Below are 115,343 nucleotides of genomic sequence, written 5' to 3'. Positions count from 1 at the left end.
GGTAAACTAAAAGTTATTTATCTTTTCGACTGGGTCGACAGAGCCAATCCAAAGCGGTTCATTTTATCGACCAAGTCGACAAAGCGAACCTCACGTCATTTCATCCGAGAGTCAGTCTAGCTGTTTATAAAATAAATCGGTCCGTCAACTTAGCTGACGGACCGATTTTGTCTGAACTCATTGATATCTTATTTGCTGTTATCTCCCATTAGTAAGTCTTTTGGTTGCTTACTAAGGAGCGTGATTGAAGCAATGAGGACGGAAACGATGATAATGGCAAGTCCAAAGATGACCACCTTGGTCATATCATCAGGAGATACATGTACATTGAGGCTAGTGAGGGTCTTGTTAAAGCCATCCACTTCAGCCCCGCCTCCAAGATTGGCGCTCTTACCTTCTCGAGCTAGTTTTTCAGCAATACCACTGGTAACTTGTTTTAAAATGCTATTTCCCATCACCTTGCTGACAGCACTACCTGCAAAGTAAGCACCAATGAAGCTAAATATACTTACAAAGAGAACTTCTGTGATAAATTGGAAGAAAATCTTTGTTTTGCTAATTCCCATTGAAAGCATGATTCCCATTTCTTTTCTACGACCATTGATCCATAAGAACAAGACTAGCGTAAGAACAATCGCTCCAAAGATTAGAGTTCCGATTAAGAGGTTTCCAGTAACGCCGTAAATACCGTTAATAGAAGATTGAAGTGCTGGGAAGTTGCTTGTGCTCTTAACAAGGGTGTAGGCTTCCCAATCAATAGATGATATTTCTTTTACTTTCGCCATCACTTTATCAATATCTTGGCTACCATTTACAAAGAAAGTAGCATCTTGATAAATAGCGTTTTTATCTGTTGAACCTTGTAAAGTTTTAGTCGTTTCTAAGTCTGTGATAAAGGTATTTTCATACAATTCTTGAGGACTAGAAACACCTCCTTTATTTTTCCCGTCAAAAATTCCGATAACTGTCACTTTAGTCGTTTTATTAGCTTTGCGAACGTTATCATAGTCATAAGTATTCGATTTTATATTAATCGTATCGCCGACTTTAAGTTTGTTCTTTTCTGCAAAATCTTTATGAATTAAAGCAACATTTTTGTCATTTTTGTTGATATGTCTACCTTCAACTAGTTTGAAGGTTTCTGCGGTAAATTTATCATCTTTAGATGAATCGTTGATACCTGTTGCCATAATGGCACGGCCGAATTTTTGTTTTCTATCTTCGCTTTCAAAGTCGGTTTCTCCAGATTCAACCAATTGGTGATCAATTAAGTCAGCGATAACATTCATTCGTTTGATGTAGCCAGAGATACCTTTAACTTTTTCCACAGCTTCGATATCTTCGCCTTTAAGATTTCCTGCTCCGCGAGGGGTACCTTGGTTCACTTCGCGGTTAATCTGCATTGAGAAACTGCTAGTGATATTTTTGAAAGTCTCTTTTGAAGCAGCGTCTGTTGCATTTTTAACAGCAATACTGCCAAGTGTTAAAGTAGAGATGGCTAACAGGATTAAAAAGATAATCAGTGTTTTTATTTTTTTGCGCCATACATAGGCAAGGGCGTTCTTTATCGTTAACATATAATTTCTTCTCCTTGGAGCTCTTATTTATAATTCTTAGTGACTTCGACTAAGTTCTTATTGCTTAACTCTAAGACGACGTCCGCTTTATTAGCTAACTCTTTGCTGTGTGTCACCACAATCACACATTTATTTTTTTGTTTAGCTGATTTAATTAGGACTTCAATGATGTCCATGGCAGTACCTTCATCTAAGTTCCCAGTTGGTTCATCTGCTAAGATAATTGGTGCTGTAGATGCAAGAGCGCGTGCAATAGCAACCCGTTGCTGCTGGCCACCTGATAATCGTAATACGTTACGATGGATTTCTTTTTCGTTGAGTCCAAGTTGTAACAAGCTATCTTTATTTGCTTGAGAATTCACGAGTCGAACATTCTCCATCGGAGTTAAGTAATCGATTAAATTATAATTTTGGAAAACCAGGGAGATTTGTTTCCGTCTGTGATGGTTATAGCCTTTTTGAGCGATGTCTTGATCTTCAAAGAGGATTTTTCCTTTTGTAGGAGTATCAAGTCCTGCAAGAAGGGAAAGCAAGGTTGATTTTCCTGCACCAGATTTCCCTATAATAGCATAAAATTTTCCTTCTTCAAATGAAGCTGTGATCTGATTCAATACATTTTCTTGTAGGCTATTGTATTGGTAACTAACTGAATCCATTTTTAAAATTGTCATGTTTTGTCTCCTTAACTTATATCGGTTAAAATATCTTTTGGTTTTTTATGTAGGATAATAGAAGATGAACCTACTACTGCAAGTAAAATAATGATGAGCAGTATTCCATAAGTCATCAGAATAGTAGAGGTATGTAAGTGCGGAACGATATTTTCAAAAATAGCGGATGAGCTATCTTGTTGTTGACCGCCTTTTATAAACCCTTTGAATACCATAGTGGAAATATAAGAGCAACTAATAGAAGCTAGTGCCGTACTAAATACTGATATGATAACCAGTTCCAGTATGAATTGAGAGATAATCATCGCTTTTGAAATACCGAGAGATAATAGTACTCCGATTTCATAAATCCTTTCTCTCAACCAGAACATGAGAATCAAGGAAAGAACGCTGATACTTCCAATAATGATACTGAAAGTTAAAACATTAATAATCTGTTTTAAACTGGTAACAGAAGAAGAAACTGCTTCAAAAGCTTTAGAGTTTTTAACAAGATCAGTTTGCTTCCAATCAATTTTTGATTTTTTGACTGTATTGATGATTTTATCAATTTGATTTGGATTTGATACGAAATAAACGGCTGCAGATAATTTATAATCAGCTGGTTTGTAGCCTTGTAAGTATTGGCTCGATTCATAGTCCATATAGACAGTATTTTCTGTCGCATCTGAGCTTAAACCGGTTTGTTTCTCTTCTTTTTTTCCGGAGAAGATACCAGCAATTTCAAACTCTACTTCATGGAGTTGTTTAGCATCCTCATCCTTTAAGGAGGCTCCCTTTAGTTTTAGTTTATCTCCAACTTTTAAATGGTTCTTTTTAGCTAATTTTTCATGGATGAGAATCTTAGATTTATCGTCTTTACGAATTGGCTTTCCTTGTTCAAGCTTGAAAACACCACTTGCAAAGGTTGTTTCTAGAGTAGAATCACTTGTTCCTAATGCTGCGACTAGGTTGTTGAGGACAGGGTTTTGATTGTCTCTTGTGACACCTTGTTTTTTCTTGACAACAGTTTTATCTGTCAAACTTGCTAAAGCATCGTATTTGAAGTTGAATTTTGAAATTTCTTTATTCTCAAGTAATTTTTCTGCTGTTTTTAGTGAAAGTGGTCGTTCAAGTGTTTTGCTAGTTATTGTAAAGCCAGTATTTGATGCGTCATAGATTTTCTTTTCGATATTATTAGTCGTTCCCATAATAGAAAAGCTACTAGTTAAGGCAGTTGAAATGAGAGTAAGTATCAGAAATACAAGAAGAGTTTTAACTTTTTTTCGACTGATGTAATGCAAAGATCGTTTCACTACTTGCATTGTCTTCTTCCCTTCTTTAAATTTTTAAACTAAATTGGTACCGTGTTCTATGTTAAAGCAGTTACCTTAAAATAGTTTTAAGGTTTAAGATAATTTTAAGTTTTTTGGCTCCTTTTTTTCTGTTTTTTGTGTAAATTTTCATAAAATAGTAGAAAAAGGTGGAAAGACAAGGTTGGTTTCGCTCTATAACTTTCTATAAAAAAGTCTATAGGACAAATGAATGAATTTCTGCTATAATAGAATGAAGAAAATAGAAATGAGAGTTATATGGCAAAGATAATCGACGGAAAAGCTTTGGCAGAAAAATTACAAGCACAATTAGCAGAGAAAGTTCGTAAATTAAAAGACCAAACAGGCTTAGTTCCTGGACTTGTAGTCATCTTGGTCGGCAATAACCCAGCTAGTCAAATCTATGTGAGAAATAAAGAACGGTCAGCTTTGGCTGCAGGACTTCGAAGCGAAGTGGTGCGTCTGCCAGAAACAACTAGTCAAGAAGAATTGCTTGCTTTGATAGACCAATACAATCAAGATTCAGCTTGGCACGGGATTTTAGTTCAGTTGCCACTGCCAAAGCATATTGATGAAGAGGCAGTGTTGTTAGCAATTGACCCTGATAAAGATGTGGACGGCTTTCACCCAATGAATATGGGACGCCTTTGGAGTGGTCATCCTGTCATGATTCCCTCCACACCTGCTGGAATTATGGAAATGTTTCATGAGTACGGTGTAGAATTAGAAGGTAAACGTGCTGTTGTCATTGGACGGAGTAACATTGTCGGAAAGCCCATGGCACAGCTTTTACTTGCTAAAAATGCAACAGTAACTCTGACGCATTCACGGACACATCACTTGTCAGAGATTACAAAAGAAGCTGATATTTTAGTTGTAGCTATTGGTCGCGGACATTTTGTGACTAAAGATTTTGTCAAAGAAGGCGCGGTCGTGATTGATGTAGGTATGAATCGTGATGAAAATGGTAAATTGATTGGCGATGTGAAATTTGATGAAGTATCTGAAACTGCAAGTCTCATTACTCCTGTACCAAGAGGGGTTGGTCCGATGACCATTACCATGCTCATGGAGCAAACCTATCGAGCGTGTAAACGGAGTTTGAAAAAATAAGAATGTCATGGGAGTGGGACAGACAACAGCCATGATTATACTACAAACTCCCCCACAGAAAGAGTGTAATCGTGAAAATTACGTATAAAAATGGTATTTCGTAAGAAATCAAATTTGTTGCCCCACCCTGCAAGGTTGAGTAGGTTTGTAAAAGCTGATATCATCAGCGTAATAAAGGCCACTCAATTGCGTATTGAGTTTTATTCTAGAAAGTAAACGAGTCTGAGACAAGAATGTCCTAGACAGGTCTTTTTTCCTTTATATAAAATAGAGGTAGACAAGGGGAATCGCAGTATGCAAAAGGAGAAAATAATGGAAGTGGTCAATTGTACATTATTGGAAAAGGTCGTTCAGCCACGTGCACTCCATAGTCACAAGGGGGATTACGGTCGCTTGTTGTTAATTGGCGGGACATATCCTTTTGGTGGAGCGATTATCATGGCAGCCTTAGCTGCAGTTCATAGCGGAGCTGGTCTAGTGACGGTGGCGACGGATAGGGAAAATATCGCAGCTCTCCACGATCATTTACCAGAAGCAATGGCTTTTGATGTACAAGATAAAAAGCTATTGACCGAGCAAGTCCAAAAAGCAGATGTAGTATTGATTGGATCAGGTTTAGCTGAAAGTAAACTTGAAAAAGCCGTTTTGCGGCTGGTAGTGAAACTTGTTAGTGAACATCAAGTCTTCATCATGGACGGTGGAGCTATTTCCCTCTTTAGCAAAGAAGCTCTGCCAATTCCAAAAGCACAGACGATTTTTACCCCACATCAAAAAGAGTGGGAGCGGTTGAGCGGACTAAAGATAGCTGAGCAAACGGTTGAAAAAAGCCAAGAAGCTGTTAATTCCTTCCCTGCTGGAACTATCGTTGTTCAAAAGAAGCACGGAACGACTATTTTTCAAAGTGGAAATGGAAACCATTTTCAACTGACTATTGGTGGTCCTTATCAAGCAACGGGTGGCATGGGAGATACTCTGGCAGGCATGATTGCGGGTTTTGCAAGGCAGTTCAAGACTAGTTCTTTACTGGAACGTGTAGCAGCAGCAGTCTATCTGCATTCAGCCATTGCAGAGGAGTTAAACAAAGAAAAATATGTAGTCTTGCCAACGGAAATCAGCAAAGAAATCCCTAAGTGGATGAAGAAGCTAGCTAAAAAAGAAAATATGTTATAATGAAAAAACCTGAAAAAGCATTTAAAAAATTGGAAAGTTTAACTTTTATTAGCTATTTATAAAAGTAATATTTAGCTCATGAGGTTTAGTACAAGTTGAAAGGGAGAATAAACTTTTTCAATATCCACTATCTTATGAAAATTCATTGTATTTAATGAGGTTGAGATGTTTTATCTTGACCTTATTTTTTCTGCCCTACAAAAATGTCACTTTTCTTTCTGAAAATGTAAGTTTATGTAATGGAAAGAGTGGGAAAATTTCAGTAAGATTATGCTAGTTGAAAAAAAGAAATGGAGAATGTATGATGTTACAATCTTTAAAGAAAATATCGAATGCAACGAACTTGAAAATTTTAGCTATTTTACTTGTGTTTTTAGATCATATCTACGAAATGTTTGGCGCTTTTGGCGCCCCGATGTGGATAACAATGCTAGGACGCGTAGTTTTTCCTCTTTTTATGTTTCTGGCAGCTGATAGTTTTTATTATACGCATAATCGAAAAGCTTATTTGAAACGGTTGCTCTTTATGACATGGTTTATGATTATTGGAAACATGATTGTCAGTCAATTTTTCACTAATGGTCAAGTTGGGCTGGCGAATAATGCTTTTGGCGCCTTTTTCTTAGCGGGCATATCTATCTGTGCTTAGGATTTGATGGTTGAGGGTATGAAAGAAAAGAAACTTTATTCATTCTGGAAAGGATTGGGCCTTTTTCTTTTACCGATTCTTCTGGCTCTGCCGGCTTTGTTTCTATCGGGTTATCTAGCCAGTGAAAATATATCACCTCTGATGGTTCAAATTATTGCTTTTTTTATCATGGCCATTCCAAACATTATCGTGGTTGAAGGAGGGGATGTCATGGTTTACCTTGGTCTTTTCTTTTATATCTTCCGCAGACACCGCATAGCACAAATGGTGACATTAACACCAGTATCTTTATTTGTGTATCTAACAGATCCAACGTCTGTGCAATGGATGATGGTTTTTGCGGTGATTCCAATGTATTTTTACAACGGTGAAAAAGTCGTGGTATGAAGTTATTTTTCTATCCTGTGCATATCTATCTTTTGTATATTTTGGCAAGTTTGTTGGGCTAGGCTCTGCTTAAGATATGGGAAACTAGTCTTTCCTTTTTCGTTGAGGGCTGGAAATGATTTTTTATAGATTGTTTGGTATAATAAAAATTATGAATAAAGAAGCATTACAGGAAATGAAAGGAGAGGAATGTCTGAGTATTTATCCGTGTCAACCTTGACCAAATACTTAAAATTAAAGTTTGATAAAGATCCTTATTTAGAACGAGTTTATCTGACGGGGCAAGTTTCTAATTTTCGTAGGCGACCTAATCACCAATATTTCTCTCTCAAAGATGAAAAAGCAGTCATTCAGGCAACAATTTGGGGTGGTGTTTATAAGAAGTTAGGTTTTGACTTGGAAGAGGGTATGAAGGTTAATGTCATCGGTCGTGTTCAACTATATGAACCAAGTGGATCTTATTCTATTATCATTGAAAAAGCGGAGCCAGACGGTATCGGAGTTTTGGCAATTCAGTTTGAGCAGCTCAAGAAAAAGCTAGGCGAGGAAGGGCTTTTTGAGGAGTGCTTTAAGCAAGCTTTACCGCAATTTCCAAAGAAAATTGGAGTAGTGACCAGTCCTAGTGGAGCAGTGATTCGCGATATTATCACAACTGTTAGTCGTCGTTTTCCGGGAGTTGAGATAATTCTTTATCCGACGAAGGTGCAAGGCGAAGGAGCTTCTACTGAAGTAGCAGAAAATATTCGTCGTGCTAATGGGCGAAATGATTTAGATTTACTCATTATCGGTCGAGGTGGTGGCTCAATTGAAGATCTCTGGGCGTTTAATGAGGAAGTGGTTGTCCGTGCAATTTTTGAATCGCACATTCCGATCATTTCGAGTGTGGGGCATGAAACAGATACGACCTTGGCAGATTTTGTTGCAGATAGACGGGCTGCAACGCCGACTGCGGCTGCTGAATTAGCAACACCTGTAACAAAGCTGGATCTCCTAGCACACTTGCAGCAGCAACAAAATCGGTTAGCAACTGCCACATCGAATCGTCTTACTTACAATCGTGAGCGATTAGCTAAGCTGAGTCAGTCTGTCATTTTTCGACAACCAGAACGACTGTATGATAGCTACCTGCAAAAATTAGATCAACTAAATTTACGGCTCAAGCAAAAAATTCGCGAATATTATAACGAGGAAGTGCAGCGGGCAAGGCTTTTACAACATCGTTTGGAGGCTCTAGCTCCTTTAAGGCAGGTTCAGATTTATCAAGAGCGTGTAGCTCAGTTGGAACGGCTTCTGCGCAGTAATATGGCAGTTGTTTATGACCATAAAGTGGCTGAAGTCAAGTGTCTGTCTGACGCTTTGCTCATGCTGGATACTAGCCGAATTGTGGCTCGGGGTTATGCTATTGTCAAAAAAGATGAACAGGTGTTAGAATCTATTGAGAAAATCAATAAAAAAGATCAATTAACCATTTTGATGCGAGATGGTCAGATAGAAGTTGAGGTAAAAGATGTCGAAAGAAAAGAAATTTGAAGAAAATTTAGCAGACTTAGAAGTTATCGTACAGAAGTTAGAAAACGGAGATGTGGCTTTGGAAGAAGCGATTTCTGAGTTTCAAAAGGGGATGCAGCTCTCAAAAGAATTGCAAAAAACACTAGATCAGGCAGAAAAAACGCTGGTAAAAGTTATGCAGGCTGATGGCACAGAAACGGAAATGGAATGAAACAAGACGAAAAATTAGCTAGAATTGGACAGACTATCGAGGGATTTTATGCTCAAAAAGTGGTGTCCGCTGATTTGATAGAAGCAATCCTCTATTCTGTTAATGCAGGCGGTAAGCGAATTCGTCCTCTTTTACTTTTAGAATTATTAGAAGGTCTAGGACTGGAACTGACAGAAGCACATTTCCAAGTGGCAGCAGCGCTTGAAATGATTCATACAGGCAGCTTGATTCATGATGATTTGCCGGCTATGGACGATGATGATTATCGTCGTGGTCGCTTGACCAGCCACAAGAAATTTGGCGAAGCAATGGCTATTTTAGCAGGAGATTCTCTCTTTTTGGATTCTTATGCCTTGATAGCAGAAACGGCACTACCTAGTCAAATCAAGGTAAATTTGATTGCAGAATTGTCATTAGCGGCTGGAACTTTTGGTATGGTCGGAGGTCAAGTCCTTGATATGCAGGGCGAAGGAAAGGACATCAGTTTAGCAGAGCTGCAGAATATTCATGCCAATAAGACTGGTAAACTCCTGACCTATCCTTTTATTGCTGCGGGTTTGATTGCGGAAGTGGCACAGCCACAGCAGGAAAAATTAAGAAAAATTGGTCAATTACTTGGTTTAGCTTTTCAGGTGCGAGATGATATTTTAGATATCACAGCGAACTTTGAAGACTTGGGGAAGACACCGCAGAAAGATGTGGCAGCAGAGAAAGCCACCTATCCAGCCATTTGGGGTTTGGATGGAGCAAAGCGATTCTTTGAAAAACAGATAGAGGAAACAGAGCATTTATTGGCAGAATTAGAAGTAGAGCTTGCTTTTTCAGGCGCGGCTATCAGAAAGATAATAGAAAGTTTAAAACTCAATGACGAAAGAAAGAGTAGATGTTCTAGCTTATAAGCAAGGGCTTTTTGAAACAAGAGAACAGGCCAAGCGCGGTGTGATGGCGGGCTTAGTCGTTGCTGTTGCGAATGGTGAGCGTTTCGATAAACCTGGCGAGAAAATTGATGAGACCACTGAGTTAAAACTCAAAGGCGAAAAGCTCAAATATGTTAGCCGTGGTGGCTTAAAATTAGAAAAGGCTTTGCAGGTTTTTGAGATTTCAGTTGAAAATCAGATTACGTTGGACATTGGGGCATCAACGGGTGGGTTTACGGACGTCATGCTGCAAAATGGTGCAAGGAAAGTCTACGCAGTAGATGTCGGCACCAATCAACTGGCATGGAAACTCCGACAAGATGAACGCGTCATCAGCATGGAGCAGTTTAATTTTCGTTATGCCAAGGCAACTGATTTTGAGGAGACACCTAGCTTTGCCTCCATTGATGTCAGTTTTATCTCGCTTGGTCTCATTTTGCCAGCTCTGCATAAGATTTTGGCTGAAAATGGAAAAGTCGTTGCACTTATCAAACCTCAGTTTGAAGCAGGAAGAGAGCAGATTGGCAAAAATGGGATTGTGAAAGATAAAAAAGTGCATCAAGCAGTTTTAGAAAAAGTAACGGACTTTATGGTTGAAGCAGGATTTTCCGTCAAAGATTTAGATTTCTCCCCTATTCAAGGTGGGCATGGGAATGTGGAATTTTTAGCCTATTTGGAAAAAAATCCTCATCCTGAAAAACTAGTAAAAGCAATGATTACAACGGTCGTAGAGACAGCACATAAGGAATTTAAAGATGAATAAAAAGGAAAGATTAGAAAAAATTAGACATTTTGTGTCGGACTATGAAGTTGGGACACAAGAAGCAATTGTAGAATATCTGAAGAAATCAGGAATTACAGCAACACAGGCAACTGTTTCGCGTGATATTAAAGAATTGGGCATTGTCAAAATTCCGCTGAAAAATAACACTTATATTTATGAACTACCGAAATCAGCTAGTACGAGTTTGAAGTTAGCAGACAATAATATCTTAAAGTTTGAGCTATTGGGAAATATGATCAATCTCAATCTTGTCCCTGGAAGCACAGCTTTTGTGAAGCGACAAATTGTAGAAGATTTTTCTAAGGACATTTTTAGTATTTTAGCCGATGATGACACGATTCTCCTTATTTTCCGTAGTGAAGAAATGGCTCATCAGGTATTGGAACAAATCAGAAATTGGTAGATAGCCTATGTTACTTGAAATTTCCATTAAAAATTTTGCAATTATTGAAGAGATTTCCCTCAATTTTGAGCAAGGCATGACCGTTTTGACAGGTGAAACAGGGGCTGGAAAGTCTATTATTATTGATGCTATGAACATGATGCTAGGAAGCCGCGCGACAACAGATGTGATTCGTCACGGTGCATCAAAAGCAGAGATTGAAGGGCTTTTTGCAATTGAGCAGAGTAAGGCTTTGGTTGAAATTTTTGAGCAGCAAGGGCTTGATATGACAGAGGAGCTGATTATTCGGCGGGAAATTTTTCAAAATGGGCGTAGTGTCAGTCGTATTAATGGTCAAATGGTTAATTTGTCTGTCTTGCGAGCTGTTGGACAGCATTTGGTGGATATTCACGGTCAACACGATCAAGAAGAACTCATGCGACCGCAGCTGCATATTGCCATGTTGGACGAGTTTGGAGCTGACGCATTTTTCAAGCTCAAAGCTGATTATCAACAGACTTTTGACCAGTATCGTCAGTTGCGTAAGCAGATCTTAACAATTCAAAAGAATCAAGAAGAAAATAAAGCGCGGATTGACATGCTGGAATATCAAATTGCAGAGATTGAAGCAGCTAATTTAAAAGCTAGCGAAGATTTAGCTTTAAACCAAGAGCGTGATAAGTTACTCAATCATAAGCAGATTGCGGACACTTTGACAAATGCCTATGCCATGCTGGATGATGAAGAATTTTCTAGTTTAGCGAATATTCGTTCTGCCATGAATGACATGGAAGCTATTGAAGACTATGACGCCACTTACAAAGAAATTGCGACCAACCTTTCTGAATCTTACTATGTGTTGGAAGATGTGACAAAGCGTTTGGAGGATATTCTAGAAGACTTGGATTTTGATGGTGGCCGTCTCTTAGAAGTAGAAAGTCGCCTAGATTTAATCTATAGTATTACTCGCAAATACGGCGGTCAAGTAGATGATGTCTTAGCTTATTTTGAGCAGATTTCTAAAGAATATGCTCTACTTACTGGGAAAAATCTTTCATCAGATGATTTGAACAAAGAGCTGAAAAAGCTGGAAAAAGACTTGGTTTCTCTAGCAAGCAGTCTGAGTCAGGCTCGGCACGAATTAGCCCAGCAGTTAGAAGCAGAGATTCAGCAAGAACTGCAAGACCTCTATATGGAAAAGGCGAATTTTCGAGTTCAATTTATCAAGGGAAAATTTAGCCGCGATGGGAATGAACACGTTGAATTTTATATTTCGACTAATCCCGGTGAAGATTACAAACCGCTCGTTAAGGTTGCTTCAGGTGGTGAATTGTCTCGTTTAATGTTGGCAATCAAGTCTGCTTTTTCTCGCAAGGAAGGCAAAACCAGCATTGTCTTTGATGAAGTAGATACAGGTGTATCGGGACGTGTTGCACAAGCTATTGCTCAAAAGATTCATAAAATTGGCTCGAACGGACAAGTCCTCGCAATTTCGCACCTACCACAAGTGATTGCCATTGCAGATTATCAATTTTTCATTGAGAAAATATCTGATGAGCATTCGACCGTTTCAACTGTTCGCTTGTTATCAAATGATGAGCGTGTCGAAGAAATTGCCAAAATGTTGGCGGGCGAAAATGTGACCCAAGCAGCCCTCACGCAGGCTAGAGAGCTCTTGAAAAAATGAAATACTCTTTGGCTTGTGCTAAATGGGTTGTTATCAGGAGGTAATCATGACAAATTATTTTGTAATTGGTGATGTACATGGAAAAGCAAAAATGCTAAAAGAATTACTCAAAAAATGGGATGGAGAAAGTCAGCTCATCTTTTTGGGAGATTTGATTGACCGCGGCGAGGACAGCCGAGCGGTTTTAGAGTGTGTGAAAAGTCTTGTCGACAAGCAAGGAGCGATTTGTATTTCTGGGAATCACGAATACATGTTTTTAACTTGGCTGGACAATCCTGAGAGCGGCTATGCTCATTATCGTCGCAATGGCGGTGACACAACAATCAATTCTATTTTGGGGCGACCTCTAGATACTCCTGTTGATGGAGTTGAAGACGCAAAGCGCGTGTCGGAAGAGGCGCCAGACCTCGTGTATTTTATTCGTCAGATGCCTTTCTTTGTTGAAACAGATAACTATATTTTTGTACACGCTGGAGTTGACTTAACTTTAAAAGATTGGCATGAAACAAGCGATTATCAAAAGGTTTGGATACGTGAGCCCTTTCATCAAGGTCTCAATCAAACAGGGAAAATAATTGTATTTGGACATACTCCGACTTTTTATCTTTTTTCTGAGATGCCTGGGACAAGTCGCCTTTGGCAAACGCAGGATCAAAAAATTGGCATGGATGGCGGAGCTGTCTATGGCGGTGTTCTCCACGGAGTTTTATTTGGAAATGAGGGAATTTTAGAACATCATTTCATCACAAATGATGGTTTCGCGGTAGAGGATAATTAGAAGTTGAGGATGATAAAAGAGCTGGAGAAAATTCATTTAAGGTTTTCTCCAGCTCTTTTATATTATTTCCCAGCTACATTTTTTACATCTTCAATCATCAATTTTGTGGATTCGAGTCCGCCTCCGCTTAGGTACCAGAGGTCGGATGTCAAGTTTACAATAGTTTTGTTTTTAGCAGCATTTGTTTCTTGGATCAGTGAGTTATTCAGTAAGTCTTTATTGGCCGAATTGTCCCCACCGATAGCAAGAGTGCGGTTCAGAACAAAGATAATATCTGGATTGATTTGTTTGATACTTTCAAAGCTGACTTCTTGTCCATGTCTTGATTCTTTGATTTTAGCATCTGTTGGTTTGAATTTCAAAGTACTGTAAAGGAAAGCAAAACGTGATTTAGCTCCGAAAGCAGATATTGCACCTTCATTTAACATCATCGCAAGAGCATTTTTATTTGACTTTTCATTGGCAGCAACAACGGTTTGAATTTCCTTGTCTAATGTAGCTAATTCACTTTTAGCTTTTTTGGTTCCGTCTTCTCCAAAGATACTTGCTAAAGAAAGGATGTTTTTCTTGGTAGAACCCCAGTAGTCTTTGTTGTCTGTTTGGAATAATACAGTAGGGGCAATTTCCTTGAGTTTCTTGACATATTGAGCTGTACGACCAGAAGCAATAATCAAGTCTGGTTTTAAAGCTGCGATAGCTTCCATATTCGGTTCTTTCATGCTACCTACATTTTTAATGCTACTTGGTAAATTTTTTAAGTAAGCAGGCAGAGTTTTCTTTGGCATACCGACAATGCTGCTTTCTTTTCCTAAAGCACGAATGGTATCAGCTGCACCTAAATCCAGTGTTACAATTTTTTTAGGGTTGGTAGGGACTTTCACATCTCCATTTGCTGTTTTGATAGTGACTTCACTAGAAGTAGATGAAGAGTTTGTCGTTTTTGAATTGGACTGTTTATTGTCGCTGCAAGCAGCGAGTAGCACAACTGCAACAGCTGCGAATAGAGATAGAAGTAGTGTTTTTGTATTCTTTTTCATTAAAATTCCTCCAAAATTAATATTTATAGGTAAATACAAACTTTTTTACCATTGATTTCCCCAAGGGTAATGTCCATTTCATACAATGGATCTAAAATTTCTTTTCTCATGACCTGATTGGTTGTACCTTGATAAAAGACTTTTCCGTCTTTAAAGGCGACAATTTCATCAACATACTGACTGGCAATATTGATGTCATGAATGACAATGATAATCGTTTTTCCTAAGTCATCAACGAGAGACCGCAAGATTTTCATCATAGAAATACTTTGCTTAATATCTAGATTGTTTAGTGGCTCGTCCAAAAAGATAAAATCAGTGTCTTGAGTGAGCACCATAGCGATAAAAACGCGCTGCAATTGACCGCCTGAAAGCGTATCAATGAAACGTTCTCGCAGATCAGCAATATCCAAATATTCCAATGCTTGCTCCACTTTTTTGAAATCTTCTTTTGTCAAACGATCCTGACTATAAGGAAAGCGACCGAAGGAAACCAATTCTTCAACCGTTAATTTAGATTGGTAATTGATTTTTTGTTTTAAAATCGTTAATTCTTTGGCCAACTCTTTTGAATTCCAAGCTTCAATTTCTTTTCCCTTGATACTGAGAAAACCTTGATCTTTCTTGAGCAAACGACTCATAATGGAAAGCAGCGTTGATTTTCCGGCACCGTTTGGACCAATAAAAGCGGTGAATTTGCTCGGTGAAATATTCAGTTGAATATCTTCTAAAATTGCTTGATTTCCAAATGATTTGCCAACGTTTTTTAATTGCATTCTAGCGTTTTACCTCCTTAGCTAAAAGATAAAAGAAGAATAACCCTCCGACAAGCTCAATGACCATGCTGACATTGATTTGGAGCTGAAAGACGCGCTCTACCAGCATTTGTCCAGTAGTTAGAGAGAGAAAACCGAGTAAAATTGCTACTGAGAACAACCATTTGTGTTGGTATTCTTTGATTAACAGATAGGCTAAATTAGACATCATAAAGCCGAAGAACATCATAGGTCCAACGAGAGCAGTTGTCGTTGAAGTCAGCAAAACAATTGCCCATAGTATCTTTTTTTGCTCTTTTTCAACTTCTACACCTAAAATAGTCGCTGTCTTTTTATCCAAATGAAAAACATTCAAAATAGCGTTCTTCTTTAACAAATATAAACCTGCTAGTCCAATGATGATTGCAGCGACAGATAGAATATCCATATTTATTCGTTGAAAGGAAGGAAATAGTTTTGTTTGCAGTTTATCATATTCATTAGGATCCATTAGCACCTGCAAGAATGTGCTGGCGCTTCTAAAGAGCGTCCCTAGTGCCATGCAAATCAATAAAATAAATACAAATCCTTGCTGGAGTAGCTTTTTTAATGCAGGTTGCAGGCAGAAAAAGAAGCCACACTGTATGAGTAAGACTAAGATAAACTCAAGCAAAGGATGACCAGTATTGCAGATGAATTTGCTAGCAAAGAAAAGATAAATCGTCTGCATAAAGACATAGAGAGATTCCATTCCAAGAATGCTTGGTGTTAAAAAACGATTCTCTGTGATTGTTTGAAAGCTGATTGTAGCAAGACCTCCAGCTATGGCGACTAAAAGATAGGCTAGTAACTTTTGCGAGCGCAATTTCATAATAAAACCTGTTAAAGGATATTCCATTGGCATGAGATATAACAAGCCACTCAAGCTAGCTAACAAAAGCAATAGAAGTAAGCGATTTCTTGTTTGACTCTTCATTTTATTCATGAGCAGCACCTCGCCACAAAAGATACACGAACGCCAAACTACCCAAAATTCCTAAAATCAAGCTGACGGAGACTTCGTAAGGGCGAATGACTAGACGAGCTACAATATCACAGATCAAGATGAGACAGGAACCAGTTAATGCGGTCAGTCCCTTAATGCGTGTGATATGGTCACCATAAAATTTCCGAATGATGTTTGGAACAATGACTCCGATAAATGGAAGAGAGCCGACTGTAATCATCGTCACACTTGTCGTCAATGCAATGAGAAACAACGTCATTCCTTCCATTTGGTAAAAGGAAATGCCTAGATTATGACTAGCGTCTTCCCCTAGATTCATAATGGTAAACGTGGCTGATAGCTTCCATACTGCAATCAAGATGATTAAACTTAAAAATAACCATTCATATTGATGTTTCTGAATCATGGAAAAAGAGCCTTGTGTCCATGAAGTCATGCTTTGGACAAGCTCAAAACGATAGGCAATGATTTCTCCTGCTGCACTAATCACTCCACTATAAATAATTCCGACAAGCGGTAACAACCATTTTTCTTTAAATGAGAATTTTCTGATAAGTCTAATAAAAATAATCGTAAAAAAAATAGCAGATACAAAAGCAAATAGCATTTTTTGCGCTAATGTGGCTGACGGAAAGAAAAATAAACTAAGCAACATACCAAATTTTGCAGCCTCGACCGTTCCAACCGTGCTAGGAGCAGCAAAATGATTTTGTGTAACAGTCTGCATAAGAAGCCCGGCAATGCTCATGCTAGAGCCTGCTAGGAGAATGCTGACTGTCCTTGGCAAGCGCGACTCTAAAAATAGCAGCCCAGTCTGCTTATCTCCGTGTAGCAGCTGCCACCACGAAAAGTGACCAGAACCAACTGTAATTGAAATCATAACAAGAGCAAGACAAAGAATTCCTAAAAATTTTGTCTGTTTCATTTATCAACCCTTTCTTCAAAGCAACAGCTTCAATAAGATACATCACTAGGCTAACAAAAAAATAAAACAGTGTCAATTATTTTCTGAAAATTTAATAATTCTGTTTATTTAGAAAAATAGAAAGCTCTACACACCTTTTACACATTTTATCCAGAAAAATTATTCCACAAAAAGTTATTTTTTTGATATAATAAATTAAATAGATAAAATTTATAAAAGTAGGAAAACTATGACAAAAATCAAAATTGTAACGGATTCATCTATTACGATTGAACCGCAAGTTGTAGAGGATTTAGAGATTACAATCGTTCCTTTGTCTGTAATGGTAGATGGTGTTGTTTATTCAGACGCTGACTTAAAAGAAGGAGAGTTTCTTCGTTTGATGCAGTCAAGCAAAAATCTACCGAAAACCAGTCAACCACCAGTTGGTGTTTTTGCAGAAATCTTTGAAACACTCGGAGAAACTGCCGATAAAATCATTTCTATCCATATGTCGCATGCTTTGTCTGGAACGGTCGAAGCTGCACGACAAGGGGCAACCTTGGCAAATGTAGATGTAACAGTGATTGATAGCTCTTTTACGGATCAAGCTTTGAAGTTTCAAGTGGTTGAAGCTGCAAAACTAGCAAAAGAAGGTGCAGACTTTGATGCTATTTTAGCAAGAATCGAAGAAGTACGTGAAAAAACAGAATTGTATATCGGTGTGTCAACGCTTGAAAATCTTGTAAAAGGTGGTCGTATTAGTCGTGTGACTGGGCTTCTCAGTTCGTTGCTTAATATTCGAGTAGTTATGCAAATGAAAAACAATGAATTACAACCGATTGTTAAGGGGCGTGGTGTAAAAACCTTCAAAAAATGGGTTAATGATTTAGTTGAAAGCTTAAAAGATAAAAAAGTGGCAGAGATTGGAATTTCGTATGCAGGAACTGCCGAATTGGCGAACGAAATGAAACAGATTTTGCAACCGTGTGTGGAAAAAACGATTTCTGTTTTGAAGACTGGTTCTATTATTCAAACACATACAGGTGAAAATGCGTGGGCAGTCCTCGTTCGCTATGAATAAGTTTGATATCTTTGGAAAAATTGAAAAAAGTTCGTTTTGTGCTTGACCTAATAACATTTTTTAGATATGATAATACTTGTTAGAGTTAGTGACTACTAATTCATAAAATATTTTGGAGGATTTGTTAAATGGCTAACAAACAAGATTTGATTGCAAAAGTAGCAGAAGCTACAGAATTGACTAAGAAAGATTCAGCAGCAGCAGTTGATGCGGTATTTGCAGCAGTAACTGAATACCTTGCAGCTGGTGAAAAAGTTCAATTGATTGGTTTTGGTAACTTTGAAGTTCGTGAACGTGCAGCTCGTAAAGGCCGCAACCCACAAACTGGTGCAGAAATCACAATAGCAGCTTCTAAAGTACCAGCATTTAAAGCAGGTAAAGCTCTTAAAGACGCTGTTAAATAATTGAGATTAAAAAAGCCTGTTGTATCAACATTTATTCGTTGTCCAACAGGTTTTTTCCGTATTCAGGGGGAAATAAAAGGGGTAAAAATGATGTTGAAGTTTATCATTTGTGTTTATTTACAATCATTCTAAATACGCATTCTTATATTTTCGTGATATAATAAAGGAAAAATAATGATGAGTGAGTAGGAAATGAATTTACATCCTTATTTAGAAATCACAGACCAAAGTGATTATGAAAATATTATTCAACGATTAAAAGCCAAAGGTGTACGTATTACAGAAACTCGAAAAGCAGTCATTGCTTATATGATTCGGACACATGAGCACCCAAGTGCTGAAAAGATTTATTCTGATTTGCTGTCTAATTTTCCAAAGATGAGTCTAGCAACGGTTTATAACAATCTCAAAGTTTTGGTGGAAGAGGGTTTTGTAGAAGAAATCAAAATTAGCCATGATAAGACAACCTATTTTGATTTTATGGGGCATGAACATCTGAATGTTGTCTGTGAAAAATGTGGTCGAATTGCAGACTTTGAAGATGTGGATATTCCTGATTTGAAGCGTGAAGCTGAAGAACAAACAGGTTATAAAATTACAAAGACACAAGTTTTGATGTACGGAATTTGCCCTGAGTGCTCGAAAAATAGTTAAGGAATTGATGTACATTGCTTGAATAAAGTAAATTATCAAAAATCAAATATTCTCCCATTGATACTGGATTTTTTTGAAAAAATTTTGTAAAATATAGTAGTGACTGTGAGACAGTTTTCAAAAATCAAAGGAGAATTTCTAATGGTAAAATTAGTTTTTGCTCGCCACGGTGAGTCTGAATGGAACAAAGCAAACCTCTTTACAGGTTGGGCTGATGTTGATTTGTCTGAAAAAGGGACGCAACAAGCTATTGATGCTGGTAAATTGATTAAAGAAGCTGGTATTGAGTTTGACCAAGCTTACACATCTGTTTTGACACGCGCTATCAAAACAACAAATCTTGCCCTTGAAGCGGCAGGTCAACTTTGGGTGCCAGTTGAAAAGTCATGGCGTTTGAATGAACGTCACTATGGAGGTTTGACAGGTCAAAACAAAGCTGAAGCAGCTGAAAAATGGGGTGACGAACAAGTTCATATTTGGCGCCGTTCTTATGATGTATTGCCACCAGCTATGGCAAAAGATGATCAATATTCAGCACACACTGACCGTCGTTATGCAAATCTTGATGACTCAGTTATTCCAGATGCAGAAAACTTGAAAGTAACCTTGGAACGCGCTCTTCCATTCTGGGAAGATAAAATCGCTCCAGCTTTGAAAGACGGTAAAAATGTATTCGTAGGTGCACATGGTAATTCTATTCGTGCCCTTGTAAAACACATCAAAAAATTGTCAGATGACGAAATCATGAATGTGGAAATTCCTAACTTCCCACCACTTGTATTTGAATTTGATGAAAAATTGAATCTAGTGAAAGAATACTATCTTGGAAAATAAGTCCAATATAATATTAAGAGGCTCTGCGTAAGCAGGGCTTTTTAATATCATGCAAAGCTTTCATTTTTTAGCTGTGTTTTTTATCAATGTTTTCCATTTTCCACGACTTCATTTAGGTGGATTTATGGTACAATAAAAGATAGCATTTTGACTAGAATGAGAGATACCATGTCTAAGAAAAAAAGAACATTTAATAGCCATTCAATCCCACGACGCTTGAATTTATTATTTGGAATTGTGATTTTACTGTTTATGAGTTTAATTGTGCGTTTGGGCTATATGCAGGTTGTCCATAGAGATTTTTATACAAAAAAATTAGCGACAGCTAGCAAGACTAAAGTGACAACCAGTTCGGTTCGGGGGCAGATTTATGATGCGAGTGGGAAACCTTTGGTTGAGAATACAACCAAGCAAGTTGTCTCTTTCACACGCAGCAACAAAATGACGGCTGCAGAGATTAAAGAAATTGCTCAAAAATTGCGTCCATTGGTTTCTATTTCCAGCGCAGATGTTACTGAGCGTCAACAAGTAGATTATTATTTGGCAGACAGCGAGGTTTATAAGAAGGTCGTTAATCAGCTGCCTAAAAATAAAAAATATGGTACAGATGGAAATCGTTTGGCAGAGTCTAAGATTTATAATAATGCCGTTAAGAATGTTGATTTAGCAAAGTTAAACTACTCAGATGAAGATAAAAAAGCTATTTATTTGTTTAGTCAGATGAATGCTATTTCTAATTTTGAAACGGGAAATATTCGTACGGATAATTTATCAGCTGATCAGATTGCGACAATCGCCTCTAGCTCGAAAGAACTGTCTGGTATCAGTATTACCACCAGCTGGGACAGGAAAGTGTTGGATACTTCTTTGGCTTCTATCATCGGAAGCGTTTCAAGTGAAAAGGCAGGGCTACCCGCAGAAGAAGTGAATGCTTATTTGAAAAAAGGCTATTCTCTTAATGATCGTGTTGGGACGAGTTATTTGGAAAAACAATATGAGTCTACACTTCAAGGAAAACGCGCAGTCAAAGAAATCAATCTTGATAAAAATGGAAATATGGAAAGCGTGAAAAATATTTTCAATGGTAGTAAGGGAAATAATCTAAAATTAACAACAGATTTAGCTTTTCAGAACGGTGTAGAAGACATTTTGAGAAAGTATTTTAGTGCGGAATTAGCGAGCGGAAATGCGACATATTCTGAAGGCGTATATGCTGTTGCGATGAATCCTAAAACGGGTGCTATTTTAGCCATGGCTGGTCTGAAGCACGATACCAATACAGGAGAACTAACAACAGACTCTCTTGGAACGATTATGAACAACTTTGTGCCGGGCTCTGTAGTGAAAGGAGCTACTTTAACAGTTGGCTGGGAATCTGGAGCCATCACAGGAAATCAAGTTATGACGGATCAACCAATTTCTTTTGGAGGCTCCTCTGCCATCACTTCTTGGTTCACGCAATATGGAGCTCGTCAAATTACGGCTTTAGAGGCACTAGAATATTCATCCAATACTTATATGGTTCAACTAGCTTTAAATATGATGGGAACGCCTTATACGCCCAATATGGCAATTGATTTAACGAATTTGGACTCCTCTATGGACAAATTGCGTAAAGCTTTTGCTCAATATGGCTTGGGAGCATCTACAGGAATTGATTTGCCAAGTGAATCAGAAGGTTACACACCTAAGAAATATACGTTTGCGAACTACTTAACCAATGCTTTTGGGCAGTTTGATAACTATACTCCAATGCAGTTGGCGCAATATGCTGCAACGGTAGCTAATGGCGGTACTCGTATTGCGCCGCACTTAGTAGAAGGAATTTATGACAATAATGAGACGGGCGGGCTTGGAAAGCTGATTGAATCCAAGTCAACCAAAGAGCTGAATAAAGTTGATATTTCAAAAGAGAATATGGATTTGATTCGACAAGGTTTTTATCAGGTAGTTCATGGTACAAGCGGATTTACTACAGGGCGTACTTTGTCACAAGGTGAAGCAGTGCCGATTAGCGCCAAAACAGGGACAGCAGAAACCTTTGCAGGTGGAAAGGAAGCCATTAATACGAATGTAGTGGCTTATGCGCCAAGTAACAACCCGCAGATTGCAGTGGCAGTTGTGTTCCCGCACAATACAAACTTATCGTCAACCGTTAGCAATAGTATAACTCGTGATATTATTAACTTGTATCATCAACAGCATCCAATGAATTAGAAAGGATACTATGCTTTATCCAACACCGATTGCAAAATTGATTGATAGCTTTTCAAAATTACCAGGAATTGGCATAAAAACAGCAACGCGTTTGGCGTTTTATACCATTGGTATGAGTGATGATGATGTCAATGAATTTGCTAAAAATTTGCTTGCAGCGAAACGTGAGCTGACCTATTGTTCTATTTGTGGTAATCTAACGGATGATAATCCTTGTGCTATCTGCACCGATGAGACACGGGATCAATCTACTATTTTGGTTGTAGAAGATAGCCGAGATGTATCTGCTATGGAAAATATTCAAGAATACCATGGTTTGTACCATGTTTTGCAGGGATTGATTTCTCCTATGAATGGTATTGGACCAGACGACATCAATCTGAAAAGTCTCATTACACGGTTGATGGATAGTGAGGTAACAGAGGTAATTGTGGCAACCAATGCGACAGCAGATGGGGAAGCGACTTCCATGTATATCTCGAGGGTGTTAAAGCCAGCTGGTATCAAGGTAACGCGCCTGGCTCGTGGATTAGCAGTTGGTTCTGACATTGAATATGCAGACGAAGTAACGCTGCTTCGGGCTATTGAGAATCGTACAGAATTGTAAAAAAGAAAATAGAGCTTTCCTTTAAAAGAAAATGAAAGCTCTTTTTCTATTCAAAAACAATCTAAAATATGATATACTAAAAAGCGATTAAATTTGTAGATTTCTTTTAAGATAAGAAGGTTAGGTATAAAAATGGCAAAACAACAAATTATTCTCCTTTACGGTGGTCGCAGTGCCGAACGAAAGGTCTCTGTCTTATCAGCGGAGAGTGTCATGCGTGCGATTGACTATGATAAATTCTTTGTGAAGACTTATTTTATCACACAAGCGGGTGACTTTATCAAGACGCAAGAATTTTCACGCAAACCTGCTGATGATGAAAAATTGATGACAAATGATACCGTCATTGAGAGTCAAAAAATGAAGCCGAGTGATATTTACGAAGAAGGAGCTGTTGTGTTCCCCGTTCTTCATGGTCCAATGGGAGAGGACGGGTCTATCCAAGGATTTCTTGAAGTATTGAAAATACCTTATGTGGGTTGCAATATCCTTTCTTCTAGTGTGGCTATGGATAAAATCACGACTAAACGTGTATTAGCTTCTGCTGGCATTCCGCAAGTTCCCTATGTAGCAGTGATTGAAGGGGAAAATATAGACGAAAAGATTGCAGCAGTAGAAGCCAATCTAACTTATCCAGTTTTTACAAAACCGTCAAATATGGGCTCTAGTGTCGGCATTTCTAAGTCTGAAAATCAAGATGAATTGCGCTCTGCTCTTGAATTGGCTTTCAAATATGATAGCCGTGTCTTGATTGAGCAAGGTGTCAATGCGCGTGAAATTGAAGTTGGTTTACTTGGAAATGAAGGAGCCAAAAGCAGTTTGCCAGGTGAGGTAGTGAAAGATGTTGCTTTCTATGACTACGAAGCCAAGTACATTGACAACAAAATCACCATGGATATTCCTGCAAAACTCTCTGAAGATGTCATTGCCACTATGCGGCAATATGCTGAAAAAGCATTCCATGCTATTGGCGGTGTTGGTTTAGCTCGCTGCGATTTCTTTTATACTGATAAGGGCGAGATTTTCCTTAATGAGTTAAACACGATGCCAGGTTTCACTAAATGGTCGATGTATCCGCTGCTTTGGGAAAATATGGGCATTTCTTATACAGATTTGATTGAGAAATTAGTTCTCTTAGCGCAAGAAACATTTACAAAACATGAAGAGCATTTGTTGTAAGACAAGATTGAAAGAGCCAAAAGGTTCTTTTTTCTATTGTTTTAGTATGTCTTTGGCGAGTGTGTGTAAAAGTAGGTTATTCTGTGGTATAATGAGAGAGTTAGAGAAATTTAAGACATATAGGTGAAAAAATGCAATTAACATTTTATGAAGTAGCTTCTGTATTGAAAGCAAAAAATGATGTTCATCAATTTCCAGATTGTACATTTGGAAAGGCAGAATTTGACAGTCGATTGATTGAAGAAGGAGACTTATTTTTGCCTCTTAAAGGAGCACGTGATGGGCATGACTTTATTGCGACAGCATTTGAAAATGGTGCTGCGGCAACCTTGTCAGAAAAAAAATTGGGCGATTATCCTTATATTTTAGTTGATAATGTGTTGGCAGCATTGCAGCGTTTGGCACAGTATTATCTGGAAAAAATGAAGGTAGATGTCTTTGCAGTTACGGGTTCTAATGGTAAGACGACGACCAAAGATATGCTGGCTCACCTCTTGTCAACAACTTACAAGACTTATAAAACGCAAGGAAACTACAATAATGAAATTGGTCTTCCTTATACTGTTTTACACATGCCAGATGATACGGAAAAACTCGTTTTGGAAATGGGACAAGATCACATGGGAGATATTCACCTTCTGTCCACAATTGCGCAGCCAAAAGTAGGTATTGTGACGCTGATTGGCGAAGCGCATTTAGAATTCTTTAAAAGTCGTTATGAAATTGCAAAAGGAAAAATGCAAATTGTCGACGGCATGAAAGACGGGGCTCTTTTGGTTGTTCCAGCGGACAAGATTATTAATGATTTTCTACCGAGCCAGCTAAATGTAGTCCGTTTTGGTCCAGATGAAGATATTTTCCTAACGAAATTAGAAGAACGAAAAGATAGTTTGACTTTTGAACCCAATTTCTTAGATAACGCCATTGACCTTCCAGTAACTGGGAAATACAATGCAACAAATGCCATGATTGCAGCTTATGTGGCATTGAAAGAAGGAGTAACACAAGATAAGATCCAAAAAGCATTTGCAACGCTTGAATTAACACGAAATCGCACCGAGTGGAAGAAAGCTAAAAATGGTGCGGATATCCTTTCAGATGTTTACAATGCCAATCCAACCGCTATGCGATTGATTTTAGAGACATTTTCAACGATTCCGTTTAATGAAAAAGGTCGGAAACTGGCAGTTTTAGCTGATATGAAAGAATTGGGGGTTGATTCTAAACAAATGCACAGTGCCATGATAACCAGCCTAAATCCAGAAATTCTCTCAGAAATTTTCCTTTATGGAGAGGACATGGCTGCTCTATTTGCCTATGCTAAGGAAATTTTCCCGCCTGGAAAAGCCCATTATTTTGTAAAAAATGCTGAAAAAGATCAATTTTCTGACTTAGTAAAAGCTGTTAAAGAAGCACTCAAACCAACGGACCAATTGCTGATAAAAGGAAGTAACTCTATGAACTTAGCTAGTTTAGTGGAGAAATTGGAGAATGACGGATAACAATAAAGTACAGTATCTTGCCCTCCTTCGTGGCGTGATGCCAACAGGACCAAATCGGATCCCTAAGATGAGTGATTTGGTTCAAATGTTGGAACAATCTGGTTTAGATAATATTTCAAGTTATATTCAATCAGGCAATGTGATTTGCGAAACAAGCCTACCAGCCGAAGAATTAGCACAACACATGCATCAGGTGATATTGGAAAGCATTGGTGCAAATTTATCCATTATCGTAAAAGAAAAGTCCGATTTAGAAAGGGCTATTTTAGGAAATCCCTTTTCTGAGGAGTTGGATTCATCACGGATTCATCTCGTTTTTACAAACAATCTCATTTCAACGGAGCAATTGGCAGAACTGCAAGTAATGAACTTTATGGACGAAATATTTGCAGTTGGAACTGCTTGCCTTTATATGTATTTACCAAGAGATGCCAGAAAAAAGAAGTTAAATAATAATTTTCTTGAAAAGAAGTTAGGTATTGTCGCTACAACAAGAAAGCTAAGTGTTATCAAAGAATTAAGTAATAGGATGGATGAGTAGGAGATGAATCTACAAGAATTTTTTACAAGTTATAAAACGGAGGCCCCTCAATTAACTCCATTTTGGTATGGAATGATGTTTTTAGGAATCATTTATGTCATGTATAGTGCTGTAAAATATCATAAAAACAGGCGCTATCAGAACTTTTTGAAAGCTGTACAAGGTTTACAAATTTTAGTGCTTTATGGCTGGTATGTTGAGACCTTGTCACCAATTTCTGAATCACTTCCTTTTTATCATTGCAGATTGGCGATGTTTGCCGTTTTGCTACTGCCTGATTCTTCAACCTATAAACAGTATTTTGCGCTTTTAGGAGTATTTGGACCTATTTGTGCATTGGTCTATCCTTTATTTGATCCATTTGCTTTTCCTCACATCACTTTAGTCTCCTATTTGATTGGTCACTATGCTCTTTTGGGAAATTCTCTCACTTATTTGCTGAATCATTATGATAGCGAGTTATTGAATTTACGGCGAATTGTAGAGATTAGCTTTAGTATGAATCTTTTATTGATATTTATAAATCTGGTGAGCGGTGGAAATTATGGTTTTTTGAAAGTACCACCTTTAGTTGGAAGTCATGGAATGATTGCTAACTATATTTTTGTTTCATTGACCTTGATTTTAGCAATTTTCGTGGTCTCTCTGATTTTTAAACAAATCAGACAAGAACAAGAAGAAACAGTAAGACAGGAAAATTAAGCTATGCTGAATGATTTTTTAACGACTCAAAAGACAGCACCACCTCCCATTTCTGCTATGGGCTATGTGACGATGATAGGAACTCTCTTTTTCCTCATTTATATTTCAGTTCGCTATGCGCAACCCCCACTGTATCAGAAAACTTTTAAATATTTACAAGCTTTTCAATTAGTTATACTTTATTCTTGGTATTTTGGTTTCCATATTTCATTTGCAAATAACCTGCCTTTTTATCATTGCCGCTTAGCCATGTTTGCCATGTTGCTGCTGCCAGATAAATGTCGAAGCAAGCAGTATTTTGCTCTTTTAGGTGTCAGCGGGGCGATTTTTGCAATTGGTTACCCAGTTTTTGACCCTTATGATTTTCCGCATCTCACCAGTTTTTCATTTCTTCTGGGGCATTACTGCCTGCTGGTTAATTCGCTGGTTTATCTTATAAACCACTATGACAAGCAGCTGTTGAAGAAGTATGAGATTGTGGGCTACACATTTGCTTTGGATTTGTTTTTAGTTGGTGTCAATGCCGTAACTGGTGGAAATTATGGATTGATGACTCATCCCCCGCTTATAAAAGGAGACCGGATATGGGTGAATTACGTACTTGTCTCACTGGTTCTGGCCACCGCTTTGCTCCTTTTTGATGAATATTTTAAAAGGCGATGGAAAAAGCAATCAAAATTAGTTTAAAGCTTTAAGCATTACATCCTCTGTCAAATTTATTTGGCAGGATTTTTTATTGTTTTTTTTCAATGTAAAAAAATTTTGCTAGATTTTATAAACGAAAATAGTAAAATAAAAGTAGAAAGATAGGAGTGAGGTAATGGAAATTGGAAGAAAATTAAAAGAAGCACGTCAGATGAGGGGCTTGACACAGGAAAATGTCGCAGAAAAATTAAATGTATCTAGACAAACTATTTCAAATTGGGAAACAGAAAAATTTTATCCGGATATGTTATATGTTTTGCAGTTAAGTGATTTATACCAGGTTAGCTTGGATGAATTGCTGAAAGGAGATGAGCGCATGATTCAGCACTTAGAAGATTCGACGAACGTTGTAAAGAGCAACCAAAAGATTTTACTGGCTTTTATATGTAATATTTGTCTTTTATTCCTTTTCTTTATTTTTATCATTCCAATCTCCAAGAGTTATCTGCTGACCTTGTTGGCAGTAGCTCTGGTGGTTGGCACCACAGGTTATATATTAGTACAAATTATTCGTAAAATATAGGAGGTTCTATCATGACTTGGTATCTATTGACCTTGATTGGCTTACTCGTCGTAACAAATGGGCTGTTTGTGTATCAATTGTTTAAACTAGTTGAATTAGATGCTGCGGTTCGCGGGATGAAACATCCTAAGTTCTGGGGAGTTTTGGCAGCTGGCAGTCAACGGGGAGAAGGCTTGATTTTATACTTATTAAACCGAAACAAGGCTGTTTTTTCCATGACGGAAGAAGAAAAAGAAGAACTTCAAATGAGAAAACAACGGATTATTTATTTACTGGTTTTAATCATGATATTGGTAATTTTTCTCTTTGCTAGTGTAATTGTGAGATTATAAAATGTAGTCTCTTGTATCAAGAAACAGAAAATCGCTCGAAAAGAGCGATTTTTATATGTTCTAAGCAATTGAAAAAATCCTTTGAATCCGCTATAATAGGTAGGTTGAAACAAGTTAGGAGCAGTCCAATGTAATAAGAGTTTTCACAGAAATCGAAAGAAAAAGTATAAAAAAGAAAAAGAGGATATAATGACGATTCAAGATGAAATAAAAAAACGCCGTACTTTTGCGATTATCTCTCACCCAGATGCAGGGAAGACCACGATTACAGAGCAGTTGCTCTACTTTGGAGGCGAGATTCGTGAAGCAGGTACGGTCAAGGGTAAGAAGACCGGAAACTTTGCCAAATCTGACTGGATGGATATTGAGAAACAGCGGGGGATTTCAGTGACCTCTTCTGTCATGCAGTTTGACTATGCTGGAAAACGGGTCAATATTCTTGATACACCAGGGCACGAAGATTTTTCAGAAGATACCTACCGTACCCTCATGGCTGTGGATGCAGCAGTCATGGTGGTGGACTCTGCAAAAGGGATTGAAGCCCAGACTAAAAAGCTCTTTGAGGTTGTCAAACACCGCAATATCCCAGTCTTTACGTTTATCAATAAACTGGATCGCGACGGACGTGAACCCCTTGATTTGCTGGAAGAATTAGAAGAAGTACTTGGTATTGCCAGCTATCCGATGAATTGGCCGATTGGGATGGGGAAATCCTTTGAAGGTCTCTATGATTTGCACAATCAGCGGCTGGAGCTCTATAAAGGTGATGAACGCTTTGCCAGCATCGAAGAGGGAGAAAAAATATTTGGCAACAATCCCTTTTATGCTCAGGTTTTGGAGGATATTGAACTCCTACAGGAAGCGGGAAATGAATTTTCACAGGAAGCTATTTTTAATGGGGAATTAACCCCTGTCTTCTTTGGTTCAGCCCTAACTAACTTTGGAGTGCAGACTTTTCTTGACACTTTCTTGGAGTTTGCACCAGAGCCTCACGGACACAAAACCACAGATAATCAGGAAATCAGTCCGCTGGATAAGGATTTTTCAGGATTTGTCTTTAAAATCCAAGCCAATATGGATCCAAGACACCGTGATCGCATTGCTTTTGTCCGCATCGTATCGGGCGAATTTGAGCGCGGTATGAGCGTAAATCTGACCCGTATCAAAAAAACTGTCAAACTCTCAAATGTCACCCAGTTTATGGCAGAATCACGTGAAAATGTAGAAAATGCGGTGGCCGGTGATATCATTGGGGTTTACGATACCGGCACCTACCAAGTCGGCGATACTTTGACAGTTGGTAAAAATAAGTTTGAGTTTGAGCCCCTGCCAACTTTTACCCCAGAAATTTTCATGAAGGTTACAGCTAAAAATGTCATGAAGCAAAAATCCTTCCACAAGGGAATTGAGCAGCTGGTCCAAGAAGGAGCCATCCAGCTCTACACCAACTACCAGACTGGTGAGTACATGTTGGGAGCTGTCGGTCAGCTTCAGTTTGAAGTCTTTAAGCACCGCATGGAAAATGAATACAATGCCGAAGTAATCATGACACCCATGGGCAAAAAGACGGTCCGTTGGATTTCACCAGATGATCTGGACGAGCGTATGTCCTCCAGCCGCAATATTTTAGCCAAGGACCGCTTTGACCAGCCTGTCTTTCTCTTTGAAAATGACTTTGCCTTGCGCTGGTTTACCGATAAATATCCAGATGTCAAGTTGGAAGAGAAGATGTGAGAGCGTTAAAAATCCGACAGAAAATTAGGAAATCTGACGAAGAAGCGATTGCTTCTAGGAGGATTTATCTATTTTCCGAGGATTTAGCTCGAACTCAGTTAGAGAAAATGTAAGACGTTGCCAATGACTAGTAACTGAAGGTTCCTAATTGTTGGACGCTAGCCACTGTAGGGGGACTAGCTAACTGCCTTACTAACTTCGTCAGACGAATAAAATCGATTCGTCTGACTCTGTATCGTAACACTCCAAAGTTACTTGATTGCAAAGCAATCTAAGTAACTAACGCCAAGTTCTATATGGGACTTAGCTAGGTGTCTTACTAACTGCGTCGAACAATTATGATCGAATTGTTCGACTCCGTGTCGTAACGCTAGGAAAAATAGGAAGCTTTATCTATCTTCAGAGGATTTAGTTCAAACTCAATTAAAAAGATGTGAGACTTGCCACGGCATATTAACGAAGTGATTCACATAAAAACTATGCTATTGTTTGAGTTTTATCATAATGATTTTTGAAACAGAACTGGGTTAAGTGAGTTCGTTTGTTAGCATATCAAGCATTAGATAAAGAAGTACAATAACGATTGATGAAGGATTGAGCGTTTTTCTCAATCCTTTAGATTATTTAAAGTCAAGAAAGGGGAAAAGGGTGTTTATTGAAAAAAAGTTGAAAAATGGAATGTCTTGGATAAACTTAGATGCAGATATTTTAAGTCAACATCCAGATTCTTATAAGGAATACAATATTGATGAAGAAACGATTGAGTACGCGCTAGATAAAAATGAACGAGCACACATGGATTACAATCGTGAAACAGGAACAGTCGTTTTTATTTTCAACGTATTAAACTTAAAAAGGGATAAGGACTATTATGAAACTATTCCTATGACCTTTATTGTACAGAAAGACAAACTCTTAACAGTCAGCAATAAAGCAAATACTTATGTCGTAGATATGATGAAAAACTATATTGAACACCATGAGCCTGTAACAGTTTATAAATTTCTATTTGCTAGTTTAGAATTAGTGTGTAATTCTTATTATCCTGTAATTGAAAAAATGGATGAGACAAAGGATCGTATTAATCAGTTATTGCACAAAACGACCACCAAGAAAAATCTCTTTGCTTTAGCAGACTTAGAAACTTCCATAGTCTATTTGGTAGCAGCTGCAAAGCAAAATCGTATGCTGTTAGAGCACATTAAAGGACATGCAATTTATCGCCATTTAGATGAGATTGAAAAAGAGCAGTTTGACGATGTCATGATTGAAGCTCGCCAATTAGTAGCAATGACAGACTTGATTTCTCAAGTTCTCAGTCAATTGTCAGGTTCTTACAACAATATTTTGAACAACAATCTGAATGATAATTTGACTGTTTTAACAATTATTTCAGTCCTCCTAGCAGTCCTAGCAGTTATCACGGGATTCTTTGGTATGAATGTGCCACTTCCGTTGTCTAATGATAAAAATGCTTGGATTTATATAGTTATTATCAGTCTTATTCTTTGGATTGTATTGACCAAAGCTTTGAAATGGTTAGCCAATAAAAAGTAAAATACGCCAAGTGCATGAAGAAATTATCGTTTTCAATTAGCGTGTTTTCACGATAAATATCACTTTTTAAGTATAATTTATGCTATAATTCATTCAAAATGAATGTATTTAGTTTTAATCGGTAAATCTGTTTGAAAAATGTATGTATTCCGAGAAAAAGGGTTACATGCATTTTCTTCATGCGTACGGCGTGGAAGTAAAAAATAAAACCTATCTTTTTATCATTCTTTGTGTTATACTAGATAAGTTGCAAATAACTATGTTTTATAAGGTGGCTTCGCACTGCCTTTTTAGAAAGAAGAAAAAATTGAAATTTAATGAATTACATTTGTCTGCTGAATTACTAGCAGAAATTGACAAAGCAGGCTTTGTGGAAGCCAGCCCAATCCAAGAACAAACAATCCCACTTGCTATGGCAGGAAAAGATGTGATTGGACAAGCTCAGACTGGTACAGGAAAGACAGCCGCTTTTGGTTTTCCGACTCTTGAAAAAATTAACACAGAAAATCCTGTTGTTCAGGCTTTAGTCATTGCACCAACTCGTGAATTGGCTGTCCAAAGTCAAGAGGAACTCTTCCGCTTTGGTCGAAGTAAAGGAGTGAAAGTTCGCTCTGTTTATGGTGGATCTAGCATTGAAAAGCAAATCAAGGCTCTCCGTTCAGGCGCGCACATTGTTGTTGGAACTCCAGGACGTTTATTAGACCTCATTAAGCGCAAAGCACTGAAACTCAATCATGTAGAAACGCTTATTTTAGACGAAGCGGATGAAATGCTCAATATGGGTTTCTTAGAAGACATTGAAGCAATCATCTCACGCGTGCCGGAAGAGCGTCAGACCCTTCTCTTTTCAGCTACTATGCCAGATGCTATCAAGCGGATTGGCGTGAAGTTTATGAAAGAGCCAACACATGTCAAAATTGCAGCAAAAGAATTGACAACAGAACTGGTGGATCAATATTATATCCGTGTAAAAGAAAATGAAAAATTTGATACCATGACACGTCTAATGGATGTGGAACAACCAGAACTTTCTATCGTTTTTGGGCGTACCAAACGCCGAGTTGATGAATTGACTCGTGGGCTTAAAATCCGTGGTTTCCGCGCAGAGGGGATTCATGGTGATTTAGACCAAGGAAAACGTCTCCGTGTTCTTCGCGACTTTAAAAACGGAAATTTAGATGTTCTTGTTGCGACAGACGTTGCTGCGCGTGGTTTGGATATTTCTGGTGTTACACATGTTTACAATTATGACATTCCACAAGACCCAGAAAGTTATGTACACCGTATTGGGCGGACAGGTCGTGCTGGAAAATCTGGTCAGTCCATTACATTTGTTGCACCAAATGAAATGGGTTATCTTCAAATCATTGAAAGTTTGACCAAAAAACGTATGAAAGGCATGAAACCAGCCACTGCAGAAGAAGCCTTTCAAGCTAAGAAAAAAGTTGCACTTAAAAAGATTGAGCGAGATTTTGCGGATGAAAACATTCGCAACCAATTTGAAAAGTTTAGCAAAGACGCTCGCAAGTTGGCAACTGAATTTACACCGGAAGAATTGGCTTTATACATATTGACCTTAACCGTACAAGATCCAGACACTCTACCAGAAGTAGAAATCGTGCGTGAAAAGCCATTACCATTTAAGTATGTTCCGGGAGCTAATAAAGGCAATCGTAACAGCAAAAATAGACGTCGTAGTAATGATCGGTGTGACCGTACTAATGGGCGTGACAATTACAAAAAGAGTGGTCGCCACGATCGCTTTGACAAAGAAAAGCGTTACCGCAAAGACCACAAAAAACCTCGCAATACTTCAAGTGAGAAGAAAACAGGATTTGTCATCCGTAATAAAGGTGATAAGTAATTATACAATAATAAAAAGGCGAATAACGATTCGTCTTTTTATGTTTTTATAAGGAGATACAAAGTTATTTAAATACCATAGGCGTAGCAGTCTCTTGGAGAACGGCATCTAATTCAACAATATTTTGTTTACCTATTGTTTCAAGCCATTTAATTGTAGCAGCTTCGCCACCTTCTTGGTATGCTTTGGTAGCACCAGCCCAAGTTGCACGACCGCAAAGGACACCGTTGAAAGTTGATCCGGATTCCTTAGCAAAGCGAAGTGTATCTTGGAAAAGCTGTGCGGATACTCCAGCAGATAAGAAAATAAATGGAAGAGAAGTTGCATCACTTTGTTCTTTGTAGAAGGCAGCAGCTTCTTCTTTGGTGTAAAGAACTTCATTTTCTGCGAATCCTTCAACATATTTCATATTGACTGGAACTTCAACTTTGAGAACATCTACGCCAAATCGTTCTTGTGAGTAAAGCTTCATTGCTTCAATGACTTTGCGAGGTTTGAGTTTGGCATATTCCTTTTCATCTGTCACCTTGGCATCATAAGAAACCAACTCAAGGAAAAATGGCATGTCTTCTGCTTTACATTCAGAAGCAATCCGTTCGATAAAGGCTTCTTTGATGTCATTGACTGCTCTAGCTTCGTCAATATCTATATAGAGTAAGACTTTCACAGCATCAGCACCGTTTGCTTTGAGGCGTTGGACGGAGACATTTTCGACGAGGTCAGGATAGCGACCGGGAACAGTTTTGTCATAACCTGTTTTTTCATAGGCAACTAATAATCCAGCGTTTTTATCACGAGCTTCCGCCGCTTTCCAACCTAACTCTGGATCAAGAAGAATAGAAGAAGCGTATTTTGTTAAGTATTTCGAAACTAGCACTTTAAAGGTTTCCAATTGTTCAACTGGAGTATCTTCACCAAGCATACGACGCAAAGCCCCTCGTTGGTCAATAGCCAAAGCGCCGATAATTCCGTTTTTATCACATAAACGTTTTAATTTTTTTTGTTTTGTTGTCATCTTCAGACTCCTTTTGTTTTGTATAGTTCAATTATAGAACACAAATAAAACAAAGTCAAACAATATTTTACAAAAATCAAAAAAATATTGTTTTTAATTTTTCAAAATGAATAAATTGTTGTATAATATATTTGAGGAATAAAATTATATAAAACTAGAAAGGAGACAAAATGAAAGAAGGACGGCATAGAGTGATTCTCCAAGAATTGGATCAGCAAGGAGTGGTTTCTGTTAAGAACTTAAAAGAGTTACTAGATGTAACAGATATGACGATACGTCGTGATTTGATTGACTTGGAAAAGCAAGGTTTGTTGACTCGTGTTCATGGAGGAGCTCACAAAAAAGTAAAAAATGGCTTGAATGAAGCCTCCCATACTGAAAAAACGATGTTAAATATTGAAGAAAAACGAACAATTGCTCAAAAATGTGCCAATTTGATTTTTTCTGGTGATACAGTTTTTATCGGTTCGGGAACAACGACGGATTTTATCGGAGATTATTTGGCTGATAAAAGTGTGAGTATTGTGACAAATTCGCTTCCTATTTTTGAAAAATTAAAAGATAATCCCAATTGTGATATTATCCTGATTGGCGGTCGTTATCGGGTGAAGACACAAACGTTTGTCGGACAATTTGCTAATAAATTATTGAAAGAAATCAAAGTTTCTAAAGCATTTATTGGTGTCAATGGAATTGACGGTCATAATGTCACGACTGCCAATGAAGAAGAAGGAAATGGCAATGCTATTATCTTGAACAATGCGATTGAAAAGTACATTGTGGCAGATAATAGCAAATTTGACAGCTATTCCTTCTATTGTTTCTATCAGTTGGATGATTTGGATGCAGTAATCACAGATGATCATATCTCACCAAAGGTCAAAGAAAAGTATAAATCATATACAAATGTTTTATAGTTAATATTTTAATCACCTGTTCATAGAGGAACAGGTGATTTTTGTTTTGTATCTTTCGTGCGGTATTGACACATCCTATTTAAAAACAGGCCATGTCCATATTAGACTGAGCCTGTTTTTCTGAGTATTGAGTTTTTAGTCGTGGTATTCACCGCGAGCCCATTTAGCATTTTCTTCATCGAAAATATGGTCATTTTTAGCGATTTCAGGATTAACTTCAATGCTATTATCGATTTTTTCAATCAATTGTTTGTTGGCTTCTGTTGGTTCGTACTCTGTTTCAAGAAAGACATCAACGATATTATGAATCAGATTTTGACCAAGAATACGTCCACCAAAAGCGATGATATTTGCATTGAGTTCTTTCTTTGCATAGCGTGCGGTTAGAACGTCACCAACAAGAGCTACACGAGTACCGGGAACTTTGTCAGCAGAAGCAGAGATACCGACTCCTGTACCACAAAGGGCAATTCCAAGATCAGCTTTTCCTGAAACAACATCTTCTGCAATCAGACGACCAAAGATTGGGTAATGAGTCCGGTGAAAGTCATAGGTTCCGACATCAATGACTTCATGACCGAGGTCTTTTAAATGTTCAGAAATTTTCATTTTTGTATCTGTTACGATATGGTCACAGCCGAGAGCGATTTTCATAATTTTTCCTCCTACCCTTTAACATAATTTATTAAGCATATCAATGCGAACTTGGTGGCGTCCAGCATCATAGTCAGCTTTTAAATAAGCTTCTGCACAGGCATTTGCCAATTCTTCACCGAGAATAGCTGCACCGAGAGTGATAATGCGTGTAGAATTGTGACGAATGGTCATCATGGCAGAATGCTCATCTGAAACAGCAGCACAAATGATGCCACGGTGTTTATTCGCAACCATATAAGAACCAATTGCAAAGCGATCAAACAAAATACCACGGGCAGTATCATCTTTTCGCAATTCTTCAACAAGAGCATCTGTAGAGTCGACAAAATCAGCAGCACCTTCTTGTTCGTTGAGATCTTTAATGTCATAACCAAGTTGGAGTAAATGAGTTTTTACTTTATTTTTTAACTCAAAACCATCACGGTCTGTACCTAGTATAACTTTCATTGTTATACCTCCTTTTTTTATTTCACAACAACATCATAACATCTCACGCAAATATTGTCAAACAAAAAATAACATAAAAAAACAAAACAAACTATTGACACCGTTTACACATAATGATATAATTTGATTATAAACAAAATAGAACAAAATAGAAGGAGGCTATGATGGAACTTTATCAGTTGTTCGATAAAGATTTAGTCTTTTGTCTGCATGCTGACAGTCAAGAAGAGCTTTTCAATCAGGTTGCAAATCTCCTTGAGGAGAGGCACATTGTAACGTCTTCTTATAAAGACGCCTTGATTGAGCGAGAGAAGTCCTTTCCTACGGGGCTGGACATGAAATTTTTAGGGAAAGATTTGCCGAATGTAGCAATTCCGCATACGGATATTGTCCATAATTTAGCAGAAAAGGTGGTTGTAGTCCGCTTAGATCAGCCGGTGACTTTTCATAATATGATTGTTCCGTCAAATGAAGTACAAGTATCGCTTTTGTTCTTCATTATCAATAATTCTAATGCCAGTCAAACGAATATATTGGCTCAATTGATGGATTTCTTTACTGCTGACGGCAACCTAGAGTCCTTATCCGAGCTGGATGAGGCAGATAAACTATTTCATTATATATCGGAAACAATAAATCATTAAAAATAAAAATGGAGGATGTTACAATGATTAAAATTTTAGCAGCTTGCGGAGCAGGAGTAAACTCAAGCCACCAAATCAAAAATGCTCTTGAAGAAGAACTTTCAAATCGCGGCTATGATGTCCAATGCGATGCGGTAATGGTCAAAGATGTGAATGAAGACTTGATAAAAGGTTATGATATTTTCACACCAATAGCAGCCACGGATTTGGGATTTGAACCGGGGATTCCTGTTATTGAAGCAGGACCAATTTTATTCCGTATTCCAGCCATGAGTGCACCAGTATATGACAATATTGAAGCAGCTATTAAGGAACATGGACTTAGTTAAAGTAATTCATTAGAAAAAAACAAAAAAATGAAAAATTGAAACGCTAGATAAAAACAATTTTTATCTACTGAAATAGTTATTTCACTTTTCATTCACTATCATTCAAAAAATAAAATCGGGAGGATTTTTTATGAATGTCATTATTGACTTAGCGAATCGCTTCTTTAAACCCATTTTGGATATGGGTGCACCAATTATCATGTTGATAGTCTTGACGGTGCTTGCTTTATGCTTTGGAGTGAAGTTTTCCAAAGCTTTGGAAGGTGGTATTAAACTTGCCATAGCTCTTACGGGTATTGGTGCCATTATCGGTATGTTAAATGGTGCTTTCTCGGCTTCACTTGCGAAATTCGTTGAAAATACAGGAATTCAACTTAATATTACAGACGTTGGTTGGGCACCATTGGCGACGATTACATGGGGTTCTGCTTGGACGCTTTACTTCTTACTCATTATGCTCATCGTCAATGTTGTGATGTTGATTACAAAAAAGACAGATACCTTAGATGTTGATATTTTTGATATTTGGCATCTATCAATCACAGGTCTATTGATCAAATGGTATGCGGACAATAATGGTGTTAGCCAAGGTGTTTCTCTCTTTGTCGCAACGCTTGCTGTTGTACTCGTTGGAGTAATGAAAATTATTAACTCGGATTTAATGAAGCCAACATTTGATGACTTGCTCAATGCACCAAGTTCGTCTCCAATGACATCTACTCACATGAACTACATGATGAATCCAGTCATTATGGTTTTGGATAAGATTTTTGATAAATTTTTCCCTTGGCTGGATAAGTATGATTTTGACGCTGCCAAGCTGAATAAGAAAATTGGTTTCTGGGGCTCTAAATTCTTCATTGGATTTATCCTTGGGATTGTAATTGGAATTATGGGAACGCCGCATCCAGTATCTGGCGTTGCCGAAGCAGCAAAATGGTCACTTGTTATCAAAGGTTGGTTGTCTCTTGGTTTGACAGCTGGTGTCTGCTTGGAATTGTTCTCACTTATTGGTTCTTGGTTCATCGCGGCAGTAGAACCTCTTTCACAAGGAATTACAAATGTTGCAACAAAACGTCTTCAAGGACGTAAATTCAATATTGGACTTGACTGGCCATTTATCGCAGGTCGTGCAGAAATCTGGGCATGTGCCAATGTTTTAGCACCAATTATGCTAGTAGAAGCAGTCCTTCTTTCTAAAGTCGGAAATGGTATTTTGCCACTTGCTGGGATTATTGCAATGGGTGTTACTCCAGCACTTCTGGTTGTTACACGTGGTAAGCTTATCCGAATGATTGCATTTGGAACTTTGTTGCTTCCGCTCTTCCTTCTATCTGGAACACTTATTGCGCCATTTGTTACGGACTTAGCGAAAGGCGTAGATGCATTTCCTAAAGGGGTAGCTAGCACACAATTGATTACCCACTCTACTCTTGAAGGTCCAATTGAAAAATTACTTGGTTGGACAATCGGAAATGCTACAACAGGCGATATCAAAGCTATCTTTGGTGTTATTGTCTTTCTAGTGTTCTATATTGGTATCTTTGCTTGGTATAGAAAACAAATGATTAAGCGAAATGAAGAATACGCTACAAATGCAAAATAGAATAATAAGATAACAATAAGCTGGACTATTCCTTTTGAAATAGTCTGGCTTTTGATTGAAAAAAAGAAAGGAAGAAACATGATCCATTTAGTTTGTCCAAATCCAGCTTTGGATCGGACAGTTTTACTTAGTCAGTTTAAAGAAGATGTGGTCAACCGACCAAGTCAAGTGCATGAAAATGCTGGCGGAAAGAGTTTTAATGTGGCTTATGTCCTGAATTGCGAAAAAGGCGAAGAACAAGGAAATTTTTGCATTCATACAATGTTAGGTGGCAAAATGGGCGAATATATTCAACGATTAAATGAAGAAGACGGTATTCCGCTCGTTGTGACAGAAGTTGATAAAAATACGCGTACTTGTACAATTATGATTGATACAGAATTAGGAAACACCTATCTTGTGTATGAAGCGGGATTTGAGCTGAATAAGGATTTATTAGAACAATTCACTGCAAATCTTATAAAGCGCATTCAATCTGGCGATAGCGTTGTGTTTTCTGGCTCTTTGATGAAAGGGATGCCAGATGATTATATTGCACAAATTGGTCGTCTTTTGCCAGAGAATGTGAATTTAGTAGTAGACACAAGCGGTGTCGCACTAAAAGCAGCTTTTTCAGCACAACCTGACATTGTAAAAATTAACGATGAAGAATTGGCAGAATTAACAGGATGTCCAGTTGAAACTGCAGAAGAAGCAGCAAAACTTCTCAAAGAATATGATGAAATTCCCTATTTCATTGTGACAATGGGAGGAAAAGGAGTCGTAGCACGCCTGCAGGATGATGTTTTCCAACTGACGTTTCCAACAATTCATGTTAAAAATCCTATTGCGTCAGGCGACTTTTTCCTTGGAAGTCTCTGCCATGCTTTAGAAAGTAAGGAGAGAGTTGATAGAGAGGCTGTCATTCGTGCCTGTGCTTATGCAACAGCTAACTGCCTGCAATGGACTCCAAAAGTAGACCCAGCCGATGTAAAACGAATTGTAGACGAAATCGAACTAACAACATTGTAAATTCTTTCTACAGTTTATATGATATTTTTTGAATGTATTGACTTAGGAAATCCCCACTTTATATAATAAAATAGATTATTTTATTATAAGGAGGTCGTATGACTTTATCAGGACTTATTGTTTTAGCGGTATTTGTATTTCGGTTGGTATTTCTAAAAATATCGATGAAGAATGAGAAAGCGATATTGGCAAATGGTGGGCGCGAATATGGCGTGCAAAATACCAAGTATATCACTATTCTTCACATTTTATTTTACCTTTCTTGCTTTGCTGAAGCTACGATACGTCAGGTTTGGTTTGACGCACTTAGTGCTATAGGTTTGGGGCTATTGCTATTTTCAATGTTTATGCTCTATGTTGTGACGCAATTATTAGGGGACATTTGGACAGTGAAATTGATGCTTGTAAACGATCATAAGTTTGTCGATCATTGGCTTTTCCGCTATGTGAAACACCCAAATTATTTCTTGAATATCGTTCCAGAGTTGATTGGTTTAGCATTACTTTGTCATTCACTAATTTCATTTTGTATTCTATTTCCTCTGTATGTGGTAGTTTTGTATAATCGCATCAAGGAAGAAGAGAAACTGCTCAAAGAAGTCATTATCCCAAATGGTATTGCGCAGAAGTAAGTTATTTTTTTAAGTGTAGAATGAAAGATTTTAAATTTATACAAATTATCCATTTTGTATAAATTTTTAAAAAATAAAGTAAGAAAGGGCTTACAAAAGTTTGAAAATGTGTTAAACTCTATTCATAAAGTTAAATAAAACATGGATTGTAACTAAGAAATTAGGCGAGACCATAAATGACCCAAGTAAAAAGTCTTGGTTTGTTTATGGCTTTTTTTATGTTTTACAGAAAGATTGTTAGGAAGGAGGACACGAATGTTTCGAATTGTCCAGCCACTAAATAATAATGTTGCGGTGGTCAAAAATAAAAGTGGTGAACAGGCTGTTGTCATGGGGCTCGGTATCATTTTTAAAAAGAAAAAAGGGGATTTGCTGGCAGAAGAACGCGTAGAAAAAGTCTTTCAACTAAAAAGTGAAGAATCGCGCGAAAACTTTTCTGCTTTGTTAAAAGATGTTCCCTTGGACTTTATCACGACTAGTTATGAAATTATTGATTATGGTATTCAACAGTTCCAATTTCCAGTTCAAGAGTACATCTATGTAACTTTGACAGATCATATTTATTGTAGTTATCAAGCGCTGCAAAGAAATACTTATAAAAGTAATCACTTGCCGGATATGTCGGAGCAATATCCGACGGAGTACAAAATTGCTGAGCATGCTTTGGTGATTTTAAAAGAAAAATTGGATGTGGATTTTCCAAAAGATGAGATTGGGCGGTTAGCCTTACAGTTTATCAATGCGAAAGGCGAAGATGTCGTGATTAGTAAAGATGAACAAACACTGACCCGACAAATGATTGCTTTGGTGCAAGAGGAACTTTTAAAACATGGTATTAAGCGGACAAAAAAGAATAGTAATTTTTATGATCGTTTAATGATTCATTTGACGTACTTTATTGAGCGTTTGGATCAAGATGACAGTGATTCAAAAGTCTCAATGAAGAGTTTGGAAGAACATATCAAAAAGGATTATCCAGAAGCCTATCAGATTGGTGAAGATATTTATGAAGTCATTCATCAGCATTTGGGTGGGGGACTTCATCCAAATGAGAAAGTGTATTTGGTGATTCATATTCAAAGATTATTGTAAAGGAGAAGACATGTTTCAATTACCAGAAGATTTTATTTTTGGCGGTGCAACAGCTGCTTATCAAGTAGAAGGAGCTACAAAAGAAGGTGGAAAAGGTCCGGTCGCTTGGGATGAATTTTTAGAAAAACAAGGACGATTTTTGGCAGATCCAGCCAGCGATTTTTATCATCAATATTCAAAAGATATTGAGTTGTGTGAGGAGTTTGGCGTCAATGGTTTGCGCTTGTCTATTGCTTGGAGTCGGATTTTTCCGAATGGACGTGGTGAAGTGAATCAAGAAGGAGTAGATTTTTATCACCGTGTTTTTGCTGAATGTGCGAAACACCACGTCCTGCCGTTTGTTACATTGCATCACTTTGATACTCCGAAAATTTTGTTTGATCAAGGTGATTTTCTCAATCGTGATACGATTGAAGCGTTTGTGGAATATGCTGAATTTTGTTTTCAAGAATTTCCAGAGGTTCATCATTGGAGCACTTTTAACGAAATTTATCCTGTGGCGACCAATCAATACTTGCTCGGTGTCTTTCCTCCGGGGATTCAGTACGATTTGAGTAAGGTGATTCAATGCCTGCACAATATGATGTACGCGCATGCGCGTGTAGTAAATCTTTTTAAGGAAAAGGGTTACCTCGGTGAAATTGGAGTGGTGCATTCTTTGGAAACAAAATATCCAGCAACAGACAGCGAAGAAGATAAGTATGCAGCTTTTCTGGATGATGCGCTTTCTATTCGTTTCTTGCTAGATGCTACTTATCTAGGTTATTATTCAAACGAAACAATGGAAGCTCTTAATAAAATTTGCGCTGCTAACAATGCTAGTTATGAATTCCTTGAAAGCGACTTTGAAGAAATGAAAAAAGCTAGTCACCGAAATGATTATCTTGGAATCAATCATTATCAATGTCATTTTGTTAAGGCTTATCAGGGCGAATCAACTATTCATCATAATGGAACGGGTGATAAAGGCACTTCAGTTTATAAAGTGAAAGGCATTGGAGAACGGATTTACAAGGAAGGGATTGAACGAACAGACTGGGATTGGATTATTTACCCAGAAGGCTTGTATGACCTTTTATTGAGAATTAAGAAAGACTATCCACATTATCAAAAGATTTATATCACTGAAAATGGAATGGGCTATAAAGATGAGTTTGACAATGGTATCGTCATGGATAAGCCACGGATTGATTATTTGAAAGTGTATTTGCAATCTTTAAGCAAAGCTATTGATGCCGGTGTTGTGGTAAAAGGGTATTTTCTTTGGTCTTTGATGGATGTTTTCTCGTGGTCAAATGGCTACAATAAACGCTATGGCTTGTTTTACGTTGATTTTGAAACTCAAAAGCGTTACCCTAAGGAATCCGCTTATTGGTACAAGCATGTTAGTGAAACAAAGATTGTGATTTAAGAAGGGAGATAAGATGAATAAAAACGAATTACAAATGTTGGGATTTGAAATCGTAGCTTATTCGGGGGATGCACGTAGTTGTTTACTGAATTTGCTGAAAGAGGTTCGTCAAGGGAATTTTACAAATGTAGATGCTGCTTTAAAAGAAGCAGATGAAAATTTGAATTTAGCCCACAATTCACAAACGCAGATTTTAGCACAAGAGGCAGCTGGGGAAGATTTAGATTTAGGATTTATCTTTATTCACGGTCAAGATCATTTGATGACGACATTATTGTTAAAAGAATTAATCATAGATTTTATTGAATTATATAAAAATCAATACAAGGAGGACTAATTCCATGAACGGAATTATCAAACAAATCGAGAAAGGAAAACCTTTCTTTGAAAAAATATCACGCAATATTTATCTTGGCGCTATTCGTGACGGCTTTTTAGCCGCCATGCCTGCAATTTTATTTTCAAGTATTTTTATCTTGCTAGCAGCAATTCCAGAAATTTTTGGATTTAAGTTGCCAAATGACGTTTCCACCTGGCTTTGGAAAGTATATGGCTATTCTATGGGTGTAGTAGCTATTCTCGTGTCCGCAACGACCGCTCGTTGTTTGTCAGAATCAATGAACCGCAATATGCCGACCAACAAGACTATCAATTCGGTTTCTGTTATGTTGGCTTCCATTGTGAGCTTCCTCCTTTTAAGTGTGGATCAAATTGAAAACGGTTTAGCGAATGGCTACATGGGAACAAAAGGGATTTTAGCGGCTTTTGTAGCAGCTTTTATCACGGTAAATGTTTATAAATTCTGTGTATTGAAAGACATTACTATTAAGATGCCAAAAGAAGTTCCTGGAACAATTTCTCAAACTTTCCGTGATGTCTTTCCATTTTCATTTGCAGTATTTGCTGCTGTTCTGATTGATACAATCGTACGTTATTTCTTTGGGCATTCGTTTGCAGAAGCTGTTATCACACTTCTCCAACCTTTGTTTACCGCAGCTGATGGCTATTTAGGAATTTCAATTATTTGGGGAGCAATGGCGCTCTTCTGGTTTGTTGGTGTGCATGGTCCTTCAATTGTAGAACCAGCTATTGTCGCGATTATTTATGCAAATGTGGAAACAAATTTACAGTTGGTAAAAGCAGGTCATCATGCTTCAAACGTGTTGACAGTTGGACTTGGAAACTTCGTTGGCACAATGGGGGGGTACAGGTGCAACATTGGTTGTTCCATTCCTCTTCATGCTCTTTGCAAAATCTAAGCAATTAAAAGCTGTCGGGAAAGCTTCCTTTGTTCCGGTTTGCTTTGCAGTCAATGAACCATTGTTGTTTGCAACACCGATTATTTTAAATCCTTATTTCTTTATTCCGTTTTTAATCACTCCAATAATCAATGTTTGTGCTTTCAAGTTCTTTGTTGATGTGTTAGGTATGAATAGCTTTATGTATGTCCTTCCTTGGGCAATGCCAGCACCGATTGGCTTGATTTTAGGTACGGGTGCAGGAATCTTATCTATTGTCTTGATGCTGTTGTTGATTGTAGTTGATTCTTTCATCTACCTTCCATTTATCAAAGCGTACGATGATTCATTAGTAGAAGAAGAAGCGAAAAAAGCAGAAGTGATGGAGCTCGAAGAAGCAGCAGAAGCAGAAATAGACGATCAAATTCAAGCGGTTGCAGATGGAAGGCATCATAATATTTTGGTTCTATGTGCCGGTGCAGGGACAAGCGCCATGCTAGCAAATGCACTAACAGAAGGCGCAGTAGAACTAGGCATAGACCTTAGTTCAACAGCTGGTGCTTATGGTTCGCACTACGATATTATGAAAGATTTTGACATGATTGTGCTAGCTCCACAAGTCAATTCTTACTATGAAGATATTAAGAAAGATACGGATAAATTGGGCATCAAACTTGTTGCGACAAAAGGTGCTGAATATATCAAATTGACGCGTGATCCTAAAGGTGCTGTGCAATTCGTTCTTTCGCATTTTGAATAACTAGCCTTCTTATAAAATGTTCGTTTAAAAACTGATAAAACCTATTTCTTGTTTTATCAGTTTTTTAAAGCGAATACTAAAATATTAAACCAATTAGAAATAGGAAAACTGTATGAAAATAGGATTAAGATTGTCGCTTGTTTTTGCTGCTAGTCTTTGTTTGCTTGGAGGAGTCATTCCTATTAAAGCTAATGAAAATACTAAGATACGTGTTGATAAAGTAGAAAATTTATCATCTGATTTTATCATGGGGACGGATATTTCAACAGTAATTGCTCAAGAACAAAGTGGTGTAGAGTACAAAGATGAAAATGGGAATGTCAAAGATATCTTTGATATTTTGAAAGAAAATGGTGTGAATTACATTCGCGTTAGAGTATGGAATAATCCTTATGATAATAACGGACATGGTTATGGCGCTGGAAATAGCGATATAGAAAAGGCGATTGAGATTGGCAAACGAGCTACAGCACATGGTATGCGGCTACTAGTGGACTTTCATTATTCAGATTTTTGGGCTGATCCAGGACGGCAAGTTCCACCAAAAGATTGGACAAATATGAATGTGTCTGAAAAATCAGAGGCTTTATATCAATACACCAAAACGAGCCTTCAAAAAATAAAAGCAGCTGGTGTCGATGTTGGAATGGTTCAAGTTGGTAATGAAACAACGAGTAGCGGGATAGCAGGTGAAGCAGGAGAGGAACGCTATCAGTTGTTTGCAGCAGGCGCCAAAGCAGTGCGAGAAGTGGATGCAACTATACTGATAGCTTTTCATTTTACAAACCCAGATAAAACGGAAACGATACTAAATTACGCAAAAGGTTTATCAGATCACCATATTGATTATGATGTATTTGCTACTAGTTATTATAGTTTTTGGCATGGTAATTTAGATAATCTGACTTCAGTTTTAAAGACAGTGACCGAAAAGTATGGGAAAAAGACACTTGTAGCAGAGACTTCTTATGCCTATACATTAGAAGATGGAGATGGTCAACAAAATGTTATCCGAACACAAAATCAAATGCTGGTAGGTGGCTATCCCGCCTCTGTTCAGGGGCAATCGCATGCCTTACGAGATGTCATTGATGCAGCGAATAAAGCAAGTGCATTAGGCATCTTTTATTGGGAACCAGCTTGGACACCGGTTAGTTCCAAAGGAAAAGAAGTAAATACACCTATTTGGGAAAAATACGGTTCGGGCTGGGCTTCTAGTGCCGCCATTGGGTATGATCCAAATGTTAATCAGGAAAATTACGGTGGCTCTGAATGGGATAATCAAGCATTGTTTGATTTTACAGGAAAAGCTTTGCCATCACTTGCAACATTTAAATATGTTTATACTGGGTTGAATACAAATCTAAAATATGATAAGAATGAAGAAGCAGAGCTGCAAGAGAGTTTGTTATCAAATTCTAGCTTTGAGGAAGAAGATCTTTCAGATTATACTTTTAACGATTTTATCAAGCGTAGACAAGACACGCCTAAAACAGGCAAGTATGCCATGAATTTCTACAATGGCGCAAACGATTACACAACTGGCATTGAAAGAAAGATAACACTTCCAGCAGGAACTTATCAATTTTCTGCTCAAATTCAAGGTGGTGATACGAATGGCTCTGAAGATATTTATGCTTTTGCTCGTGCTGAGGCAGTAAATGTTCAAAGTGAAAAAGTCAAACTAGCTGGTTGGTCAAATTGGCAGACAGCGAAATTGAACTTTACACTAACAAAAGAGACAGAGGTGACACTGGGAGTATTTGTGAAAGCAAATAAAGGTTCATGGGGAACAATTGACGATTTGCTTTTAACCAGAGAAGGAGTAGATAAGACAAAGTTGGGAACCGCTCTTTCTTCGGCAAAAGAAAAATTAGCGGAAACTATGCATTATACAAAGGATTCACTTGCGAACTTAAAAGAACAAGTAGAAGAGGCGCAAGCTATTTTACAAAAAGATGATGCGACACAAGCAGAAATTGATGCAGAATGTGAAGCATTACAGACTGCCATTCAAGCCCTTGTACCACTAGAAAATCAATCTTTATCTAATGTTCAGCATGAAGATGGTAAAAAAACAAAGGAAAATTCTAATAATAAAGAACAAAAAGGAGAAAACTCCCATGCTGGGTTGACAGATTCTGATTCGTCTAATAAAAATGGGAAGTCTTCTCAAACGAATAGGAACAAGGAAACTTTGCCTACTACAAGTGACAAAAAATTAGCTAAAACCAAAGAATTATTACCAAGTACAGGAACTAGCATGTCATATTTAGCTGGTATCGGTGTTGTTTTTCTGAGTGTATTTGTTGCTGTCATTTCTAAGAAAAATAACCAATAAATCATTGCAAAAAAGTAGAAAGACCTCCCGCTTTCTACTTTTTCTTATCTGCAATATATTCTAATTTTTGTTGTCGTGTTTTTCTTTTAAAGAGGGCCTCGGCTGACATGGCAGAAGGTTTGTCGGGAAATTCTTCTTGATACAAAAGAGTAACAGGTAATCGTGCACGGGTATATTTGGCGCCTTTTCCAGCATTATGTGTGTCTACTCGTCTTTTGACATCGGTCGTATACCCTGTGTAAAGAGAGCCATCGGAACATTCCAGAACGTACATATAGGCTTTAATTTCCATAGTAAATCTCATGAATTTCTGGAGTGTAGCTGCCATCTTCATTATGAATGAAAAGCGGTGGCAGGATTTTTAGACCATCACGAGAACCATCTTTAATAGCTTCAATGAGGAGCATATTGGCTTCGCGATTTGCTTTTGGGTAAACAAACTGAATGCGTTTCGGAGCTAAATTGTGAGCTGTCATGGTCTCAATAATATCAAGGAAGCGTTCAGGACGATGGACCATTGTTAAACGTCCGTTTGATTTTAAAACCCGTTGAGAAATTTGACAGATTTCTTCCAAATTTGTCGCAATTTCATGACGTGCAAGCAAATAATGTCGGCTTGCATTAAGATTAGAATGTTCATCTACTTTAAAATAAGGCGGATTGCAGAGGATCATGTCTACTTTGCTACCACTGATATATCTGGTGAGATATTTCAAATCATCTTGAATGACCTGCATTTGGCTGGTTAGATTATTTAGCTCAATAGAGCGCTGGGCCATATCTGCGAGACGTTCTTGAATCTCAACAGCAATGATTTGGGCTTGTGTGCGCGTGCTTGCAAAAAGTCCAACAGCACCATTTCCGGCACAGAGATCCACGATAAGACCACGCTTAGGTAAGTTTGGAAAGCGGGAGAGGAGCACGCTATCTACTGAATAGCTAAAGACCTCTCGATTTTGGATAATTTTGACGTCAGTAGAAAAGAGCTGATTGATTCGCTCACCGTCTTTTAAAAGAATTTCTGCCATATACCCTTATTATATCATGATGTAGAGGAAAAGAAGTAATAAAAATAAGCAGTAAGACAAAAATGTACGGCTTTTCTTACTGCTATAGGTTAAATTTTACAAATTCTGTTCCCGTTCATTCTGTCTGTGTGTCACAACAATAAAAATAATTGTAAAGAGGAGCATCAGAATGAAATAGATTGGCAAACTGTTGCTGGTTAGAGTAGCGATTTCGATGTACTTTTGCAGGAGAACGGCTGTTCCAAAGAAGCCAATGAGTGACCAGAGGATCAGCAGAATCCGCCAGAGATTGAGTGGCAGGCAGGCACGGATAACAGATAGAAAGCCGATAGAGCCTAATAAATAATAAAGCAGAGTTGAGATTTCTATTTGTGACCAGCCATGTAGTCCACCGAAAATATTGACAAATAAAACGCTAAAGACGACCATTAAACCGCTCGGTAGAGCCTTAAAAATAGCTTTTTTAAGAAAGTCGGGTTCGACTGGTTTGATATTGCGCTCAAAGGTGAGGACAAAAGGTGGTAAACCTTCAACAAATTGGTCAATTAAGGTGATTTGAATGGGGATAAATGGAAAGACCAAGAGCCATTCTGCTCGTCCCAGTAAGATACTAGAAATACAAATGATTGTCAAAATGAACGAATAGGTTGTTTTAATGAGGAAAATTGGTGCAATGCGGGCGATGTTATTAACAACACGGCGTCCTTCAAAGAGAATTTCAGGGACATCGTTAAAGTCAGAATTGAGCAAAACGAGATTGGCAACTTGTCGTGTTGCGGGATCTCCTTCAGCCATGGCAATGGAGCAGTCTGCTTCCCGTAATGCCAGAATATCATTGACTCCGTCACCAGTCATAGCTGTGGTGTGTCCTGCTTTTTTCAGGGTTTGAATGATAAGTTTCTTTTGATGAGGAGAAACACGACCAAAGATAGCAGTCGTTTCTGCCAGCTCAATCAACTCTTGATTCGTTACTTTTGAGCAATCAACATAACTTTGGTAGTTTGCAAATCCTGCCTTTGCAGCAATGTTTGATACAGTAATTGGATTGTCGCCTGAGATGATTTTTAATCCCACTTCTTGTGAGCGTAAGTATTCCAAAGTATCAGCTGCTCCGTCACGAATCGGATCTGTGATTTCTAAAATGGCAATGGGTTGAATGCTACTTGGTAAGTGAATGTGTTTATGGTCAATGCGTTCAGGACTAATAGCTAAAGCAAGCACACGCGAACCACGCTTTTGAGCTTCCTGTGCTAGCTCAATTTCTTCATGAAAGAGCATTTCAGGCGCACCGAGAAAGACAGTACCTAAGTCCGACATTTCCATAGCTCCCCATTTACGGTCACTCGAAAATGGAATCATATTACTTGTTTGATAGTCAGTCGGAGTAGTAAATTGCTTGCGAATGGCTTGGGCAGTTGGATTATTGTCATCGCTTGCAGTGATATAAGCACTAAGAATGTCAGAGATTGCTTGTTCTGAAAAATCTTCTGTGAGTGGGCTGAAGGTTTCAACGTGCATTTTCCCTTGTGTAATGGTGCCTGTCTTATCAAGACAGAGCATATCAACACGGGCCAATGTTTCAACGGAGTACATTTCCTGTACGAGGACTTTTCGTAAGCCCAGCTTGATGACAGCTGTTAAAAGAGAAGTAATCGTTAAAAGAGCAATTCCTTTTGGCAGCATTCCCAGAAGAGCCGTTGAGGTATTGACAACTGAGTCTTTGACAGGTAAATGTTTTACAAAGAGAGCTTCTAGAAAGAGCGCAATTCCGAAAGGGATAATGATTTTTCCTGTAAAACCTGCAATCCTGTCCATGGATTTCATGATACGAGAATTGATTGGTTTGACAGTCTTAGCCTCTAGCATCAGTTTAGAAGCATAATTATCAGAGCCTACATGAGTGATTTTAGCAATAACACGCCCGCTGGCAAGAAAACTTCCTGAGAGCAATTGCTCCCCAATCTCCTTTTGAACAAGGTCACTTTCACCTGTCAACATGGCTTCGTTCACTTCTGCAAAACCGTCTAAAACAGTTGCGTCACTTGGAATCTGCTCCCCCGTAGCCAATTGAATACAGTCATCCAAGACTAAGTCTTCTGGATTGATTTGACTAGATTTGCCATCGCGAATGACCGTTATCTTTTCTTTGTTTAAAAGATTCAGTTTGTCGACCATGTGTTTAGCTCGCAATTCTGTCACGATACCAGAGAGGGCATTAAAACAGATAACAGCAAAGAAAACCAAGTTGCTCCATGCTTGTACAGTAACGAGTGCCAGGGCAATGGCAAAATTTAACGCATTAAATAGCGTAAAAACATTGCGCTTGATGATTTGCCAGGTGCTGGTACTCGTATTGGCTGTAAAATTATTGGTAAGTCCTTGTGCAATTTTTTCTTGGACTTGCTGGTGGGTTAATCCTGTAAATTCTTTCATGTTCATGAGGATAATCATACCATTTTTTTAATAAAATTTCTAATAGAATCCATTCAGCTGTAACAGTTTTAAAGCAAAAAAAGTTTGCGAGTGGTCATTGGATAAGGTATAATAAAAAGGATAAGAAGGGAGAGCCTATGTTTTATAGATATTTAAGAAGATTGGTGATGTTGATTTTATGGGCTTTAAATGGTAATGCTCAATACCATCATTTGGAGAACATTCCAGACCAAGAGGAAAATTATATTTTAGTGGCTCCACACCGTACTTGGTGGGATCCTGTTTACATGGCTTTTGCAACAAGACCCAAGCAATTTATCTTTATGGCAAAAAAAGAATTGTTTACAAATCGCGTCTTCGGTTGGTGGATTCGCATGTGTGGTGCATTTCCGATTGACCGTGAGAATCCAGGAGCATCTGCTATTAAATACCCCGTCAAGATGTTGAAATCAAGCAATCGGTCTTTGATTATGTTTCCAAGTGGAAGTCGGCATTCGACAGATGTAAAAGGGGGCGTTGCACTGATTGCTAAAATGGCAAAGGTACGCATTCTTCCAGTTGTTTATGTAGGACCGATGAGTTTGAAAGGTTTGGCAAAAGGCGAACGTGTAGACATGGATTTTGGACAACCCATTGATATTTCAGACATCAAAAAGATGAATGATGAGGGTGTGGAAGAAGTTGCCTGTCGTATTCAGACAGAATTTGATCGTTTAGATGCAGAAGTAGCAGCTCTTGAAGTGAAAAAAAATCCAAATATATTATTGCTAATCCCCCGTTTGATCGCTCTGTTACTGTCAATTGTTGTTGGCTTGCTGACATTTGCTTTCAGTTTCATCGCAAGTTTCGTTTGGGATCCTGATAAACATAGGAAATAAAAATCTTGTAGAAGAGGTATGCCTCACCTTTCGAGAAGGAGCATCTATGAAAATAGCAGTTTTGCTGTATCCAGCATGTTCATTGCAGGAAATCACAACTTTGACATCAACACTTTGTCTTTCTTTTGGACAATCTTTGGATTATCTTGCTTCAGAAAAGAAAGTCTATACGAGTGAAGAAGGATTGCAAGTTATTCCAGATTTTACTTTTAAAGAAGTGCAAAATGAAAAGTATGATTGCATCATATTGCCAGGCACGCTAGAGCCATTTGTTAGCCTTTATGATTCCAGACTAATTTCTTTTTTGGAAAGGGTAGACACAAAGCGGACGATAGTAGCGGCTATTTCCTCATCTCCTATGTTTTTAGGGAAAGCAGATTTGTTGAGAAGCCGGTATTACACAGGTGGTCTGTATATGGAATTAGTAGAGTATTTTTCTTTTTTGGAAAAAGGAACTTTCCTCCATCAGCCTGTTGTAAAAGACAAGAATGTTATTACAGCCATTGGATTTGCTTATGTAGAATTTTCTCAAACCGTTTTGAATGCTTTAGGATTAGAAGTGCCGAGCGATTTCTTTTTGAGAAAAAATTCCTACACTCCAGAAGAGTTAACGTATCATTTAGAGACTGCTGATTATCAAGAAATACTGCAAGAAATTTTACGATATGAACAAAAATTCCAGGAATGATTTTCTGGTTTTTTACTATGAATTTTAAGATATAAGGAACCAAAACACACGAAACTTATATGAAACCGCTTGCTAAAATAGATTTAAAATAGTATACTAAATTTAAGGTATACGGTTTTAAAAAGGTGATAAGAGTGATGCTCACTCTTAAAAGTTGATGTATTCAACATGCAATCATAAAAGGAGAAATATATGAAAAAATTGATTTTTCGCTTAACAATTCTGCTATCTACTCTCATTCTCTTTCCTTTTCAAGCAGTAGAAGCCTGTACAGGTTTTATTGTTGGGAAGAACTTGACAGCAGATGGTTCGACTTTGTATGGTCGTACAGAGGATTTGGAGCCTAATCATAACAAAGTCTTTAAAGTTCATCCAGCCAAGAACAATCAAGCGGGAGAAAAGCTGATTGATGAAGCCAATGGCTTTGAATGGCAATTACCCGCACATAGCTATAAATATACTTCTGTTTCGGACGTTACACCAAAAGACGGTATTTTTGATGAAGTAGGCTTCAATGAGCATGGAGTTTCCATTTCTGCTACAGTATCAGCTAAGGCGAATAAAGATATCCAGAAAGTTGATCCTTATGTGGAAAAAGGTTTAGCAGAATCCATTATGACAACGGTTGTCTTGCCACATGTCAAAACGGCTCGTGAAGGTGTGGAGCTCATTGCAGAGATTGTCAAAAAACAAGGCGCTGCTGAAGGAAACATTGTGACAATTGCAGATAAGACAGGTGTCTGGTACATGGAAATCTTATCTGGTCATCAATATGTTGCCATTAAATATCCAGACGACAAATATAGTATTTTCCCTAACACCTTTTTCTTAGGAAGTGTTGATTTTAATGATAAGGAAAATGTCATTGCTTCAGAAAATGTAGAAAAAGTAGCACGAGATGCAAATTCCTACAAGGAAATCAATGGCATGTTCCATATTTCCCAATCTTACAATCCGCCAATGGCAGAAGCTGATCGTTCGCGTGCTTGGGCAGGTATTAAGGCTTTGAATCCAGACGCACCAGTCAATTATGATGATAAATATTTTGATTTGTTGCAATCTAGCAATAAGAAAATCAGTGTTGCAGATGTGATGCGGATGCAGCGGAACCGTTTTGAAGGAACGCAATTTAAACCCCTTGACCAAATGGAATTGGACGGGAAAGGCATTCCTCAACGTGGAAAAGTAGATCCAGTCTATAAATATCCTCTTGGCAATCCAAACGTAATGGAAGCGCACATTTTCCAATTGAAAGATAATATCCCTGCTAGCATGGGTGGTGGCACAATGTGGCTTTCTGTTGGTAGTCCTCGCTTTGCACCATACTTGCCATACTATGGAAATATCAACAATACTTATGCTGCTTATCAAGTTGATACAACGAAATATGACAAAGATTCTTGGTACTGGGTTGCGTCACACATTTACGATATGGCAGCCAAACATCAAAAATTATTTGGCAATAGCATTCAAGAAAAATGGAAAGCTTTGGAAGCACGATTGATTGAAGAACAAGCCAAATTAGATGAACAATACGCAGCTGCAGGTGGAGCTTCGTCAGAAGAAGTGACTGCGTCTAGTATGGCGCGTGCAGAGGCAGTCTTTAAAGAAATGAAAGCTCTAGAAGCTGAAATGGAAGAAAAGATTAAAAATGAGCAAACGCCACCAAGCTCTAGCTTAGAACCATCTTCAAGTACAAGTGAGTCATCTTCAACCACATCTTCCACTTCATCTACATATCAATCTTCTTCAAGTACAAATGAAACGTCTACATCTAGTTCATCAGATACTGAAAAACCTAAACCAAGCGAAACTTCTGATACCTTAGTGGATACAGCCACAGGGGTTCGCTTGCAAAATGCAGATTTGGTGAAAGCTAATCTCAAATTAGCAGTTAAAAAGACGATTGAAGAAAACGCAGATAGCTATGACATTACCTTGACCAATCCAAAAGGCGAAGCAGTGTCACAAGTCAGTTCAACAGTAGTGACAGTACCAGTGAAGCAAGGTGCTACGGTGGATTCTGTTTATGCTATGAAAGACGGCAAGCAAGCGGAAAAATTTGATTTTGTTCTCAACAAAGATCAAACGATTAGCTTTAAAACAACACACTTCTCTACTTACAAAGTAAATTACAAAGTTGTCAAAGAAACGCCAAAACAAAATAAACGTGGCTTCCTTCCGTCAACTGGTGAAAAAGTAACCTTCCTCGGTTTGGTAGGAATTGTCATTTTAGGAGTTGTCATCTTCATCTTAGCAAAACGTTCAAAAAAGAATAATGACTAGTTGAAGCAAGAAAATCAACATCATGTTGAAGGGATTCCCTCAAAGTTAGGTACAAACTAATTTTGGGGGATTTTTATATGAATTGGATAAATTTCTACATTGAATTGACAATGATAATGTTAATGATTTTTGACAACAATAGTTGTCAAAATGACACGAATGAGTTACAATAGAGATGAAAGGAGAGGAGCATATGAAGCTGGAAAATCGATTAAAAGAACTTCGAGCGCGAGATAGGTTGAATCAAACAAAGTTGGCTAAAAAAGCAGGAGTTTCTCGACAAACCGTCAGTTTGATTGAGCGGGGAGAGTATGCTCCGTCTGTCATCATTGCCTTGAAGATTGCACATATTTTTGGAGAAAACGTAGAAAATGTATTTTATCTAAAGGAGAATAGCGATGAAAAAATGGATGAAAATTATCGGTTTACTAGTAGTGAGTGTTTTGCTAGGAATTTTTGTAGCAAATAGTTGGCTCGGAAATTTCCATTTTCCAACTTTTTAAATAGTACACTTTTCGGGTGGATGATTCGTATGCTTAATCTGATTTTATTCTGTATGACAATTTATTTACTACAGTCTAGTCGGACAATTCAAAGCCAGTCAGAATTAACAAATGGAGATGAATTAAATGAACAACTTTATCAGAAGATGTTCAAAAATTTGGAATATGGTACTATTTTATTAGACGTTGTGACAATCTTGACGATTTTTGATATACTAACATTAATGTATTCATTACTAAAAATAGTGTTTTGATTACAGGCAGTTTATTTCCTTATGTAGCACTTGCTTTTATTCTATATGGACAATATTGTCTCCAAAAGACAATTGAGTAGGTTCGGCATTTTAAATTGCCAATCGTTACATTTCCCGAAGATGTTTTAGCCTTGATGAAGACCTATGATGAAGCAGAAAGAGAAGCACATTATGAGCAGAGCTTTAAGATTCTTTTTCAGTTAAATCAGTTTATTTTGCCAGCGTTCTACATCCTCCTGTTTACTATTTCGCTTCTATTACGTGAAATTCAATACCTTCCTATTGCAATTGTAGTATTTATCCGTCTTTACATCAATGTAGTAAATATTTCTATGATAAAGAAATACTTTAAATAAGGCTGGTCAAAAAGTATCTCTACCTCTATCTCATTTAGTGATAAGCGAATAGCACAGTAGGTGATTGCTCAAAGCATTGCTTTGAGGTGGCGGATAGGGCTTGCGAAGCAAGTCTCAAACCTGTTCGCTTTTCAAGCTAGAAAGAACACTTTTGACGAAAACTCTGTTTTCTTTATCCACCGCCTCAACAGTCAGGGAGACTGTTGAGCAGTCTTGCATGTAGGGGACTACGAACTTAAATTTTTCAAGATAAGTTCTGTCCCAATCTTATGAAACATAACTAGTTATACGAGGAGCATTTTAATGAAAAAAATAGCCCATCTTGGACTTGGAATTTTAAAATTATTGGGACTGATTGTGTTAGTCATGGCTATCAATGGCATTCCTATGTTGTTTCTAGCTAGAGGGCAAGATTTGCCCGTGTATATAGAAATTTTACTGGTGTTAGCCTACCTTGTGCTCGTGTTTTTTGCTATCCGCACTTTATGGAGAAGATACCAAACACACATCTCAAAAGACGTCAAAGTTCTGTCGTTTTCTTGGGGAGATTTTGGAAAAGCCTTGTTATTCTTTTTAGTGGCGAGAGTGGTAGCAGTAGTTGGAACTTATCTAAATATTCTTTTAACAGGACAAAGTACGACCAGCAACGATAACGCTTTACAAAGTCTAGGAAAAATTATGTCTGTTAATCATATTTTTTTTGCTCTGTTATATGTAGTAACTGTTGCAATAATAGCTCCGGTGATTGAAGAATTAGTATTCCGTGGTTTTGCGACAATCTTTTTCTTTGAGAAAGATCAAAAAATATCAGCAGCCATCATAACATCTATCATTTTTGCACTTCCTCATATTTCAAAATGGACAGAGTTTCCACTTTATTTTGCCATGGGATTAGTGCTTTATGCTGCCTTTGCACGTCGAGGAAATCTCAAGGATTCAATAGCTGTGCATATTTTAAACAACACACCAGCAGCTCTCGTTATGCTGCTTACGATGTTTCAATAGTGGATTAAAAATGGCAAATCATTCATAATTTAAAATCAAAAACACGAAAGGAGTAGTACCACTTATTGTTGGTATGTCCCATTCGTGTTTTTGTGTTATTAGATGTTATTTTTGTTAATTGATATTTTATAACCCGTAATTATAATCATCATCTTGCATGGCTTCAACTTCACCAAGAAGATAACCGTTTCCGACTTGAGAAAAGAAGTCATGGTTAGAGGTTCCAGTTGAAATACCATTCATGACAATCGGATTGACGTCATCAGCTGTATCAGGGAAAAGTGGGTCTTGACCAAGATTCATCAGAGCTTTATTAGCATTATACCGAAGGAAAGTTTTGACTTCTTCCGTCCATCCGACGCCATCATACAAAGTTTCTGTATAGTCTTCTTCGTTTTCATAGAGGGTGTAGAGCAGGTCGTACATCCATTCTCGGAATGTTTCTTGTTCTTCTTCTGGCAATTCGTTAAAGCCTAACTGGAATTTATAACCGATATACGTTCCGTGGACAGATTCATCGCGGATAATCAATTTGATGATTTCAGCTACATTGGCTAATTTGTTATTTCCAAGATAGTAGAGCGGAGTAAAGAAACCAGAGTAGAAGAGGAAGGTTTCTAAAAAGACACTGGCAACCTTCTTTTCAAGAGCATTTCCATTGAGGTAAATCTCGTTGATAATTTCTGCTTTCTTTTGCAAATAAGGATTTGTATTGGTCCATTCAAAAATTTCGTCAATTTCTGATTTCGTGTTAAGGGTTGAGAAAATAGATGAATACGACTTAGCGTGAACAGACTCCATGAATTGGATGTTATTCAACACAGCCTCTTCATGAGGTGTGCGAATATCTCCTCGGATAGCTTCGACACCTGATTGGGATTGCATCGTATCCAATAATGTTAATCCGCCGAAGACCTTACCAACAAGGTCTTTTTCTTTAGGTGATAATTTTCTCCAGTCATCCAAATCGTTGGAGAGGGGGATTCGCGTATCGAGCCAGAATTGCTCGGTCAGCTTTTCCCAAGTGGACTTGTCAATGACATCTTCAATGGCATTCCAGTTTATGGCTTTATAATAGGTTTTCATGTTGATTACTTTCTTTTATTCCAATTGATTTTTATCGTTTACAGATAGTTTAAATTTGTTCTGAAAGGTTTTTAAAAACTTTATATAGTACAAAAGAATCTCGCTCATAGCAGCTGTTGTACTAACATAAACAAGAGAAATTTTAATCCTCGTTAAATCACGCAGCTCTCACACTGGTTGGCTCCAACTTCGCCGCCGTCATCTGTAAAGGTGCGGACATAGTAGATCGATTTGATGCCCTTGTTAAAGGCATAGTTGCGCAGGATAGACAGGTCGCGTGTCGTTTGTTTGTTTTCGGTTTTCCATTCGTAGAGTCCTTGCGGAATGTCGCTACGCATAAAGAGGGTCAGAGATAGTCCTTGATCTACATGCTCAGTCGCTGCTGCATAGACATCAATGACCTTGCGCATATCCATGTCGTAAGCGCTGGTATAATAAGGAATCGTCTCAGTTGATAGACCAGCTGCGGGATAGTAGATTTTTCCGATTTTCTTTTCTTGGCGTTCTTCGATGCGTTGCGTAATAGGGTGGATAGAAGCAGATACATCATTGATATAGCTGATAGAGCCATTCGGCGCAACGGCTAGGCGATTTTGATGGTAGAGACCGTCAGCCTTAACCTTATCGCGTAACTCTGCCCAGTCTTCTGCAGACGGGATAAAGATGCCTGTGAAGAGTTCTTTGACACGGTCAGACTGAGGTACAAATTCACCCGTCAGGTATTTGTCAAAGTAAGTACCGTTGGCATAATCAGATTTTTCAAAGTTGTGGAAAGTCATGCCACGCTCACGAGCAATATTGTTGGATTCAACAAGTGTCCAATAATTTATGAGCATAAAGTAAATGCTGGTAAACTCAACTGATTCAGCTGAACCATATTCAATCAACTGTTGAGCCAGATAACTGTGTAAGCCCATGGCTCCTAGCCCAAAAGTATGAGCTAAGCTATTGCCATGATCAATAGTCGGAACGGCTTTGATGTGAGAGCTATCTGTAACAAACGTTAGCGCCCGCGTCATGGTACGGATAGACTTACCGAAATCTGGTGAAGTCATCATATTGACTACATTGGTCGACCCAAGATTGCAAGAAACATCCGTTCCCAAATGTACAAATTCTTGAGCATCATTCAGGAGACTTGGTTCTTGTACTTGCAGGATTTCAGAGCAGAGATTACTCATGATGATTTTACCGTCGATTGGATTTGAACGGTTAGCTGTATCGATATTTACGACATAAGGATAGCCAGATTCTTGTTGGAGTTTAGAAATTTCTGTTTCTAAATCACGAGCTTTAATTTTCGTTTTATTAATCTTAGGGTTGGCAACCAATTCGTCATATTTTTCAGTAATATCAATATAAGCAAATGGGACACCGTACTCGCGTTCAATAGAGTAAGGACTGAAGAGGTACATTTCCTCATTCTTACGAGCTAATTCGTAAAATTTATCTGGAATGACAACTCCTAAAGAAAGAGTTTTAACCCGAACTTTTTCGTCAGCATTTTCTTTCTTTGTAGAAAGGAAAGCGATGATATCTGGGTGGAAGATATTGAGGTAAACAACCCCAGCTCCCTGACGTTGCCCCAGCTGGTTAGAGTAAGAGAAGCTGTCCTCAAACAGTTTCATCACTGGTACAACACCAGAAGCAGCCCCTTCATACCCTTTGATGGGAGCACCTGCTTCACGCAGGTTACTGAGAGAGATCCCAACGCCACCACCGATACGAGATAGCTGCAGAGCAGAGTTAATGGAGCGGCCGATAGAGTTCATATCATCTGTTACTTGGATGAGGAAGCAAGAAACTAGTTCACCGCGACGGGCACGTCCTGCATTGAGGAAGCTTGGTGTAGCCGGTTGATAGCGCTGGTGAATAATTTCATTGGCAATATCCTTGGCGATTGCTTCATTACCGTTGGCAAAATAGAGCGCATTGAAAAGAACGCGGTCTTCCATGCTTTCAAGGTAATACTCGCCGTCATTTGTTTTGAGAGCGTATTGATTGTAGAATTTATAAGCTGCCATGAAAGATTTAAAGTGGAAATCTTGCTCATGAATGAAGGAAGCTAGCTCTTCGATGTATTCAGGTGAATAAAGCTGGATGAATTCTTTTTCTAAATAGTTTTCTTGAATTAAATAGTGAATTTTTTCTGTGATAGAAGAGAATTTTTTCGTATTTGGTTCAACATTTTCTTTAAAGAATGCTTCCAAGGCTTCCTTATCTTTGTGAAGCATAATCTGTCCGTTGATTGGACGGTTGATTTCGTTATTCAGACGGAAATACGTCACGTCTTCGAGTTGTTTAAGTCCCATATTGTTCCTTTTCTAAATAATTGAATTGTTTTGCAAAAGAAAGAGCTTCTATGGTTTATAGAAGCGGCTGGATAGCTCTATGATTACAACAATTTTATGATAATTTTTTCAATTTACCTGGTTGAAAACCGGAAAATGCTTCCGTTGGAGTTTGAACGACTGGAGCAGCATTAAAGCCTAAGCTTTTCACATGATCGATGTATTCAGGCTGTTCGTCCAAGTTGATTTCACGATATTCGACATGATTCGTATCTAAGAAGCGTTTTGTCATTTTGCATTGCACGCAATTATTTTTTGAGTAAATAGTTACCATAATGAACTCCTAATTTCTTTAAATTCAGTATAGAATTAGTATATCCAAATCAGGGAATTTTGTCAACTGTCACGTTCTAAATATTGTGTTTTGTTTTGGGGTTTTAAATACCATGATACTAGATATAGTGTTTTCTTGGAAAGAGAAAAAGATAGAATGAACTCCTGTTTTGGGCTTCGTTAGACTAAGCTTTCCTTAGGGAACAATGGATTAAAAATGTGTCAATCAATTGGACAGTGAAAATCTCGTTTTAATGAAATTTCAGTAATTCTCATAAAAAAGACTTGCTGAATACACATAAAATTCTTGAAAAAATTTTACAAAGATGTTATAATCTAGAATTGTAAGGGTTATCACATGAGACCCCAAAAAGATTACATTAAAGGAGAGTCAAACTATGGCTTCTAAAGATTTCCACATTGTGGCAGAAACAGGTATTCACGCACGTCCAGCAACTTTGTTAGTTCAAACTGCTAGCAAATTTGCTTCAGATATTACTCTTGAATACAAAGGTAAATCAGTAAACCTCAAATCAATCATGGGTGTTATGAGTCTTGGTGTTGGTCAAGGGGCTGATGTAACAATTACTGCAGAAGGTGCAGACGCTGATGATGCAATTGTAGCAATCGCAGAAACAATGACAAAAGAAGGATTGGCTTAACATGACAGAAATGCTAAAAGGAATTGCAGCATCTGATGGTGTTGCTGTTGCTAAGGCATATCTACTTGTTCAACCGGATTTATCATTTGAGACTGCTTCAGTCGAAGATACAAATGCAGAAGAGGCTCGTTTGGATGTAGCTCTTGAAGCTTCACAGAACGAGCTTTCTGTTATCCGTGAGAAAGCAGTAGAAAGCCTTGGAGAAGAAGCAGCTCAAGTATTTGATGCTCACTTAATGGTACTTTCTGACCCAGAAATGATTGGTCAGATTAAAGAAACAATTCGTGCAAAAAAAGTGAATGCTGAAGCAGGTCTGAAAGAAGTAACAGACATGTTCATCACTCTCTTTGAAAATATGGAAGATAACCCATACATGCAAGAACGTGCAGCAGACATTCGCGACGTGACCAAACGTGTGTTGGCTCACTTGCTTGGTGTACGCTTGCCAAACCCTGCTATGATCAATGAAGAAGTGGTTGTGATTGCTCACGACTTGACTCCTTCTGATACCGCTCAATTAGATAAAAACTTTGTTAAAGCTTTTGTAACCAACATTGGTGGACGTACAAGTCACTCAGCTATTATGGCTCGTACTCTTGAAATTGCTGCGGTTCTTGGAACAAATAACATTACCGAATTAGTAAGAGACGGTGATACAGTTGCTGTGAATGGAATTACTGGTGAGGTTATTATCAATCCAACAGAAGAACAAGTTGCAACCTTTAAAGCAGCGGGTGAAGCCTATGCAAAACAAAAATCTGAATGGGATTTACTGAAAGATGCTGAAACAGTAACAGCTGACGGAAAACATTTTGAACTGGCTGCAAACATCGGTACACCAAAAGATGTTGAAGGTGTCAACGCTAATGGCGCTGAAGCTGTCGGACTTTACCGTACTGAGTTTCTTTATATGGATTCCCAAGATTTCCCAACAGAAGATGAGCAATATGAAGCTTACAAAGCTGTTTTGGAAGGCATGAATGGTAAGCCAGTTGTTGTCCGCACAATGGATATTGGCGGAGACAAAGAGCTTCCTTACTTTGATCTTCCAAAAGAAATGAATCCATTCCTTGGATTCCGTGCGCTTCGTATTTCAATTTCGGAAACAGGAAATGCAATGTTCCGCACACAATTACGTGCACTTTTGCGTGCATCTGTTCATGGGCAATTGCGTATCATGTTCCCAATGGTTGCTTTGTTGACTGAATTCCGTGCAGCAAAGGGCATTTTGGAAGAAGAAAAAGCTAAATTGCTTGCAGAAGGTGTGGCAGTTGCGGACAATATTCAAGTTGGTATCATGATTGAAATTCCAGCGGCAGCAATGCTCGCTGACCAATTTGCAAAAGAAGTTGACTTCTTCTCAATTGGTACCAATGACTTGATTCAATACACAATGGCTGCTGATCGTATGAACGAACAAGTTTCCTATCTTTACCAACCATATAACCCATCTATCCTTCGCTTAGTGGATCGAGTGGTCAAAGCTGCTCACGCTGAAGGCAAGTGGGCTGGTATGTGTGGTGAAATGGCAGGTGACCAAACTGCTGTTCCACTTCTAGTTGGTATCGGTCTGGATGAGTTCTCAATGAGTGCAACATCTGTTCTTCGTACACGTAGCTTGATGAAGAAATTGGATACGAAGAAGATGCAAGAACTTGCTCAACGTGCTCTTACAGAATGTGCAACGATGGAAGAAGTTCTTGAACTTGAAAAAGAATATCTTGATTTTGAATAATATCGAAACGGAGACCATGGTCAATTAAGACAATTGGAATCTCAATTATTGAAAGAGGGCGTTGTTGTCCTCTTTTTTATATTGCAGATAATTTAGGTTTTCCATGCTCCTTTTCACTTCCTTTTGCTCATTTTTGCTATAATGATAATTATGAACAACTTGATTAAATCAAAATTAGAATTGTTGCCTACTAGTCCAGGTTGCTATATTCATAAAGATAAAAATGGCATTATCATCTATGTCGGAAAAGCTAAGAATCTGCGTAATCGGGTGCGCTCTTATTTTCGTGGGAGCCATGATACTAAAACGGAAGCACTGGTGTCTGAGATTGAGGATTTTGAGTTTATTGTCACGGAGTCTAATATTGAAGCCTTGCTGCTTGAAATCAATCTAATCAAGGAAAATCGGCCTAAATATAACATCATGCTTAAGGACGATAAGTCCTATCCTTTTATCAAAATCACCAATGAGATATATCCGCGACTTATTATTACACGTCAGGTTAAAAAAGATGGTGGTTTATATTTTGGCCCGTATCCTGATGTAGGTGCTGCGAATGAAATTAAGCGCCTGCTGGATCGCATTTTTCCTTTCCGCAAGTGTACCAATCCACCTGAGAAAGTTTGCTTCTACTATCATATCGGACAGTGTCGAGCTCATACTGTCTGCCATAATGATCCACATTTCTTTCAAGAGATGGCTCAAGAAGTAGCAGATTTCCTCAAAGGTCATGATAATAAGATTATTGATGAATTGAAAGGAAAAATGACTAGTGCTGCTGAAAAGATGGAATTTGAAAAAGCGGCTGAATACCGAAATTTGCTTCAAAGTATTGCGACACTTCGCACCAAGCAACGAGTGATGGCAAAGGATTTACAGAATCGGGATGTCTTTGGCTATTATGTGGACAAAGGATGGATGTGTGTACAGGTTTTCTTTGTCCGTCAAGGAAAACTCATTGAGCGAGATGTAAATATGTTTCCTTATTACAATGACCCTGACGAGGATTTTCTGACCTATATTGGTCAATTTTATCAGGAAAAATCTCATCTGATTCCCAATGAAATTTTGATTCCATCTGATATTGATGAAATAGCTGTTCAGGCTGTGGTGGATACGAAGATTCTCAAACCTCAGCGAGGAGAGAAGAAACAGCTGGTTAATTTGGCTATTAAAAATGCGCAAGTTAGTTTGCAGCAGAAGTTTGATTTGTTGGAGAAATCTGTTGAAAAAACACAGGGAGCTATTGAAAATCTAGGTCAGTTGCTCAATATTCCCACTCCAGTTCGGATTGAATCGTTTGATAATTCCAATATTATGGGAACAAGTCCTGTTTCAGCTATGGTGGTTTTTATCAATGGCAAACCCAGCAAAAAAGATTATCGCAAGTATAAGATTAAGACAGTTATCGGTCCTGATGACTATGCTAGTATGCGAGAAGTGATTAAGCGCCGTTACAGTCGGGTTATGCGAGATGGTTTAATACCGCCTGATCTTATTGTCATTGACGGTGGTCAGGGTCAAGTCAATATTGCTAAAGACGTCATTCAAAATCAATTAGGGTTAGATATTCCTATCGCTGGTTTGCAAAAAAATGACAAGCACCAGACGCATGAATTGCTCTTTGGCGATCCTTTGAAAGTGGTTGAGTTATCTCGCAATTCGCAGGAATTTTTCCTCTTACAACGCATTCAAGATGAGGTGCACCGCTTTGCCATTACCTTCCACCGCCAGCTTCGCTCAAAAAACTCCTTTTCTTCGCAACTAGATGGCATTGAAGGACTGGGGCCTAAACGCAAGCAAAATCTGATGCGACATTTTAAATCTTTGGCTAATATCAAGAAAGCTAGTGTTGATGAAATTGTCGAAGTGGGTGTACCGCGAAAAGTGGCAGAGGCAGTGCAGAGAAAATTGAGAGAGTCTAGAGATAAAAAAGAATAACAACAACTAGGTCTTAAATCTTATGAATTAAGGTGAAAGCGTTCGTTTTCTCATAAAACCCCTGCAAGCTCTTCCAATTTATGGTAAAATGAAATGAGTATAATAAGAAAAGGAAAGTCCTTATGAAATTTCTTGAATTAAATAAAAAGCGTCATGCAACTAAGCATTTCAATGATAAAGCAGTTGATCCGAAAGATGTGCGGACGGCGATTGAAATTGCAACTTTAGCGCCAAGTGCTCATAATAGCCAGCCTTGGAAATTTGTAGTTGTGCGTGAGAAAAATGCAGAGTTGGCTGAGATTGCTTTCGGTGCAAACAAAGACCGAATCATAGAAGCACCTGTGACGATTGCTCTTTTTACAGATACAGACTTAGTTAAACGCGCTCGGAAAATTGCTCGTGTGGCTGGGGTCAATAATATGTCCGATGAATTGTTGCAATATTATATGCAAAATTTACCGGTTGAATATGGGCATTATTCTGAGCAGCAAAAAAGCGATTATTTGGCTTTAAATGCTGGTTTGGTGGCAATGAATCTTGTTTTAGCATTGACTGACCAAGGAATTGGTTCCAATGTTATCCTTGGATTTGATAAGTCGAAAGTCAATCAAGTGCTAGATATTGATGAACGCTTCCGTCCAGAACTTTTAATTACCGTTGGTTACACAGACGACAAACTGGAGCCAAGTTATCGTTTGCCAGTGGATGAGATTATTGAAAAACGTTGATAGAAAGGAATCTGATTTTATGACGATTGATTTTAAAGCAGAAGTTGAAAAACGTCGCGATGCTCTGTTGAATGACTTGTTTAGCCTTTTGGAAATTAACTCTGAGCGAGATGACACGAAAGCAGATAAAGAACATCCTTTTGGGCCTGGACCTGTTAAGGCTTTGGAAAAATTCTTAGAATTAGCTGCGCGTGATGGCTATCCAACGAAAAATGTTGACAATTATGCAGGGCATTTTGAATATGGCGAAGGAAAAGAAGTGCTTGGAATTTTTGCGCATATGGATGTTGTGCCGGCTGGAAGTGGCTGGGATACAGATCCCTATACGCCAACTATCAAGGATGGTAAATTATTTGCGCGTGGTGCGAGCGATGACAAAGGGCCGACGATGGCTTGCTATTATGGACTGAAAATTATCAAAGAATTAGGCTTGCCGACATCTAAGAAGGTTCGTTTTGTAGTTGGTACAGATGAGGAATCCGGCTGGGCTGATATGGACTATTATTTCAAACACGTTGGTCTGCCAGAGCCAGATTTTGGCTTTTCGCCAGATGCAGAATTTCCGATTATCAATGGTGAAAAAGGCAACATCACCGAATATCTTCATTTTGCAGGGGAAAATGGCGGAGCTGCGCGCTTGCATAGCTTTACTGGCGGACTTCGTGAAAATATGGTTCCTGAATCTGCAACAGCAGTGGTATCAGGAAATGTGCCAAATCTTGAAGATAAATTAGATGAATTTGCAAAAGAACACGGACTTCGATTTGAATACCAAGAATTACCGAGTGGTCAAATAACAATTACGATTGTTGGGAAATCCGCTCACGGAGCATCTCCACAATCCGGTGTCAATGGCGCGACTTATCTGGCGAAATTCTTGACCCAGTTTGATTTTGCAGATTCTGCTAAAGACTATCTTGAAGTGGCTGGGAACATTCTTTTAGAAGACCATGCAGGAAAAGCTTTAAAAGTGGATTATATAGATGAAAAAATGGGTGCTCTTTCTATGAATGCTGGGGTTTTCCGCTTCGATGAAGCAAGCAACGACAACACCATTGCTCTTAATTTCCGTTATCCACAAGGAACCAATCCAGAAATGATCAAATCTAAATTGGAAAACTTGTCAGTAGAAAAGGTGACATTGTCCGAGCACGAGCATGTTCCCCACTATGTTCCAATGGAAGATCCGCTTGTGAAGACACTTTTAGATGTGTATGAAAAGCAAACAGGTCTGAAAGGTTATGAGCAAATCATTGGTGGAGGAACGTTTGGTCGTCTCTTGAAACGCGGTGTTGCTTATGGTGCCATGTTCCCAGGCTATACAGATACCATGCACCAAGCAAATGAATTTATAGATGTAGAAGATCTTTTCCGTGCAGCAGCTATTTATGCTGAAGCAATTTATGAACTGATTAAATAAAACAGGTAAACTCAGCTAGAAATAGTTGAGTTTCTTTCAAAGAAAGAGAACAATTATGATTTACACAATTACGAGTGCGACAGGTCAATTGGGGCAAAAGGTTGTTGCTGAGGCACGAAAACATTTAAATTCTAATGAAATTCGGCTATCTGTTCGAAGTCCCAAAAAAGCAAGTCAATATGTAACAGCAGGGATTGATGTTAGAGCAGCTGATTATTTAGATATGGATTCTATGGTCGAGGCTTGGCGTGGAACGGATGTTTTGATTTACATTCCAAGTATTTCCCATCCAAGCATTGTGCGTGTGCTAGAATTTGAAAATTCGGTCATTACAGCAGAAAGAGCTGGAGTTAAGCACTTTATCTTTGTTGGATTTTTCGCCGATCAAGTCAATAGTCCATTTCACATGGCAGCTTTCTTTGCATATGCCAATACTCGTCTAGCGTCGGCTGGATTTTCTTACAGCATTATCAAAAATGCTATGTATGCTGATCCATTGGTGCCTTATTTACCTGAGTTAATAGAGCGCAAGGCTGTTATTTATCCAATGGGCAATGCCAAAATGAGCTTTGTTTCGCGGGAAGATAGTGCAGAAGCTATTGTCAAACTGGCTATGTTACCTGCCTTACAGGGAAAGACGTATGTTTTGACTCAAGAACGCAATTACACAATGTTGGAGCTGGCTAATCTTTTGTCCGAGGTTTCTGGTCACGAGATTGGCTACTAACCAGTGACGGTTGAGGAATTTGCTGCTCTGTATGATCAGCCTAAAGGTTTCGGTGTTGTGCTGGCTTCCCTTTACCAAGCTGGAAGTCAAGGCTGTTTGGACATTGTGACAGATGATTTTCGGACGATCACAGGACGGCAGACAGCTGATTTGAAAACTTATATGAAGAAGAATTATCAAAAATAGAGGCAAGAAATGGAAACGCTAGAAGACATTAAGAAAGCTATTATGGCTGATTCACAAAATCAAGCATATACAAAGCGAGGAATTGAGCCGCTTTTTGCAGCGCCTAAAACGGCACGTATCAATATTGTAGGTCAAGCACCGGGCATCAAAGCGCAGGAAACGCGCTTGTACTGGAATGATAAGAGCGGTGATCGCTTGCGTGAATGGATGGGTGTTGATTATGATACTTTTTATCATTCAGGTTATTTTGCTGCGATTCCAATGGACTTTTACTTTCCAGGTCATGGAAAATCAGGAGATTTGCCACCTCGCAAGGGTTTTGCTGAAAAATGGCATCAACAGATTTTAGAATTGTTACCAGATCTGGAATTAACTATTCTTATTGGCCAATATGCTCAGAAGTATTATCTTCATCAAAAGGGAACTGTAAAGTTAACCGATACGGTAAAACATTATCAAGATTATTTGCCAGAATATTTCCCACTTGTTCACCCATCTCCACGAAATCAAATCTGGCTGGCCAAGAATCCTTGGTTTGCAGAGCAAGTGATACCAGATTTGCAGGCGAAGGTTCAACAGATTATTTCAAGATGAGCACTTGCTCATCTTTTTTTTGAAACCAAATCTTTGACAAAAAAGGTTCGATATAGTATTATAAATAAACTTCTATATCGTATGTTTTAGAAAGAAGAAAAATGGGTAAAAAAGTAGTCAATAGTGGATTTTACATTGGGAAAATTCATCGTTTATCTAATCGATTAATGAATCATATTTTGTTAGAACGAGGGATTCAAGCTTTTAATGGAGAACAGGGACGTATTTTACACGCGCTTTGGCAAAAAGATTATCAAAGCCAAACCGAACTGTCAGAGCAGACCGGTTTGACGTTGAACACTCTAACCAAAATGATTGACCGAATGATTCGCATGAAGCTTGTGGAACGGTGTTCTCATGAAAAAGATAAGCGGAAAAAGATGATTTGTCTGACAGATTATGCAAAAGGATTAAAAGCAGAATATGATGCAATTTCTGATGAAATCATTGAAATCTTTTACAGTGGTTTTTCTGATCTGGAAATCAGTGAATTTGAGATTTATTTAGAGCGTATTTTAGTAAATTTAAGCCAATCAAGAAAGGATGAAGCATGAACGAGTTAATCAAATTAGTCACCAATCAATGGCAGTTTCTGTTAGGTCTTATCTGGGATCATGTCTGGATATCGGGTTTGTCTATCTTACTTGCTTTAATTTTGGGAGTTGGGCTTGGAATTTTCATCAGTTTCAAAAAAAGCTGGGCTGGTGTCGTTATCGGAATAGTGAATATTCTTTATACAATTCCCTCTATTGCCCTTTTAGGGATTTTGATTTCAATTACAGGAATTGGTAACAAGACAGCAATTGTAGCTTTAACCTTGTATGCACTGTTACCCATGGTACGGAGCACTTATACAGGGATTACAGGTGTTGATCCGCTTCTCGTTGAAGCAGCAGAAGGAATGGGTTCTACTCGCAATCAGATTTTAACCAAAGTGCAATTGCCGCTTGCCTTTCCGGTCATGATGGCAGGTTTTCGAAATATGGTGACGATGACCATTGCGCTAGCCGGGATTGCTTCTTTCGTTGGTGCTGGTGGTCTGGGGCTTGCAATCTATCGTGGAATTACCACTAATAATCAAACCTTGACCTTAGTCGGAAGTGTTTTAGTAGCTTTGTTGGCACTAGCCTTTGATTTTCTCCTTTCTTTGGTCGAAAAATCAATCTTAAACCATAAAAAAGTATCCAAAAAATGGTTGGTTGTTTTAGGTTTCATAACTTTTTTGACAGCAGGAATAATAGCGTTTTTCCAAATGAATCCAATGGGTGGAACGGTCAAAATTGCGACCAAGCCACAGACAGAAAACTATATCTTAGGGGAAATGCAAAAGCAAGTTATTGAAGAATACACCAATCTGAAGGTCAAAATGACCAAAGGTGTTGGTGGTGGTACCTCAAATATTCATCCAGCAATGGTTAAAGGTGAATTTGATATTTATGCTGAATACACCGGTACAATCTGGGAAGTTATTCTCAAAAAATCAGGCTCGTATGATGAAAGTCAATTTAAGACGCTTGAAAGTCAATACCGCAAGAAATATCAACTTGCATGGGCAAATACATTTGGCTTTAATAACACATATGGCTTAGCCGTTCGCAAGGATGTAGCAGAAAAATACAATATTAAAACCTTTAGTGATTTAGCCAAAGCTAGTCCTAATTTAACTTTTGGTGCAGAGTATGACTTTTTTGGTCGTGAAGACGGTTTTGCACGTTTGCAATCTACCTATGGTATGAAGTTCAAATCTCAAGTAGATATGGATAGCGGATTGAAATATCAGGCTATTAAATCCGGAAAAGTTGATGCGATTGATATTTTTACTACAGATGGACAGCTTTATGGTGCCAATCTAGTGGTTTTGAAAGATGATAAAAAAATCTATCCTTCTTATCAGGCAGGAACAGTTGTTCGAGAAGCCACTCTAAAAAAATACCCACAATTGAAAAAAGCATTGGCAAAATTAGACGGTATTTTAACGGATAGTAAAATGGCAGAATTGAACCACAAAGTAGAAAACGACAAAGAAGAGCCTGCTAAAGTTGCTCATGACTATCTTGTAGAGAAAGGGATTTTGAAGAAATGATTGAATATAAAAATGTCAACAAATCATATGGAAATCAAGACATTATCAAAAATCTAAATCTAAAGATTGAAGATGGCACTTTTCTGACAGTTGTGGGGACTTCTGGTTCGGGCAAAACGACATTGTTAAAGATGATAAATGGTTTGGTCAAGCCGAATCAAGGGCAAATCCTTATCAATGGTCAAGATGTGCAGGACACGGATTTGATTGAATTGCGGCGAAACATCGGTTATTCGATTCAAGGAAATGGGCTTTTTCCGCATTTGACAGTTGCCGAGAATATCGCTTATGTGTTGAATTTGCAAAAGAAAAATCAAGTGGAAATAGAGAAAGTTGTAGATGAAAAGTTAGCCATGCTTGGTTTGGATACCCAGCTAAAAAATCGCTATCCAGCAGCTTTGTCTGGTGGACAGGCGCAACGAGTGGGGATTGCACGTGCATTAGCTGCAACTCCTAATATTTTGCTAATGGATGAGCCGTTTGGAGCAGTGGATGCTATTACGCGCTATCAGTTACAGCGTGAATTAAAGTTACTGCATGCAGAAACCGGAATTACAGTTGTGTTTATCACACACGATATAGCAGAAGCTTTGAAACTAGGTACGAAAATCCTCGTTTTAGATAAGGGAGAAATCCAGCAATATGGCACGCCGCAGGAAATAAAAATGCAGCCTGCAAATGATTTTGTCAGAAAACTACTAGAATTAGCAAGCTAAGGAGAAGTTCTATGAATCAAAAAATGAAAGCCATGGTGATTTATGATCCTGGTGGTCCAGAAAAATTTGTTCTAGAAGAACGAGCCATCCCGAATGTAAAAGCAGGCTGGACTCTAGTCAAGATTAAAGGTTTTGGTATCAATCATTCAGAAATTGTCACTCGGAAAGGTCTATCTCCAACTGTTCAATTCCCTCGTATTTTAGGAATTGAGTGTGTAGGACAAGTAGTTGAAACGACAAGGAGAGATTTGCAAGAAGGGCAAAAAATTGTTTCCATCATGGGTGAAATGGGACGTGCCTTTGACGGTTCTTATGCTGAATATGCTCTACTTCCAAATGAGCAGATTTATCCCGTAGATAGCCAATTACCTTGGTCTGAGTTAGCAACAGTACCAGAGACCTATTATACCGCTTTTGGCTCCTTCAAAAATCTGCAGATAAAAGAAGGAGATTCAATCTTAGTCCGAGCTGCGACAAGTGGCGTTGGATTAGCTTTCTTAAAATTGGTAAAGGCGCAATTCCCACAGAATCGTGTAGTTGGCACAGTTCGTTCTCTCGCTAAAAAAGATTTGCTTCAATATCTAGGTTTTGATGAGATTATTTTAGATGAAAAAGGAGTTTTGCAAACTGAGGAAAAGTTTGATAAAATCCTTGAATTAGTCGGTCCGGCTACTCTAAAAAATTCATTTGACCATATTCAAAGTGCAGGAATTATCTGTAACACTGGTCAATTAGGTAGCAAATGGTATATAGAGGAGTTTGACCCAATCGTAGAAATAAAAAATAATAGTTTTTTGACGAGCTTTTATTCAGGCAATGTGAGCCAGCAGCTTATTGATGAACTTTTTAGCTATATTGATGCTTACCAAATAAATGTATCTCCTCAACGAGTCTTTTCATTAGAGCAAATCCCAGCAGCCCATTCTTATATCGAAAGTTAAGTGGGATTTGGTAAAATGGTCGTCTTAAATGATTAACTAGAAAAATTAAAAGTGTGCAAATTGCATGCTTTTTTGAATTGACAGACAGTATATCTACGCTTATAATGAAAATTAGAAAATTCTATAAATGAGGCAATACAGATGAAAAAAAGGATTGGGATTTTATTAGTAGCGAGTTTGTTTCTTTTGACAGCTTGTGGGGGAAAGAAAACGAATGTGGAAACGAAACAAGAAGGAAAAGCAACGTCTGCAAAAGTTGCGTCCTCTGAGCTAGCAAAGAAAAAAGCAAAAGTTCATTATAATGGTTCTTACTATAGTGTAAAAGGAAAATACGATGAAATTGTTATCGCAAATAAACATTATCCATTATCTTCAGATTATAACCCCGGTGAAAATCCTACTGCTAAAGCAAAATTGTTGGAATTGATTACTGCTATGCAGCGCGAAGGCTATCCTATCAGTCATCAATATAGCGGTTTCCGTAGTTATCAAACGCAGGTTACTCTTTATCAAAATTATGTCAATCAAGACGGGAAAGAAGCAGCAGATCGTTATTCTGCCCGACCTGGCTATAGTGAACACCAAACAGGCTTGGCATTTGACTTGATTGGCACAGACGGAAATCTAGTAACAGAAGAAAAGGCAAGTCGATGGCTTTTGAAACATGCAGCCGAATATGGTTTTGTCGTGCGCTATCTAAATGGTAAAGAAGACAAAACTGGATATATGCCAGAGCAATGGCATCTCCGCTATGTTGGAAAAGAAGCAAAAGCGATTGCAGATTCAGGACTATCTTTAGAAGAATATTACGGTTTTTCCGGGGGAGATTATAAGGATTAAAGTTGAACACAAGGAGACAATACACATGAAAATTTACACAATGAACCCTACTATTGATGTCGTGGAAACACCTGTTGAAGAAACTAACCGCATCATCCGTCATCCTCACTTAGAAGAAGGAAAAATAATTCCTGGACACAAGGCTGATGCTTTGGTGACTGTTGTCTGTCTAGAGGGAAAGGTTGATTTTACAGCATCTGGTCAAACCGTTCAACTTGTTCCCGGAAGTTTTTTAACCATGGAACCCAATGAACTTCATAGTTTATATGGTGTGAAAGATAGCCATGTATTGGTTATTCAGCAATTAAAATACTGAATGTGAAAAAAGGTAAAAACTTGGAAGTCATACTGTCGTAGATTCCAAGTTTTGTTGATTATATAAAAAACCTTTCCCAAAATTGGAAAAGGCTTATTATCAACATTTTTTGTAATGTAAATACGATTTTTATTTGAGACCGTATTTTTTGTTGAAACGATCCACACGTCCATCTGCTTGAGTGAATTTTTGACGTCCAGTATAGAATGGATGTGAGTCTGATGAAATTTCCACACGGATCAAAGGATAAGTGTTTCCATCTTCCCATTCAACAGTTTCGCTAGAATACTTAGTAGAACCACTAAGGAATTTGTAGCCGGTTGAAGTATCCATAAAGACAACAGGACGGTATTCAGGATGAATATCTTTTCTCATTTTTAAAAATTTCCTTTCTGCCATGGTCTCTCTGCGAGCCATAGATTCGTTACTTTGATAGTTTACCAAATTCTAGCGGATTTGACAAGTCTTTTCTACCAAATTATTTCCTTTTTGCCAATTCTTTCAATTCTTGATAAACTTCTTCGATTTCTTCTTTGGAGTAAGCATTGGCACCACTGGCAAGAGGATGACCGCCTCCGTCGTGTTTTTTAGCTACTTCATTGATCGGGATAAATTTACTCCGTAGTCGAACGCGGTAATTGCCATTTTCTTGCTCAACAAAAATTCCCCATAATTCAACACTGTCAATACGCCCTGGAGCTGAAACGATAGCGGAAGTATCAGCATCTGTTAAATGATTGGCTTTGAGAAGTTCCTGAGTTAAAATGACACGAGCTGCACCATTTTCATCGACTTCTAAATGGTCATAAACATAGCCTTGAAGTTTAGCGATTTGATAGCTGAAAGAGTCCATTTTTCGAGCCAAAGCAGCAAAATCAAAGGGATACTCGCGAAGTTTACTTGCGACAGCCATTGTGCGGGCAGTTGTGGCAGGATATAGGAAACGTCCTGTATCACCGACAATTCCAGCATAAAGCAATTTAGCAGAATAATCATCTAGTTTGAGTTTATTTTCCAATGCAAAGAGAGCAATTAACTCACTAGCACTACTAGAGCTAGTATCTACCCAAGAAATGTCCCCGTAAATATCATCGTTTGGATGATGATCAATTTTGATGAGAAAATCTCCTTTGTTGTACCGTTCGTCATCAATCCGAGCAGTATTTGCTGTATCACAAACAATAACTAAAGCATGTTTGTAATCATCATCTGAAACATCATCCATTTTAGCCATCCAAGCAAGAGTAGGTTCAGTCTTTCCTGCTACTTTAATCTTTTTCTCAGGGAAATTGACTTGAAGTAATTTTTTCAAACCGACTTGACTTCCTAAGGCATCAGGATCAGGTCGCATGTGACGATGAATGATGATTGTATCATATTCTTTAATTTTATGTAAAATTTGCTTAAAAATTTCCATATGATAACCTCCGCTCTACCTTTTATTCATTGTATCATAAGATGATTATTTTAAAAAGTAAAAGGGAAAAGTAGGGGAACTTTAAGATATTTGAAGTGAAACAATTTGTTCAATGTGTTATAATAAACTGATAGAATTTTTTTGGAGGAAATTATGGCTTTAGCAAAAATTGTATTTGCGAGTATGACAGGAAATACAGAAGAAATCGCAGATATTGTAGCTGATAAATTAAAAGAACTTGGTTTAGAAGTAGATATTGATGAATGCACAACGGTTGATGCAGAGGAATTGCTAGAAGCAGACATCGCAATCGTTGCTTCTTACACATACGGTGACGGCGAGTTGCCTGATGAAATTGTTGATTTTTATGAAGATTTAGCTAGTCTTGACTTGACCGGAAAGATTTATGGTGTTGTCGGATCGGGCGATACATTCTATGATGAGTTCTGTAAGGCCGTAGATGACTTTGATCGTGCTTTTGCGGCAACAGGTGCTGAAAAAGGCGCTGAAAATGTCAAAGTCGATCTATCAGCAGAAGATGAAGATATTGAAAATCTGGAGAAATTCGCTGAAGCATTAGCCGAAAAAGTACGGTAATCATGTAAGAAGGCTGGGAAATTTTCCTAGCCTTTTTTAGCTTAATTTATTCGATTTTAGGCATATATTCTGACATTTCTAATATAGAATAGTATAATAAGAGAAGAGAATTTGTATCAATGGGAGGAATGAGATGACGAAAGAACGAGATTATACCTTTGGATTTCATGACGATGTGAAACCTTTGTTCTCAACAGGCAAAGGTCTGACAGAAGAGGTTGTTCGTGAAATTTCTGAAATTAAAAATGAGCCACAATGGATGTTGGATTATCGCTTGCGTTCTTTAGAATTATTCCATAAATTGCCCATGCCTGATTTTGGACCAGATTTATCCGGCATACGATTTGATGATATTGTCTATTATCAAAAATTAAGTGGGGATCGGGCTAGAAGTTGGGATGAGGTACCAGATGAAATAAAGAAAACCTTTGAGCGTCTGGGGATTCCTGAAGCAGAGCGTCAATTTTTGTCAGGGGCTGTTGCTCAGTATGAATCTGAAGTGGTCTATCACAACATGAAAGAAGAATTTGCCAAGCAAGGCATTATCTTTACCGATACTGACACGGCAGTACAAGAATATCCGGATTTGGTAAAAAAATACTTTGGAACAGTCATTTCTAATGCAGAGCACAAGTTTTCCGCTTTGAACAGTGCTGTTTGGTCAGGTGGCACATTTATCTATGTTCCTAAAAATGTTCAATGTCAGGTGCCAGTTCAGACCTATTTCCGTATCAATGGAGAGAATGCCGGTCAGTTTGAACGCTCGCTCATTATCGTAGAAGAGGGTGGCTCTATTCAATACATTGAAGGTTGCACAGCGCCGACTTATACGACCAATAGTCTTCATGCTGCAAATGTGGAAATTATTGTCAAAAAAGATGCTTTTTTCCGCTATACAACGATTCAAAACTGGTCAGACAACGTTTATAATCTGGTGACAGAGCGTGGAACGGTTGAAGAAGGCGGTACTTTGGAATGGATTGACGGAAATCTGGGCAGCAAGGTCAATATGAAATATCCTTGTAGCATTTTGAATGGCCGCAATGCAAGAACTTCAGTCCTTTCCATGTCCTTTGCTAATTATGGTCAGCATTTGGATGCGGGTTGTAAAGTCTATCACAATGCGCCAAAGACTTCTAGCACATTGATTTCCAAGTCTGTTGCCAAAGACGGTGGTAAGACGGATTACCGTGGTCAAGTCCGTTTTGGCAAGAACAGTGCTGGTTCAAAGTCTCACATTGAGTGCGACACGATTCTTATGGATGGTGAATCCAGCTCAGATACCATTCCATTTAATGAAATTCACAATTCAAATGTTGCACTTGAACACGAAGCTAAGGTTTCTAAGGTTTCAGAGGATCAGCTTTATTACCTTATGAGCCGCGGTATTAGCGAAGAAGAAGCAACTGCTATGATTATCAATGGCTTTATGGAACCAATCACCAAAGAACTCCCAATGGAGTATGCAGTCGAACTTAATCAGCTCATCAATATGAGTATGGAAGGCTCTGTAGGATAAAAGTAAAAACAGTCGTGAGGCTGTTTTTTTGAAACAAGAGAAAGAAAAAAGCACCGAATCGGTGCACGCTTTTGCAAGCTTGAGTACGGACAAAGCCTTATTTTAACTTGCTGTGCTGTTTCGAATGGTTCCAAAACACAATACACTTTAATCATAGGACTTGCAAAATTTTTCAATCGTGCTATAATATTTTTTAGAGACATATCGCTGACTGGAATCTTTTAGAGAGCGCGTGGAGCTGAAAATCGCGCAGAGAAAGGCAGTTGAGACTACTCTGTTAGCTTTTATGCAAACATAAAACGGTGGCTACGTTAGAGCCAATCAGAGGTGTCAACAAACTTTTTTGTTGTACATGAATGAAGGTGGAACCACGTTGCGACGTCCTTTTCGGGATGTCGTTTTTTTTTATTTTGTTGAAGGGAGGAAAAGTTATGCTATATATGATTGGCTGATCACCCTGCAGCGGGAAATCAACGCTCGCTTCCCTTCTTGCTCGGAAGTACGATTTGCTTCATATCAAGCTGGATGATTTGGTAGATGAGATGATAGCTCAAGCAAGAGAGGACTTAAAGCCGATTTCCCTTCTGAGACAGGACAGAAATCCGGAACAAATCTGGATGAGAAATCCAGAAGAGATGGCAGATGAAGAATGGCGTTTTTATGAAGAGATTTTTCCTTATGTGACATCTTACTTGATAAAAAATCAAGACAAAGCCCTCTTGGTGGAGGGAGCAGGGCTTCTGCCTCACCTGATAAAAAGTCTTGAAGAACCAGCGGTTTCCTATCTATGCTTGACTCCGACAGTTGATTTTCAGAAAAAGCATTATAAGCAGAGAGAATGGGTTCCTTATGTTTTAGAGGGAACTTCCAATCCTGAGCAAGCTTTTGAAAACTGGATGCAGCGTGACATTCTTTTTGCCCAAATGGTGCGGAAGGAAGCTCAGAAATTAGGCTATCCCAGTCTCATGACAGACGGCAGTCAATCAATCGGAAAAGGAGACTGCTGAAGAGATTGCCAGGCGCTTAAAATTGCCCAATACAAATAAATAGATATTAAAGGAGAAAACTATGATTAAGATTACTTTCCCAGACGGCGCTGTTCGTGAATACGAAAGCGGCAGCACAACATTTGATATTGCTCAGTCTATCAGCAATTCCTTGGCAAAGAAAGCCTTGGCTGGTAAATTCAACGGCAAACTCATCGATACCACTCGTCCTATTACAGAAGACGGTAGCATCGAAATTGTGACACCTGACCACGAAGACGCCCTGCCTATCTTGCGCCATTCGGCTGCTCATCTCTTTGCCCAAGCTGCTCGTCGTCTCTTCCCAGACATTCACTTGGGTGTCGGTCCAGCTATTCAGGACGGATTTTACTATGATACAGACAATACCGCAGGACAAATTTCCAACGAAGACTTGCCTCGTATCGAAGAAGAAATGAAGAAGATTGTCAAGGAGAATTTCCCGTCAATTCGCGAAGAAGTGACAAAAGATCAAGCGCGAGAAATTTTCAAGAAAGATCCTTACAAGTTGGAATTGATTGAGGAGCATTCAGAAGATGAAGGTGGTTTGACAATCTACCGTCAAGGTGAATATGTGGATCTCTGTTGTGGACCTCATGTCCCGTCAACTGGACGTATTCAAATTTTCCATTTGTTAAATGTAGCGGGTGCTTACTGGCGTGGAAATAGCGATAATGCTATGATGCAACGGATTTATGGTACAGCTTGGTTTGATAAGAAAGATTTGAAAAACTATCTTCAAATGCGTGAAGAAGCGAAGGAACGTGACCACCGTAAGCTCGGTAAAGAGTTGGATCTTTTCATGATTTCTCCTGAAGTTGGGCAAGGTCTTCCATTCTGGCTTCCAGATGGTGCGACTATTCGTCGTATCGTAGAGCGCTATATTACAGACCGCGAAGTCAATGACGGCTACCAACACGTGTATACGCCACCGCTTGCAAGTGTGGATTTATACAAAACTTCTGGTCACTGGGAACATTACCAAGAAGATATGTTCCCGCCAATGGATATGGGAGACGGTGAACAATTTGTTCTTCGTCCGATGAATTGCCCACACCATATTGAGGTTTATAAAAACCATGTTCATTCTTATCGTGAGTTACCTATTCGTATTGCGGAACTTGGTATGATGCATCGCTTTGAAAAATCAGGTGCACTTTCAGGACTCCAACGTGTTCGTGAAATGACCCTAAACGATTCTCACTTATTTGTCATGCCAGAGCAAATTCAAGAAGAATTTAAACATGTGCTGGATTTGATGATTGACGTTTACAAAGACTTTAATATCACAGATTATCGTTTCCGTCTGTCTTATCGTGACCCGAATGACAAACATAAATATTTTGATAATGATGAAATGTGGGAAAATGCTCAACGCATGTTAAAAGGAGCAATGGATGACTTAGGTTTGGACTACTTTGAGGCAGAAGGCGAAGCTGCTTTCTACGGTCCTAAATTGGATGTCCAAGTAAAAACGGCTCTTGGAAATGAAGAAACCCTTTCCACTATTCAATTGGACTTCTTGCTACCAGAACGTTTCGACCTTCATTATGTTGGAGCAGACGGTGAAGAGCATCGTCCAGTCATGATTCACCGTGGTATTGTGTCTACTATGGAGCGCTTTATTGCTTACTTGATTGAAACATACAAAGGTGCTTTCCCAACTTGGCTTGCTCCTCATCAAGTGACGGTCATTCCAATTTCTAATGAAGCGCATGCTGATTACGCTTGGAAAGTAGCGAAAGAACTGCGCAATCGTGGTGTCCGTGTGGATGTCGATGAACGCAATGAAAAAATGCAATACAAGATTCGTCAAAGTCAAACTCATAAAGTTCCTTATCAATTGATTGTAGGGGACAAGGAACAAGCAGATGGTACGGTGAATGTCCGTCGTTATGGCAGCAAACAAACGCATACAGAAACACTTGCAGAATTTGTAGACCATATTTTGGCTGATATTGCTAGAAAATCACGCATAGATGATAAGGACAACTAAGCTAAAAAGTAGATGATAGGATGCAATGATGACACAGATGCATATAAAAATGTGCAATAGAGAATTATACCATATATTCTGTCATCTCACTTTACAATCTTTCAATTTCTGAGCTTAAGCTAGAAAAGATATAAATCAAAAACTCTATTTCTAAAAGGAATTTTCCCGATTAGAAATAGAGTTTTTTAGTTTATCATTGCCAAGCGTCATAATCAAATGTTTGTAAAATCGTATTCGTCATTTCTTCAGGTGTTTCTTTAGTGCCACTTGAAATCCAAAGTGAGATAATGCCCTCTACACTAGATAGAAAAACTTCAAGCGCATATTTTTCAGAAATAGTGAAATTTTCTTTTAAAAAGTGTTCGGTTTGAACTTTGTGCTGATCGTTCGTTAAAATACTAAGCATAAATTCACGGATTGTTTCACGGAAATTGAGGTAATGACTTTGAGAAACAGCATAAATCAGGTCATGGTTTTGTTGGAGATAGCTTAGATTTGTAATGATTGTTTGTAGTTTTTTCAAAATTTTTACGTAATTGGGTAATAATTTCTTCTTTTAGTGTTTCAATTAGGTCGAATTTATCAAGATAATGAAGGTAGAAAGTTCCACGGTTGATACCTGCTCGTTGACAGAGTTTACTAACGGAAATTGTTTCAAATTTTTCTTCTAACAAGAGCTGAATGAGGGCTTCTCTGATATGCTGCTTGGTTGCTGTTTGTCGATTTTGTACCATAATACTCCTTAAATGAACACTCTGTTGATAATTGATGATTGCCTTTATGTTAAGTCTATTTTATAATAAAGATAGGATTCAATCAACAGCTTGTTTATTTAATTGGACATGGAAACTGAAAGAGGAAAAGGCGATGGCTTATATTGAAATGAAGCATAGTTACAAGCGGTATCAAATGGGAGACACAGAAATTATTGCCAACAATGATATCTCTTTTGACATCGAAAAAGGAGAATTGGTCATCATTCTTGGAGCTTCTGGTGCTGGAAAATCGACGATTCTGAACATTCTTGGTGGAATGGATAGTAATGACGAGGGAGATGTGCTGATTGATGGGCAAAATATAGCGCATTACAACGCTTATCAACTGACAGACTATCGGAGAAATGATGTTGGTTTTGTATTTCAATTTTATAATTTAGTTCCCAATCTGACGGCGCTAGAGAATGTTGAGCTGGCTTCAGAAATTGTTCAAGATGCGCAGGATGCAGCAGAGGCGTTAGCAGCAGTTGGGCTAGGAAATCGACTGCATAATTTTCCTACTCAATTATCTGGTGGTGAGCAGCAACGTGTTTCCATTGCGCGTGCCGTGGCAAAAAATCCTAAAATTTTGCTTTGTGATGAACCAACAGGTGCGCTAGATTATAAAACAGGTAAGCAAGTGCTGCAAATTCTTCAAGATATGTCACGCAAACAGAGAGCAACAGTGATTATCGTGACTCACAATGGTGCGTTAGCTCCGATTGCAGACCGCGTGATTCGTATGCATGATGCACGGATTCAGTCCGTCACTTTGAATGAACATCCTCAAGATATTGCAAGTCTAGAGTATTAGTGAGGAGTGGTGATATGAAAAAATCCATTCTAAATAAAGACATCTGGCTCTCTTTTCGTCAGTCCAAAGGACGCTTTCTGTCCATTATGTTTTTGATGATGTTAGGTTCTTTTGCGCTAGTGGGCCTGAAAGCAGCCAGTCCAGACATTGAAAATTCAGCCAATCGTTATCTTTCACAGATGAAAATGATGGATTTGGCAGTGATGTCAGATTATGGTATCAGCAAAGCTGACCAAAAAGAACTGAATGCAGTTCCAAATGCACAGGTAGAATATGGTTATTTTACAGATACGGTGGTTGGAGATAGCTCAACTTCTGTTCGAGTTTTTTCTCAGACAACTAATATTTCTAAGTTCAAGCTTGTCTCAGGTCATTTTCCAAGCAAGGAAAATCAAGTGGCTTTGGCTAGTTTTTATCAAGGAAAGTACAAGATTGGCGATAGCATTACTTTAAACGAGGAAGGAACCAATAAGTATGCTTTGAGACGGCATACCTTTACAGTGACAGGATTTGTCAATTCAAGTGAATTGGCTTCAACTATTTCTCTTGGCAGTTCTAACTCAGGGAGTGGTACCTTGTCTGCTTATGCAGTGGTGACGCTCAAAACGTTTCAAAGTCCAGTCTATACGGTCGCTCGTTTGAGATATAACAATTTAAAAACACTCAACTCCTTTGGAGATTCCTATAGAAAAAAGGTAAAACGGCATGAAGATGAGTTAGAAAAGCTACTGGCTGATAATGGAAAAAAACGTTTATCAGAGATAAAAGCCCAAGCACAGGCAAAAATTGCGGACGGAGAAGCAAAAATTCAAACTTCTCAACAAGCATTGGCAGATGCCCAGCAGCAACTAAGGAATGCGCAGGATCAAATTGATCAAAAAAGAGCAGATTTAGAGCTTGCTCAAGGTCAACTAACTGAAAAAGAAAACTTGCTTGCACAGGGCGCAGCTCAAATTGCACAGGCTGAGCAGACTTTGGAAAATACGAAAGAAAAATTAGATACAGCCGCCGCTCAACTGTCTTCAGGTTGGGCACAATTGAATCAAACGAAAACCCAATTAGATCAGGCAGCTAGTCAATTATCTGCTGCAAAAGAAAATGTAACAAATGCTCAAGCTACATTAGCTACAGCGCAGGCAGAATTGGAAAAAGGTCAAATGCAACTTGCAGCTGCAAAAACTAATTTGCAGACCAAAATAGCTGCGCTACAAGCACAAGGAATTGATCCAGCAACAGTGCCTGAAATTGTGGCAGCACAAACTCAACTAGCACAAGAAGAAGCAAAATTAAATCTTGCTCGTACAGAATTAGAGAAAAAGCAGGCTGAATTTCAAACTGGACTGTCGCAGTACAAAAGCCAAGAAGCGCTTTATAAAGCAGGACTTGCCCAATACCAATCTGCAGCTGAGGCATTGAATGCGAAACAAGCTGAATATGACGCAGGCTTAGCTCAATATCAAAGTGGTCAGGCAACCTTAAGAAATAAACAAACCGAGTACCAAGCAGGTCAAGCCCAATTGGCGCAAGCAAAACAACAAATCGCAGACGGTCAGGCGCAATTGGACCAAGCTCAGGCAACATTGAACGATAAAAAAACTGAATACGAAAAGCAAAAGAAAGATGCTGAAACAAAAATAAAAAATGGGCAAGCAGACATTCAAAAGGCAAAAGAGGAAGTAGCTGGTTTGTCTGTATCAACCTACCGTGTGTATACACGTCGGACATTTCCAGGAGCTGACGAGTACACAACAACGGGGAATCGTGCTTATGGAATCTCAGCTGTAGGAAATGCTTTTCCGATTGTACTATATCTGGTAGCTGCCCTTGTAACGGTAACGACAATGACACGTTTTGTCAGCGAAGAACGCACAAATGCTGGCGTTTTAAAAGCTTTAGGTTATCGGAATCAAGATGTCGTTAAGAAATTTGTCGTTTATGGCTTGGTTTCAAGTTTGTTAGGTACAGTAATGGGAAGTTTGTTAGGTACTTATTTCTTACCCTACATCTTAGGGAAAACTATTTTTAAGACATCAACTTATCCAGATTTGCGATTAGAATTTTATTGGGAAATTAGTCTCATTGCTCTTTTATGCTCGGTCTTGTGTGGTGTCGCACCAGCCCTTTATATTGCTCACAAAGAGTTGAAAGAAAAACCATCTCAATTATTGTTGCCCAAGGCACCTACCAAAGGCTCAAAAATCTTGCTAGAGCGGATTGACTTCATCTGGCGTCGGCTTAGCTTTACGCAAAAAGTGACGGCTCGAAATATCTTTCGTTACAAGCAAAGAATGCTGATGACCATTTTTGGTGTGGCAGGCTCCGTCGCCCTCTTATTTGCCGGTTTGGGGATGTCTTCTTCCATGGAAGGTATGGGAAATCGGCAGTATGGAGAAATTATCAAATACGATGCGGTCATTTCGCAAAAACATCATCTCAAATCAGACGAGCAAGCAGCAATCAATCATTTATTAGCAGATAAAAAAATAGCTAAAAAACGCGGTATTTATCAAGAAACATTTACCAAAAAAATCAAGGGTGCTAAAGATGAACAGTCTCTCGCGTTATTTGTGACAACAGGCAAGGATTTTCATCATTTCATAGAGTTATATGATAGTCAAAGCAAAGCGAGCTTGAACTTGTCTTCGCATGGAGCGGTCATTTCTCAGAAATTAGCAACCATTATGCATGTTTCTGTTGGAGATACTTTTGAGGTGACATCCGATGAAGGAAAACGCTATAAAATCAAAGTTTCTGGTATCACTGAAATGTACGCAGGGCATTTTATCTTTATGAATCAGGACTATTATCAAACGGTATTTGCTCGTAAGTTCCAAGAAAATGCTTATCTGATAAAATTGAAAGATTCCTCTAGCAAAAATGTGCAGGATACCGCAGCAGCCTTCATGAAATTAACTGGTGTGCGAGCAGTCGTACAAAATACGGGGATTTTGGAACAAATTGATGTCATTGTCAAATCTCTTGGCTTTGTAATGCAGATTTTAACTGTTGCCTCTATTTTACTAGCCATTGTGATTCTTTATAACTTGATGAATATCAATGTTGCAGAGCGGATTCGAGAATTATCAACGATTAAAGTATTGGGATTTCATAATAAAGAAGTCACGCTTTACATTTATCGAGAGACCATTCTTTTGTCTGTTATTGGTATTATTGTAGGCTTGTTTTTAGGAAATATTTTACATCGCTCCCTTTTAGAGACGATTGCCCCAGACGCCTTTCTTCTCAATCCGGCAGTATCGGTGTTTGTATATCTTGTACCAGTCTTTTCTATCATCATGATTTTGATTGTCTTAGGCTTTATGGTCAATGCAATATTGAGGCGTATTGACATGTTGGAAGCGTTGAAGTCGGTAGATTGATGAGGCAGTAAAACTTTCACTCAAACTTGGGAGTGGAAGTTTTTTCTTGGTTTGTTATAATATTTTATAAAGGACAGATGAAACGGTACAATGAAACGAAAAATTGCTTTATTATCAGATATTCATGGAAATGTAACGGCATTAGAAGCTGTTTTGGCGGATGCTAAAAAGGAACAGGTGACCGATTACTGGTTTTTGGGAGATTTATTGGCACCCGGAACGGGGCGAAAGAAAATTATTGACTTAATGGCTGCTTTACCGATTAGCCTTCAAGTGCGGGGAAATTGGGAAGATAGCATTTGGAATGCTCTTCATGGGAAATTAGATATCAGTCGCCCTAGTCATTTATATATGGTTTGTTTATGCCAGTATCTTTTGGAAGAAGTCACACCTGAAGAACTGAACCGATTGCATGAGCTGCCTTTGCAGCTTTTGACAAAAGTTGGCGATTTAGAAATTGCTGTGACTCATCATTTGCCAGATAAAAATTGGGGACGAGAGTTGATTCATATTGGTCAACAAGAGAATTTTGATCGCCTGTTTGAAGGTAACAATTGTGCCATTGCCATTTATGGTCATATTCATCAGCAATTTCTTCGTTATGCGACGGGGGGACAGATGATTATCAATCCGGGATCTATCGGTCAGCCGTTTTTTCTAGATGCTTGTTTGCGAAAGGATCTGCGAGCTCAGTATGCTATTTTAAAAATTGATGAACAGGGATTAGCAGATGTCGATTTTCGACGAGTGGCTTATGATGTAAATAAAGAATTGGAAATGGCTAGAACATTGAAGTTGCCTTATTATGAAGTATATTACGAAAGTCTGGTCAATGGAATTCATCATACGCATAATCATGATTTACTTCGAGCAATTAGTGAGCGAGAAGATTATGTTGCACATCTCAAGGAGTTTTTTGAGAAGTAACACTTGAAGTTACAACGTAAATAAAGTATACTAGTAATAGAATCTGCAAATGAAAGGAGTTTTACATGCAAATTTCGAGTCGTTTTACCATTGCCACGCACATGCTGACTGTTATAGCATTAGAATGTCAAAAACATAAGGTGACTAGCGATTTTCTAGCTGACAGCGTTGGAGTAAATCCTGTCATTATTCGCAAGACATTATTACAGTTGAAAAGTGCAGATTTGATTTCTGTTGCGCGTGGAACGGGCGGGGCTGTCATCAGAAAAGATTTAAAAGACATTACCCTCTTGGATGTCTATCAAGCAGTAGAAAGTCTGGGCAAATCTGGGCAACTCTTTAGCTTTCATGAGCATCCCAATCCATCTTGTCCCATTGGCAGAAATATTCACTTAGTTTTAGATGACAAATTAGCAGAAATTCAAGCAGCAATGGAAGAAGAACTGAGCAAGACCAGTCTGGCAGATGTCGTTGCATCTGCCCAAGAAGAGATAAAAAAACAATCCATTTCGTGAGAAATGGATTGTTTTTTGGAGAAAAAGAGGAGCTAAAAATAACAGTTGATTTCATAATCAAGAAAAACTTGCTGATAATCATAGAGGTCTTCCGGATGTAGAGCTTGCACATTTTCCATTTCATAAGAACGTTTTAGTAATTTATATTTATTTTCACCGAATTGATGAAAAGGTAAGAGTTGTACTTGATCAATAGATAATTTTTTAAATAAAATAGCAAATTGTTCGGCATCTTCTAGAGAGTCATTAAAGCTAGGGATAACAGGAATACGCAGGACAATGGTTTTTTGTTGCGAAAAAGCATAATGAATATTTTTGATAATTAGTTCATTTTTGACCCCTGTGACTTTGCGGTGATTGATGGTGTTATAATGCTTTAAGTCAGTATAGATAAAATCTACATACTGGAGCAAATCAACGAATTTGTTATGATCTACAAAGGCTGTCGTTTCAATTGCTGTATGGATACCTTTTTCTTTGGCAGCTTTAAGGATTGCTTTGGCAAATTCAAACTGAGCAAAGATTTCTCCACCAGACAAGGTCAGGCCCCCACTTGATTCTTCATAAAATTCTCTATCTTTGAGAACTTCTTTGATAATCTCTTCAACGCTTTTTTCCTCTCCCATGGTGATAGTCTTTTTGCTAGAAGCGTCTAACATGGGCTCAGGTTTAAATTTCTGAGATTCTGGATTGGCACACCAAGGACAGCGTAAAGGACAGCCTTTTAGAAAAACAGTTGTCCGAATTCCTGGTCCGTCGTGAATACTAAAATGTTGAATATTAAAGATGATTCCTTTTTCTGCACTCATGATGTACACTCTTTTCTTGCTTATTTTCTTTTATTATATCAAACAAACGAAAGAAAAACAATTACGAATGAAACTATTTTTTGTTTTATTTATTCCTTAAATTCTGTTAAAATAAAGAATGAGGTGAATAAAATGGAACGTTTAGATGAAATCGTTAAGCTCGTTTCGGAGTTTGAAAAAATTGATGTTAATACTTTATCTGATAAATTAAAAGTCTCTAAAGTAACGATTCGGAAAGATTTGGATAAGCTGGAAATGAAAGGCTTGCTTCATCGGGAGCACGGTTATGCGGTCTTAAATAGTGGTGATGACTTGAATGTCCGGCTTTCTTTTCATTATGATACCAAGCGAAAGATAGCACAAGAAGCGGCAAAAATTGTTGCAGACAATGAAACGATTATCATTGAATCTGGTTCAACTTGTGCTCTGTTAGCTGAAGAAATCTGTCGTACTAAGAAGAACGTGAAAATTATTACAAATTCTTATTTTATCGCAGACTATGTGAGAAAAGTAGATTCTTGCAAGATTATCTTGCTAGGCGGTGAATTTCAGAACGATTCGCAAGTTACGGTCGGTCCTTTACTTAAGGAAATGATTCAATTTTTCCATGTAGAACATGCTTTTGTAGGGACTGATGGCTATGATGAAGAGCTTGGTTTTACAGGTAAAGATTTAATGCGTAGCGAAGTGGTGCAATATATGTCGGAAGCATCTGATAAAATGATTGTGTTAACAGATTCGAGTAAATTTGATAAAAGAGGGACTGTCAAGCGTTTTGGTTTGAAACAGGTTTCGCAGGTGGTAACCGATCAAGCTATTCCGACAGCAGCGGTTCAACGCCTAAAAGCAGCCAATATCAAATTGAGTCTAGTCTGATAAGTAGAGGGAGATAAGATGAAAAGTGAAAGAAAAAGGCTATTAGCTAAGATTGCTTATCTTTATTATGTAGAGGAGAAAAGTCAGGCAGAAATTGCAGCAGAGACAGGGATTTATCGGACAACTGTGAGTCGTATGCTGGCTGAAGCTAAAAAGGAAGGCATTGTCAAAATCGAGATTGAAGCCTTTGATACGCGTTTGTTTCATTTAGAAAATGTAGTGAAAGAGAAGTATGGGTTAAAAGGACTTGAAATCGTAGCAAATCAAGTGGATGATTCACCTTCTGATTTGGAGCAGCGGTTAGCTCAATCAGCGGCAGGAATGCTTCGGGGGATGATTGATGACAATGCTAAAGTTGGATTTTCATGGGGAAAGAGTCTTAGTCTCTTGGTAGAACACTCGGGCAGTCGGCACTTGAATAATGTGCATTTTTTTCCATTGGCTGGCGGACCTAGCCATATTCATGCTCGTTATCATGTTAATACCCTCATTTACAGTATGGCTAATAAATACCATGGGGATTGTCGCTTTATGAATGCGACGATTATACAGGAAGACGAGATCTTAGCAAAAGGAATTTTATCTTCTAAATATTTTGATGACTTAAAAAGAAGTTGGCAAGAACTAGATGTGGTTGTTGTTGGTATTGGCGGACAAGTGGATGAAAAGAATCGGCAGTGGTTGGATATGCTGACGGCTGAAGATTTTCGTACAGTGGCAAATGAAGGAGCTGTCGGAGAAATTTGTTGCCGCTTTTTTGATGAAAATGGTGAGTTGGTTGATGAACAGTTGCAAAATCGAACAGTTGCTATTTCTTTAGATTATTTAAAAACAGTTCCTTACAGTCTGGCTTTCGCCTATGGTCGTCAAAAAGCTGCCGCTATTTTGGCGGTTTTACGTGCTGGGTATGTCAACCATTTAGTTACAGATGAAGCAACTATTTTAAAAGTGTTGGAATTGGATAATAGTGCAGTTAATTAATTAGTAGTTTATAACAATTCTCCTTTTTCTCATTATTTCATTTTCAAAAGGTCAAGAATAATGATTCTGACCCTTTTTATTTTACTCTATAAGCACAAATGTGCGATAAATATAAAAAAAGAGAATTTGTTCAGTGATATATTGACGGAATAAGAGAAAGATGATAAATTTGAGTTACAAACAAAAATAAAACGCTTTCAAATAAAAGAAAGATATATTTTGTAAATAAAAATAGGAGTAACGTTAAATATGGAAGTGATTGTAGCTGATCAAATCATTATGGGGTTAATCTTGCATGCTGGAGATGCCAAACAGCATATTTACCAAGCTTTGTCATTAGCAAAAAATGGTGAGTTTGAAAAGTGTAATGAGTATCTAGAATTGGCAGATCAGGCATTATTAGAAGCTCATAATCTTCAAACGGAGTTTTTGGCACAGGAAGCGGGGGGAACAAAGACAGAAATTACAGCTTTGTTTGTCCACTCTCAGGATCATTTGATGACCAGTATTACAGAAATTAATCTTATCAAGGAAATCATTGACTTGAGAAAAGAATTACAAGTGAAAAAATAAATCATCAGGAGGATGAAGATATGATTAAAATTGGGTTGTTTTGTGCAGCAGGTTTTTCAACAGGAATGTTGGTCAATAATATGAAAATAGCTGCGAAAGAAGCTGGTTTAGAGGTTGAGATTGATGCTTATTCTCAGGCCAAGTTAGCAGATTATGCACCAAACTTGGATGTTGCTTTGTTAGGACCACAAGTAGCTTATACTTTGGATAAGTCAGCTGCCATTTGCGAAGAGAACCATATTCCAATTGCGGTCATTCCAATGGCGGACTATGGCATGCTAGATGGTAAAAAAGTATTGAATCTCGCTTTGGGGCTTTTGGAACAAAAACAAGGAGCTTAGTTATGGCTAAAATAGATACTCAAAAAATTATTGCGCCGATTATGAAATTTGTCAATATGCGCGGTATTATTGCCTTAAAGGATGGTATGTTGGCAATTCTGCCCTTGACAGTTGTTGGAAGTATCTTTCTGATTGTAGGACAGTTACCGTTTGAAGGCCTCAATCAGGCGATTGCAGGCATTTTTGGAAAAAATTGGACCGAGCCGTTTATGCAGGTTTACTCAGGAACTTTTGCGATTATGGGTTTGATTTCCTGTTTTTCTATAGGATATTCTTATGCTAAAAATAGTGGTGTAGAGCCTCTGCCGGCAGGTGTGTTATCTGTGTCTTCTTTCTTCATTCTTTTAAAATCTTCTTATATTCCAGAAAAAGGTGAAGAAATTACAGACGCGATTGCCAAGATTTGGTTTGGCGGTCAGGGGATTATTGGAGCCATTATTATTGGTTTGGTTGTCGGTAGTATCTATACCATGTTTATTCAAAAACATATTGTTATTAAGATGCCAGAGCAAGTTCCTCAAGCGATTGCCAAGCAATTTGAGGCTATGATTCCAGCTTTTGTGATATTCTTCCTTTCCATGGTAGTCTATATTCTTGCTAAAATGCTGACAAAGGGTGGTACTTTTATCGAAATGATTTACGGTGTGCTTCAAGTACCGCTGCAAGGATTGACTGGTTCCCTTTACGGTGCAATCGGTATTGCCTTTTTCATCTCTTTCCTATGGTGGTTTGGTGTACACGGACAATCTGTTGTCAATGGTGTAGTGACCGCTCTCTTACTTTCAAATCTGGATGCTAATAAAACCTTGCTTGCTGCTGGAAAGTTATCTGTTGGAAAAGGTGCTCACATTGTCACTCAGCAATTCTTGGATAGTTTCCTTATTTTGTCTGGTTCTGGTATTACTTTTGGTTTGGTGGTAGCCATGCTCTTTGCAGCTAAGTCTAAACAATACAAAGCACTAGGAAAGGTTGCTGCTTTTCCAGCAATCTTTAATGTCAATGAACCAGTTGTGTTTGGGTTTCCAATTGTTATGAATCCCGTCATGTTCTTGCCTTTTATTCTTGTACCTGTTTTAGCGGCTGTAATTGTTTATGGTTCTATAGCAATTGGCTTTATGCAGCCATTTTCAGGGGTGACCTTGCCATGGAGTACACCAGCTATTATTTCTGGTTTCTTAGTGGCAGGATGGCAGGGTGCTCTCATCCAAGTTGTCATTTTAGCTATGTCCACTCTCATCTATTTCCCATTCTTTAAATTCCAAGACAATCTTGCTTACAGTAATGAACTGAAAGCGGAAGGATAAACTACATTGTATCACTGTAAAGAAATTATTTTAATGTTGATTGAGCACAAATGTGCAAAAAATCTTTAATTTGATACTTGATTATAAATAATTGAATTTTTGTATCTTGCATGCTACAATAGTTACGAAAGAAATAAAAATAATTTCATAAGAAAGGTTGTGCTGTGATGGCTAATGTAAAAGAAATAGAAAAAACGACGATACAAACGAATTATTTTGGTAGTTTAACGGACCGAATGAACAAGTATCGGGAAGATGTGCTGGACAAGAAACCTTATATTGATGCTGAACGTGCTGTTCTTGCAACAAGAGCTTATCAAGAGCATAAAGAAAAGCCAAATGTTCTGAAGCGTGCTTATATGCTTAAGGAAATTTTGGAAAATATGACGCTTTATATTGAAGATGAGACCATGATTGTTGGAAATCAGGCTTCATCTAATAAAGATGCACCTATTTTCCCAGAGTATACTTTAGAATTTGTACTCAATGAATTAGATCTTTTTGAAAAGCGCGACGGTGATGTTTTCTATATTACAGAGGAAACCAAAGAACAAATCCGGAACATCGCTCCCTTCTGGGAAAACAATAACCTCCGTGCTAGAGCTGGGGCTTTACTTCCAGAAGAAGTTCAGGTTTATATGGAAACTGGCTTCTTTGGCATGGAAGGAAAGATGAACTCTGGTGATGCTCACTTGGCAGCCAACTATCAAAAATTGCTTCAATATGGTTTGAAAGGTTTTGAGGAAAAAGCTCGGGCAGCTAAGGAGGCCTTGGATTTAACAGATCCGGCTAGTATTGATAAATATCATTTCTATGATTCAATTTTCATTGTAGTGGATGCTGTGAAAGCTTATGCGAATCGTTTTGTCAAATTAGCTCAAGATATGGCAGAGTCTGCAAGCCCAGAGCGCCGTCAGGAATTATTGGAAATTGTTCGAATTTGCTCCAAAGTGCCTTACGAACCAGCGGAAACGTTTGCTGAAGCTATTCAGTCTGTCTGGTTTATCCAGTGTATTTTACAGATTGAGTCTAATGGTCACTCCCTCTCTTATGGGCGCTTTGACCAATACATGTATCCTTATGTTAAGTCGGACTTGGAAGCTGGTCGCGAGACGGAAGAAAGCATTGTCGAACGCTTAACCAATCTTTGGATTAAGACGATTACGATCAATAAAGTACGCAGTCAGGCTCATACTTTCTCATCTGCTGGTAGTCCTTTGTATCAAAATGTGACAATTGGTGGACAAACACGTGATAAGAAAGATGCTGTAAATCCCCTTTCATATCTGGTTTTGAGATCTGTTGCACAGACGCATTTGCCACAGCCGAACTTAACAGTTCGCTACCATGCTGGTCTAGATGCTCGTTTTATGAACGAATGCATAGAAGTTATGAAACTAGGTTTTGGAATGCCTGCTTTCAATAATGACGAGATTATTATTCCGTCCTTTATTGCCAAAGGCGTTTTGGAAGAAGATGCATACGACTACAGTGCTATCGGCTGTGTGGAGACAGCTGTGCCAGGTAAATGGGGCTACCGTTGTACGGGAATGAGCTATATGAACTTCCCTAAGGTGCTTCTCATCACTATGAACGATGGAATTGATCCCGCATCTGGCAAGCGTTTTGCACCAAGCTTCGGTCATTTTAAAGACATGAAGAGCTTTGCTGAGCTGCAAACGGCTTGGGACAAGACTTTGCGTCACTTGACTCGTATGAGTGTCATCGTGGAAAACGCGATTGACCTTTCTCTAGAAAGAGAAGTACCAGATATTCTCTGCTCAGCTTTGACAGACGATTGTATCGGTCGTGGAAAGCATTTGAAAGAAGGCGGAGCTGTCTATGACTATATTTCTGGTCTCCAAGTCGGTATTGCCAATCTATCAGACTCACTAGCAGCAATCAAGAAGCTAGTCTTTGAAGAAGGAAAACTGACTCCAGCTGAACTCTGGCATGCGCTTGAAACGGACTATGCAGGTGAGCGTGGCAAGGAGATTCAAGAGATGTTGATTTCTGATGCACCGAAATATGGTAATGATGATGATTACGCTGATAAGCTGGTGACTGATGCTTATGATATTTATGTGGATGAAATTGCTAAATATCCAAATACCCGTTATGGACGCGGTCCAATTGGCGGTATCCGCTATTCAGGAACATCTTCTATTTCAGCCAATGTTGGTCAAGGTCGCGGTACTTTGGCGACACCAGATGGCCGCAATGCAGGAACACCGCTCGCTGAAGGCTGTTCTCCATCTCACAATATGGACAAGAATGGTCCGACTTCTGTATTGAAATCTGTTTCTAAATTGCCGACAGATGAAATCGTTGGGGGGGTTCTGCTCAATCAAAAAGTGAATCCTCAGACCTTGTCTAAGGAAGAAGATAAAATTAAATTGATTGCTTTACTTCGTACGTTCTTTAACCGTTTGCACGGTTATCATATTCAATACAATGTTGTTTCTAGAGAAACCTTGATTGATGCGCAAAAACATCCTGAAAAACACCGTGATTTGATTGTGCGTGTTGCAGGATATTCGGCATTCTTCAATGTACTCTCCAAAGCAACACAAGATGATATTATCGGACGTACAGAACACACATTATAAAAGAGGTCCAGTTTATGGAATTCATGCTTGATACATTAAATGTAGAAGAAATAAAAAAATGGTCGCAAGTTCTCCCCTTGGCAGGAGTGACTTCTAACCCGACCATCGCTAAAAAAGAGGGGGAGATTGATTTCTTTAAACGCATCCAAGAAGTTAGAGAAATTATTGGGGAAGCTCCTTCCATTCATATTCAGGTTGTTGCCAAAGATTATCAGGGAATTTTAAAAGATGCCGCTGAAATTCGCAAGCATTGTAGTGGAAATGTGTTTGTCAAAGTACCTGTAACCCCTGAAGGTTTAGCCGCTATAAAAGTTTTAAAAGCAGAAGGTTACAAGATTACGGCAACTGCTATTTATACCATTTTCCAAGGTTTGTTAGCCATTCAAGCAGGCGCAGATTATTTAGCTCCTTATTATAACCGTATGGAAAATTTGAACATTGATTCAGATGTAGTTATTGGCCAATTGGCAGATGCGATTGCGAAAGAAGGTTCATCTAGCAAAATTTTAGCAGCTTCCTTTAAAAATGTAGGACAAGTCAACAAGGCTTTTGCTGATGGTGCCCATGCTATTACAGCAGGTGCGGATGTCTTTGAAGCAGCTTTTGCTATGCCGTCTATTTCAAAGGCAGTAGATGATTTTGCAGCAGATTGGTCATTCATTCATGGTCAAAAGTACATCTAATCTCCATTTTTGCGTAGGAAGAGGTATTTTATGAGAACTTTTGCAAGCCCTTCTCGCTATATTCAAGGTGAAGATGCCTTATTTGAAAATGCAAAACAGATTTTGAACTTAGGAAACCATCCAGTTTTGCTTTGTGACAACACTGTTTATCAAATTGTAGGAAAGAAGTTCCAATCCTATCTTACTCGCTATGGACTTCATGTATTGCATGTCAGTTTTAATGGTGAAGCTTCGGATAATGAAATCAATCGGGTAGCTGCTTTAGCTGAAAAAGATGGAGCAGATCTAGTGATTGGTCTTGGTGGTGGAAAAACAATTGACAGTGCTAAGGCAATTGCAGATTTATTGGGAAGTCCTGTCGTGATTGCACCGACTATTGCTTCGACAGATGCACCAACATCAGCTCTTTCAGTAATTTATACCGAGGAAGGAGCATTTGAAAAATATATTTTTTACACCAAGAACCCAGATCTTGTTCTAGTAGATTCAAAGGTCATTGCTCAATCTCCAAAGCGCTTGTTAGCTTCTGGAATTGCAGATGGTTTAGCGACTTGGGTTGAAGCGCATGCGGTTATGCAGGCAAATGGAGAGACCATGCTGGGACAAAGACAGACTTTAGCAGGCGCAGCTATTGCTCAAAAATGTGAAGAAACTCTTTTTGCAGATGGTTTACAAGCACTGGCTGCTTGTGAGGCGCAGGTGGTAACACCAGCTCTTGAGCATATCATTGAGGCTAATACGCTTCTCAGCGGTGTTGGTTTTGAAAGTGGTGGATTGGCTGCTGCTCATGCCATTCACAATGGATTTACAGCTCTGACTGGTGATATTCATCATCTGACTCATGGAGAAAAAGTAGCTTATGGAACGCTAACACAGCTCTTTCTTGAAAAACGTCCAAAAGAGGAGTTGGAAAAATATATTCGTTTCTATCAGAAAATTGGTATGCCTACGACCTTGGCAGAAATGCATTTAGAAAATGCCAGCTATGATGATTTGCTCAAGGTTGGTAAGCAAGCTACTATTGAAGGTGAAACCATTCATCAAATGCCTTTTAAAATCTCTGCTTCAGATGTTGCTACTGCCATTTTGGCAGTTGATCGTTATGTAAACTCCTTATAAAAATAAAGGGAACTATATACCAGTTTACACCACTAACAACATATTGTATTTATGAGAATATCAAAAAAGTCGATTTCCGTTTTGGAAGTCGCCTTTTCAATTTTAATAGTTGTTCCCTTTTGAAGAGTTGTGCTTTTTACATAATAGTTGGCAATTTTCAGGGACAGTTTTTCCACCTAAAGACCACGGTGTAATATGGTCGCCTGCTAGCTCTTTAAGAGCATACTCCCTGTTGTTTCCTTCATCCACACAATAAACGCAGTGATGGCTCTGTTCTTCATATTTTTGCTTGATGGTTTTATCATCAAAAGCTCTAAGTTGGAGATATTTGGAATCTCCGTAAATGATGTACTGATAAATCCCTTTCATTTTAGTTGTGACTTCATCATCATTTACCAACTCTGCAATTTTTTCGTTAATGACAGAAGCACTATTTTTAATGATATTGTTGTCTAACTGTCCTAATTGATATTCTTTGTAGATTGTTCCCCAATCCATCCCTTTCAAACTGTTTTGATAGCTTATAAACTTTCCACGAACCCATTCAATTATGGCAGAAAAATTTTGCCATAATTCAGAAGCATCTGCATCTCCTTGATGCTTCAACATATAATCTTCGATTGTATTTGTACTATCGTCATTATCATTTTGTGAAGCCCATTTAATAGCAGTTTGTAGATACTCTTGTCTATTCCAATTACCATTTAATAGTGGTTCTGCTTTATCGTTATTCGGATTTTCGTCAGCAAGTACAACGCCACGTCCACTTTTTGTTGAAAATCTTTGTTTGGCGTTAGAAAGCCAAGTGCCAGTGTAAGCGGAATTTCTTAGCTCTTGTTCATTTAATGGTTCTCCTGCTGTATTTATAACGTGAAACCATTTCATTTTTTCAGATGCTGTTCCTTCACAAACATATATATCTAATTCATAATCAAGAATTTGAACTGCTAAGTCAGTTAGGTTCATTTGAAGATTTGGGAAATCTTGTTGTGGAGCACTAGACGGAAATTTGTTTGATTTTACAGAATAATTTCCCATAACATAGTTACAAATAGCTAAAATACGCTGTTGACCATCAAGAACTTCATATTGCCCATTTCCCAAGTCGACCCAGTACATGATACCTAAAGGACACTCGTCTAAAACGGTTTGGATTACAGCTTGTATCTTATCTTCGTTATATACGCTATTTCTTTGATAAGATGGACGGATATTTAAGTTGCCATTATATCCTTTTACAGCATCTGTTGTTGCGCCATCATCATTATTTGTATAACCACTAGCTAAATCTCGAATAGTAAATGGTTTATTTAGTAAATCTCTTAATCTAGTTACTTTCATTATATCATCTCCTTTGTTAATAACCTCTGTCTTCCGCACGACTGATAGGATTTAAGTTTCTTATAAAGATACGTTTATAAACATTTTTGTCATTGAAACTAACATTGAAACTCTCTCCTTGTTTATGGTATGGTTCACCAGGATCTCCGTATGAATATGAACAACCTAATATTTCAAATTCTCTTGGATTGAACTTATCAATGAAAGTAATAGGAACGCCCATCATTCCTTCATAATCAATTGGTATATCTTTTACGTTATCTATATTTATTCCATTATAATTATCATATTTTGGGTATTTCTCTTCAAATCCTTTATAATATTTATGAGCTTTTGTTTGGTCGAACTTATCTCCAATATGCCACAAGCCATCATGACGCTTTTGTAAATCTAAGTTAGTGTACCAACAAGCCATAATATGCTTGACTCTTCTGCCATCTTCGTCTAATTTCTCATAATTTGCATCATCTGGAACATAAAGCCAAAAGTCTGAATTCATACTTCTAGCACCAATCCAAATTTGATTATTCTTGATTAAAGGGAATACTTCTTTGTAAGTTACCGCATTCTTATTTCCAACAACAATAAATGATTTATTGTAATTGATTAGTTGGCTAATATACTCCTTAAACAAACTAAACGGAGGGTTAGTAATAACAATGTCCGCTTCTTTCAAATAGTTTATACTGTCCTCGCTTCGAAAATCTCCAGCGGTATACTCATCATCTCCATAAATAGTTTCAATATTTCCAGTTTCCATATTGAAATCATCGCCACCTTCATAAATCAGAGCATACGACGGTTCGCTATCCTTTTGAAAATGTGTTGCTATCAGTTTTTTAAGACCCAGACTAGCAAAATTGTTATGAAAATAACGCCAAAAATTTGATTGTGTTGGGTCATCACAATTACAGTAGATAACTTTATCTCTAAAATGTTCCCTATAATGCCCCATTTCCTCAGCAATATCTTTATAGCGAGTATAAAACTCATCATTTTTTACTTTTTTAGCCTTGTGTAGTGAGCCAGCCATTATGCCACCCCACTTTCGTAGGGAGTATAAAAGGCTTCTTCACAAAAATGTGAAAAAGCCTGTTTTAGAGCTTTACAAAAAACACGTCCGATTACATAATCAGCGTGAGCTGTGAGCTGTGAGCTGTGAGCTGTGAGCTGTGATTGCGTTCATAATACTTAATTTCCTTTATTTTTGATACTTCTATTATATCAAAATTTTGGCTTTTTTTGCATAGTAGAAGTTTACATTTTTATTGACAATCATTCTTGTTTTCGATATAATATAATCAAGAAGTAAGGAGTACCAGTTATGAAGTTTGAGTTTAAGTCATTATTTGATTTACAATCTGCTTTTCCAGACGAACAGTCATGTATTGACCATTTAGAAAATATGATTTGGGGCGATATGATTATCAGCCCTTTTGATGCTACCTCAAAGGTCTACAAATGCAAAGGTAACAAATACCGTTGCAAAAATACTGGAAAATACTTCAATGTCAAGACTGGTACTCTTTTTGACAATACTAAAATTGAACTTCGTAAATGGTTTATGGCAATTTGGCTTGTGACTTCTCACAAAAAAGGAATCTCATCTGTGCAATTATCAAAAGATATTGGTGTTACGCAAAAAACAGCTTGGTTCATGCTGCAACGTATCCGTAAGTGTTTTAGTTCTGAAAACAACAATAGTCTTGATGATGTTGTGGAAGTTGATGAAACCTACATAGGTGGTAAAAATAAGAATCGTCATAACTCCAAAAAAGTCAAAAATGCTCAAGGGCGTTCATTGAAAGACAAATCTGCTGTAGTAGGCATGGTACAACGTCAAGGTAAAGTTAATGCTCATCATGTACCAGATACAAAGACGAAAACATTGACTGAACAGATTGTCAAATATGTAAAGGAAACAGCTCGACTTTATACAGATGAATGGCTGGGTTATAATAAAGTGGCTAAGATGTATAATCATGACTTTGTTAATCATGGAATTAGTGAGTATGTGCAAGGTGATGTTTATACCAACACGATTGAAGGCTTTTGGGCTGGATTGAAACGTGGAGTATTAGGAATTTACCATTCGTGGTCTAAGAAATATCTTCAAGACTATGTAGATGAATTTGTTTTTCGTTATAATACTCGTAACTATTCGGATAGTGAGCGTTTTAATCTCCTGATTTCAAATGCCTGTGTCCGAACTAAATACAGGGAGCTGATTTATGGCTACTAATACATTACATGACCTACATTTTGAATTGGAAAGGTCTATCGCTCGTAGAGTTGATAGTAAGCTGATTGGTTATCAGGTCAGTCTTTCAGATGGTTTTTACAATAAATACACCAAACTCTGGGATAAGACCTATTCCTTTGATTTTGTTACTAAACATCGCTCTTTTTATACTCAACTGACAAAACGTTGTGTTTATGATGTACTTGGAGATAGTCAACAGAAAATTGACAGAAAGGCTATTGCCAAACAAATGGCAGAGTTAGAAGCTTTGGTTGATATTGCAGAAAGTAAAGAGGAGTTTCAGAACTTTTTTGAGAAAAAATACAGTCTCAAATTTCCTGATTTGAACGATTGCATTTATCAGAAGAAAAAAGAGTTATCGGATTTTGACAAAAAACTTTGGATAGCGATGCACTATAACCTTAGAAAAGATGAGGGGGAATAATAATGACAACATGGTACGATTACATGGTGAGAGCTAGTGAACATGCTGGAAGTAACGGTGATTTGTGGTTTCGCTATCTTTATAAGGTCATTAAAGATGAGGAGACTAAACTAACTACTGATGATGTAGAGCAATTGTTGAAAAATCCTACCTTAACACCTTTCCAAAAAATAACCCTTCAAGATGCTTTAACAGAAGGTACACACACAAGAGAACACGTTTTGCAGGCGAACCGTAAAAGTAAGCCAAAAGATATTTTGAAACTCTTTAGAGAGGGTAACTATGGATAAGAAAGTTTTATTTGAAGCTTTCAATACAGAATTAGCTAAGGAAAATATCAGCCTCGAGATTATCTGTGTTGGTGGCTTTGTCCTCGAATACTACAACCTTCGAGGAACAAAAGATGTTGATGCTTTTTATCAAGAAGATGCTAAAATCAGAAGCATTATTGAGAAAGTTGGCGATGATTTTGGTGTGAACGAACCTGAAGAATTATGGTTGAATAATAACGTTGCTAATATGAATAGAGTACCACCGCGGTCAATCTGTGAGAAGGCATTTAGCTATTCAAATTTGACTGTTTTTGTACCACCATTATCCTACATTCTTGGTATGAAGCTAGAAAGCGGACGAGATAGGGATAGACAAGATGCAGGAGATATTATTAAGTTAATCAAAATCCGTTCCATAAAAGATGTTACCAACAAGCTCAAAGAATATGGTTTTCAACCAGACCTTTCATTGATATTGGAAGTATTTGAGATAGCCTATGGTATGGAATGGTTAGCAGAATACATGACCGAACATCCAGATGGATTGAGATAAACTAAAAGACGATTTCCGCTTGGAAGTCGCCTTTTTTGATATTCTCGTAAGTACTATATATTGTGTCTAGTGTAAACTGGTATATAGTTCCCTTAAATAATATTAGTTATAGAGCTATGATGGGAGAATTTATTATCTATTATAATGGAAAAATTATTGGCGGAATACATGATGGTAGATTACTTGTTAAACCCGTGCAGATATGCCAAATGTAGTGTATGACTTGCCGTATGATGGAGCAAAAGAAATAATTCTTGATTATAGTAGAATTTTGAACGAAAAAATTCAATTATGATAGAGTTAAAAAATGACCTTGTCCCTCTTGAACGAGGGACAAGGTCATTTTTGTTATCTCAGTATTCATTTGATAAGAAATTGTTTACTTCATCGTTGGGAAAAGCAATACGTCACGAATAGAAGTGACATCTGTCAACAGCATAATTAAGCGGTCAATTCCAATTCCGAGGCCTCCAGTTGGCGGCATGCCGTATTCAAGAGCTTCTACGTAATCGTAGTCAATGCCAGTTGCTTCGTCATCTCCGAGTTCCTTAGCTTTGGCTTGCGCTTCAAAACGCGATAATTGGTCAATTGGGTCGTTCAACTCTGTAAAGGCGTTGGCAAATTCGCGTCCAACGATAAAGAGCTCAAAGCGGTCTGTAAAGCGTGGGTCATCTGCATTTTTCTTAGCTAGCGGAGACACTTCTACTGGATGACCATAGATAAATGTAGGCTGAATTAAGGTATCTTCAACAAAGTCTTCAAAGAAAGCATTGATAATATGACCAACCGTAAAGTGTTTTTCAACCGTTACATGATGTTCTTTAGCCAGTGCAGTCGCTTCTTCGAGAGTCATATCTTTCCAGAAATCAATGCCAGTTTGTTCTTTAATGGCTTCTAGCATGTGTTTACGTGCAAATTTGCGACCGATAAAGATTTCAGTACCTTGATAAGGGACACTTTCAGCATCTGTGACAGCTTTCGCTGCACTTTGGATAATTCCTTCTGTCAAGTCCATGATATCTCCAAAGTCTGCATAAGCTTGATAAGCTTCAATCGTAGTGAATTCAGGATTGTGAGTGGCATCCATTCCTTCGTTACGGAAAATGCGTCCCATTTCATAAACACGTTCCATACCACCAACAATCAGACGTTTTAAGTGCAATTCAGTTGCGATACGAAGTACCATATCAATATTTTGTGCATTGTGATGAGTAATAAATGGACGAGCAGCAGCACCACCAGCTTCATTATGTAAAACGGGTGTTTCAACTTCAAGGAAGCCTTGGTTATCAAGATAACGGCGAATTTCTGAAACGATACGACTGCGAGTTACGAAGCGTTCAAAGCTTTCCCGATTGGAAATCAAATCCAAATAACGTTTACGATAAATCGTTTCAACATCTGTTAGTCCATGGAATTTTTCAGGCAATGGACGAAGTGCTTTAGAGAGATGTGTAATGTGAGTTGCTTTAATCGAAAGTTCTCCCATATCTGTGCGCATGATCTCACCTTCGATACCAAGGAAGTCGCCAATATCCGCTTTTTTAAAAATTTGATAATTTTCTTCACCAACAGTATCTTTTCTAACATAGATTTGAATTTGACCTTCACGGTCTTGGATATGAGCAAAACCGACTTTGCCTTTCCCGCGCTTGGTCATAAGTCGTCCCGCAATGGTAGCAGTTTCCGCTAATTCATGTAGCTCTTCTTTTGTTTTATCACTATATTTTTCTTTTAATTGGGCAGAATCTGCAGTACGTTCAAAACGTTTACCAAATGGGTCAATGCCTTGTTCTGCTAAAGCAGCCATTTTTTCACGACGAATCAGCTGCTGGTCATTTAATTCTTCAATATGTTCAGTAGTCATATTCTTCCTCCTAAAGTTTACCTTCCTCATTCTATCATAAATAAGGCAGAAATTCATCTATAAATAAAGAAAAACCGTGATTTTATACGCTCACGGTTTCAATTGTTTTTAAGTGATCAACATTGTTCCAGTCAAGAAGTGTAAAATGCTCAAAATCTTGCGTTTCAAGAATGGTGACACTTCCATTTGTAAGACCACCCTGCTGGCGAAGTTGAGCAAAGTCATAACCTAGTAATAAACGTAAAGAAGCAGTTAAATTCGCTCCATGACCAACAAAAAGAAGATTTTTATAAGATTGCCCTTTTTGTGATTTAATGAAGTCTATTGTACGTCGTGTAGTATTGTAGACTGATTCTGCACCAAAAATAGAGTTGTTAAATTTCGCTAGATTGTGACGGAAAGCTTCCATTTGGTGAGGATAGATAGCCGTAATCGTAGAAACTTTTTGTCCTTCTAGGGATCCTAGTTGCCATTCACGTAGCTCGGCATGTGGCTCAACGACTTGTGAAAAATGATTTTCACTATTGATAATCTGTGCAGTTGCCATTGCGCGTGGTAAATCACTTGAAAAAATCTTGTCAAATTTAATGTGAGCCATGTGTTTTCCAAGCAAGTGCAATTCTTCAATAGAAGTCTCAAGCAGCGGTGAATCACCATTGGCTCCTTGAAAGCGTCCTTCTAAATTCCATTGAGTTTTTCCGTGTCGAATGAAGTAGAGTTTCATACAGTTTCCTTTCTATTTTGAATCCTCTTTTAAATCTGCAAAGGTCGCCTCGACAAAATGAGCTAAATCCTCTGCGTTAATTTCAATACTGTGTCCTAATTCTCCAGCCGATACGATAATAGTTTCGTCTGTTAAAGCCGAATTGTCAATGTAAATAGGAAAGTGGTGTTTTTGACGAATGCCGACAGGATTATTTGCTCCGTGAATGTAGCCAGTTGTCTTTTCTAAATCTTTTTGCGAAATCATGCTTACTTTTTTGTTACCAGATATTTTGGCCAGCTTTTTTTCAGCTAGATGTTCTGTTATGGGCAAAATCCCAATAATTGTCCCTGTTTTATCGCCTGTTAGAGCCAATGTTTTGTAAATCTGTGAGCGCTCTATTCCTTCAGGCAATTGTCCTTCTAAAGCATTGATTTGGAGCCCTTTGTGAGGAATTTTTGCTTTTGTCAAAATTTGTTCTACAAGAGTTTTCTTAATTTTTGTTTTTTTAGCCATTATTTATACTTTTCCTCCAATTGGCTCATCCAAGCGCCCAGCCAAGTTCCTAATCCAAAGAAGAACGCAGCAGTAACGAAGGTGATGATAGAAGTATTAGCATAATGAATACTTTCGCTATTCCCAGGGTTTGGTACCAAGATGAGAACAGTACTAGATAAGACAATCCCAATGATAAAATGGTACACTTGAGAATGATAATTTTCCAAAGCATAATTCATGGATTTTGAAAAAATCCCAAGTGCGAGGAGACCGCCAATTCCGATTGGTAAAAAGGTTCCCAAAATATCTAAAGATTTAAAACCGATTAGCATCGGGGAATACAGTCCCAAAATCAAGAGCAAATTTGAAGGACTTAAACCTGGAACGAGAATTCCCAGTGTGATAAGGGAACCAGCTAAAATAAAAGTCAAGAAATTTGCAGGTAACGTTCCGACTAAACTATTGAGGAAATAAAGGCAAATCCCAGAGATGAAAAAAGTGGCTACGAACCAAATAACATCAGTTCGGTCGCGATCAGATTCTCTGGTAGATTCCTTTAGCAAGCTTGGAATCGTACCGATAATCGCTCCTGCAAATCCCCATAAAACAATGATTTTATAATGCTCTAAGAGATATTCAACTGGCAGGGAAAATAGTGCAATCCCTAAAACCATTCCAATACCAACAGGTAAAAAATAAAGTACATTTTCACGAAAATTCTCTTTTATATGCGCTAAAAAATAAATCATCCGCTCGTAAATCCCCAAAATAGTGGCTAAAACTCCACCAGATACCCCAGGGAGAATAAATCCTAGCGCGATGACAATTCCCTTAAAAATTCTGATTAACCAAGAAATCATTCATTACTCCCTAAACTTTTCTTTGTTAGTCATTATAACATATTTAGAAACAAGAAAGTAGTGATAACTAGACGAGAAGAAAAGAAAAACTCTGCAAAGTTTTCGATTCAAACTATTACAGAGTTATTATTTTCCATTACCAAATAATTTTTTAAATGTTTTTGTCTGATTTTTTAAAGGAGATAGCTGATTAAGATCGACATCATGTGCAAAACCACCAATTGAGCCTTGTGATGTGTATTGATGTAAATCGTATTTTAAGTCTGTCTTAGGGGCAGTATTGTAATAACCGTCATTATAGCCGTAAGTTGGAATCCAAATAGCTGTGAATTTCTTAGTTGAGATACTGTGTTCTTCAAGGAAATAGGTTCCGACATAAATCCCGATGTTCTTAGCACCCAATGATGATAACTTAGCGCGAAAAGCTTCAACACCAGCATTCATGTTCTCCATAGTTTTTTCTTCAACATCTAGCCAGTAGTAGGTCGGTTTGTATTTTGAAGCAGCTTTATAAAAACTTTCGGCAGCTTTTTGCATTTCTTTCTTGTTGCTACCAGCCACATAAGCATAGACAGCGACAGGAATATTTCGTTTTTGAAATTCTTCTATGTGGCGTTGATAGGATTTATCAATTCCGTTTAAGTGTGTAGCTGCATTTTCTTTTTTTGCTTGTGCTCCGCTATGCACGCGTATAATGGCGCCAGAAACATTTTTTGCTAGTACGTCATAGTTAATATCACTTGGCAATTGCCAGCCGGACAAGTCAATGATTGGTTTATAGGCTTTGTCTGCTTCATCGGAATCTGAAGTATCAGTTGACTGAGAAGTAGCTGATGTTTGTGTAATAGCGTCCTTTTGCTGTTTAGTTTCCTTGTTTTCTGAATAATGCTTCGCTCCTAAAATAATCACAATGAAGCTAACAAAGAAAACAAAGACAACAAGCGGTTTAATCCTCTTTCTCATATAATTTCATTTTAACGTAAAGTCAGATAAAAAGCAAAATAAACTAGTAGAAAATAAGTATTTGTCATCAAATTGAAATATTAAAGAAAGCGGTTTATTGGACATAATGGTGAAGAATGCTTATAAATCCTATTCATGGACTCAGCTTATTGTTCTTTTTTTAGTTAAAGTTTAGTCTAGATACTGCAAGGATTTAAAAAATACCGTTCGTCAAATACTTTTTTTTTACCCTGAAAAGTGGTATAATGTTCGGTGAAAATTTAATAATATTAGGTGAACTATGAAAATTGATAAACGCCACCTGCTGAATTATTCCATTTTGATTCCTTATTTGGTTTTATCTATTTTGGGATTGATAGTTGTTTATTCAACGTCAAGTGCCACTTTAGTACAGGTAGGAGCAAATTCGCTCAGATCTGTTTTAAATCAAGGAATTTTCTGGGTAATCAGCTTACTTGCCATTGCTTTAATTTACAAAATAAAGTTAGATTTCTTAAAAGACAATCGACTGATTGTCATTGTTATTTTTGTGGAAATCTTGCTTTTAATTTTATCTCGCTTCCTTGGTGCCCGAATCAATGGTGCACATGGTTGGTTACGATTTGGTCCGATTAGTCTCCAGCCGGCTGAGTATTTAAAAATTATTCTGATTTGGTTTTTAGCACAGCGGTTTTCTCATCAGCAAGATGAAATCGCAACGTATGACTATCAGGCTTTAACACGAAATCAACTGATTCCACGCGCACTGAACGACTGGCGAATCCTAGTCGTTGTGTTAATTGGAATCGTAGCAGTGCTGCCTGACTTGGGGAATGCGACCATTCTTTTGCTGACGACCTTAATCATGGTAACGGTTAGTGGGATCGGTTATCGCTGGTTTTCAACTCTTCTTGGGATATTTGTCACTCTTTCCACAGCGGTTTTAGCAGGCATCTGGTTGATTGGTGTGGAAAAAGTTGCTAAGGTTCCTGTGTTTGGCTATGTAGCAAAACGATTTAGTGCCTTTTTTAATCCTTTTAAAGATTTATCAGGCGCAGGTCACCAGCTAGCTAATTCCTATTATGCCATGAGCAATGGCGGTTGGTTTGGCTTAGGATTAGGAAATTCTATCGAAAAACGTGGTTATTTACCAGAAGCACAGACAGACTTTGTCTTTTCCATTGTTATTGAAGAATTTGGATTTATCGGTGCCAGCTTGATTTTAGCCCTCTTGTTTTTCCTTATTTTGCGGATTATCCTTGTGGGAATTCGAGCGAAAGATCCATTTAATTCTATGATGGCTCTTGGTGTTGGTGGAATGTTACTGACACAAACGTTTGTCAATATTGGAGGAATTTCCGGTTTGATTCCTTCGACGGGTGTCACCTTCCCATTCTTGTCACAAGGTGGAAATAGTTTGTTAGTATTATCCGTAGCGATTGCTTTTGTTTTAAACATTGATGCCAATGAAAAACGAGAAAGTTTGTATAGAGAAATCGAAGAAACCAATCACGGTTTAAGAATTATTCGCTAACGTTAGATTGAGCAAAAGCTTATTGAAAGGTGTAGATTATGTCACTTCAAAAATTAGAAAATTACAACAATAAAGAAGTTATCAAAGAAGAAGTTACGATTCTGACGGACTTATTAGAAGAAGTTACAAAAAATATGCTGAGTCCTGAAACCTTTGAAAAAATCATTGCTTTAAAAGAATTAGCAGCAGCTGGAAATTATGAAGGGTTAAATGAGATTGTTCAAAGTCTATCGAACAAGGAAATGTCCTATATTTCTCGTTATTTTTCAATACTGCCTCTTTTAATCAATATTTCAGAAGATGTGGATTTGGCTTTTGAGATTAACTATCAAAATAATGTGGGGCAAGATTATCTTGGGAAATTATCCACAACGATTGATTTGGTTTCTGAAAAGGAAAACGCTGCTGAAATTTTGGAGCATTTGAATGTGGTTCCTGTTTTAACAGCTCACCCAACTCAAGTGCAACGAACGACTATGTTGGATTTGACCAATCATATTCATGTCTTGTTGCGTAAATACCGCGATGTGCGAATGGGCTTGCTCAATGAGCAAAAATGGCACAATAATCTTCGCCGATATATTGAAATTATCATGCGGACAGATATGATTCGTGAGAAGAAATTAAAAGTGACCAATGAAATCACTAATGTGATGGAATACTACAATAGCTCTTTCTTGCAGGCGGTGACTAATTTAACAGAAGAATACAAGCGCTTAGCCAAACAGCACGGGATTGACCTGAAAAATTCTACCCCTATTACGATGGGAATGTGGATTGGTGGTGACCGAGATGGAAATCCTTATGTTACAGCTGACACATTGAAAAAATCCGCTTTGACACAATGTGAAGTGATTATGAACTATTACGATACGAAAGTTGCTAATTTGTACCGTGAATTTTCTTTGTCAACAGGTATCGTAAAAGTAAGTGAAGCGGTGCAGGAAATGGCTTATCTGTCAGAAGATAATTCTATTTACCGCGAAAAAGAATTGTATCGTCGAGCCTTCTACTATATTCAAACAAAACTAAAAAATACAAAGACTTACTTTATTGATCAGATAAAAACCGAGCCACATTACCACAAAATTGAAGAATTTAAACATGATTTACTAGCTATCAAGCAGTCTCTTCTTGAAAATAAAGGCGAAGCAATGATTTCTGGTGAGTTTACTGAGTTGCTTCAAGCAGTAGAAGTATTCGGTTTTTACCTTGCTTCCATTGATATGCGTCAAGATTCCAGTGTTCATGAAGTCTGCGTTGCGGAGTTATTAGCGAGCGCAGGAATTGTGGAGCATTATAGCGAGCTTTCTGAAGACGAAAAATGTCACGTTCTGCTAAATGAACTTCTCTATGATCCGCGGATTCTTTCTGCTACACATGCTAAAAAATCTGCCCTTTTGCAAAAAGAATTAGAGATTTTTCAAACGGCGCGTGAGTTGAAAGACAAGCTAGGAGATGCGGTTATTAAGCAAACCATTATTTCTCATGCTACGAGCGTGTCTGACCTTTTAGAGTTGGCTGTTATGCACAAGGAAGTTGGTCTCATTGACAAAGAATTTGCGCGTGTACAGATTGTGCCGCTCTTTGAAACCATTGAAGACTTGGATAATTCCTATGACACGATGAAGAAATACTTATCTCTTCCAATCGCTCAGAAATGGATTGCCTCTAATAACAACTATCAAGAAATCATGCTGGGCTATTCAGACAGCAATAAAGACGGTGGTTACTTATCATCCTGCTGGACTCTCTATAAAGCGCAACAGCAACTGACAGCTATTGGAGATGAATTTGGTATAAAAATCACCTTTTTCCACGGTCGTGGTGGAACGGTTGGTCGTGGTGGCGGACCTACTTATGAAGCCATTACCTCTCAGCCTCTCCGCAGTATCAATGACCGAATTCGCCTGACAGAGCAAGGAGAAGTTATTGGCAATAAATACGGAAATAAAGACGCTGCGTACTACAATTTAGAAATGTTGGTGTCGGCAACGATTAACCGTATGATTACCAAGAAAAAGAGCGATACTAGCACATCTAACCGCTATGAGCATATTATGGATCAGGTAGTAGAACGAAGCTATCAAATTTATCGTGATTTGGTTTTTGGCAATGAGCATTTTTATGATTATTTCTTTGAATCAAGCCCAATCAAAGCTATTTCCAGCTTTAATATTGGTTCGCGACCGGCTGCGCGTAAAACAATTACCGAAATCGGTGGCTTGCGTGCCATTCCGTGGGTCTTTTCATGGTCGCAAAGTCGGGTGATGTTCCCTGGTTGGTATGGTGTTGGATCCAGCTTTAAAGAATTTATTGATGAAAATCCAGAAGAAAATCTAGCTTTCTTGAGAAAGATGTATAAAAATTGGCCTTTCTTCCAATCGCTTTTGTCCAATGTAGACATGGTGTTATCAAAGTCGAATATGAATATCGCCTTTGAATATGCTCAATTGTGTGAAGATAAAGAAGTACAAGAAATTTATTATACAATTTTGGATGAGTGGCAATTAACCAAGAATGTTATTCTTGCTATTGAAGATTATGATGACCTGTTAGAGGAAAATCCCTACTTGCGAGACAGTTTAGACTACCGCATGCGTTATTTTAATATCTTGAATTATATTCAGCTGGAACTCATCAAACGCCAACGCCGTGGGGAGTTATCTCCTGACGAAGAAAGGTTGATTCACGTCACAATCAATGGAATTGCGACAGGACTGAGAAACTCAGGCTGATGAAGAATAAAAAATCGGATTATTTCCGATTTTTTTATATCTTTGTAACCCAAAACGCTTCCAATTCGTTATACTAGTGAAGGAAGGGGGATGAGGATATCAAACTAGATGATTATGAAAAAGTCTTGATTACCTTTGCAAAAGAAATCGTCTATTATCTGCAAGGCTCAGGCGTTCCAAAAGAGCAAGCAGAAGATGTTGTTCAGGATGTTTTTATCAAAATGCTAGAGTCTGATTTTGTCATCCCTGCTCAAAAAATGCGAGCTTGGATGTATAGTGTGTCTATTCGCCGCTATATTGACAAATACCGGCGTGATAAGCATTATATGGAAATCCTGCGACGAGATTTTTTTACAAAGGAAAATCAATTGATTGTTGAAGAAACAGATTATGACTTTCTCATGGAGGAAGTAGAAAAGTTGCCCACACAGGATAAAATCATGTTGGATCTTTATTATTTTCAAGGATTCTCAATAGGCGAAATAGCAGAAGTACTCCATTATTCTAAGAGCAAAGTCAAAGTTCAGCTCATGCGCAGTCGAAAGAAACTTCGACAGATTTTGGAAAAGAAAGGATATCATCATGGAAACATTTGAAATCGTTGCAAAGAAAAACAAAAAGCGAAATACCAAGCGGATTATCCTCTGGTCAACAACAGTAGTGGTAGTATTTTTTGGAATATATATTGCTGCTCGTATGATTATAGGAAAACTCATCAGCGACCAAGCTTGGAAGGTGGTCAATGAGGTACAGCTAGTTGAAAGCGTCGCCTTTCCTAATATTGAAACGTATACCTGGTCTGCTAATGGTGGAGATATGTTTCACGGTGGTATTAAAGGTAGACAAGCTAAAGATATTTATGGGATTCCGCTAGACTCTGGTGAATACAAGACAGATTTTGGAATTTTTAATATCAATCGAGGAACTATTTTTCATGCAAATTCTGGCAGATATACAGAATCTGGGGCAACTATTCAAATAGAAAATAACCAAAAAGTGCCACAATTCTACAATAAAAATGTGAAAGAGGAGAAAGGAGAATCTGTCCATGAACCAACTAAAGAGCTTCCTTACGTAAAAGATATGCAAAATCAATTAGTAGAAGTGGCTCTGACCTTTGATAAACCATATAGTTTAAAAGAAATTCGAGCAATGATACCTAAGAACCTCAAGACCAATTGGTATTGGATTGGTACAAATTCAACAAGCGATCCAAGCTGGTGGCAACCAAGCAATCTATATGGTACGAGTCCAGATTATCTAACGCAAAAAGAATATGTTCACAAAAAGGAAGCAGAAGAAGCTATTAAAAACCTCAAAGAAGGAGAGAGACTGAGTAACAGACTTGCCCAAATGAAAGATGTAGATGGATTCTTGGCTAATCTGAAGAAATATATTAAAAGTGGATTTGGAAAAAGTAGCTACAATAATGTAACTTCGTCAGATGACATTAAAACCTACTTGAAAAAATTTGGTAAGCTAGACTTGTCTAAGAAAGAAGACCTAGAAAAATTAGAATTCTCAGGCGTTATCCTAACAGGAAAAGCTGAAAATTTTGCACAGTTGGAAGGTAAGGAGTGGATTTATGCATCAAGCATTGGAGCTTCTATACCAAATCAACCATACTACAAGTTGGACAAAGAATAAATTGATAAAAAAGGCGTAAAATGCTTGCAATTTGAAGAAAATTTGATAAAATAGTAAGGAAAGTTAGACTGTATTGCCTACTGTCTATCTATAAAATATATTTTATTGGAGGCTTTTACTCAAATGGCAAAAGAAAAATACGATCGTAGTAAACCACACGTTAATATCGGTACAATCGGACACGTTGACCATGGTAAAACTACCCTAACTGCAGCTATCACGACTGTACTTGCACGTCGTCTTCCAAGTTCAGTTAACCAACCAAAAGATTATTCATCTATTGATGCTGCTCCAGAAGAACGCGAACGCGGAATCACTATCAATACTGCACACGTTGAGTATGAAACTGCTAAACGTCACTATGCTCACATCGATGCTCCAGGACACGCGGACTACGTTAAAAACATGATTACTGGTGCTGCTCAAATGGATGGAGCTATTCTTGTAGTAGCTTCAACTGATGGACCAATGCCTCAAACTCGTGAACACATCCTTCTTTCACGCCAAGTAGGTGTTAAATACCTTATCGTCTTCATGAACAAAGTTGACTTGGTTGACGATGAAGAATTACTTGAATTGGTTGAAATGGAAATCCGTGACCTTCTTTCAGAATACGATTTCCCAGGTGATGAAATCCCAGTTATCCAAGGTTCAGCTCTTAAAGCTCTTGAAGGTGATGAAAAATATGAAGACATCATCATGGAATTGATGGATACTGTTGATGAATACATTCCAGAACCAGAACGTGACACTGACAAACCATTGCTTCTTCCAGTTGAAGATGTATTCTCAATTACTGGACGTGGTACTGTTGCTTCAGGACGTATCGACCGTGGTACTGTTAAAGTCAACGACGAAGTTGAAATCGTTGGTATCCGTGACGAAATCCAAAAAGCAGTTGTTACTGGTGTTGAAATGTTCCGTAAACAATTGGACGAAGGTCTTGCTGGAGATAACGTAGGGGTTCTTCTTCGTGGTATCCAACGTGACGAAATCGAACGTGGACAAGTTCTTGCTAAACCAGGTTCAATTCATCCACACACTAAATTCAAAGGTGAAGTTTACATCCTTACTAAAGAAGAAGGTGGACGTCATACTCCATTCTTCAACAACTACCGTCCTCAATTCTACTTCCGTACTACAGACGTTACAGGTTCAATCGAACTTCCTGCAGGTACTGAAATGGTAATGCCTGGTGATAACGTAACAATCGACGTTGAATTGATCCACCCAATTGCCGTAGAACAAGGAACTACATTCTCTATCCGTGAAGGTGGACGTACTGTAGGTTCAGGTATGGTTACAGAAATCGAAGCTTAATTCAATTAAGTTCCCAGATGAACAATTAAAGTCAGACAAATGAGCTCCGCTGTTGCGGGGCTTTCTTTTTTATGATTTCATTCGACTCAGTCTTTATTTCTCTATTAAATTATGGTAAAATAATAGATGTAAATAAAAAAAGAAGAGGTATGTGAAATGTCACGTAAACCATTTATTGCTGGTAACTGGAAAATGAACAAAAATCCAGAAGAAGCTAAAGCTTTTGTAGAAGCAGTTGCAAGTAAACTTCCTTCATCTGATCTTGTTGAAGCAGGTATCGCAGCTCCTGCGCTTGATTTGACGACAGTTCTTGCTGCAGCAAAAGGTTCAAATCTTAAAGTTGCTGCACAAAATACTTATTTTGAAGACGCTGGTGCATTTACTGGTGAAAATAGTCCCAAAGTTCTTTCTGAAATGGGTCTTGATTATGTTGTAATTGGTCACTCAGAACGTCGTGATTATTTTCATGAAACAGACGAAGATATCAACAAGAAAGCTCATGCTATCTTCCGCAACGGTCTTCTTCCAATCATCTGCTGTGGTGAATCTCTTGAAACTTACGAAGCTGGTAAAGCAGTGGAATTTGTAGGTGCTCAAGTATCTGCAGCCCTTAAAGGATTGACAGCAGAACAAGTGTCTTCTCTTGTCATTGCTTACGAACCAATCTGGGCTATCGGTACTGGTAAATCAGCTACTCAAGACGATGCTCAAAAAATGTGTAAAGCAGTTCGTGATGTTGTAGCAGCTGACTTTGGTCAAGAAGTGGCTGACAAAGTACGTGTACAATACGGCGGCTCAGTAAAACCGAACAATGTAGCTGAATACATGGCATGTCCAGATGTTGACGGTGCCCTTGTTGGTGGAGCATCACTTGAAGCAGAAAGTTTCCTTGCATTGTTGGACTTTGTAAAATAATTTCTTAAAAGAAATAGTTAGCTTGCCATATTTTATGGTAGGCTTATTTTAAAATGGAGAAATAAAATGAAAAAGAAAAGTTTATTTTATTTAGCAAGCACAGCTATTTTAATTGCAGCTAGTTCACAGCAAATTTTTGCTGATGAACCTGTAAAAACTTCTACGCCACAGCCGACAGTAGAACTCAATAAACAAGAAACTCATTCTTTAGCTGAACTCCAAACAAAAGAAGTAACTCAAACTGCTCCAATAAATCAAACAACTTCATCTTCTTCATCTAAAAACGAAGCAACTACTGCTTCAACTGAGGCTAAAGTTTCAGAAGAACAATCAGTTGTAAAAGAAAATTCGACAACTACAACTGAGACTAAAAAAGACAACAAGTCAACTTTTTTTGCTGCGCAGAATAATCAAGCAACAGCCAGAAGTAATCCTGATGCGCAAGTAAAAAAATCAACTTTTGTAGATGTCAGCAGTCATAATGGGCATATCAGCAAAGAGGATTATCAACATTTAGCTGAAAAAGGGGTAAATGGGGTTGTTGTCAAATTAACAGAAGGAACGAGTTATAAAAATCCTTATGCGGTTTCTCAAACACAGAATGCACAAGCGGCAGGTATGCAAGTGTCGGCTTATGCTTTTTCTCATTATACTAATGAAGCAGAAGCAAGAGCAGAAGCGCGCTATTTTGCAGAGGAAGCAAGGCGATTGAACCTTCCTTCCTCAACTGTTATGGTAAATGATATTGAAGATTCTGATATGCGTCCGAATATCAATGCAACTACTCAAGCTTGGGCAGATGAAATGCGGCGTATGGGCTTTTCAAATTTGATGTACTATACAAGTGCAAGTTGGCTTGATCGAAATAATCTCAGAACGAAAGGACCAATCCAAACAGAGCAATTTGGCTTGGAGAATTTCTGGGTAGCGCAATATCCAACTTCAAAATTAAGTGCAGATGATGCGAAAACACTGAAATATAATAGTGAAGCAGGTGCTTGGCAGTTTACTTCGCAAGCTGAACTACTACTTGGTCGTCATGTTTTTGACCAAAGTGTGGATTATACTGGACGTTTTACGAATAAGGCAACTCCAAGCAATCGTGCTGCAAATCAGCCAATAAAAGGAAAAATCACAGTTCAAAACAAGAATCCTAACACAGGAACCTTTGATGTGATTGTGTCGGACGTTTCTGCTCCTTATGGCGTTCGTGAAGTGAAAGTACCGACCTGGTCTAATGTCAATGGTCAAGATGACATTATTTGGTATACAGCTGCTAAACAGGCTGATGGAACCTATAAAGTAACAGTAAGAGCAGTAGATCACAAATTTTCTACAGGACTCTATCACATTCACCTTTATTACATTCAAAATAATGGGAAATTGGTTGGCGTAGGTGGAACAACTACCGAGCTTTCATTTGGACGACCTCAAGGAAAAGTGACTATTGCTAATAATAATCCTGACACAGGAACTTTTGATGTCCTTATTTCCAATGTTTCTAGTCCTTATGGCGTTCGTGAAGTGAAAGTTCCAACTTGGTCCAGCATCGGTGGTCAAGATGATATTATCTGGTATACTGCTAAGAAACAAGCCAATGGAACTTACAAAGTAACAGTTAAAGCGACTGATCATAAAAAATCAACTGGAGATTATAATATTCATGTATATTATATCCAAGAAAATAATCAGTTGGTAGGAGTAACAGGGACAACGACAACAGTTTCGATTGCGCATCCTAAAGGTACTTTGACTATCGCGAATAACAATCCTGACGCAGGAACCTTTGATGTGATTGTCTCAGGTG

General features: G+C 38.1%; 110 protein-coding genes and 5 pseudogenes. 88 read left to right on the top strand and 27 right to left on the bottom strand.

What is annotated here, in order from left to right:
- Positions 1-188: 188 nt before the first annotated feature.
- From HMPREF2933_RS05220 to HMPREF2933_RS05210, 3 genes are read right to left on the bottom strand one after another with little or no spacing between them, the layout of a single operon-like run.
- Entirely contained in the window at positions 189-1,577 is a 1,389-nt protein-coding gene (locus HMPREF2933_RS05220) for an ABC transporter permease (RefSeq protein ID WP_024052842.1), read from the bottom strand.
- 23 nt (positions 1,578-1,600) lie between these two features.
- Positions 1,601-2,248 (bottom strand): ABC transporter ATP-binding protein, encoded by a 648-nt coding sequence (locus HMPREF2933_RS05215; RefSeq protein ID WP_003030192.1) that lies wholly within the window; start codon positions 2,246-2,248, stop codon positions 1,601-1,603.
- Positions 2,249-2,259: 11 nt separating this feature from the next.
- Entirely contained in the window at positions 2,260-3,552 is a 1,293-nt protein-coding gene (locus tag HMPREF2933_RS05210) for an ABC transporter permease (protein ID WP_024052841.1), read from the bottom strand.
- Positions 3,553-3,819: 267 nt separating this feature from the next.
- Between HMPREF2933_RS05210 and HMPREF2933_RS05205 the strand changes: the two genes are divergently transcribed.
- From HMPREF2933_RS05205 to HMPREF2933_RS05160, 11 genes are all read left to right on the top strand, one after another.
- Complete coding sequence (locus HMPREF2933_RS05205; RefSeq protein ID WP_024052840.1) at positions 3,820-4,674, top strand: bifunctional methylenetetrahydrofolate dehydrogenase/methenyltetrahydrofolate cyclohydrolase; 855 nt, start codon at positions 3,820-3,822, stop codon at positions 4,672-4,674.
- Positions 4,675-4,986: 312 nt separating this feature from the next.
- Positions 4,987-5,844: an NAD(P)H-hydrate dehydratase gene (locus HMPREF2933_RS05200; RefSeq protein ID WP_024052839.1), complete on the top strand. Its 858-nt coding sequence runs from the start codon at positions 4,987-4,989 to the stop codon at positions 5,842-5,844.
- Positions 5,845-6,145: 301 nt separating this feature from the next.
- Complete coding sequence (locus tag HMPREF2933_RS10355) at positions 6,146-6,493, top strand: TraX family protein (protein ID WP_024052838.1); 348 nt, start codon at positions 6,146-6,148, stop codon at positions 6,491-6,493.
- Between the two features lie 18 nt (positions 6,494-6,511).
- Positions 6,512-6,880: a conjugal transfer protein TraX gene (locus HMPREF2933_RS10350; RefSeq protein WP_224783697.1), complete on the top strand. Its 369-nt coding sequence runs from the start codon at positions 6,512-6,514 to the stop codon at positions 6,878-6,880.
- Positions 6,881-7,069: 189 nt separating this feature from the next.
- Positions 7,070-8,410 carry an exodeoxyribonuclease VII large subunit gene (gene xseA / locus HMPREF2933_RS05190; RefSeq protein ID WP_024052835.1) on the top strand — a complete coding sequence of 447 codons (1,341 nt, stop codon included), beginning with the start codon at positions 7,070-7,072 and terminating at the stop codon, positions 8,408-8,410.
- The gene (locus HMPREF2933_RS05185; RefSeq protein ID WP_003030175.1) at positions 8,388-8,600 is read left to right on the top strand and encodes an exodeoxyribonuclease VII small subunit; all 213 of its coding nucleotides are present in this window, start codon (positions 8,388-8,390) and stop codon (positions 8,598-8,600) included. The genes xseA and HMPREF2933_RS05185 overlap by 23 nt, the downstream gene beginning before the upstream one ends.
- Positions 8,597-9,499, top strand: coding sequence for a polyprenyl synthetase family protein (locus HMPREF2933_RS05180; RefSeq protein WP_024052834.1), 903 nt, complete (start codon positions 8,597-8,599; stop codon positions 9,497-9,499). The genes HMPREF2933_RS05185 and HMPREF2933_RS05180 overlap by 4 nt, the downstream gene beginning before the upstream one ends.
- Entirely contained in the window at positions 9,465-10,280 is an 816-nt protein-coding gene (locus tag HMPREF2933_RS05175; protein ID WP_024052833.1) for a TlyA family RNA methyltransferase, read from the top strand. The genes HMPREF2933_RS05180 and HMPREF2933_RS05175 overlap by 35 nt, the downstream gene beginning before the upstream one ends.
- The gene (locus HMPREF2933_RS05170; RefSeq protein WP_003031395.1) at positions 10,273-10,704 is read left to right on the top strand and encodes an arginine repressor; all 432 of its coding nucleotides are present in this window, start codon (positions 10,273-10,275) and stop codon (positions 10,702-10,704) included. Before HMPREF2933_RS05175 ends, HMPREF2933_RS05170 begins: the two co-directional genes overlap by 8 nt.
- A gap of 7 nt (positions 10,705-10,711) precedes the next feature.
- Positions 10,712-12,370: a DNA repair protein RecN gene (gene recN / locus HMPREF2933_RS05165; RefSeq protein ID WP_024052832.1), complete on the top strand. Its 1,659-nt coding sequence runs from the start codon at positions 10,712-10,714 to the stop codon at positions 12,368-12,370.
- Positions 12,371-12,416: 46 nt separating this feature from the next.
- The gene (locus HMPREF2933_RS05160; RefSeq protein WP_024052831.1) at positions 12,417-13,148 is read left to right on the top strand and encodes a metallophosphoesterase; all 732 of its coding nucleotides are present in this window, start codon (positions 12,417-12,419) and stop codon (positions 13,146-13,148) included.
- Between the two features lie 62 nt (positions 13,149-13,210).
- Here the strand turns inward: HMPREF2933_RS05160 and HMPREF2933_RS05155 are convergent, their stop codons facing one another.
- From HMPREF2933_RS05155 to HMPREF2933_RS05140, 4 genes are read right to left on the bottom strand one after another with little or no spacing between them, the layout of a single operon-like run.
- Positions 13,211-14,185 carry a siderophore ABC transporter substrate-binding protein gene (locus HMPREF2933_RS05155; RefSeq protein WP_024052830.1) on the bottom strand — a complete coding sequence of 325 codons (975 nt, stop codon included), beginning with the start codon at positions 14,183-14,185 and terminating at the stop codon, positions 13,211-13,213.
- A gap of 23 nt (positions 14,186-14,208) precedes the next feature.
- On the bottom strand, positions 14,209-14,961 hold the full coding sequence (locus tag HMPREF2933_RS05150; protein ID WP_024052829.1) for an iron ABC transporter ATP-binding protein: 753 nt from the start codon (positions 14,959-14,961) through the stop codon (positions 14,209-14,211).
- Position 14,962: 1 nt separating this feature from the next.
- Positions 14,963-15,925 carry an iron chelate uptake ABC transporter family permease subunit gene (locus HMPREF2933_RS05145; protein WP_024052828.1) on the bottom strand — a complete coding sequence of 321 codons (963 nt, stop codon included), beginning with the start codon at positions 15,923-15,925 and terminating at the stop codon, positions 14,963-14,965.
- Positions 15,918-16,871: an ABC transporter permease gene (locus HMPREF2933_RS05140; protein ID WP_024052827.1), complete on the bottom strand. Its 954-nt coding sequence runs from the start codon at positions 16,869-16,871 to the stop codon at positions 15,918-15,920. Before HMPREF2933_RS05140 ends, HMPREF2933_RS05145 begins: the two co-directional genes overlap by 8 nt.
- A gap of 229 nt (positions 16,872-17,100) precedes the next feature.
- Here HMPREF2933_RS05140 and HMPREF2933_RS05135 point away from each other — a divergent pair, with 229 nt between their 5' ends.
- From HMPREF2933_RS05135 to HMPREF2933_RS05060, 16 genes are all read left to right on the top strand, one after another.
- Entirely contained in the window at positions 17,101-17,934 is an 834-nt protein-coding gene (locus HMPREF2933_RS05135) for a DegV family protein (RefSeq protein WP_024052826.1), read from the top strand.
- Between the two features lie 128 nt (positions 17,935-18,062).
- On the top strand, positions 18,063-18,338 hold the full coding sequence (locus HMPREF2933_RS05130) for an HU family DNA-binding protein (RefSeq protein ID WP_003023726.1): 276 nt from the start codon (positions 18,063-18,065) through the stop codon (positions 18,336-18,338).
- Between the two features lie 192 nt (positions 18,339-18,530).
- Positions 18,531-18,992 carry a Fur family transcriptional regulator gene (locus tag HMPREF2933_RS05125; RefSeq protein WP_024052825.1) on the top strand — a complete coding sequence of 154 codons (462 nt, stop codon included), beginning with the start codon at positions 18,531-18,533 and terminating at the stop codon, positions 18,990-18,992.
- Positions 18,993-19,133: 141 nt separating this feature from the next.
- The gene (locus tag HMPREF2933_RS05120) at positions 19,134-19,826 is read left to right on the top strand and encodes a phosphoglycerate mutase (RefSeq protein ID WP_003023729.1); all 693 of its coding nucleotides are present in this window, start codon (positions 19,134-19,136) and stop codon (positions 19,824-19,826) included.
- A gap of 156 nt (positions 19,827-19,982) precedes the next feature.
- A complete protein-coding gene (pbp2b, locus tag HMPREF2933_RS05115) occupies positions 19,983-22,043 on the top strand; it encodes a penicillin-binding protein PBP2B (protein ID WP_180364464.1) in 2,061 nt (686 codons plus the stop codon).
- Positions 22,044-22,053: 10 nt separating this feature from the next.
- A complete protein-coding gene (gene recR, locus HMPREF2933_RS05110) occupies positions 22,054-22,650 on the top strand; it encodes a recombination mediator RecR (protein ID WP_003023742.1) in 597 nt (198 codons plus the stop codon).
- A gap of 132 nt (positions 22,651-22,782) precedes the next feature.
- On the top strand, positions 22,783-23,829 hold the full coding sequence (locus HMPREF2933_RS05105) for a D-alanine--D-alanine ligase (RefSeq protein WP_024052823.1): 1,047 nt from the start codon (positions 22,783-22,785) through the stop codon (positions 23,827-23,829).
- Between the two features lie 131 nt (positions 23,830-23,960).
- Positions 23,961-25,331 (top strand): UDP-N-acetylmuramoyl-tripeptide--D-alanyl-D-alanine ligase, encoded by a 1,371-nt coding sequence (gene murF, locus HMPREF2933_RS05100; RefSeq protein ID WP_024052822.1) that lies wholly within the window; start codon positions 23,961-23,963, stop codon positions 25,329-25,331.
- A complete protein-coding gene (locus tag HMPREF2933_RS05095) occupies positions 25,321-25,872 on the top strand; it encodes a DUF1697 domain-containing protein (RefSeq protein WP_024052821.1) in 552 nt (183 codons plus the stop codon). Before murF ends, HMPREF2933_RS05095 begins: the two co-directional genes overlap by 11 nt.
- A gap of 3 nt (positions 25,873-25,875) precedes the next feature.
- Positions 25,876-26,574, top strand: a complete 699-nt coding sequence (locus tag HMPREF2933_RS05090; protein ID WP_024052820.1) for a YwaF family protein — start codon at positions 25,876-25,878, stop codon at positions 26,572-26,574.
- A gap of 3 nt (positions 26,575-26,577) precedes the next feature.
- On the top strand, positions 26,578-27,261 hold the full coding sequence (locus HMPREF2933_RS05085) for a YwaF family protein (RefSeq protein WP_024052819.1): 684 nt from the start codon (positions 26,578-26,580) through the stop codon (positions 27,259-27,261).
- A gap of 133 nt (positions 27,262-27,394) precedes the next feature.
- Entirely contained in the window at positions 27,395-27,802 is a 408-nt protein-coding gene (locus tag HMPREF2933_RS05080) for a helix-turn-helix transcriptional regulator (RefSeq protein WP_024052818.1), read from the top strand.
- 11 nt (positions 27,803-27,813) lie between these two features.
- Positions 27,814-28,134 (top strand): hypothetical protein, encoded by a 321-nt coding sequence (locus HMPREF2933_RS05075; RefSeq protein ID WP_024052817.1) that lies wholly within the window; start codon positions 27,814-27,816, stop codon positions 28,132-28,134.
- 189 nt (positions 28,135-28,323) lie between these two features.
- Positions 28,324-29,868, top strand: a complete 1,545-nt coding sequence (locus HMPREF2933_RS05070) for a peptide chain release factor 3 (RefSeq protein WP_024052816.1) — start codon at positions 28,324-28,326, stop codon at positions 29,866-29,868.
- A 648-nt stretch (positions 29,869-30,516) separates the two neighbouring features.
- Complete coding sequence (locus tag HMPREF2933_RS05065; RefSeq protein ID WP_024052815.1) at positions 30,517-31,425, top strand: magnesium transporter CorA family protein; 909 nt, start codon at positions 30,517-30,519, stop codon at positions 31,423-31,425.
- 307 nt (positions 31,426-31,732) lie between these two features.
- Entirely contained in the window at positions 31,733-33,289 is a 1,557-nt protein-coding gene (locus HMPREF2933_RS05060; RefSeq protein ID WP_042754156.1) for a degradosome RNA helicase CshA, read from the top strand.
- Positions 33,290-33,353: 64 nt separating this feature from the next.
- Here HMPREF2933_RS05060 and lacD read toward each other — a convergent pair whose 3' ends face one another.
- The gene (gene lacD / locus HMPREF2933_RS05055; protein ID WP_024052813.1) at positions 33,354-34,304 is read right to left on the bottom strand and encodes a tagatose-bisphosphate aldolase; all 951 of its coding nucleotides are present in this window, start codon (positions 34,302-34,304) and stop codon (positions 33,354-33,356) included.
- A 170-nt stretch (positions 34,305-34,474) separates the two neighbouring features.
- Between lacD and HMPREF2933_RS05050 the strand changes: the two genes are divergently transcribed.
- The gene (locus HMPREF2933_RS05050) at positions 34,475-35,221 is read left to right on the top strand and encodes a DeoR/GlpR family DNA-binding transcription regulator (RefSeq protein WP_024052812.1); all 747 of its coding nucleotides are present in this window, start codon (positions 34,475-34,477) and stop codon (positions 35,219-35,221) included.
- A gap of 135 nt (positions 35,222-35,356) precedes the next feature.
- On the opposite strand, the gene lacB is transcribed toward HMPREF2933_RS05050, so the two are convergent.
- Both lacB and lacA read right to left on the bottom strand, forming a co-directional pair.
- On the bottom strand, positions 35,357-35,875 hold the full coding sequence (lacB, locus tag HMPREF2933_RS05045; RefSeq protein ID WP_024052811.1) for a galactose-6-phosphate isomerase subunit LacB: 519 nt from the start codon (positions 35,873-35,875) through the stop codon (positions 35,357-35,359).
- A gap of 18 nt (positions 35,876-35,893) precedes the next feature.
- Positions 35,894-36,325 carry a galactose-6-phosphate isomerase subunit LacA gene (gene lacA, locus HMPREF2933_RS05040; RefSeq protein WP_021001918.1) on the bottom strand — a complete coding sequence of 144 codons (432 nt, stop codon included), beginning with the start codon at positions 36,323-36,325 and terminating at the stop codon, positions 35,894-35,896.
- 164 nt (positions 36,326-36,489) lie between these two features.
- Here lacA and HMPREF2933_RS05035 point away from each other — a divergent pair, with 164 nt between their 5' ends.
- The 11 genes and pseudogenes from HMPREF2933_RS05035 (at position 36,490) to HMPREF2933_RS04990 (ending at position 47,389) form a co-directional block, all read left to right on the top strand.
- Positions 36,490-36,969 (top strand): PTS sugar transporter subunit IIA, encoded by a 480-nt coding sequence (locus HMPREF2933_RS05035; RefSeq protein ID WP_070241843.1) that lies wholly within the window; start codon positions 36,490-36,492, stop codon positions 36,967-36,969.
- A 23-nt stretch (positions 36,970-36,992) separates the two neighbouring features.
- Entirely contained in the window at positions 36,993-37,298 is a 306-nt protein-coding gene (locus HMPREF2933_RS05030; protein WP_003023769.1) for a PTS sugar transporter subunit IIB, read from the top strand.
- A gap of 130 nt (positions 37,299-37,428) precedes the next feature.
- Positions 37,429-38,904 (top strand): PTS galactitol transporter subunit IIC, encoded by a 1,476-nt coding sequence (locus HMPREF2933_RS05025; RefSeq protein WP_070241841.1) that lies wholly within the window; start codon positions 37,429-37,431, stop codon positions 38,902-38,904.
- A gap of 78 nt (positions 38,905-38,982) precedes the next feature.
- The gene (locus HMPREF2933_RS05020) at positions 38,983-39,915 is read left to right on the top strand and encodes a 1-phosphofructokinase family hexose kinase (RefSeq protein ID WP_024052809.1); all 933 of its coding nucleotides are present in this window, start codon (positions 38,983-38,985) and stop codon (positions 39,913-39,915) included.
- 98 nt (positions 39,916-40,013) lie between these two features.
- Positions 40,014-40,547: an isoprenylcysteine carboxyl methyltransferase family protein gene (locus HMPREF2933_RS05015; RefSeq protein WP_024052808.1), complete on the top strand. Its 534-nt coding sequence runs from the start codon at positions 40,014-40,016 to the stop codon at positions 40,545-40,547.
- Between the two features lie 255 nt (positions 40,548-40,802).
- Positions 40,803-41,639 carry a PRD domain-containing protein gene (locus tag HMPREF2933_RS05010; protein ID WP_070241839.1) on the top strand — a complete coding sequence of 279 codons (837 nt, stop codon included), beginning with the start codon at positions 40,803-40,805 and terminating at the stop codon, positions 41,637-41,639.
- A 10-nt stretch (positions 41,640-41,649) separates the two neighbouring features.
- A complete protein-coding gene (gene lacG / locus HMPREF2933_RS05005) occupies positions 41,650-43,050 on the top strand; it encodes a 6-phospho-beta-galactosidase (protein ID WP_070241838.1) in 1,401 nt (466 codons plus the stop codon).
- A 13-nt stretch (positions 43,051-43,063) separates the two neighbouring features.
- Complete coding sequence (locus tag HMPREF2933_RS05000; protein WP_070241836.1) at positions 43,064-43,387, top strand: PTS sugar transporter subunit IIA; 324 nt, start codon at positions 43,064-43,066, stop codon at positions 43,385-43,387.
- 4 nt (positions 43,388-43,391) lie between these two features.
- Positions 43,392-44,698, top strand: a pseudogene (locus HMPREF2933_RS04995) (PTS transporter subunit EIIC); the annotation flags it as partial.
- Between the two features lie 44 nt (positions 44,699-44,742).
- A pseudogene (locus HMPREF2933_RS10605) lies at positions 44,743-45,048 on the top strand (lactose/cellobiose PTS transporter subunit IIB); the annotation flags it as partial.
- Positions 45,049-45,160: 112 nt separating this feature from the next.
- The gene (locus HMPREF2933_RS04990) at positions 45,161-47,389 is read left to right on the top strand and encodes a glycosyl hydrolase 53 family protein (protein ID WP_070241832.1); all 2,229 of its coding nucleotides are present in this window, start codon (positions 45,161-45,163) and stop codon (positions 47,387-47,389) included.
- Positions 47,390-47,423: 34 nt separating this feature from the next.
- On the opposite strand, the gene HMPREF2933_RS04985 is transcribed toward HMPREF2933_RS04990, so the two are convergent.
- The 3 genes from HMPREF2933_RS04985 to HMPREF2933_RS04975 form a co-directional block, all read right to left on the bottom strand.
- Positions 47,424-47,681: a GIY-YIG nuclease family protein gene (locus tag HMPREF2933_RS04985; RefSeq protein WP_024052994.1), complete on the bottom strand. Its 258-nt coding sequence runs from the start codon at positions 47,679-47,681 to the stop codon at positions 47,424-47,426.
- Positions 47,671-48,417, bottom strand: coding sequence for a tRNA1(Val) (adenine(37)-N6)-methyltransferase (locus HMPREF2933_RS04980; protein WP_070241831.1), 747 nt, complete (start codon positions 48,415-48,417; stop codon positions 47,671-47,673). Before HMPREF2933_RS04980 ends, HMPREF2933_RS04985 begins: the two co-directional genes overlap by 11 nt.
- A 96-nt stretch (positions 48,418-48,513) precedes the next feature.
- Positions 48,514-50,868 carry a cation-translocating P-type ATPase gene (locus tag HMPREF2933_RS04975; RefSeq protein ID WP_070241830.1) on the bottom strand — a complete coding sequence of 785 codons (2,355 nt, stop codon included), beginning with the start codon at positions 50,866-50,868 and terminating at the stop codon, positions 48,514-48,516.
- Positions 50,869-50,987: 119 nt separating this feature from the next.
- Here HMPREF2933_RS04975 and HMPREF2933_RS04970 point away from each other — a divergent pair, with 119 nt between their 5' ends.
- From HMPREF2933_RS04970 to HMPREF2933_RS04935, 7 genes are all read left to right on the top strand, one after another.
- Positions 50,988-51,728, top strand: a complete 741-nt coding sequence (locus HMPREF2933_RS04970; RefSeq protein ID WP_024052997.1) for a lysophospholipid acyltransferase family protein — start codon at positions 50,988-50,990, stop codon at positions 51,726-51,728.
- 46 nt (positions 51,729-51,774) lie between these two features.
- On the top strand, positions 51,775-52,416 hold the full coding sequence (locus HMPREF2933_RS04965) for a DJ-1/PfpI family protein (protein ID WP_024052998.1): 642 nt from the start codon (positions 51,775-51,777) through the stop codon (positions 52,414-52,416).
- A 192-nt stretch (positions 52,417-52,608) separates the two neighbouring features.
- Positions 52,609-54,702, top strand: a complete 2,094-nt coding sequence (locus HMPREF2933_RS04960) for a C69 family dipeptidase (protein ID WP_070241829.1) — start codon at positions 52,609-52,611, stop codon at positions 54,700-54,702.
- Between the two features lie 193 nt (positions 54,703-54,895).
- Positions 54,896-55,171, top strand: a complete 276-nt coding sequence (locus HMPREF2933_RS04955) for a helix-turn-helix transcriptional regulator (protein ID WP_024053000.1) — start codon at positions 54,896-54,898, stop codon at positions 55,169-55,171.
- Positions 55,172-55,258: 87 nt separating this feature from the next.
- The gene (locus tag HMPREF2933_RS10345; protein WP_224783988.1) at positions 55,259-55,459 is read left to right on the top strand and encodes a hypothetical protein; all 201 of its coding nucleotides are present in this window, start codon (positions 55,259-55,261) and stop codon (positions 55,457-55,459) included.
- 95 nt (positions 55,460-55,554) lie between these two features.
- The gene (locus HMPREF2933_RS10340) at positions 55,555-55,815 is read left to right on the top strand and encodes a DUF3169 family protein (protein WP_042754189.1); all 261 of its coding nucleotides are present in this window, start codon (positions 55,555-55,557) and stop codon (positions 55,813-55,815) included.
- Positions 55,816-56,118: 303 nt separating this feature from the next.
- Complete coding sequence (locus tag HMPREF2933_RS04935) at positions 56,119-56,820, top strand: CPBP family intramembrane glutamic endopeptidase (protein ID WP_021001904.1); 702 nt, start codon at positions 56,119-56,121, stop codon at positions 56,818-56,820.
- Positions 56,821-56,946: 126 nt separating this feature from the next.
- Here the strand turns inward: HMPREF2933_RS04935 and nrdF are convergent, their stop codons facing one another.
- The 3 genes from nrdF to nrdH form a co-directional block, all read right to left on the bottom strand.
- Entirely contained in the window at positions 56,947-57,906 is a 960-nt protein-coding gene (gene nrdF, locus HMPREF2933_RS04930) for a class 1b ribonucleoside-diphosphate reductase subunit beta (protein ID WP_024053002.1), read from the bottom strand.
- 152 nt (positions 57,907-58,058) lie between these two features.
- Positions 58,059-60,218, bottom strand: a complete 2,160-nt coding sequence (gene nrdE / locus HMPREF2933_RS04925; protein ID WP_024053003.1) for a class 1b ribonucleoside-diphosphate reductase subunit alpha — start codon at positions 60,216-60,218, stop codon at positions 58,059-58,061.
- Positions 60,219-60,312: 94 nt separating this feature from the next.
- Positions 60,313-60,531: a glutaredoxin-like protein NrdH gene (gene nrdH, locus HMPREF2933_RS04920; RefSeq protein ID WP_003023812.1), complete on the bottom strand. Its 219-nt coding sequence runs from the start codon at positions 60,529-60,531 to the stop codon at positions 60,313-60,315.
- Positions 60,532-60,928: 397 nt separating this feature from the next.
- Here nrdH and HMPREF2933_RS04915 point away from each other — a divergent pair, with 397 nt between their 5' ends.
- The 14 genes from HMPREF2933_RS04915 (at position 60,929) to HMPREF2933_RS04855 (ending at position 73,419) form a co-directional block, all read left to right on the top strand.
- Positions 60,929-61,192 carry a phosphocarrier protein HPr gene (locus HMPREF2933_RS04915; protein ID WP_003023815.1) on the top strand — a complete coding sequence of 88 codons (264 nt, stop codon included), beginning with the start codon at positions 60,929-60,931 and terminating at the stop codon, positions 61,190-61,192.
- 1 nt (position 61,193) lies between these two features.
- Positions 61,194-62,927, top strand: coding sequence for a phosphoenolpyruvate--protein phosphotransferase (gene ptsP, locus HMPREF2933_RS04910; protein WP_024053004.1), 1,734 nt, complete (start codon positions 61,194-61,196; stop codon positions 62,925-62,927).
- Between the two features lie 150 nt (positions 62,928-63,077).
- Entirely contained in the window at positions 63,078-64,868 is a 1,791-nt protein-coding gene (gene uvrC, locus HMPREF2933_RS04905) for an excinuclease ABC subunit UvrC (protein ID WP_024053005.1), read from the top strand.
- A gap of 122 nt (positions 64,869-64,990) precedes the next feature.
- Positions 64,991-65,596, top strand: a complete 606-nt coding sequence (locus HMPREF2933_RS04900; protein WP_070672595.1) for a nitroreductase family protein — start codon at positions 64,991-64,993, stop codon at positions 65,594-65,596.
- Positions 65,597-65,615: 19 nt separating this feature from the next.
- Complete coding sequence (gene pepV / locus HMPREF2933_RS04895) at positions 65,616-67,016, top strand: dipeptidase PepV (protein WP_024053007.1); 1,401 nt, start codon at positions 65,616-65,618, stop codon at positions 67,014-67,016.
- Between the two features lie 55 nt (positions 67,017-67,071).
- Entirely contained in the window at positions 67,072-67,743 is a 672-nt protein-coding gene (locus HMPREF2933_RS04890) for an NAD(P)H-binding protein (protein ID WP_024053008.1), read from the top strand.
- Between the two features lie 3 nt (positions 67,744-67,746).
- Positions 67,747-67,929: an NmrA family protein gene (locus tag HMPREF2933_RS10335; RefSeq protein WP_024053009.1), complete on the top strand. Its 183-nt coding sequence runs from the start codon at positions 67,747-67,749 to the stop codon at positions 67,927-67,929.
- 9 nt (positions 67,930-67,938) lie between these two features.
- Positions 67,939-68,523, top strand: coding sequence for a uracil-DNA glycosylase family protein (locus tag HMPREF2933_RS04885; RefSeq protein ID WP_024053010.1), 585 nt, complete (start codon positions 67,939-67,941; stop codon positions 68,521-68,523).
- 101 nt (positions 68,524-68,624) lie between these two features.
- On the top strand, positions 68,625-69,077 hold the full coding sequence (locus tag HMPREF2933_RS04880) for a MarR family transcriptional regulator (protein WP_006268509.1): 453 nt from the start codon (positions 68,625-68,627) through the stop codon (positions 69,075-69,077).
- Positions 69,074-70,606 (top strand): ABC transporter permease/substrate-binding protein, encoded by a 1,533-nt coding sequence (locus HMPREF2933_RS04875; protein WP_024053011.1) that lies wholly within the window; start codon positions 69,074-69,076, stop codon positions 70,604-70,606. The genes HMPREF2933_RS04880 and HMPREF2933_RS04875 overlap by 4 nt, the downstream gene beginning before the upstream one ends.
- Complete coding sequence (locus HMPREF2933_RS04870; protein WP_024053012.1) at positions 70,603-71,322, top strand: ATP-binding cassette domain-containing protein; 720 nt, start codon at positions 70,603-70,605, stop codon at positions 71,320-71,322. Before HMPREF2933_RS04875 ends, HMPREF2933_RS04870 begins: the two co-directional genes overlap by 4 nt.
- A gap of 11 nt (positions 71,323-71,333) precedes the next feature.
- Entirely contained in the window at positions 71,334-72,263 is a 930-nt protein-coding gene (locus HMPREF2933_RS04865) for an alcohol dehydrogenase catalytic domain-containing protein (RefSeq protein ID WP_180364463.1), read from the top strand.
- Positions 72,264-72,404: 141 nt separating this feature from the next.
- Entirely contained in the window at positions 72,405-73,103 is a 699-nt protein-coding gene (ldcB, locus tag HMPREF2933_RS04860; RefSeq protein WP_024053015.1) for an LD-carboxypeptidase LdcB/DacB, read from the top strand.
- 25 nt (positions 73,104-73,128) lie between these two features.
- Positions 73,129-73,419 carry an AraC family ligand binding domain-containing protein gene (locus HMPREF2933_RS04855; RefSeq protein ID WP_024053016.1) on the top strand — a complete coding sequence of 97 codons (291 nt, stop codon included), beginning with the start codon at positions 73,129-73,131 and terminating at the stop codon, positions 73,417-73,419.
- A gap of 129 nt (positions 73,420-73,548) precedes the next feature.
- Here the strand turns inward: HMPREF2933_RS04855 and HMPREF2933_RS04850 are convergent, their stop codons facing one another.
- Positions 73,549-73,794: a type B 50S ribosomal protein L31 gene (locus HMPREF2933_RS04850; RefSeq protein WP_003023866.1), complete on the bottom strand. Its 246-nt coding sequence runs from the start codon at positions 73,792-73,794 to the stop codon at positions 73,549-73,551.
- 103 nt (positions 73,795-73,897) lie between these two features.
- Positions 73,898-74,836 (bottom strand): DHH family phosphoesterase, encoded by a 939-nt coding sequence (locus HMPREF2933_RS04845; RefSeq protein ID WP_024053018.1) that lies wholly within the window; start codon positions 74,834-74,836, stop codon positions 73,898-73,900.
- A gap of 153 nt (positions 74,837-74,989) precedes the next feature.
- Between HMPREF2933_RS04845 and HMPREF2933_RS04840 the strand changes: the two genes are divergently transcribed.
- From HMPREF2933_RS04840 to thrS, 4 genes and pseudogenes are all read left to right on the top strand, one after another.
- The gene (locus HMPREF2933_RS04840) at positions 74,990-75,433 is read left to right on the top strand and encodes a flavodoxin (protein WP_024053019.1); all 444 of its coding nucleotides are present in this window, start codon (positions 74,990-74,992) and stop codon (positions 75,431-75,433) included.
- Between the two features lie 133 nt (positions 75,434-75,566).
- Entirely contained in the window at positions 75,567-76,952 is a 1,386-nt protein-coding gene (gene sufB, locus HMPREF2933_RS04835; protein ID WP_070584269.1) for a Fe-S cluster assembly protein SufB, read from the top strand.
- Positions 76,953-77,383: 431 nt separating this feature from the next.
- Positions 77,384-78,028: pseudogene (locus tag HMPREF2933_RS04830) on the top strand (AAA family ATPase).
- Entirely contained in the window at positions 78,021-79,973 is a 1,953-nt protein-coding gene (gene thrS, locus HMPREF2933_RS04825) for a threonine--tRNA ligase (RefSeq protein WP_070672592.1), read from the top strand. Before HMPREF2933_RS04830 ends, thrS begins: the two are co-directional and overlap by 8 nt.
- Before the next feature lie 193 nt (positions 79,974-80,166).
- On the opposite strand, the pseudogene HMPREF2933_RS04820 reads toward thrS, so the two are convergent.
- A pseudogene (locus tag HMPREF2933_RS04820) lies at positions 80,167-80,707 on the bottom strand (TetR/AcrR family transcriptional regulator).
- A gap of 133 nt (positions 80,708-80,840) precedes the next feature.
- Between HMPREF2933_RS04820 and HMPREF2933_RS04815 the strand changes: the two are divergent.
- From HMPREF2933_RS04815 to HMPREF2933_RS04800, 4 genes are all read left to right on the top strand, one after another.
- Entirely contained in the window at positions 80,841-81,542 is a 702-nt protein-coding gene (locus tag HMPREF2933_RS04815) for an ABC transporter ATP-binding protein (protein ID WP_042754190.1), read from the top strand.
- 14 nt (positions 81,543-81,556) lie between these two features.
- Positions 81,557-84,922 (top strand): ABC transporter permease, encoded by a 3,366-nt coding sequence (locus HMPREF2933_RS04810; RefSeq protein ID WP_024053026.1) that lies wholly within the window; start codon positions 81,557-81,559, stop codon positions 84,920-84,922.
- A 90-nt stretch (positions 84,923-85,012) separates the two neighbouring features.
- Complete coding sequence (locus tag HMPREF2933_RS04805) at positions 85,013-85,849, top strand: metallophosphoesterase family protein (RefSeq protein WP_024053027.1); 837 nt, start codon at positions 85,013-85,015, stop codon at positions 85,847-85,849.
- 65 nt (positions 85,850-85,914) lie between these two features.
- Positions 85,915-86,364, top strand: a complete 450-nt coding sequence (locus HMPREF2933_RS04800) for an Rrf2 family transcriptional regulator (protein WP_024053028.1) — start codon at positions 85,915-85,917, stop codon at positions 86,362-86,364.
- A 32-nt stretch (positions 86,365-86,396) separates the two neighbouring features.
- Here the strand turns inward: HMPREF2933_RS04800 and HMPREF2933_RS04795 are convergent, their stop codons facing one another.
- Positions 86,397-87,173, bottom strand: coding sequence for a glycyl-radical enzyme activating protein (locus tag HMPREF2933_RS04795; RefSeq protein ID WP_024053029.1), 777 nt, complete (start codon positions 87,171-87,173; stop codon positions 86,397-86,399).
- Positions 87,174-87,305: 132 nt separating this feature from the next.
- On the opposite strand from HMPREF2933_RS04795, the gene HMPREF2933_RS04790 reads away from it, so the two are divergent.
- From HMPREF2933_RS04790 to HMPREF2933_RS04755, 8 genes are all read left to right on the top strand, one after another.
- Positions 87,306-88,049, top strand: a complete 744-nt coding sequence (locus HMPREF2933_RS04790; protein WP_024053030.1) for a DeoR/GlpR family DNA-binding transcription regulator — start codon at positions 87,306-87,308, stop codon at positions 88,047-88,049.
- 18 nt (positions 88,050-88,067) lie between these two features.
- A complete protein-coding gene (locus HMPREF2933_RS04785; RefSeq protein ID WP_024053031.1) occupies positions 88,068-89,030 on the top strand; it encodes a sugar-binding transcriptional regulator in 963 nt (320 codons plus the stop codon).
- A gap of 249 nt (positions 89,031-89,279) precedes the next feature.
- Entirely contained in the window at positions 89,280-89,603 is a 324-nt protein-coding gene (locus HMPREF2933_RS04780) for a PTS lactose/cellobiose transporter subunit IIA (protein ID WP_003023891.1), read from the top strand.
- A gap of 20 nt (positions 89,604-89,623) precedes the next feature.
- On the top strand, positions 89,624-89,944 hold the full coding sequence (locus tag HMPREF2933_RS04775) for a PTS sugar transporter subunit IIB (protein WP_003023895.1): 321 nt from the start codon (positions 89,624-89,626) through the stop codon (positions 89,942-89,944).
- Between the two features lie 2 nt (positions 89,945-89,946).
- On the top strand, positions 89,947-91,248 hold the full coding sequence (locus HMPREF2933_RS04770) for a PTS sugar transporter subunit IIC (protein WP_024053032.1): 1,302 nt from the start codon (positions 89,947-89,949) through the stop codon (positions 91,246-91,248).
- Positions 91,249-91,415: 167 nt separating this feature from the next.
- Positions 91,416-93,857 carry a glycyl radical protein gene (locus HMPREF2933_RS04765; RefSeq protein WP_024053033.1) on the top strand — a complete coding sequence of 814 codons (2,442 nt, stop codon included), beginning with the start codon at positions 91,416-91,418 and terminating at the stop codon, positions 93,855-93,857.
- 14 nt (positions 93,858-93,871) lie between these two features.
- Positions 93,872-94,540 carry a fructose-6-phosphate aldolase gene (locus tag HMPREF2933_RS04760; protein ID WP_024053034.1) on the top strand — a complete coding sequence of 223 codons (669 nt, stop codon included), beginning with the start codon at positions 93,872-93,874 and terminating at the stop codon, positions 94,538-94,540.
- 30 nt (positions 94,541-94,570) lie between these two features.
- On the top strand, positions 94,571-95,659 hold the full coding sequence (locus HMPREF2933_RS04755) for a glycerol dehydrogenase (protein ID WP_070241824.1): 1,089 nt from the start codon (positions 94,571-94,573) through the stop codon (positions 95,657-95,659).
- Positions 95,660-95,761: 102 nt separating this feature from the next.
- Here HMPREF2933_RS04755 and HMPREF2933_RS04750 read toward each other — a convergent pair whose 3' ends face one another.
- Positions 95,762-97,000, bottom strand: a complete 1,239-nt coding sequence (locus HMPREF2933_RS04750) for a GmrSD restriction endonuclease domain-containing protein (protein ID WP_060458433.1) — start codon at positions 96,998-97,000, stop codon at positions 95,762-95,764.
- A 16-nt stretch (positions 97,001-97,016) separates the two neighbouring features.
- The gene (locus HMPREF2933_RS04745; RefSeq protein WP_060458434.1) at positions 97,017-98,033 is read right to left on the bottom strand and encodes an adenine-specific methyltransferase EcoRI family protein; all 1,017 of its coding nucleotides are present in this window, start codon (positions 98,031-98,033) and stop codon (positions 97,017-97,019) included.
- Between the two features lie 291 nt (positions 98,034-98,324).
- Here HMPREF2933_RS04745 and HMPREF2933_RS04740 point away from each other — a divergent pair, with 291 nt between their 5' ends.
- The 5 genes and pseudogenes from HMPREF2933_RS04740 to HMPREF2933_RS10600 form a co-directional block, all read left to right on the top strand.
- Positions 98,325-99,242 carry an IS1595 family transposase gene (locus tag HMPREF2933_RS04740; RefSeq protein WP_024053038.1) on the top strand — a complete coding sequence of 306 codons (918 nt, stop codon included), beginning with the start codon at positions 98,325-98,327 and terminating at the stop codon, positions 99,240-99,242.
- Positions 99,232-99,687, top strand: a complete 456-nt coding sequence (locus HMPREF2933_RS04735) for a hypothetical protein (protein ID WP_060458418.1) — start codon at positions 99,232-99,234, stop codon at positions 99,685-99,687. Before HMPREF2933_RS04740 ends, HMPREF2933_RS04735 begins: the two co-directional genes overlap by 11 nt.
- A gap of 2 nt (positions 99,688-99,689) precedes the next feature.
- Positions 99,690-99,977 carry a hypothetical protein gene (locus HMPREF2933_RS04730; protein WP_024053040.1) on the top strand — a complete coding sequence of 96 codons (288 nt, stop codon included), beginning with the start codon at positions 99,690-99,692 and terminating at the stop codon, positions 99,975-99,977.
- The gene (locus HMPREF2933_RS04725; protein WP_024053041.1) at positions 99,970-100,512 is read left to right on the top strand and encodes a DUF6036 family nucleotidyltransferase; all 543 of its coding nucleotides are present in this window, start codon (positions 99,970-99,972) and stop codon (positions 100,510-100,512) included. Before HMPREF2933_RS04730 ends, HMPREF2933_RS04725 begins: the two co-directional genes overlap by 8 nt.
- Positions 100,513-100,628: 116 nt before the next feature.
- Positions 100,629-100,768: pseudogene (locus HMPREF2933_RS10600) on the top strand (competence protein TfoX); the annotation flags it as partial.
- A 123-nt stretch (positions 100,769-100,891) separates the two neighbouring features.
- Here the strand turns inward: HMPREF2933_RS10600 and lysS are convergent.
- The 5 genes from lysS to HMPREF2933_RS04700 form a co-directional block, all read right to left on the bottom strand.
- The gene (gene lysS / locus HMPREF2933_RS04720; RefSeq protein WP_024053042.1) at positions 100,892-102,379 is read right to left on the bottom strand and encodes a lysine--tRNA ligase; all 1,488 of its coding nucleotides are present in this window, start codon (positions 102,377-102,379) and stop codon (positions 100,892-100,894) included.
- 82 nt (positions 102,380-102,461) lie between these two features.
- Positions 102,462-103,103, bottom strand: a complete 642-nt coding sequence (locus tag HMPREF2933_RS04715; RefSeq protein ID WP_024053043.1) for a histidine phosphatase family protein — start codon at positions 103,101-103,103, stop codon at positions 102,462-102,464.
- Between the two features lie 12 nt (positions 103,104-103,115).
- Positions 103,116-103,598, bottom strand: coding sequence for an aminoacyl-tRNA deacylase (locus tag HMPREF2933_RS04710; RefSeq protein ID WP_024053044.1), 483 nt, complete (start codon positions 103,596-103,598; stop codon positions 103,116-103,118).
- Entirely contained in the window at positions 103,598-104,440 is an 843-nt protein-coding gene (locus HMPREF2933_RS04705; protein WP_024053045.1) for a DUF368 domain-containing protein, read from the bottom strand. The genes HMPREF2933_RS04710 and HMPREF2933_RS04705 overlap by 1 nt, the downstream gene beginning before the upstream one ends.
- A gap of 126 nt (positions 104,441-104,566) precedes the next feature.
- Positions 104,567-105,403, bottom strand: coding sequence for a glycoside hydrolase family 25 protein (locus HMPREF2933_RS04700; RefSeq protein WP_024053046.1), 837 nt, complete (start codon positions 105,401-105,403; stop codon positions 104,567-104,569).
- 280 nt (positions 105,404-105,683) lie between these two features.
- Here HMPREF2933_RS04700 and ftsW point away from each other — a divergent pair, with 280 nt between their 5' ends.
- From ftsW to HMPREF2933_RS04665, 7 genes are all read left to right on the top strand, one after another.
- Positions 105,684-106,916, top strand: coding sequence for a cell division peptidoglycan polymerase FtsW (gene ftsW / locus HMPREF2933_RS04695; RefSeq protein ID WP_024053047.1), 1,233 nt, complete (start codon positions 105,684-105,686; stop codon positions 106,914-106,916).
- A gap of 38 nt (positions 106,917-106,954) precedes the next feature.
- Complete coding sequence (ppc, locus tag HMPREF2933_RS04690) at positions 106,955-109,654, top strand: phosphoenolpyruvate carboxylase (RefSeq protein ID WP_024053048.1); 2,700 nt, start codon at positions 106,955-106,957, stop codon at positions 109,652-109,654.
- A gap of 125 nt (positions 109,655-109,779) precedes the next feature.
- The gene (locus HMPREF2933_RS04685) at positions 109,780-110,250 is read left to right on the top strand and encodes an RNA polymerase sigma factor (protein ID WP_024053049.1); all 471 of its coding nucleotides are present in this window, start codon (positions 109,780-109,782) and stop codon (positions 110,248-110,250) included.
- Entirely contained in the window at positions 110,237-111,301 is a 1,065-nt protein-coding gene (locus tag HMPREF2933_RS04680; protein ID WP_024053050.1) for an anti sigma factor C-terminal domain-containing protein, read from the top strand. The genes HMPREF2933_RS04685 and HMPREF2933_RS04680 overlap by 14 nt, the downstream gene beginning before the upstream one ends.
- Before the next feature lie 123 nt (positions 111,302-111,424).
- Entirely contained in the window at positions 111,425-112,621 is a 1,197-nt protein-coding gene (gene tuf, locus HMPREF2933_RS04675; protein ID WP_003023932.1) for an elongation factor Tu, read from the top strand.
- 156 nt (positions 112,622-112,777) lie between these two features.
- The gene (gene tpiA, locus HMPREF2933_RS04670; protein WP_003023935.1) at positions 112,778-113,536 is read left to right on the top strand and encodes a triose-phosphate isomerase; all 759 of its coding nucleotides are present in this window, start codon (positions 112,778-112,780) and stop codon (positions 113,534-113,536) included.
- Positions 113,537-113,602: 66 nt separating this feature from the next.
- On the top strand, positions 113,603-115,343 hold a 1,741-nt coding region (locus tag HMPREF2933_RS04665; protein WP_186821706.1), incomplete at its 3' end, for a GBS Bsp-like repeat-containing protein.

The sequence above is a fragment of the Streptococcus sp. HMSC066F10 genome (assembly GCF_001813805.1).
Taxonomy (GTDB): Bacteria; Bacillota; Bacilli; order Lactobacillales; family Streptococcaceae; genus Streptococcus; species Streptococcus vaginalis.
Note: the sequence above shows the minus strand (reverse complement) of the source record. Positions and strands in the feature narration are given on the sequence as shown.

Excerpts from the sequence above, each read along its gene's own strand:
- HMPREF2933_RS05160 (WP_024052831.1), top strand. The coding sequence starts at position 12,417 with ATGACAAATTATTTTGTAATTGGTGATGTACATGGAAAAGCAAAAATG.
- thrS (WP_070672592.1), top strand. The coding sequence starts at position 78,021 with ATGATTAAGATTACTTTCCCAGACGGCGCTGTTCGTGAATACGAAAGC.
- HMPREF2933_RS05020 (WP_024052809.1), top strand. The coding sequence starts at position 38,983 with ATGATCCATTTAGTTTGTCCAAATCCAGCTTTGGATCGGACAGTTTTA.
- HMPREF2933_RS05210 (WP_024052841.1), bottom strand. The coding sequence starts at position 3,552 with ATGCAAGTAGTGAAACGATCTTTGCATTACATCAGTCGAAAAAAAGTT.
- tuf (WP_003023932.1), top strand. The coding sequence starts at position 111,425 with ATGGCAAAAGAAAAATACGATCGTAGTAAACCACACGTTAATATCGGT.
- HMPREF2933_RS05120 (WP_003023729.1), top strand. The coding sequence starts at position 19,134 with ATGGTAAAATTAGTTTTTGCTCGCCACGGTGAGTCTGAATGGAACAAA.
- ppc (WP_024053048.1), top strand. The coding sequence starts at position 106,955 with ATGTCACTTCAAAAATTAGAAAATTACAACAATAAAGAAGTTATCAAA.
- HMPREF2933_RS05050 (WP_024052812.1), top strand. The coding sequence starts at position 34,475 with ATGAAAGAAGGACGGCATAGAGTGATTCTCCAAGAATTGGATCAGCAA.
- HMPREF2933_RS04885 (WP_024053010.1), top strand. The coding sequence starts at position 67,939 with ATGGAAACGCTAGAAGACATTAAGAAAGCTATTATGGCTGATTCACAA.
- HMPREF2933_RS04710 (WP_024053044.1), bottom strand. The coding sequence starts at position 103,598 with ATGGCTAAAAAAACAAAAATTAAGAAAACTCTTGTAGAACAAATTTTG.
- lysS (WP_024053042.1), bottom strand. The coding sequence starts at position 102,379 with ATGACTACTGAACATATTGAAGAATTAAATGACCAGCAGCTGATTCGT.
- ldcB (WP_024053015.1), top strand. The coding sequence starts at position 72,405 with ATGAAAAAAAGGATTGGGATTTTATTAGTAGCGAGTTTGTTTCTTTTG.
- HMPREF2933_RS04850 (WP_003023866.1), bottom strand. The coding sequence starts at position 73,794 with ATGAGAAAAGATATTCATCCTGAATACCGTCCTGTTGTCTTTATGGAT.
- HMPREF2933_RS04800 (WP_024053028.1), top strand. The coding sequence starts at position 85,915 with ATGCAAATTTCGAGTCGTTTTACCATTGCCACGCACATGCTGACTGTT.
- HMPREF2933_RS04845 (WP_024053018.1), bottom strand. The coding sequence starts at position 74,836 with ATGGAAATTTTTAAGCAAATTTTACATAAAATTAAAGAATATGATACA.
- HMPREF2933_RS05125 (WP_024052825.1), top strand. The coding sequence starts at position 18,531 with ATGAATTTACATCCTTATTTAGAAATCACAGACCAAAGTGATTATGAA.
- HMPREF2933_RS04705 (WP_024053045.1), bottom strand. The coding sequence starts at position 104,440 with ATGATTTCTTGGTTAATCAGAATTTTTAAGGGAATTGTCATCGCGCTA.
- HMPREF2933_RS05000 (WP_070241836.1), top strand. The coding sequence starts at position 43,064 with ATGAATAAAAACGAATTACAAATGTTGGGATTTGAAATCGTAGCTTAT.
- pbp2b (WP_180364464.1), top strand. The coding sequence starts at position 19,983 with ATGAGAGATACCATGTCTAAGAAAAAAAGAACATTTAATAGCCATTCA.
- ptsP (WP_024053004.1), top strand. The coding sequence starts at position 61,194 with ATGACAGAAATGCTAAAAGGAATTGCAGCATCTGATGGTGTTGCTGTT.
- uvrC (WP_024053005.1), top strand. The coding sequence starts at position 63,078 with ATGAACAACTTGATTAAATCAAAATTAGAATTGTTGCCTACTAGTCCA.
- HMPREF2933_RS04810 (WP_024053026.1), top strand. The coding sequence starts at position 81,557 with ATGAAAAAATCCATTCTAAATAAAGACATCTGGCTCTCTTTTCGTCAG.
- nrdF (WP_024053002.1), bottom strand. The coding sequence starts at position 57,906 with ATGAAAACCTATTATAAAGCCATAAACTGGAATGCCATTGAAGATGTC.
- lacB (WP_024052811.1), bottom strand. The coding sequence starts at position 35,875 with ATGAAAATCGCTCTCGGCTGTGACCATATCGTAACAGATACAAAAATG.
- HMPREF2933_RS05155 (WP_024052830.1), bottom strand. The coding sequence starts at position 14,185 with ATGAAAAAGAATACAAAAACACTACTTCTATCTCTATTCGCAGCTGTT.
- murF (WP_024052822.1), top strand. The coding sequence starts at position 23,961 with ATGCAATTAACATTTTATGAAGTAGCTTCTGTATTGAAAGCAAAAAAT.
- HMPREF2933_RS04765 (WP_024053033.1), top strand. The coding sequence starts at position 91,416 with ATGGCTAATGTAAAAGAAATAGAAAAAACGACGATACAAACGAATTAT.
- nrdH (WP_003023812.1), bottom strand. The coding sequence starts at position 60,531 with ATGGTAACTATTTACTCAAAAAATAATTGCGTGCAATGCAAAATGACA.
- HMPREF2933_RS05070 (WP_024052816.1), top strand. The coding sequence starts at position 28,324 with ATGACGATTCAAGATGAAATAAAAAAACGCCGTACTTTTGCGATTATC.
- HMPREF2933_RS05095 (WP_024052821.1), top strand. The coding sequence starts at position 25,321 with ATGACGGATAACAATAAAGTACAGTATCTTGCCCTCCTTCGTGGCGTG.
- HMPREF2933_RS04780 (WP_003023891.1), top strand. The coding sequence starts at position 89,280 with ATGGAAGTGATTGTAGCTGATCAAATCATTATGGGGTTAATCTTGCAT.
- HMPREF2933_RS04745 (WP_060458434.1), bottom strand. The coding sequence starts at position 98,033 with ATGGCTGGCTCACTACACAAGGCTAAAAAAGTAAAAAATGATGAGTTT.
- HMPREF2933_RS05220 (WP_024052842.1), bottom strand. The coding sequence starts at position 1,577 with ATGTTAACGATAAAGAACGCCCTTGCCTATGTATGGCGCAAAAAAATA.
- HMPREF2933_RS04935 (WP_021001904.1), top strand. The coding sequence starts at position 56,119 with ATGAAAAAAATAGCCCATCTTGGACTTGGAATTTTAAAATTATTGGGA.
- HMPREF2933_RS05010 (WP_070241839.1), top strand. The coding sequence starts at position 40,803 with ATGTTTCGAATTGTCCAGCCACTAAATAATAATGTTGCGGTGGTCAAA.
- HMPREF2933_RS04880 (WP_006268509.1), top strand. The coding sequence starts at position 68,625 with ATGGGTAAAAAAGTAGTCAATAGTGGATTTTACATTGGGAAAATTCAT.
- HMPREF2933_RS04735 (WP_060458418.1), top strand. The coding sequence starts at position 99,232 with ATGGCTACTAATACATTACATGACCTACATTTTGAATTGGAAAGGTCT.
- HMPREF2933_RS04815 (WP_042754190.1), top strand. The coding sequence starts at position 80,841 with ATGGCTTATATTGAAATGAAGCATAGTTACAAGCGGTATCAAATGGGA.
- HMPREF2933_RS04700 (WP_024053046.1), bottom strand. The coding sequence starts at position 105,403 with ATGAGAAAGAGGATTAAACCGCTTGTTGTCTTTGTTTTCTTTGTTAGC.
- HMPREF2933_RS05090 (WP_024052820.1), top strand. The coding sequence starts at position 25,876 with ATGAATCTACAAGAATTTTTTACAAGTTATAAAACGGAGGCCCCTCAA.
- HMPREF2933_RS04785 (WP_024053031.1), top strand. The coding sequence starts at position 88,068 with ATGAAAAGTGAAAGAAAAAGGCTATTAGCTAAGATTGCTTATCTTTAT.
- HMPREF2933_RS04955 (WP_024053000.1), top strand. The coding sequence starts at position 54,896 with ATGAAGCTGGAAAATCGATTAAAAGAACTTCGAGCGCGAGATAGGTTG.
- lacD (WP_024052813.1), bottom strand. The coding sequence starts at position 34,304 with ATGACAACAAAACAAAAAAAATTAAAACGTTTATGTGATAAAAACGGA.
- HMPREF2933_RS05215 (WP_003030192.1), bottom strand. The coding sequence starts at position 2,248 with ATGACAATTTTAAAAATGGATTCAGTTAGTTACCAATACAATAGCCTA.
- HMPREF2933_RS04790 (WP_024053030.1), top strand. The coding sequence starts at position 87,306 with ATGGAACGTTTAGATGAAATCGTTAAGCTCGTTTCGGAGTTTGAAAAA.
- recN (WP_024052832.1), top strand. The coding sequence starts at position 10,712 with ATGTTACTTGAAATTTCCATTAAAAATTTTGCAATTATTGAAGAGATT.
- HMPREF2933_RS04795 (WP_024053029.1), bottom strand. The coding sequence starts at position 87,173 with ATGAGTGCAGAAAAAGGAATCATCTTTAATATTCAACATTTTAGTATT.
- HMPREF2933_RS05180 (WP_024052834.1), top strand. The coding sequence starts at position 8,597 with ATGAAACAAGACGAAAAATTAGCTAGAATTGGACAGACTATCGAGGGA.
- HMPREF2933_RS04840 (WP_024053019.1), top strand. The coding sequence starts at position 74,990 with ATGGCTTTAGCAAAAATTGTATTTGCGAGTATGACAGGAAATACAGAA.
- HMPREF2933_RS04740 (WP_024053038.1), top strand. The coding sequence starts at position 98,325 with ATGAAGTTTGAGTTTAAGTCATTATTTGATTTACAATCTGCTTTTCCA.
- ftsW (WP_024053047.1), top strand. The coding sequence starts at position 105,684 with ATGAAAATTGATAAACGCCACCTGCTGAATTATTCCATTTTGATTCCT.
- HMPREF2933_RS05175 (WP_024052833.1), top strand. The coding sequence starts at position 9,465 with ATGACGAAAGAAAGAGTAGATGTTCTAGCTTATAAGCAAGGGCTTTTT.
- HMPREF2933_RS04855 (WP_024053016.1), top strand. The coding sequence starts at position 73,129 with ATGAAAATTTACACAATGAACCCTACTATTGATGTCGTGGAAACACCT.
- HMPREF2933_RS05085 (WP_024052819.1), top strand. The coding sequence starts at position 26,578 with ATGCTGAATGATTTTTTAACGACTCAAAAGACAGCACCACCTCCCATT.
- HMPREF2933_RS04890 (WP_024053008.1), top strand. The coding sequence starts at position 67,072 with ATGATTTACACAATTACGAGTGCGACAGGTCAATTGGGGCAAAAGGTT.
- HMPREF2933_RS04960 (WP_070241829.1), top strand. The coding sequence starts at position 52,609 with ATGAAAAAATTGATTTTTCGCTTAACAATTCTGCTATCTACTCTCATT.
- HMPREF2933_RS04805 (WP_024053027.1), top strand. The coding sequence starts at position 85,013 with ATGAAACGAAAAATTGCTTTATTATCAGATATTCATGGAAATGTAACG.
- HMPREF2933_RS04730 (WP_024053040.1), top strand. The coding sequence starts at position 99,690 with ATGACAACATGGTACGATTACATGGTGAGAGCTAGTGAACATGCTGGA.
- HMPREF2933_RS04975 (WP_070241830.1), bottom strand. The coding sequence starts at position 50,868 with ATGATTATCCTCATGAACATGAAAGAATTTACAGGATTAACCCACCAG.
- sufB (WP_070584269.1), top strand. The coding sequence starts at position 75,567 with ATGACGAAAGAACGAGATTATACCTTTGGATTTCATGACGATGTGAAA.
- xseA (WP_024052835.1), top strand. The coding sequence starts at position 7,070 with ATGTCTGAGTATTTATCCGTGTCAACCTTGACCAAATACTTAAAATTA.
- HMPREF2933_RS05200 (WP_024052839.1), top strand. The coding sequence starts at position 4,987 with ATGGAAGTGGTCAATTGTACATTATTGGAAAAGGTCGTTCAGCCACGT.
- HMPREF2933_RS10350 (WP_224783697.1), top strand. The coding sequence starts at position 6,512 with ATGAAAGAAAAGAAACTTTATTCATTCTGGAAAGGATTGGGCCTTTTT.
- HMPREF2933_RS05030 (WP_003023769.1), top strand. The coding sequence starts at position 36,993 with ATGATTAAAATTTTAGCAGCTTGCGGAGCAGGAGTAAACTCAAGCCAC.
- HMPREF2933_RS04865 (WP_180364463.1), top strand. The coding sequence starts at position 71,334 with ATGAATCAAAAAATGAAAGCCATGGTGATTTATGATCCTGGTGGTCCA.
- HMPREF2933_RS04775 (WP_003023895.1), top strand. The coding sequence starts at position 89,624 with ATGATTAAAATTGGGTTGTTTTGTGCAGCAGGTTTTTCAACAGGAATG.
- lacA (WP_021001918.1), bottom strand. The coding sequence starts at position 36,325 with ATGAAAGTTATACTAGGTACAGACCGTGATGGTTTTGAGTTAAAAAAT.
- HMPREF2933_RS05035 (WP_070241843.1), top strand. The coding sequence starts at position 36,490 with ATGGAACTTTATCAGTTGTTCGATAAAGATTTAGTCTTTTGTCTGCAT.
- HMPREF2933_RS05130 (WP_003023726.1), top strand. The coding sequence starts at position 18,063 with ATGGCTAACAAACAAGATTTGATTGCAAAAGTAGCAGAAGCTACAGAA.
- HMPREF2933_RS04760 (WP_024053034.1), top strand. The coding sequence starts at position 93,872 with ATGGAATTCATGCTTGATACATTAAATGTAGAAGAAATAAAAAAATGG.
- HMPREF2933_RS05170 (WP_003031395.1), top strand. The coding sequence starts at position 10,273 with ATGAATAAAAAGGAAAGATTAGAAAAAATTAGACATTTTGTGTCGGAC.
- HMPREF2933_RS10355 (WP_024052838.1), top strand. The coding sequence starts at position 6,146 with ATGATGTTACAATCTTTAAAGAAAATATCGAATGCAACGAACTTGAAA.
- HMPREF2933_RS05140 (WP_024052827.1), bottom strand. The coding sequence starts at position 16,871 with ATGAAACAGACAAAATTTTTAGGAATTCTTTGTCTTGCTCTTGTTATG.
- HMPREF2933_RS04680 (WP_024053050.1), top strand. The coding sequence starts at position 110,237 with ATGGAAACATTTGAAATCGTTGCAAAGAAAAACAAAAAGCGAAATACC.
- HMPREF2933_RS04875 (WP_024053011.1), top strand. The coding sequence starts at position 69,074 with ATGAACGAGTTAATCAAATTAGTCACCAATCAATGGCAGTTTCTGTTA.
- HMPREF2933_RS04990 (WP_070241832.1), top strand. The coding sequence starts at position 45,161 with ATGAAAATAGGATTAAGATTGTCGCTTGTTTTTGCTGCTAGTCTTTGT.
- HMPREF2933_RS04725 (WP_024053041.1), top strand. The coding sequence starts at position 99,970 with ATGGATAAGAAAGTTTTATTTGAAGCTTTCAATACAGAATTAGCTAAG.
- recR (WP_003023742.1), top strand. The coding sequence starts at position 22,054 with ATGCTTTATCCAACACCGATTGCAAAATTGATTGATAGCTTTTCAAAA.
- nrdE (WP_024053003.1), bottom strand. The coding sequence starts at position 60,218 with ATGGGACTTAAACAACTCGAAGACGTGACGTATTTCCGTCTGAATAAC.
- HMPREF2933_RS04870 (WP_024053012.1), top strand. The coding sequence starts at position 70,603 with ATGATTGAATATAAAAATGTCAACAAATCATATGGAAATCAAGACATT.
- HMPREF2933_RS04970 (WP_024052997.1), top strand. The coding sequence starts at position 50,988 with ATGTTTTATAGATATTTAAGAAGATTGGTGATGTTGATTTTATGGGCT.
- tpiA (WP_003023935.1), top strand. The coding sequence starts at position 112,778 with ATGTCACGTAAACCATTTATTGCTGGTAACTGGAAAATGAACAAAAAT.
- HMPREF2933_RS04715 (WP_024053043.1), bottom strand. The coding sequence starts at position 103,103 with ATGAAACTCTACTTCATTCGACACGGAAAAACTCAATGGAATTTAGAA.
- HMPREF2933_RS05205 (WP_024052840.1), top strand. The coding sequence starts at position 3,820 with ATGGCAAAGATAATCGACGGAAAAGCTTTGGCAGAAAAATTACAAGCA.
- HMPREF2933_RS04900 (WP_070672595.1), top strand. The coding sequence starts at position 64,991 with ATGAAATTTCTTGAATTAAATAAAAAGCGTCATGCAACTAAGCATTTC.
- HMPREF2933_RS05105 (WP_024052823.1), top strand. The coding sequence starts at position 22,783 with ATGGCAAAACAACAAATTATTCTCCTTTACGGTGGTCGCAGTGCCGAA.
- HMPREF2933_RS04965 (WP_024052998.1), top strand. The coding sequence starts at position 51,775 with ATGAAAATAGCAGTTTTGCTGTATCCAGCATGTTCATTGCAGGAAATC.
- HMPREF2933_RS10345 (WP_224783988.1), top strand. The coding sequence starts at position 55,259 with ATGACAATTTATTTACTACAGTCTAGTCGGACAATTCAAAGCCAGTCA.
- pepV (WP_024053007.1), top strand. The coding sequence starts at position 65,616 with ATGACGATTGATTTTAAAGCAGAAGTTGAAAAACGTCGCGATGCTCTG.
- lacG (WP_070241838.1), top strand. The coding sequence starts at position 41,650 with ATGTTTCAATTACCAGAAGATTTTATTTTTGGCGGTGCAACAGCTGCT.
- HMPREF2933_RS05185 (WP_003030175.1), top strand. The coding sequence starts at position 8,388 with ATGTCGAAAGAAAAGAAATTTGAAGAAAATTTAGCAGACTTAGAAGTT.
- HMPREF2933_RS05080 (WP_024052818.1), top strand. The coding sequence starts at position 27,395 with ATGGAAATTGGAAGAAAATTAAAAGAAGCACGTCAGATGAGGGGCTTG.
- HMPREF2933_RS05015 (WP_024052808.1), top strand. The coding sequence starts at position 40,014 with ATGACTTTATCAGGACTTATTGTTTTAGCGGTATTTGTATTTCGGTTG.
- HMPREF2933_RS05025 (WP_070241841.1), top strand. The coding sequence starts at position 37,429 with ATGAATGTCATTATTGACTTAGCGAATCGCTTCTTTAAACCCATTTTG.
- HMPREF2933_RS05075 (WP_024052817.1), top strand. The coding sequence starts at position 27,814 with ATGACTTGGTATCTATTGACCTTGATTGGCTTACTCGTCGTAACAAAT.
- HMPREF2933_RS04770 (WP_024053032.1), top strand. The coding sequence starts at position 89,947 with ATGGCTAAAATAGATACTCAAAAAATTATTGCGCCGATTATGAAATTT.
- HMPREF2933_RS05135 (WP_024052826.1), top strand. The coding sequence starts at position 17,101 with ATGACAAAAATCAAAATTGTAACGGATTCATCTATTACGATTGAACCG.
- HMPREF2933_RS04980 (WP_070241831.1), bottom strand. The coding sequence starts at position 48,417 with ATGGCAGAAATTCTTTTAAAAGACGGTGAGCGAATCAATCAGCTCTTT.
- HMPREF2933_RS04755 (WP_070241824.1), top strand. The coding sequence starts at position 94,571 with ATGAGAACTTTTGCAAGCCCTTCTCGCTATATTCAAGGTGAAGATGCC.
- HMPREF2933_RS05145 (WP_024052828.1), bottom strand. The coding sequence starts at position 15,925 with ATGAATAAAATGAAGAGTCAAACAAGAAATCGCTTACTTCTATTGCTT.
- HMPREF2933_RS04985 (WP_024052994.1), bottom strand. The coding sequence starts at position 47,681 with ATGGAAATTAAAGCCTATATGTACGTTCTGGAATGTTCCGATGGCTCT.
- HMPREF2933_RS05150 (WP_024052829.1), bottom strand. The coding sequence starts at position 14,961 with ATGCAATTAAAAAACGTTGGCAAATCATTTGGAAATCAAGCAATTTTA.
- HMPREF2933_RS04750 (WP_060458433.1), bottom strand. The coding sequence starts at position 97,000 with ATGAAAGTAACTAGATTAAGAGATTTACTAAATAAACCATTTACTATT.
- HMPREF2933_RS04915 (WP_003023815.1), top strand. The coding sequence starts at position 60,929 with ATGGCTTCTAAAGATTTCCACATTGTGGCAGAAACAGGTATTCACGCA.